The organism is Rhizobium sp. PRIMUS64, assembly GCF_023006465.1.
Classification (GTDB): domain Bacteria; phylum Pseudomonadota; class Alphaproteobacteria; order Rhizobiales; family Rhizobiaceae; genus Rhizobium; species Rhizobium leguminosarum.
Genome location: NZ_JALBGX010000014.1, coordinates 1 through 95,376 on the forward strand (window position 1 = coordinate 1; position 95,376 = coordinate 95,376).

The 95,376-nt window shown below is 60.5% G+C and carries 82 protein-coding genes and 1 pseudogene; 39 read left to right on the top strand and 44 right to left on the bottom strand.

Annotated elements, in window-relative coordinates:
- A partial coding sequence (locus MOV76_RS08285; protein ID WP_247264306.1) for an MOSC domain-containing protein occupies window positions 1-684 on the bottom strand: 684 nt, incomplete at its 3' end.
- Between the two features lie 52 nt (window positions 685-736).
- A complete protein-coding gene (gene mug, locus MOV76_RS08290) occupies window positions 737-1,279 on the bottom strand; it encodes a G/U mismatch-specific DNA glycosylase (protein ID WP_247264307.1) in 543 nt (180 codons plus the stop codon).
- A 210-nt stretch (window positions 1,280-1,489) separates the two neighbouring features.
- On the opposite strand from mug, the gene MOV76_RS08295 reads away from it, so the two are divergent.
- Complete coding sequence (locus MOV76_RS08295; RefSeq protein WP_112908687.1) at window positions 1,490-1,975, top strand: DMT family transporter; 486 nt, start codon at window positions 1,490-1,492, stop codon at window positions 1,973-1,975.
- Window positions 1,972-2,412 (top strand): DMT family transporter, encoded by a 441-nt coding sequence (locus MOV76_RS08300; RefSeq protein WP_247264308.1) that lies wholly within the window; start codon window positions 1,972-1,974, stop codon window positions 2,410-2,412. Before MOV76_RS08295 ends, MOV76_RS08300 begins: the two co-directional genes overlap by 4 nt.
- A gap of 281 nt (window positions 2,413-2,693) precedes the next feature.
- Here MOV76_RS08300 and MOV76_RS08305 read toward each other — a convergent pair whose 3' ends face one another.
- From MOV76_RS08305 to MOV76_RS08340, 8 genes are all read right to left on the bottom strand, one after another.
- Window positions 2,694-4,142 (bottom strand): M20 family metallopeptidase, encoded by a 1,449-nt coding sequence (locus tag MOV76_RS08305; RefSeq protein WP_026188783.1) that lies wholly within the window; start codon window positions 4,140-4,142, stop codon window positions 2,694-2,696.
- Window positions 4,143-4,276: 134 nt separating this feature from the next.
- A complete protein-coding gene (locus MOV76_RS08310; protein WP_018246611.1) occupies window positions 4,277-5,821 on the bottom strand; it encodes an ABC transporter substrate-binding protein in 1,545 nt (514 codons plus the stop codon).
- A 24-nt stretch (window positions 5,822-5,845) separates the two neighbouring features.
- Window positions 5,846-6,709 (bottom strand): class A beta-lactamase-related serine hydrolase, encoded by an 864-nt coding sequence (locus MOV76_RS08315; protein WP_247264309.1) that lies wholly within the window; start codon window positions 6,707-6,709, stop codon window positions 5,846-5,848.
- A 1-nt stretch (window position 6,710) separates the two neighbouring features.
- Entirely contained in the window at window positions 6,711-8,339 is a 1,629-nt protein-coding gene (locus MOV76_RS08320) for an ABC transporter ATP-binding protein (RefSeq protein ID WP_247264310.1), read from the bottom strand.
- Complete coding sequence (locus tag MOV76_RS08325) at window positions 8,336-9,154, bottom strand: ABC transporter permease (RefSeq protein WP_017992060.1); 819 nt, start codon at window positions 9,152-9,154, stop codon at window positions 8,336-8,338. Before MOV76_RS08325 ends, MOV76_RS08320 begins: the two co-directional genes overlap by 4 nt.
- Window positions 9,151-10,095: an ABC transporter permease gene (locus MOV76_RS08330; RefSeq protein WP_168331979.1), complete on the bottom strand. Its 945-nt coding sequence runs from the start codon at window positions 10,093-10,095 to the stop codon at window positions 9,151-9,153. The genes MOV76_RS08325 and MOV76_RS08330 overlap by 4 nt, the downstream gene beginning before the upstream one ends.
- Window positions 10,096-10,273: 178 nt before the next feature.
- Window positions 10,274-11,179, bottom strand: coding sequence for a LysR family transcriptional regulator (locus MOV76_RS08335; protein WP_130719007.1), 906 nt, complete (start codon window positions 11,177-11,179; stop codon window positions 10,274-10,276).
- Window positions 11,180-11,216: 37 nt separating this feature from the next.
- Window positions 11,217-12,191, bottom strand: a complete 975-nt coding sequence (locus MOV76_RS08340; protein WP_197728297.1) for a LysR family transcriptional regulator — start codon at window positions 12,189-12,191, stop codon at window positions 11,217-11,219.
- A gap of 39 nt (window positions 12,192-12,230) precedes the next feature.
- On the opposite strand from MOV76_RS08340, the gene MOV76_RS08345 reads away from it, so the two are divergent.
- Window positions 12,231-13,604 (top strand): MmgE/PrpD family protein, encoded by a 1,374-nt coding sequence (locus MOV76_RS08345; RefSeq protein WP_247264311.1) that lies wholly within the window; start codon window positions 12,231-12,233, stop codon window positions 13,602-13,604.
- A 69-nt stretch (window positions 13,605-13,673) separates the two neighbouring features.
- Here the strand turns inward: MOV76_RS08345 and yghX are convergent, their stop codons facing one another.
- Window positions 13,674-14,561 (bottom strand): YghX family hydrolase, encoded by an 888-nt coding sequence (yghX, locus tag MOV76_RS08350; RefSeq protein WP_247264312.1) that lies wholly within the window; start codon window positions 14,559-14,561, stop codon window positions 13,674-13,676.
- A 329-nt stretch (window positions 14,562-14,890) separates the two neighbouring features.
- Here yghX and MOV76_RS08355 point away from each other — a divergent pair, with 329 nt between their 5' ends.
- From MOV76_RS08355 to MOV76_RS08375, 5 genes are all read left to right on the top strand, one after another.
- Complete coding sequence (locus MOV76_RS08355) at window positions 14,891-16,048, top strand: Gfo/Idh/MocA family protein (protein WP_130748320.1); 1,158 nt, start codon at window positions 14,891-14,893, stop codon at window positions 16,046-16,048.
- Between the two features lie 13 nt (window positions 16,049-16,061).
- Entirely contained in the window at window positions 16,062-16,946 is an 885-nt protein-coding gene (locus tag MOV76_RS08360) for a carbohydrate ABC transporter permease (RefSeq protein ID WP_018448633.1), read from the top strand.
- On the top strand, window positions 16,943-17,800 hold the full coding sequence (locus tag MOV76_RS08365) for a carbohydrate ABC transporter permease (protein ID WP_168331976.1): 858 nt from the start codon (window positions 16,943-16,945) through the stop codon (window positions 17,798-17,800). Before MOV76_RS08360 ends, MOV76_RS08365 begins: the two co-directional genes overlap by 4 nt.
- Window positions 17,801-17,873: 73 nt before the next feature.
- Window positions 17,874-19,079 carry an ABC transporter substrate-binding protein gene (locus MOV76_RS08370; protein WP_018246089.1) on the top strand — a complete coding sequence of 402 codons (1,206 nt, stop codon included), beginning with the start codon at window positions 17,874-17,876 and terminating at the stop codon, window positions 19,077-19,079.
- A gap of 201 nt (window positions 19,080-19,280) precedes the next feature.
- A complete protein-coding gene (locus MOV76_RS08375; RefSeq protein ID WP_247264313.1) occupies window positions 19,281-20,414 on the top strand; it encodes an ABC transporter ATP-binding protein in 1,134 nt (377 codons plus the stop codon).
- 161 nt (window positions 20,415-20,575) lie between these two features.
- On the opposite strand, the gene MOV76_RS08380 is transcribed toward MOV76_RS08375, so the two are convergent.
- The 5 genes from MOV76_RS08380 to MOV76_RS08400 form a co-directional block, all read right to left on the bottom strand.
- Window positions 20,576-21,076: an SRPBCC family protein gene (locus MOV76_RS08380; RefSeq protein WP_247264314.1), complete on the bottom strand. Its 501-nt coding sequence runs from the start codon at window positions 21,074-21,076 to the stop codon at window positions 20,576-20,578.
- Window positions 21,063-21,416 carry a helix-turn-helix transcriptional regulator gene (locus MOV76_RS08385; RefSeq protein ID WP_018448637.1) on the bottom strand — a complete coding sequence of 118 codons (354 nt, stop codon included), beginning with the start codon at window positions 21,414-21,416 and terminating at the stop codon, window positions 21,063-21,065. The genes MOV76_RS08380 and MOV76_RS08385 overlap by 14 nt, the downstream gene beginning before the upstream one ends.
- Before the next feature lie 273 nt (window positions 21,417-21,689).
- Window positions 21,690-22,790, bottom strand: coding sequence for a D-TA family PLP-dependent enzyme (locus MOV76_RS08390; RefSeq protein WP_247264315.1), 1,101 nt, complete (start codon window positions 22,788-22,790; stop codon window positions 21,690-21,692).
- Window positions 22,791-24,266 carry a M81 family metallopeptidase gene (locus tag MOV76_RS08395; protein ID WP_247264316.1) on the bottom strand — a complete coding sequence of 492 codons (1,476 nt, stop codon included), beginning with the start codon at window positions 24,264-24,266 and terminating at the stop codon, window positions 22,791-22,793.
- Window positions 24,267-24,296: 30 nt separating this feature from the next.
- On the bottom strand, window positions 24,297-24,779 hold the full coding sequence (locus MOV76_RS08400) for a hypothetical protein (protein WP_247264317.1): 483 nt from the start codon (window positions 24,777-24,779) through the stop codon (window positions 24,297-24,299).
- A 111-nt stretch (window positions 24,780-24,890) separates the two neighbouring features.
- On the opposite strand from MOV76_RS08400, the gene MOV76_RS08405 reads away from it, so the two are divergent.
- The 5 genes from MOV76_RS08405 to MOV76_RS08425 all read left to right on the top strand — a co-directional run bounded on the left by MOV76_RS08405 (window position 24,891) and on the right by MOV76_RS08425 (window position 29,732).
- Entirely contained in the window at window positions 24,891-25,280 is a 390-nt protein-coding gene (locus MOV76_RS08405) for a RidA family protein (RefSeq protein WP_047618009.1), read from the top strand.
- A gap of 22 nt (window positions 25,281-25,302) precedes the next feature.
- The gene (locus MOV76_RS08410; protein WP_183620041.1) at window positions 25,303-26,166 is read left to right on the top strand and encodes a MurR/RpiR family transcriptional regulator; all 864 of its coding nucleotides are present in this window, start codon (window positions 25,303-25,305) and stop codon (window positions 26,164-26,166) included.
- 39 nt (window positions 26,167-26,205) lie between these two features.
- Window positions 26,206-26,982: an SDR family oxidoreductase gene (locus tag MOV76_RS08415; protein ID WP_247264318.1), complete on the top strand. Its 777-nt coding sequence runs from the start codon at window positions 26,206-26,208 to the stop codon at window positions 26,980-26,982.
- A 163-nt stretch (window positions 26,983-27,145) separates the two neighbouring features.
- A complete protein-coding gene (locus MOV76_RS08420; protein WP_247264319.1) occupies window positions 27,146-28,345 on the top strand; it encodes an MFS transporter in 1,200 nt (399 codons plus the stop codon).
- A gap of 184 nt (window positions 28,346-28,529) precedes the next feature.
- A complete protein-coding gene (locus tag MOV76_RS08425) occupies window positions 28,530-29,732 on the top strand; it encodes an ROK family transcriptional regulator (RefSeq protein WP_018246100.1) in 1,203 nt (400 codons plus the stop codon).
- A 138-nt stretch (window positions 29,733-29,870) separates the two neighbouring features.
- On the opposite strand, the gene MOV76_RS08430 is transcribed toward MOV76_RS08425, so the two are convergent.
- Window positions 29,871-30,785: a DMT family transporter gene (locus MOV76_RS08430; RefSeq protein WP_247264320.1), complete on the bottom strand. Its 915-nt coding sequence runs from the start codon at window positions 30,783-30,785 to the stop codon at window positions 29,871-29,873.
- A gap of 277 nt (window positions 30,786-31,062) precedes the next feature.
- Here MOV76_RS08430 and MOV76_RS08435 point away from each other — a divergent pair, with 277 nt between their 5' ends.
- Window positions 31,063-31,803: a helix-turn-helix domain-containing protein gene (locus tag MOV76_RS08435; RefSeq protein ID WP_028732565.1), complete on the top strand. Its 741-nt coding sequence runs from the start codon at window positions 31,063-31,065 to the stop codon at window positions 31,801-31,803.
- Window positions 31,804-31,908: 105 nt separating this feature from the next.
- On the opposite strand, the gene MOV76_RS08440 is transcribed toward MOV76_RS08435, so the two are convergent.
- Both MOV76_RS08440 and MOV76_RS08445 read right to left on the bottom strand, forming a co-directional pair.
- On the bottom strand, window positions 31,909-32,910 hold the full coding sequence (locus tag MOV76_RS08440; protein ID WP_027687544.1) for an NADP-dependent oxidoreductase: 1,002 nt from the start codon (window positions 32,908-32,910) through the stop codon (window positions 31,909-31,911).
- Window positions 32,911-32,959: 49 nt separating this feature from the next.
- Window positions 32,960-33,775: an oxidoreductase gene (locus MOV76_RS08445; protein ID WP_065277738.1), complete on the bottom strand. Its 816-nt coding sequence runs from the start codon at window positions 33,773-33,775 to the stop codon at window positions 32,960-32,962.
- A 90-nt stretch (window positions 33,776-33,865) separates the two neighbouring features.
- Here MOV76_RS08445 and MOV76_RS08450 point away from each other — a divergent pair, with 90 nt between their 5' ends.
- Window positions 33,866-34,330: a helix-turn-helix domain-containing protein gene (locus tag MOV76_RS08450; RefSeq protein ID WP_247264321.1), complete on the top strand. Its 465-nt coding sequence runs from the start codon at window positions 33,866-33,868 to the stop codon at window positions 34,328-34,330.
- A gap of 99 nt (window positions 34,331-34,429) precedes the next feature.
- Here MOV76_RS08450 and MOV76_RS08455 read toward each other — a convergent pair whose 3' ends face one another.
- From MOV76_RS08455 to MOV76_RS08485, 7 genes are read right to left on the bottom strand one after another with little or no spacing between them, the layout of a single operon-like run.
- Window positions 34,430-36,451, bottom strand: coding sequence for a beta-N-acetylhexosaminidase (locus MOV76_RS08455; RefSeq protein WP_130759268.1), 2,022 nt, complete (start codon window positions 36,449-36,451; stop codon window positions 34,430-34,432).
- Window positions 36,452-36,472: 21 nt separating this feature from the next.
- Window positions 36,473-36,943, bottom strand: coding sequence for a GNAT family N-acetyltransferase (locus tag MOV76_RS08460; RefSeq protein ID WP_028732561.1), 471 nt, complete (start codon window positions 36,941-36,943; stop codon window positions 36,473-36,475).
- 11 nt (window positions 36,944-36,954) lie between these two features.
- Window positions 36,955-37,881 carry an ABC transporter ATP-binding protein gene (locus tag MOV76_RS08465; RefSeq protein WP_247264322.1) on the bottom strand — a complete coding sequence of 309 codons (927 nt, stop codon included), beginning with the start codon at window positions 37,879-37,881 and terminating at the stop codon, window positions 36,955-36,957.
- Entirely contained in the window at window positions 37,878-38,693 is an 816-nt protein-coding gene (locus MOV76_RS08470) for an ABC transporter ATP-binding protein (protein ID WP_247264323.1), read from the bottom strand. Before MOV76_RS08470 ends, MOV76_RS08465 begins: the two co-directional genes overlap by 4 nt.
- A complete protein-coding gene (locus MOV76_RS08475; protein ID WP_247264324.1) occupies window positions 38,690-39,592 on the bottom strand; it encodes an ABC transporter permease in 903 nt (300 codons plus the stop codon). Before MOV76_RS08475 ends, MOV76_RS08470 begins: the two co-directional genes overlap by 4 nt.
- Entirely contained in the window at window positions 39,592-40,572 is a 981-nt protein-coding gene (locus tag MOV76_RS08480; protein WP_247264325.1) for an ABC transporter permease, read from the bottom strand. Before MOV76_RS08480 ends, MOV76_RS08475 begins: the two co-directional genes overlap by 1 nt.
- A gap of 19 nt (window positions 40,573-40,591) precedes the next feature.
- Entirely contained in the window at window positions 40,592-42,283 is a 1,692-nt protein-coding gene (locus MOV76_RS08485) for an ABC transporter substrate-binding protein (RefSeq protein WP_247264326.1), read from the bottom strand.
- Window positions 42,284-42,593: 310 nt separating this feature from the next.
- Between MOV76_RS08485 and MOV76_RS08490 the strand changes: the two genes are divergently transcribed.
- The 3 genes from MOV76_RS08490 to MOV76_RS08500 all read left to right on the top strand — a co-directional run bounded on the left by MOV76_RS08490 (window position 42,594) and on the right by MOV76_RS08500 (window position 48,693).
- A complete protein-coding gene (locus tag MOV76_RS08490) occupies window positions 42,594-43,502 on the top strand; it encodes a flagellin (protein WP_105009554.1) in 909 nt (302 codons plus the stop codon).
- Window positions 43,503-43,758: 256 nt separating this feature from the next.
- Complete coding sequence (locus tag MOV76_RS08495; protein ID WP_247264327.1) at window positions 43,759-45,300, top strand: DHA2 family efflux MFS transporter permease subunit; 1,542 nt, start codon at window positions 43,759-43,761, stop codon at window positions 45,298-45,300.
- 105 nt (window positions 45,301-45,405) lie between these two features.
- Window positions 45,406-48,693 (top strand): GH36-type glycosyl hydrolase domain-containing protein, encoded by a 3,288-nt coding sequence (locus MOV76_RS08500; protein ID WP_247264328.1) that lies wholly within the window; start codon window positions 45,406-45,408, stop codon window positions 48,691-48,693.
- Between the two features lie 6 nt (window positions 48,694-48,699).
- Here the strand turns inward: MOV76_RS08500 and MOV76_RS08505 are convergent, their stop codons facing one another.
- The 9 genes and pseudogenes from MOV76_RS08505 to MOV76_RS08545 all read right to left on the bottom strand — a co-directional run bounded on the left by MOV76_RS08505 (window position 48,700) and on the right by MOV76_RS08545 (window position 57,679).
- Complete coding sequence (locus tag MOV76_RS08505) at window positions 48,700-49,440, bottom strand: FadR/GntR family transcriptional regulator (RefSeq protein ID WP_247264329.1); 741 nt, start codon at window positions 49,438-49,440, stop codon at window positions 48,700-48,702.
- A 196-nt stretch (window positions 49,441-49,636) separates the two neighbouring features.
- The gene (kduD, locus tag MOV76_RS08510) at window positions 49,637-50,401 is read right to left on the bottom strand and encodes a 2-dehydro-3-deoxy-D-gluconate 5-dehydrogenase KduD (RefSeq protein ID WP_018246117.1); all 765 of its coding nucleotides are present in this window, start codon (window positions 50,399-50,401) and stop codon (window positions 49,637-49,639) included.
- On the bottom strand, window positions 50,398-51,234 hold the full coding sequence (gene kduI / locus MOV76_RS08515; protein ID WP_247264330.1) for a 5-dehydro-4-deoxy-D-glucuronate isomerase: 837 nt from the start codon (window positions 51,232-51,234) through the stop codon (window positions 50,398-50,400). The genes kduD and kduI overlap by 4 nt, the downstream gene beginning before the upstream one ends.
- A 624-nt stretch (window positions 51,235-51,858) precedes the next feature.
- Complete coding sequence (locus tag MOV76_RS08520) at window positions 51,859-52,005, bottom strand: DUF1127 domain-containing protein (protein ID WP_003548073.1); 147 nt, start codon at window positions 52,003-52,005, stop codon at window positions 51,859-51,861.
- 190 nt (window positions 52,006-52,195) lie between these two features.
- On the bottom strand, window positions 52,196-53,176 hold the full coding sequence (locus MOV76_RS08525; protein WP_247264331.1) for a 3'-5' exonuclease: 981 nt from the start codon (window positions 53,174-53,176) through the stop codon (window positions 52,196-52,198).
- 94 nt (window positions 53,177-53,270) lie between these two features.
- Window positions 53,271-53,471 (bottom strand): annotated as a pseudogene (locus MOV76_RS08530) (ATP-binding protein); the annotation flags it as partial.
- A 64-nt stretch (window positions 53,472-53,535) separates the two neighbouring features.
- Window positions 53,536-55,971: an ImcF-related family protein gene (locus MOV76_RS08535; RefSeq protein ID WP_309506130.1), complete on the bottom strand. Its 2,436-nt coding sequence runs from the start codon at window positions 55,969-55,971 to the stop codon at window positions 53,536-53,538.
- A gap of 32 nt (window positions 55,972-56,003) precedes the next feature.
- A complete protein-coding gene (locus MOV76_RS08540) occupies window positions 56,004-56,912 on the bottom strand; it encodes a M15 family metallopeptidase (protein ID WP_247264333.1) in 909 nt (302 codons plus the stop codon).
- The gene (locus tag MOV76_RS08545) at window positions 56,909-57,679 is read right to left on the bottom strand and encodes a PP2C family serine/threonine-protein phosphatase (protein ID WP_130767086.1); all 771 of its coding nucleotides are present in this window, start codon (window positions 57,677-57,679) and stop codon (window positions 56,909-56,911) included. The genes MOV76_RS08540 and MOV76_RS08545 overlap by 4 nt, the downstream gene beginning before the upstream one ends.
- A 119-nt stretch (window positions 57,680-57,798) precedes the next feature.
- Here MOV76_RS08545 and MOV76_RS08550 point away from each other — a divergent pair, with 119 nt between their 5' ends.
- Complete coding sequence (locus MOV76_RS08550) at window positions 57,799-58,539, top strand: OmpA family protein (protein WP_247264334.1); 741 nt, start codon at window positions 57,799-57,801, stop codon at window positions 58,537-58,539.
- Window positions 58,540-58,572: 33 nt separating this feature from the next.
- Here MOV76_RS08550 and tssH read toward each other — a convergent pair whose 3' ends face one another.
- Window positions 58,573-61,302 (bottom strand): type VI secretion system ATPase TssH, encoded by a 2,730-nt coding sequence (tssH, locus tag MOV76_RS08555; protein WP_247264335.1) that lies wholly within the window; start codon window positions 61,300-61,302, stop codon window positions 58,573-58,575.
- A 147-nt stretch (window positions 61,303-61,449) separates the two neighbouring features.
- Between tssH and MOV76_RS08560 the strand changes: the two genes are divergently transcribed.
- The 18 genes from MOV76_RS08560 to MOV76_RS08645 all read left to right on the top strand — a co-directional run bounded on the left by MOV76_RS08560 (window position 61,450) and on the right by MOV76_RS08645 (window position 83,498).
- On the top strand, window positions 61,450-63,543 hold the full coding sequence (locus MOV76_RS08560) for a serine/threonine-protein kinase (RefSeq protein WP_131605564.1): 2,094 nt from the start codon (window positions 61,450-61,452) through the stop codon (window positions 63,541-63,543).
- Window positions 63,544-63,638: 95 nt separating this feature from the next.
- Window positions 63,639-64,802 (top strand): ImpA family type VI secretion system protein, encoded by a 1,164-nt coding sequence (locus MOV76_RS08565; protein ID WP_131605565.1) that lies wholly within the window; start codon window positions 63,639-63,641, stop codon window positions 64,800-64,802.
- Window positions 64,799-65,335 (top strand): type VI secretion system contractile sheath small subunit, encoded by a 537-nt coding sequence (gene tssB / locus MOV76_RS08570; RefSeq protein WP_130767082.1) that lies wholly within the window; start codon window positions 64,799-64,801, stop codon window positions 65,333-65,335. Before MOV76_RS08565 ends, tssB begins: the two co-directional genes overlap by 4 nt.
- A gap of 3 nt (window positions 65,336-65,338) precedes the next feature.
- Window positions 65,339-66,847, top strand: coding sequence for a type VI secretion system contractile sheath large subunit (gene tssC, locus MOV76_RS08575; protein WP_130698289.1), 1,509 nt, complete (start codon window positions 65,339-65,341; stop codon window positions 66,845-66,847).
- 26 nt (window positions 66,848-66,873) lie between these two features.
- Window positions 66,874-67,323: a type VI secretion system tube protein TssD gene (locus MOV76_RS08580; RefSeq protein WP_065277759.1), complete on the top strand. Its 450-nt coding sequence runs from the start codon at window positions 66,874-66,876 to the stop codon at window positions 67,321-67,323.
- A complete protein-coding gene (gene tssE, locus MOV76_RS08585; protein ID WP_065277760.1) occupies window positions 67,310-68,071 on the top strand; it encodes a type VI secretion system baseplate subunit TssE in 762 nt (253 codons plus the stop codon). The genes MOV76_RS08580 and tssE overlap by 14 nt, the downstream gene beginning before the upstream one ends.
- 1 nt (window position 68,072) lies before the next feature.
- Complete coding sequence (gene tssF, locus MOV76_RS08590) at window positions 68,073-69,947, top strand: type VI secretion system baseplate subunit TssF (RefSeq protein ID WP_130767080.1); 1,875 nt, start codon at window positions 68,073-68,075, stop codon at window positions 69,945-69,947.
- The gene (gene tssG, locus MOV76_RS08595; protein ID WP_131605567.1) at window positions 69,911-70,978 is read left to right on the top strand and encodes a type VI secretion system baseplate subunit TssG; all 1,068 of its coding nucleotides are present in this window, start codon (window positions 69,911-69,913) and stop codon (window positions 70,976-70,978) included. Before tssF ends, tssG begins: the two co-directional genes overlap by 37 nt.
- On the top strand, window positions 70,969-72,249 hold the full coding sequence (gene tagH, locus MOV76_RS08600; RefSeq protein ID WP_131605568.1) for a type VI secretion system-associated FHA domain protein TagH: 1,281 nt from the start codon (window positions 70,969-70,971) through the stop codon (window positions 72,247-72,249). The genes tssG and tagH overlap by 10 nt, the downstream gene beginning before the upstream one ends.
- Window positions 72,249-72,710 carry a type VI secretion system lipoprotein TssJ gene (gene tssJ, locus MOV76_RS08605; RefSeq protein ID WP_131605569.1) on the top strand — a complete coding sequence of 154 codons (462 nt, stop codon included), beginning with the start codon at window positions 72,249-72,251 and terminating at the stop codon, window positions 72,708-72,710. The genes tagH and tssJ overlap by 1 nt, the downstream gene beginning before the upstream one ends.
- A gap of 17 nt (window positions 72,711-72,727) precedes the next feature.
- Complete coding sequence (tssK, locus tag MOV76_RS08610; protein ID WP_131605570.1) at window positions 72,728-74,062, top strand: type VI secretion system baseplate subunit TssK; 1,335 nt, start codon at window positions 72,728-72,730, stop codon at window positions 74,060-74,062.
- 4 nt (window positions 74,063-74,066) lie between these two features.
- Window positions 74,067-75,392 carry a type IVB secretion system protein IcmH/DotU gene (gene icmH, locus MOV76_RS08615; protein WP_131605571.1) on the top strand — a complete coding sequence of 442 codons (1,326 nt, stop codon included), beginning with the start codon at window positions 74,067-74,069 and terminating at the stop codon, window positions 75,390-75,392.
- A gap of 1 nt (window position 75,393) precedes the next feature.
- A complete protein-coding gene (gene tssM, locus MOV76_RS08620; RefSeq protein ID WP_247264336.1) occupies window positions 75,394-78,924 on the top strand; it encodes a type VI secretion system membrane subunit TssM in 3,531 nt (1,176 codons plus the stop codon).
- Entirely contained in the window at window positions 78,906-79,451 is a 546-nt protein-coding gene (gene tagF / locus MOV76_RS08625) for a type VI secretion system-associated protein TagF (protein WP_131605573.1), read from the top strand. Before tssM ends, tagF begins: the two co-directional genes overlap by 19 nt.
- On the top strand, window positions 79,451-80,560 hold the full coding sequence (locus tag MOV76_RS08630; protein WP_131605574.1) for a DUF2169 domain-containing protein: 1,110 nt from the start codon (window positions 79,451-79,453) through the stop codon (window positions 80,558-80,560). Before tagF ends, MOV76_RS08630 begins: the two co-directional genes overlap by 1 nt.
- Window positions 80,557-81,579, top strand: coding sequence for a 3-oxoacyl-ACP synthase (locus MOV76_RS08635; RefSeq protein ID WP_131605575.1), 1,023 nt, complete (start codon window positions 80,557-80,559; stop codon window positions 81,577-81,579). The genes MOV76_RS08630 and MOV76_RS08635 overlap by 4 nt, the downstream gene beginning before the upstream one ends.
- Complete coding sequence (locus MOV76_RS08640; protein ID WP_130833062.1) at window positions 81,579-82,571, top strand: DUF4150 domain-containing protein; 993 nt, start codon at window positions 81,579-81,581, stop codon at window positions 82,569-82,571. Before MOV76_RS08635 ends, MOV76_RS08640 begins: the two co-directional genes overlap by 1 nt.
- Window positions 82,572-83,498, top strand: a complete 927-nt coding sequence (locus tag MOV76_RS08645) for a hypothetical protein (protein ID WP_131605576.1) — start codon at window positions 82,572-82,574, stop codon at window positions 83,496-83,498.
- Window positions 83,499-83,513: 15 nt separating this feature from the next.
- Here MOV76_RS08645 and MOV76_RS08650 read toward each other — a convergent pair whose 3' ends face one another.
- The 8 genes from MOV76_RS08650 to MOV76_RS08685 form a co-directional block, all read right to left on the bottom strand.
- Complete coding sequence (locus MOV76_RS08650; RefSeq protein WP_130833066.1) at window positions 83,514-83,858, bottom strand: hypothetical protein; 345 nt, start codon at window positions 83,856-83,858, stop codon at window positions 83,514-83,516.
- On the bottom strand, window positions 83,858-84,283 hold the full coding sequence (locus MOV76_RS08655) for a DUF6484 domain-containing protein (protein WP_130698274.1): 426 nt from the start codon (window positions 84,281-84,283) through the stop codon (window positions 83,858-83,860). Before MOV76_RS08655 ends, MOV76_RS08650 begins: the two co-directional genes overlap by 1 nt.
- A gap of 11 nt (window positions 84,284-84,294) precedes the next feature.
- Window positions 84,295-86,601 carry a type VI secretion system Vgr family protein gene (locus tag MOV76_RS08660; protein ID WP_247264337.1) on the bottom strand — a complete coding sequence of 769 codons (2,307 nt, stop codon included), beginning with the start codon at window positions 86,599-86,601 and terminating at the stop codon, window positions 84,295-84,297.
- A 192-nt stretch (window positions 86,602-86,793) separates the two neighbouring features.
- Window positions 86,794-89,010, bottom strand: a complete 2,217-nt coding sequence (locus MOV76_RS08665; protein ID WP_245510107.1) for a glycosyltransferase — start codon at window positions 89,008-89,010, stop codon at window positions 86,794-86,796.
- Between the two features lie 124 nt (window positions 89,011-89,134).
- Complete coding sequence (locus MOV76_RS08670; RefSeq protein WP_245509964.1) at window positions 89,135-89,587, bottom strand: hypothetical protein; 453 nt, start codon at window positions 89,585-89,587, stop codon at window positions 89,135-89,137.
- Window positions 89,588-89,651: 64 nt separating this feature from the next.
- Complete coding sequence (locus MOV76_RS08675) at window positions 89,652-90,887, bottom strand: phosphoribosyltransferase family protein (RefSeq protein ID WP_247264338.1); 1,236 nt, start codon at window positions 90,885-90,887, stop codon at window positions 89,652-89,654.
- Window positions 90,888-90,983: 96 nt separating this feature from the next.
- On the bottom strand, window positions 90,984-93,125 hold the full coding sequence (locus MOV76_RS08680; RefSeq protein ID WP_131605580.1) for a caspase family protein: 2,142 nt from the start codon (window positions 93,123-93,125) through the stop codon (window positions 90,984-90,986).
- Between the two features lie 556 nt (window positions 93,126-93,681).
- Window positions 93,682-94,572, bottom strand: coding sequence for a haloalkane dehalogenase (locus tag MOV76_RS08685; RefSeq protein WP_247264339.1), 891 nt, complete (start codon window positions 94,570-94,572; stop codon window positions 93,682-93,684).
- Here MOV76_RS08685 and MOV76_RS08690 point away from each other — a divergent pair, their 5' ends adjacent.
- The gene (locus MOV76_RS08690; protein ID WP_247264340.1) at window positions 94,573-95,085 is read left to right on the top strand and encodes a MarR family winged helix-turn-helix transcriptional regulator; all 513 of its coding nucleotides are present in this window, start codon (window positions 94,573-94,575) and stop codon (window positions 95,083-95,085) included. It abuts the gene before it with no gap.
- A 63-nt stretch (window positions 95,086-95,148) separates the two neighbouring features.
- On the top strand, window positions 95,149-95,376 hold a 228-nt coding region (locus tag MOV76_RS08695), incomplete at its 3' end, for an NAD(P)-binding protein (RefSeq protein ID WP_247264341.1).

Consider the following 95,376-nt stretch of genomic DNA (forward strand, 5'->3'; position numbering starts at 1 on the left):
GGCGGTCAGCCCGGCATTTCCTGTCGGCGCGCCCTGCTTCCGCTCCTGCTTGATCAGCGCCTGGAAAGAACGACGCCAGCCTGGGCTCAGCGCCGGGATGCGCAGCGCGCGCTCCAACTGATCGCGGGGGTGGCCCGGCATATAAAGCAGCGCGTTGATCTCGAAAACGCTCATGCCTTCAGGCCCGGACGCCACTTTCGTGATCTCGTTGCCGGCCTGCACTTCCCCTTCCTCCAGCACACGGAAATAGAAACCAGGCCGACCGTGTTTGACCACCAGCGCGGCCATCTCCGGCTCGTCCATGCGTATGCCGAGCCGGTAGCAGGTGACGCGTGGTTGCGTCACTTCGAACAAAGCACCGCCGATCCGGTAACGGTCTCCAATGCATACTTCTGCATCGGGCAAACCATCGACGGTGAAATTCTCGCCGAACTGACCGTAGACGAACTCGTCTCGGCGCAATTGCTCCTGCCAGTACCGATAGGAATCGATCTGATAGACAAAGACTGCGCGGCCTTCGCCGCCGTGGCCAGCCAGGTCGCCTTGTCCATCGCCGTCCACGTTCAGGCGCCGCACCATACGCGGGCCGTCGACCGGCGTCTTCCAAATGGCAGTGTTGACGATCTTGCCTTGCCAGGTGATGTCGCGCGGCAGGCCCACATTGAGCGAAAGCAAGTGTACCATGACATTTCTCCCGAATGATGCTCACCGCAATTTCGAGATCGACGGAGGACGGTTACATCGTCAATCTCAGCTCGAGATAGTGTTCGGTCAACGTCGTCAAGGTGAAGGCTCTGTTGAGGCCGCTCGGATTTGGCAACAGCCAGACGGCGGCGCCGGCAAATGTCTCGGGTTGCCGACCCCATTCAACATCGGCGCGAAGACTGATCGCCGCGTATGCCGCCTTTCCGAGAAAGGCCAGATTGGCCGGCGCAAACTTTCGTATCTTGTTTTCCAGGCCAGGCGCGGCGCTCAGATAATCCTGCCTCTTGAGCTCGCTTGCGCTTTTCGTCGGACGTGAAACCGCCGATGTCAGACCACAGCCATATTGCAGCAGCTCGCGCTCTTCATCCGCCCGCAGCAGACGCGGTGTAAATCCAGCCAGATGCAACACGCGCCAAAAACGGTTGCTCGGGTTCGAGAAATTATGCCCGTCGCGAACGGCGGACAAAGCCGGATTCAATCCGCAGAAAACCACGGAAAGGTCAGGTGCGAGGATTTCCGACAATCCGGCTTTCGGCATCGTGGAGGCGTCTGGACTGTCGAGTTCCGCGGACATGGCATCATCTTGCATTATGGGACATCGCTCGAATTACGCCTGTCAAACATACCAACCGTGCATCGAGCGAAACGAGCTTCCTGAATACCATCAATGAGCGGCCGGTCTGACGGACACACGGTGCTAATCATCTTGCTGAAAATGTCGATGAATGGCCTTAGTGGCAATTTGAAAATATCGGGCGCAATCGATTCTTTGACAGGATCCGTAATGACCACCGAAGCAGCGCGTAATTCGCATCCCATCTACTTCATCGGAGCTTTTGCCACGGGTGGGCTCCTGACTTTCATGGTGCACCTCAATGGGGAATTGGCCCGTTATGGGAATCCCCTGTTCTCATCTTGGACCGCACACGGCACGGGCATCATCGCAGCCGTCATTCTTCTCCTGGTGGTCCACCGCCGGCGCAGGCCGAGGGTAGAAAAAGCCCCCAATGCGCCTTGGTGGGCTTACTTCGGTGGGATATCCGGTGCGGCAACGGTCATTCTGACCTCGACCGCGGTCAACTCACCGCTCGGGCTCTCCGGCACCTTGGCTTTGGGTTTGGCAGGCCAGGTCGCCTTCAGCGTCGCGGCCGACAGCTGGGGACTGTTCGGTCTGCCAAAGCGGCATCCAGATAGACGAGACATCGCCGCGCTCGGCTTGGTCGTCATGGGCGCTGCACTCATCATCCTGTTTGGGCGAGGTGCGGCGTGACGGTGTTCATTCTCCTGGCTTGCCTGGGCGGTGTGCTCGTTGGCCTCAGTCGTCAGCTCAATGGGCGGTTGAGCATATCCACCACGCCGTTGATCGCATCCTTCTGGAATCATGCCATAGGTTTTGCTGCCCTCACCTGCCTTGGTCTCTTTGTCGGAGGTCTGCTTCCTGCGGGCGCTGCCGAGGCGCCTTGGTATGCCTATCTGGGTGGCTCGATCGGCGTTGTTTTCGTGGCGGCGGGCAGTTGGGTCATTGCTCGAATAGGTGCGGTTAATTCGGCTCTGCTGATCATCGGTGGCCAGATGGTAACGGGGGTGGCGTTTGATTATATCAGCGCCGTTCCAGCGTCATTTTGGGCGAACGCGACCGGAATTGTTCTCATCGTCGGCGGAATGATGGTTAGTCGGAGACGACGCAAAGTCGACGGCTCGCAATAGCCAAGCGCTGCGCTATGATTCCGCTGCCATCGCTGACCGGGCAATTTCATCAGCCGGTCGCAAGCCACGGGGACGGACGGCGGAAACGGCTCCCCGCCGCATCTGCTCTTTCACTCAGCCCTTAGTCGCCGGGCTCACTTGCCCCGGCTCCCTAGCGAAAGGGCTAAATCCAGGGCAGGCGGCCGGCGTCCGACCGGACAAAGACTATTGCAACAGCGGCTAAAATGAGCAGGCGCGCGCTCGACAAGCGGAAATAGCCGGGAAGCCCGAGCGGGCGGGAACTACCGGCTGTGAACCGTTGCGGGCATCACATTGTCGGGGATCGGGCATGTATAGGCTTTGCCGCTGGTCTTTTCTCGCCACTCGGCCGTCGCGGCTGCCAGGAGGTCGGATGACGACATCAATGCGAGCCCCGTTGTCGCAAGCGTCTTGGCCGCATGCGCCATGGCCTTGTGCGCGGCCGGGCTTTTTCCCTGCGCGACGACCTGCCAGGTATGGGGATTGGTGCCGATCGCCCAGGCTGGCGCCCAGCATTGCGCGGTCGGCGTCACCCAGCTGACGTCGCCGACATCGGTCGATCCGGCCCGGAAATGCGATTGTCCCTCGAAATCGCGCAGACCGGTGTGCAAGGGCGCCGAGCCATCGACCTTGGCATTGGAGAACACATCGCCCTTGATCTGATAGAGGCGGATGCTGCTCCTGATCGCTTCCTCAGTGAAGGTAACCTGGATTTTCCTGGCGAAGGCGATGTCGGCCTCGTCGAAGGCTATCGGCCCGAGCGCGACCATGTTTTCGTGCATTGCCGTTTCCAGCGTGATGTTGGGAAGAAGGTTCGTCGAGGCGGTGTCGAACACGATCTCGACCTCGGTTTCGGTCATCATCGCCGCACCTCGTGCAACTTTCTCGACGCGCCCGGCAAGCTCAAGCGCCTGCGGCATGTCAGGCGCCCTGATCAGATAGAGAACCTCGGCACTGGCCTGCACGACATTGGCGGCCCTGCCGCCGGTGTCGGTGATCGCGTAATGAACGCGACAATCCTGCGGCATGTGTTCGCGCAGGAAATTGACGCCGACATTCATGAGTTCGACCGCATCCAGTGCCGAACGGCCGAGATGGGCGCTGTTGGCAGCATGTGCCGCGACACCCCTGAAGCGATAGTAATATTCGAGAACGGCAAGATTGTTCGTTGAACGTACACCGTTGAACGGGGCCGGATGCCAGGTCAGGGCGGCATCGACGTCATCGAATGCGCCGGCGCGAACCATGAAGGTCTTGCCGGAACCGCCCTCCTCTCCTGGGCAGCCGTAATAGCGCACCGTCCCGGGCAGGTTGTTCTCCTTGAGGTGGCGGGCAAGCGCAACCGCCGCCATCAGCGACCCGACGCCAAGCAGATTGTGTCCGCAGCCGTGACCGGTCGCCCCCGCCGCTTGGGGACGAGGCTCGGCCACGTCGGCGGTCTGGCTCATTCCGGCCAGGGCATCGAATTCGCCGAGGAAGGCAATCACCGGCTTGCCGCTGCCGGATTCGCCGATGAAGGCCGTTTCCATGTCTGCGACGCCGTGGCGCACGGCAAAGCCGTTTTCCTCGAGTGTCCTTGCCAGCAATTGCGACGACCGCCGCTCCTCGAACTTCAACTCCGCGAAATCCCAGATACTGTCGCTGAGAGCGACATAATCCGGCTTCATCTTTTCGATCGTCGCGGCAATAGAGCTGATCGCGTCAAGATTCATGGCATTTCCTCGCTGTCTGTCCTGCCGCCACAGGGACGTGTTGCACCGGATCCGGCAGGACTGCCTGCCGGATCTCCTATTGACTGTCGAAGTGGGATGGCGGCGCCCGATCCACCGGGCGCGGCAATTCGGGCTCAATTGTCGAGCGAAACTTCCCAAAGACGAGCATTCGATTGCCAGACGGGCTGACCCTTCAGCTTCTTGGTCGCGCCCCAGACATCGACCATGTCGTAGAGGAAGATGCCCGGCATTTCCTTGAGCATCAGCGTGTGAAACTCGTCGAAGATCGCCTGACGCTTCGTCTGGTCGGACTCCGCATAGGCGGCCTTCATCAACTCGACGGCTTTCGGGTCATCCCACATCAAAGAAGCGTTCTTGTCCTTGTTGCCGACATAGAAGCCGTACATCAGCGCCGGATCGAGCCGCGGCGCGACCGATTGCGAGATGATCTGGTAGTTGCCGGAGCGGCGACGATCGACCTGCGTCGCATAGTCGAGCACCTCGATCTGCACATTGAGACCTGCCTGCTGCATCATGGCCTGCGCCATCACCGCGGCCGGGAAGCTTGGCACGTTGCTGCGCTTGTTGGCGATGATGGTGATCGGCTCGCCCTTGTAGCCGGCCGTCGCAAGCTCCTTCTTCGCGGCCTCTAGGTCGTAGGGCAGACGCGTCTTCTGGACATCGTCGAAATAGAGCGAGTCTTCCGAAACCATGGAGCCGTTGGCTGCTCCGGTGCCATTGGAGGCGGCCTCGACGAGCTGGTCGAGATCGAGTGCCATCGCCATGGCGCGGCGCACGCCGGGATTGCTCAGAACCTTGTCGCGCGTCTGGATGTAGAAGAGGTTTTTGCCGTTGTTGCGCGCTACGATCAGTTGCATCGTGTCGCTCGTCTTGAATTCGGGAATGAGATCCGGCGAAATCTCCGCGGTGTCGAGCACACCGGACTGAAGGCCGGCCTTTACGGTCGAAGCATCGGGAATGACCATGAACTTGATGCCATCGACGAGAGGGCGTTTGGAGCCGACCATGCCATCGGGCTTGCCGTCGTTCTGGGGCGACACATAATCGTCAAACTTGGCAAGGTGGATATACTCGCCCTTCTTCCATTCATCCCATTTGAAGGGACCGGTGCCGATCGGTTTGATGAAGCTTCCGTCCGAGCCGACCGATTCCGGCGAGATCATCCCGGTATAACCGCATTCGGGGCGCGACATCAGGCCAAGGAAAATCGCGGATGGCTTTTCCAGCGTGATGGTGACTGTGGAAGCATCGACTGCCTTGACCCCCGTAACATGCACGCTGCCGCTGCCGTCGAAATCAGGAAGGCAGGTCCATTTCGTTTCGGGCTTGAGATAGCGGTTCCAGTTCCACACGACGTCATCGGCGGTCAATGTCTTGCCGTTGTGAAATTTGACGTCGTCACGCAGTTTGAAGCTGTAGCTCAGCCCATCCGCCGAGACTTCGAAGCTCTTTGCCAGCAGCGGCTTGACCTCGCCGTTGTTGGCATAGCCGACGAGTCCTTCGACGATATGCAGGATGACGCCATCGGTATTGCCGTCGCGATTGACGCCTGGATTGGCGCTGCGCAGATCGGAGCTTTGAGCCACGACGATGTCGCGGGCGTCGACCACGCCGGTCATCGCCATCAACATGGTCCCTGCAAGAAGAAGCTTATGCATTGTTCTACCCTCTTTTATGGATTGTTAGGATCGGAGTTCATCCCAGCAGGCGCGTGAAAGCCTGCCGATGGTTTCAAGCGCGACCGTGTAGCCAGGGGTGCCGTCCGGCATTTCCTGCGGCACATCGTCGGTATAGGCGGCGATGATGTAGAAGGGGGACCCGTCGCGATAGACGATACCGGCATTCATGCGGCCGCGCTTTCCCGTGCCGCCCTTGTGGGCGACGAGCACACCGAATGGCAGCCGGGAAGGAATGGCATAACGCAGGATCTGGTTCTTCAGGGTTTGAAGCGCGTAAGCGCACAGCGCCTGCGAGCAGCCGAGCCGGTCCGCGGCTTCCGGCGAATCCTGGGCATCCAGGATGGTCTGCAGCAGATAGACCTGATCCCGCGCCGTCGTCGTGGTGACGGCCTTCAGGGAATGATCGGGCGACAGCGCCAAGGGAGGGATGAGGAAGCGATGGTTGGTGCCTGACATGCCGATCGACTTGCAATAACCGTCGACCTCTTCGAGCGTCAGCCTTTCGAAGACCATCTTGGTGCAGACATTGTCGCTCAGCACCATCATGCCGGTGATGGCATCGCGCAGCGATATGACGATACCGGGCGTCAGATAGCGGAACATCCCGCTCGCCACTTCCTCGGCGAAGCGCTTTTCGTAGGTAATCCGTTCGTCCAGATCGAGGCGGCCTTCATGCGCGGCCTTCAGGGCTGCCATCATGATCGAGGTCTTTCGGGTGCTGGCGGAGGGCGTTTCCTCGTCCGCGCCTCTGCCGATCGTTTCACCGCTGCCAAGCGCACGCACCATGAAGCGCGTCACGAAAGGCTGGGCATCGCAGATCGCGTTCAATCGCTCCGCGAGCTTTGTGGGTTCAATCATCGTCGTCATGTCAGTTCTCCAGGCGCCATTTGAGGATCACGCCGCCCTGAGCATTGTGGTCCAGAGCGGGGATGGCCGAGAGAAGCCTTTGCGTATAGGCCTCCTTCGGGCTGTCGAAAACCGTATTGCGGTCGCCCTCCTCGATGATCCGGCCGTCCTGCATGACGACGACGCGATCGGCAACCTGTTCGACCACGCCGAGATCGTGGCTGATGAACAGGCAGGAAAAGCCGTAGCGTTTTTGCAGATCGGACAGGAGTTCGAGCACCTGCGCCCGGACCGTCACGTCAAGCGCCGATACCGGTTCGTCGGCGATCAGGAATTTCGGCCGGCGCGCAATGGCCCGGGCAATCGCCACGCGCTGGCGCTGGCCGCCCGAAAGCTCATGCGGGTAGCGCTCGGCATAATCGGCCCCAAGCCCGACTTCCTCCAGCGTCCCCAGGGCGCGCTTGCGCTTTGCCGCAGCGTCGAGATCGGGAACGAGCCGCAGCGCTTCTCCCACAAGCGCGACGATGGTCATGCGCGGATCGAGCGAGGAATAAGGATCCTGAAAAACCATCTGGCAATTCAGCCGATAGTCCATCCAGTCGTCGTCGCGGCTGCGTCCCTTGAACCGGATATCGCCTTCGCTCTCCCGGACCAGTCCGGCAATGGTGCGGCCGAGCGTGGTCTTGCCGGAACCCGAACCGCCGACCAGGGCCACGACTTCGCCCTCGTGGATATCGATGCTGACGCCATGCAGCGCCCGTTTCGGCGTTGCCTTCTTCATCAGCGACCGCCGGCCTGCATAGTCGACGACGATATCCCGCGCCGAGACCATCGGCGCCTTGGTCTTGTCGATCGTCCGCGTCTCTCCGCGAAACGGCAGGGAGGAGAGCAGTTTCTTCGTATAGGCACGCTGCGGTGCGTCGAGCAGATCGGCGGTGCGTCCTTCTTCGACAATCACGCCCTTTTCCATGACGACGATGCGGTTCGTGTAACGGGCAACCATCGGCAGGTCGTGACTGATCAGCAGCACCGCGGTGCCTTCCGCCTGTGTCAGCTCCACCATCAATTCCATGACGTCGCGCTGGATCACGGCATCGAGCGCGGTCGTCGGCTCGTCGGCGATCAAGAGCGCCGGTTTCAGCAGCATGACGGATGCCAGCATGATGCGCTGGCGCATGCCGCCCGAGAATTCATGCGGATAGGAAGTAAGCGCTCCGGCGGGATCGCGGATTCCCACCCTGTTCAGCATGTCGAGGATCCGGCTGCGCCGCTCTTCCCGCGAAAGTTTCGTATGCAGTTGCAACCCTTCTTCGAGCTGGCGGCCGACGGTCATCGAGGGATTGAGCGAGGTCATCGGTTCCTGGAAGACGACACCGATTTCCGCACCGCGCAATTGGCGCAATTGCGCAGCGCTCATCGCAAGCACGTCGCGTCCCTTGTAGGCAACGGAGCCGCCGATCACCTTGATCGGCGCCGGCAGCAGCGAGATCAGGGCGCGTGTTGCCAGCGTCTTGCCCGATCCGCTTTCTCCGACAATGCCGAAGATCTCGCCTGGCGCGATGTCGAAGCTCACGTTCTTGACGACCTGCACACCGGTCCCGGCGACCTGAAGCGACAGGTTGCGGACACTCAAAAGCGTTTCATTGGTCATTTCAGTCCCCTCATCCGCGGATCAAGCTTGTCCCGAAGTGCGTCGCCCAGAAGATTGATGCCGAGGAGCGTCAGGGCGATCGCCAGGCCCGGGAACAGACCCAGCCAGACCGCCTGCTCGATGAATGGTCGGCCGGCAGCCAGCATGTTGCCCCAGGTCGGCGCCGGTGGTGGAACGCCGAGACCGAGAAAGCTGAGCGCGCTTTCCGAAAGGATCGCCCAGCCGAACATCGAGGTCGCAAGCACGGTGATCGGGGCGATGCAATTGGGGAGAATATGGCGGAACATGGTGTAGAGCTCGCCATTGCCCATCACCTTGGACGCCTCGATGAACTCCCGCTCGCGCAGCGACAGGACTGCACCCCGGACAACGCGGGCCATCGAGGGCGAATAGGCAATGCCCAGCGCGAAGATGATGCCATATTGATTGGCGCCGAAGACCGCGAGCAATCCAAGCGCCAGAAGGATGCCCGGAAAGGCGAGAAGCGCATTGTTGACGGCCATGATGACGGCGTCGATCCAACCGCGGGCGTAACCGCTGACGAGACCGATCAGCGTGCCGCAGACTGTTGCGAATGTGACCGTCAAGGTGCCGATCCAGACGCTCGCCCGGGCGCCTACGATCAGGCGGCTGAGAACGTCGCGGCCAAATTCATCGGTTCCGAGCCAGTGGGCGCTGCTTGGCGCCGCCAGCCGTGCGGTGAAGCCCAGCTTCATCGGATCGTAGGGGGTCCAGAAAAGGCCGATCGCAGCGGAGATGAGCAATGCGGCAATCAGAATGCTGCCGATGAAGCCGTTGAACGTGACGTTTTTCATTCGGCGACTACCCGCGGATCGAACAAGGGATAGAGCAGGTCGACGACCAAATTGACCAGCACATAGGAAAGCGAGACGAACAGCAGGCAACCCTGGATAACGGGGTAATCGCGGGCAAAAATGCTGTCGACCATCAGTCGGCCGAGCCCCGGAATGGTGAAGACCGTCTCGATGACGGCAATGCCGCCGAGCAGATTGCCGAGGATCAGACCGATGACTGTCCAGGTTGGGCCGAAGGCATTCTTGAAGGCGTGCCGCCAAAGGACGGCGCTTTCGGAAAGGCCCTTGGCCCGGGCGTGGGTGATATAGTCGAGACGCAGCACTTCCAGCGTCGAGGCACGTGCCATACGGATCAACACACCCATCTCGTGAATGACCAGGGTCATGATCGGCAGCACGAGGTAGAGCAGTCCGCCGGTAACGTTGCTGCCGATCGAGACATAGCCGAGGACCGGTAGCCAACCGAGTTTCAAGCCGAAGAAAAGCAGAAGCAGAAGTCCGAGCCAGAATGTCGGGATCGACAGCAGGATCGTGGCCGTGCCGACCAGCGCCAGGTCCGTCAGACTGTTTTGCCGCCAGGCGGCGATGACGCCCGCCGGCACGGCAATGAGGCTCGCCAGAAGAACGGCGACGACGACGATTTCGGCGCTGACCAGAAAGCGTGATGCGACGAGCGGCAGAACCGCCTCGTTATTGACGATCGAACGGCCGAAGTCTCCCTGCACGACGTTGGAGGTCCAGATCAGGAACTGTTCCGGCAGCGATTTGTCGAGACCGAGTTCCGAGCGCATCGCCGCGATCTGCTCCGGCTCAGCCATATCCCCCAGCATCAGTGCCGCCGGATCGCCGGGTATGAAGCGGATCAGCGTGAAGACGGTCACCGAAACGAGGACAATCGTCGGCAATGCCATCAACAGGCGGTTCAGGACGAATTTCAGCATTTTTGTTCCCCGCGACGGGCGACGGACAGTGCCCGGCGCCATCGGTTTCGTTGCCGCAGACTATGATCGAATGAGGAAATATCCGCAATATTATGCGATTCTGTCATAAGTCTATGCGGAATACGACCGCAACCAAAACGGCTGCCTTCGTGTAAGGGGTCACGCTAAAAATTTGATTTCAAATGTCTTTTTGAGAAAGCCGGATCTGTCGCTTCAAGGCGTCGCTCAGGGCGTGGGCGGCAATCGAGAGTGGCGTCCCGACCGCCCTTGCCAATCCGAATTCCTGGGTCGCGCGTGGCACGAAAGGACGGTGAACCACCGGCAGGTGGCGATAGAGATTCGCATAAAAGCTGCTGATGATCGTGACCCCAAGGCCATGCGCGACGTAGGAACAGGCGGAACTGTTGGTATGCGTCTCGATCTTGACGATCTGCTTGACGCCGGCCCGCCGGAAGGTCTGGTCGAGCGCCATGCGGTTTGGCCGCTGGCGGCCAATCAGAATGAGAGGGACGTCGCGCAAATTCCTGACCGTGATTTCCTCCAGCTTCGCAAGAGGATGATCCTTCGGAACGACGCAGACACTTTCGCCGGTCGCGACGCGCTCGACCTCGATGCCCGGTCCGCTCTCGCCCTCCATGCGCAGAAAGCCGAAATCAATCACCCTCTGCTCGACAAGCTTGTTAATCGCGGTCGTCGTCTCGAAGAAGGTTTCGATCCGCACGCCGGGGAAATCACTGATGTAATCGGCCAGCATTGCCGGCGCGAAATGCTCCCACATGCTGCTCGGCAGGCCGATGCGGACGATCTCCGGGCCGGCGGCGCCGCTTCTTAAGTCCTCCGCGTGGCCCGACATCCGATCGACCGCGAGCAAGATGTTCTCGGCATCGCGGGCAAGAAGCAGAGCCTCGGGGGTGGGGACGAGACGGCCTTTGTCGCGGACGAAAAGCGACATCGAAAGGTCCGCCTCGAGCTGCTGCAGGAGGCGGCTGACGCCGGACTGGCTGAGACCCATCGTCTTTGCCGTGGCAATCGTCGACCCCGTCGCCAGAAGCGTGCGCAGGACTTCCAGTTGCTTGATATTCATGCGTTTGCGATCCCCCGGGACGGTTCAAGCACCGTCATCATGCCCAGTCCGAAATGCTTTGAAGGAAGAGGCTGGCTGCCTTGGGCATCGGAAATTTCTCTCCGCTGATCAGCGCGTAGGCAACCGGCAGTTCCGGTTCGAGCGGAATGAACTGCAGCGGCAGCGTCGCAAATTCGCGGGCGATGATCTCGCCGACCAGCGCAATGCCGAGCCCCTGCGCGGCCAGCGCGCAGGCACTCGCCACCGAATGCGCCTCGAGCAGGGGGCGTTGGCGGATGCCGGCCTTGTAGAACAACGCCTCCAGCTCATGACGAACCGGTCGCTCCCTATTCAGCATGATCAGATCCTGCCCCTTCAGCTCGCCGACCGACAATAGGCGGCTGCCGGCCTTGGGATGATCATTGTGCAGGGCGCAAATGATCCGCGACGACAGGATCTTCTCCTGTTTCAATCCCGGGCTCATCAGCGGCAGACGCGCGAAACCGAGATCGGCCTCGCCGTCGGCCACCATCCGTTCAATTGCGAGATAGCTGCCGGATGCGACTTCGACGCGCATCGGACCATTCGCGGCGAGAAAGCTCTTCACCAGCTTCGGAATGCGCGTCGAGGAGAGGCTGGCGGGAAAGGCGAGCCGCAGCATGATCTCGCGCGATCGACCGCTCTCGAGCTCCATCGCCGCCGTTTTCAAGGCGCGTAGCCGGTCGGAAATGGCGCGGATTTCCGGGCCGAGCTGCAGCCCCTCGCGGGTCGGTTGAAGCCGGTTCTTTTCCCGGTCGAAAAGCCGGACGCCGAGATAGTCTTCCAGTTGCTGCAACAAGCGACTGGCGTTCGATTGCGAGATGCCAAGCTCGACAGAAGCGGCGATCGTCGAGCCCGTCGCGGCGATGGCGTCATAGGCCTCGATATGCTTCAGGCTGATCGCCGCACTCGTGTCTCGCGCCATTGTATCTCCAATGTCGATAGCCCTACCCGCAAACCGCATAAGATTGCGGACCAGCGGAAAGTTGAACATTTTCCGCTGAGAACCAAACTCACGGAAAGACTTTCGTCAATGGCCACCATTCTCCGGAAGATCGCGGAACAGGTCCTGTCGCGAACGGCGTTCTCAAACGTCGCCATCGACCGGGCAAGAGATGCAGCGGTGGACACCATCGGCTGCATGATTGCAGGCAGAGGCGATGAAAGCGTTGCCGCGCTCACTCGCGCTTTCGATGAGGAAATCGCCGGAGGCGGCGAAGCGCGGCTCGTCACCGGCGGCTCCGCCTCGCCCTCGCTCGCCGCACTCATCAATGCAACGGCGGCTCATGCGCTCGATTTCGATGACAATTTCCATCCGGCCAGGGCGCATGCTTCCGCGGTGCTGGTGCCGGCGCTGCTGGCGGTTCTGGCGCGCGGCAAGGTGACAGGCGGAAAGCGGTTTCTCGAGGCCTACCTGGCCGGGCTGGAAGCGCAGGCGTCGGTCGGCTTCGGCGTCAATCCCTCTCATTACAACAGAGGCTGGCACGCAACGGCGACGGTCGGCAGCATCGGGGCTGCGGCTGGCGTGGCACGGCTTCTCGGCGCTGACGAAAACGGCTTGGTCGCGGCGATGAGCCTCGCGACGAGCTTCGCCTGCGGCCCGAAAGGGCAATTCGGCACGACCGCCAAACCGCTTCATGCCGGCATTGCCGCGCGCAATGCCGTGGATGCGGCGCGCATGGCGCTTGCGGGCATGAGCGGGCGGCCGGATATCCTCGAGCGGCCGCAAGGCTTCCTCGACCTTTTCGGAGGCGATGATGCCAAGGGCTGGGAAGGCCTGACATTTGACGAAGAGCATATCATCGAAAGCCGGGGTGTGGTGACCAAGCGCCATCCCTGCTGCGCCTCCACCCATCGCGCAATCGACGCGCTTCTGGATCTGAAGCAGGAGCATGGACTTTTGGCGGGCGACATTGCCAGGATCGAGACGAAAGTCGGCATATCCGCTGTCCGCAACCTCGCTTATCCCGACCCCGCCGACGAGATGCAGGCCCGCTTTTCGATGCAATATTGCCTGGCGACAGCTTTCCTCAAGGGCGCTCTTAGCCTTTCGGACTTTACACGGCAGGAGATCGGACGGCCGGAAATCCGGGAATTCATGCCGCGCATCGAAATGCGGTCCTATTCGGCTGATGAGGAAAAAGGCGTGGAGCGCCTCCCGCATGTCGTCACGGTCACGATGCGCGACGGGCGCATTTTGAACAAGTCCCGCTTGCATGCGAAGGGATCGCTCGAAGCGCCGATGAGTGTGCATGAACGCGAAGTCAAATTCATGGACTGCTTGCGCTGGGGAAATCGGAATGTGTCCGGCGCCTCTTTCCTGCAGCTTCGCAAGCTTGCCGATTTGGAAAACCTGTCCGGCGACGATCGCTTCTGGAGCCTGATCACAGACAGTCCATCGCCTTGACAAGCCGCCGGGACGAATGGACGGCCGAGAACGCCTCCCCGCCGCCGCATCGTTTAAGCCACGGCCTTCTCAGGCGAGGTATTTCGTAAACCAGTCGACCGTTCGCTGCCAGGCGAGCTTGGCTGCTGCTTCGTCATAGCGGGGCGTGGAATCATTGTGGAAGCCGTGATTGACGTCAGGATAGATATAGGCCTCGAATGTTTTTCCTGATGACTTCAGCGCAGCTTCATAGGCCGGCCAGCCTTCGTTGATGCCCTTATCCAGCCCGGCATAATGGAGAAGCAACGGCGCCTTGATCTTCGGCACGTCTTCGGCGCGCGGCTGTCGGCCGTAAAAGGGCACGGCGGCGGCAAGTTCCGGATAGGCAACCGCCGCAGCGTTGGCAACGCCACCGCCATAGCAGAAGCCGGTGATGCCGACCTTGCCGGTGGTGAGATCGCTGTGCATCAAAAATTCGACCGCCGCGAAGAAGTCGTTCATCAGTTTTTCCGGGTCGACCTTCTGCTGGAGTTCCCGCCCCTTTTCGTCATTGCCGGGGTAGCCTCCGACCGACGTGAGGCCATCCGGCGCAAGTGCGATGAAACCCGCCTTTGCCACGCGCCGCGCTACATCCTCGATATAGGGGTTCAGGCCCCTGTTCTCGTGAACGACCACCACGGCCGCGATTTTGCCGGTCGCGCTTTTGGGGCGGACGAGATAGGCGCGGACATCTCCATTTCCCTTTGGCGAGGGATAGGTGATGTATTCGGCTGATATATCGGGATCGGTGAACTCGACCTGGGTCGCCAGCGCATAGTCAGGGCTCAGCGATGCAAGAATGGCGGCTGCCGTGACGCCGCCGACGGCGAATTTGCCGGCGCGGTCGAGAAACTCGCGCTTGGTAATTCTCCCGTGCGCGTAATAATCGTAGAGTTCGAGAAGTTCCTGAGGGAAATCCTTGGCTGTCATTCGGGTCATGATGGCTCCTCCTTGCCTCCGGTTCTCGCACCATCCTACACAGGTAAACTCGCGACTCTTTTCAACATTTCGCGAGTTCCGCGTGAGCTTGCCGCGGCGATCGATGGCTGCGCCAACAGTCGCTGAATTCGCCGCCCCGGCTTCAAGAGATGCGCACTATTCCCTTTGGCAATCGGCGTCCGGCCGGTCGCAGCGAGCAATCGACCGCCGGCTACCGATCTATGAAAATTAATTTCATACTCGCGCTTTGAGGCCCGTTTTCTATTGACGCCTCCCGATTTTTGTCCCAACTTAAAGAAAATAAATTACTAAATGGGAACTTGATCGGCATGAAAGTGGGAATCATCGGGCTAGGATTCCGGCTCGGCTATCTCGGCTATGTTTTCAAGGCAATTGATAGCAGCTTCGACATCGTAGGCTATGTGGATCCGGAACCTGCCGGACTTCCCGGATTGACGGAAAAGGGAATTTCAGTCGGCAAGGCCTATGGCTCGCCGGAGGAACTCCTCGCTTCCGAAAAGCTCGATCTGCTGATGATCGGCTCTCCCAATCACCTGCATCTCGATCATATCAGGCTCGGACTTCAAGCCGGCCTCAAGGTCTTCTGCGAAAAGCCGATCGTCACGACCATCACCGAAAGCATCGAGCTTGCCCATCTGATGGCAAAATTCGGCCACGAGCGGCTGATGGTCGGTCTCGTCCTGCGCTATTCTCCTCTTTACAAGGATCTGCGCGCCATCCAGGCCGAGGGCAAGCTTGGCCAGATCGTTTCGATCGAGGCCTCCGAACATATCGAGCCTTATCATGGCGCCTTTTTCATGCGCGACTGGCGCCGCTATGAGCGCTATTCCGGCAGCTTCATGCTGGAGAAATGCTGCCACGACCTCGATCTCTACAATGGTGTCGTCGGCGCAAGGCCGGAGCGCGTTGCAAGTTTCGGCGGCCGCAAGAGTTTCATTCCGGACAACGACCCGGCGCGCGAGGGTATCAACGACCTCGAGCTTTTCCACCGCAAGCCGAGCGGATGGATGGGGTCGGACAAGGTCTTCGACAGCGACGCCGATATCATCGACTATCAGGTCGCGATCGTCGAATATGCCAATGGCGTCGGCATGAACTTCCACACCAATCTGAACGTGCCCGACCAGTTCCGCCGTTTTGCCATCATGGGCTCGCGCGGCATGGCCGAAGGCGATTTCGTTCGCGGCTATCTCGACGTGCACGAACAGCTGACCGGCAACAAGGTGGTCGAAAACAAATATGCCGCCACGGAGCTGTCCCAGCATTACGGCGCCGATGAACAGATGGCGAGCGACCTGCTTGAAAGCGTGCGCACCGGGCTCGAACTTCCTGTTTCGACGCTGAATGCGCTCGAAGCCGGCATCCTCGCCTTGGCGATGGACGAAGCGAGGATGAAGAAAGCGGTCGTCGATCTGCGTCCCATTTGGGACCGCTTCGACGAAGCCCTTCACGCAAGAGCGGCTTGAGGAGGTCGGCAAGATGAGTGTTCAAAGAAGCACGGTCATCTTCGCCTGGATCCTTCTTCTTCCGGCTGTCCTTTATGTTCTCGCGATCGTCGCCTACCCGCTGGTCGATACGTTCATTCTCTCCTTCACCGACGCCTCCCTCAAAAAGACCACCAATTGGGTCGGCTGGATCAATTACGAAAAGATCTTCGATGCGCGGTTTGCGGAGGTCATCTTCCGTACCTTCATCTGGACGTTCTTCTCGGTCGCCTTGAAAATGGTGATCGGCACCTTCGGTGCGACCATGCTGAATGCCGCGGTGCCCGGCCGCTCATTGTTCCGGCTTTTGACCATGCCGCCATGGATCGTGCCGATGGCGATCGGCATCTTCATGTGGGGCTGGATGTATAATGGCCAGTTCGGGATGATATCGGGCATGTTGCAGCGCTTCGGTCTCGTCGACGGCCCAGTCGCCTTCCTCGCCTATGGAAGCACGGCCTTCTGGGCCACGATCATCACCGACGTGTGGATCGGCGTGCCGCTGGTGACGATCTACTTCCTGGCGGCGATCCAATCGATTCCGAAGGATCTCTACGAGGCCGCCTGGACCGACGGCGCCGGTCGTTGGTATCGCTTCCGCCGCATCACGCTGCCGCTGATGGTTCCGGCGATCATCACCATGTCGATGCTCTCGCTGATCGCCACCTTCAACTCCTTCGACATCATCTGGATTCTGACTCAGGGCGGACCGAGCGGCGAGACGACGACGATGATCATCGATACCTATCAGACCGCGATCGGCTCGAAGAAATACGGTGAAGGTGCAGCGCGCGCCGTTTTGATCTGCATCTTCCTGTCGCTCTTCTGCTTCGCCTATTTCCGCGTTACCCGCCGCCTCAATCCGGAGAAGCGCGCATGAGCAGTGCAGCCATGATCGACCGTTATCGCTGGTGGGAAATCATTCTGATTTATTGCGGCATCGCGGTGTTTCTTTTCTTCGTGCTGTCGCCCTTCGTTGAAGGTTTCCTGGTTTCACTGAAGCCGCTCAGCCAGCTCTTCTCCTCGCCCTACCGCTTCTGGCCGGAGAACGGCTCGTTCGAAGCCTATCGGACGATGTGGATCAGCGTGCCGGGTTTCGGTCGCTATATCTTCAATTCTTTCTTCATCTCGATCATCGTCACGCTGATCGTGCTTTGCCTCGTCATTCCGGCAGCCTATGCCTTCGCGAAGTTCGAATTCAAGGGCATGGGGATCCTGCTCGGCGCATTCCTGACCGTGAACATGTTCTCCGGCGCCGTGCTGTTGATCCCGCTCTTCCGGCTGATGCGCAGCATGGGTGTGCTCAACACCTATCTCGCGATGATCGTGCCGGGCGTCGCCTTCCTGATCCCGTCGGCGATCTGGCTGCTGCGCACCTACATGATCCGTATTCCGCAGGAACTCAACGAAGCCGCCTATATGGATGGCGCCAGCCATTTCTACACGCTTCGTCGTGTCATCCTGCCCATCGCGATGCCGGGGATTATCGTCGTCGCCATAACCACCTTCATCGGCGCTTACGCCCAGCAATTCATCTTCGCGCTGACGTTCAACTCGAAGACCGAATACATGCCCTTGCCGGTGGGGCTCTTTGCTTACTTCGGCAAGCAGGAGGTCATCTGGAACGAACTGATGGCGGCCTCCTTCGTCGGTATCGCGCCGGCGATGGTCGTCATCTTCTTCCTTCAGCGCTACCTTGTCGGCGGGCTGACCGCCGGTGCGGTGAAACAATAAGACCAAAAAACGAGTGAACAGCTAACACAAGAATGGGAGTCACGACGTGAGCATTACCATCAAGACAGGCCTTATGGGGCTCGCTTTGCTCGGTTCGACGGCACTGACCACAGTCACTGTCCAGGCGGCCGACAAGGAAATCAGCTGGATCTATTGCGGCGACACGATCGACCCGGTCCACACCAAATACATCAAGCAGTGGGAAGAAAAGAACACAGGCTGGAAGATCGCCCCCGAGGTCGTCGGATGGGCGCAGTGCCAGGACAAGGCAACGACGCTTGCCGCTGCAGGCACGCCGGTGGCGATGGCCTATGTCGGTTCGCGCACGCTGAAGGAGTTCGCGCAGAACGACCTCATCGTTCCGGTGCCGATGACGGACGACGAGAAGAAGACCTACTATCCGCACATCGTCGACACGGTCACCTTCGAGGGCTCGCAGTGGGGCGTTCCGATCGCCTTCTCTACCAAGGCGCTCTATTGGAACAAGGACCTCTTCAAGCAGGCCGGCCTCGATCCCGAGACGCCTCCGAAGACCTGGGCTGAAGAAATCGAGATGGCAAAGACCATCAAGGAAAAGACCGGCATTCCGGGCTTCGGTCTCTCCGCCAAGACCTTCGACAACACGATGCACCAGTTCATGCATTGGGTTTACACCAACAACGGTGCGGTGATCGATGCCGACGGCAAGGTCACGCTCGACAGCCCTGAGATTCTTGCTGCGCTGAAGGCCTACAAGGATATCGTTCCCTACTCCGAAGAAGGCCCGACGGCCTACGAGCAGAACGAAGTCCGCGCCATCTTCCTCGACGGCAAGGTCGCGATGATCCAGGCAGGCTCGGGTGCGGCCGACCGTCTGAAGAAAACGAAGATCAGCTGGGGCATCACGACACTGCCGCTCGGTCCCGACGCCAAGGGCCCCGGCACGCTGCTGATCACCGACAGCCTGGCGATCTTCAAGGGTTCAGGGGTCGAGGACAAGGCGACGGAATTTGCCAAGTTCATCACCTCGCCCGATGTGCAGTCCGAATACGAACTGCAGGGCGGCGCCGGCCTCACTCCCCTGCGTCCGTCCGCAAAGGTCGACGAGTTCGTCGCCAAGGATCCTTACTGGAAGCCCTTGATCGACGGCATCAGCTATGGTGGTCCCGAGCCGCTCTTCACCGACTATAAGGGCTTCCAGAACTCGATGATCGAGATGATCCAGTCCGTGGTGACGGGTAAGGCCGAGCCGGAAGCGGCGCTCAAGAAGGCTGCTGGCGAAGTCGAGGCGTTCAAGTAAGCTTTTGGGCACCTTGGGATCGCGGACGGCAACAGCCCGCGATCCCTCCCCTACAGCGCCGCGCGTCTTTTCGAGAGCCGCAAGGGAACGCTGTAACACTTTGAATTGCTGCATATTTTATCTCTAAATCGAATCCGATTTAAGGAATTTGCAGGAACGATGATCGAATGTGCGACGAAGGCCGCCGGTGGAGACAGATTTTTGGGACAGCTCTTTCTCAACAAAGTTCAGAAGTTCTATGGCGACTACGAAGTTCTGAAGGGCGTGCAGCTCGATGTGAAGAACGGCGAGTTCGTCGTCTTCGTCGGGCCCTCAGGCTGCGGCAAATCCACCCTGCTGCGCATGATCGCCGGTCTCGACGCGACGAGCGCGGGCGACATCGTCATCGATGGTATCAGGGTCAATGACCTGCCGCCGGTCAAGCGCGGCATCGCCATGGTGTTCCAGTCCTACGCGCTCTACCCGCACATGACGGTCTTCGAGAACATCGCCTTTCCGCTTCGCGTCGAAAAGATGGAGGAGGAAAAGCTCAAGGCCAAGGTGGAAAATGCAGCGCGCATCCTTCACCTCGAACAACGGCTGCAGCAGAAACCCGGCATGCTGTCCGGTGGCCAGCGCCAACGCGTGGCGATCGGCCGCGCCATCGTGCGCGAACCGAAGATATTCCTGTTCGACGAGCCGCTCTCCAACCTCGACGCAGCACTTCGCGCCGACATGCGCATCGAGCTTGCCAAGCTGCACAGGCAGTTGAAGGCGACGATGATCTATGTGACGCACGACCAGGTCGAGGCGATGACCATGGCCGACCGTATCGTCGTGCTGGATTCCGGCGATATCTCCCAGACGGGGGCGCCGCTGGAGCTTTATCACAAGCCCAGAAATCAGTTTGTCGCCGGCTTCATCGGCAATCCGAAAATGAATTTTCTCCCCGTGACCTGCAAAAGCGTTAGCGCCAATGGCGTCGAGGTGGAGTATCAGGGCCAGACAGCCCTGTTGCCGGTGACGCCGCGCGATAGCATGACCGGTAAGGCTTTGACGCTCGGCATCCGGCCGGAGCATATCCAGCTCGGCGGCGGCGATATCGTCTTTACCGTGACGCCGACGGTCATCGAGCGCCTCGGGGCCAATACGGTTGCTTACGCCTCGCTCAACGGCGAGGCCGAGAATTTCTGCGCCATGCTGCCCGGCAGCGTCGGCATCCGCGCGGACGCGCCGGTTGCAACCGGCATCAATGCCGTCGATTGCCACCTGTTCGACGAGGCGGGCGTGGCCTTCGAGCGGCGCGTGGAACTCACCGAAATCGATATGAACGTGATCAATCCAACGGCGGCCTGAACCGACTGGTTCTGTGTCGGCGGTTCGTCCTGCAGCGTCGAGTCAAGTGGCTATCGGACGCTAGGCAATTACGGCTGCCGGCCGGCACATATTACCCAGCCGGGGAATTTCACGAACCCCTATGTGCAGACCTTCCCCGGGGCGAGTTTTCCCGACCCGCGCTACTCGCCTATGCTGGAAAGCAATTCGTCGAGCTGCTCCAACTGCTCCGGCAATGCGGCCGCCGAGCCCTGTAGTGCTTCCTCAAGCGCCTCCTTGGACGGATAGACCTCGTGGAACTTCAGTAGTGTCCTTCCGCCTTGGTCCTCGAAGGTCACGGTCGTGATCGCGCCCTCTTCGCCCTCGTCGTTGGTCCAGACGATGCGCTCGTTCGGCACCGCCTCGAGATACTTGCCATAGAAGGCCATGGTGTCCGAACCGCCGGAGCCGAATTCCAGCCGATATTTGCCGCCGGTACGGACGTCCATATCGCACGATACGAGCGAAACGCCGGATACCGATTTTGGCACCCACCAGCGTTGGAACAGCTCGGGCTGGCTCCACGCCCTGTAAACCGTGCTCGGCGGCGCATTGAATGTCCGCGTTACGACAAGTTCGCGATCCCCTCTGCGCTCGACTGACGTGCGGTTCTGCGCACCACCTGCAATGTTAACTTGAGTCATCGCTTCCCTCCCGTTTCATTTCGCTGATGATTTCGTCCAATGCTTCGAAGCGGGCTTCGAAAAGCTTGCGATGCGCCTCGATCCATTCGGCCTCCGCCTTGAGGCCGCGTTTCCCGAGCTTGCAGGTTCTCACCCGTCCGACCTTCTGCGTGACGACGAGCCCCGCCCGCTCGAGAACCTGGACGTGCTTCTTCATGCCGGTCAGCGTCATCTGGAACTTATCCGCGAGACTGGTAATCGACGCGTCCCCTCGCCCAAGCTGATCGATGATCCCGCGGCGGGTCGCATCGGACAGCGCCGCAAACGAGAGATCGAGGGGAGGACTTAGATACTGAACCATCTAGTTCAGTGTTTAACCTGCTTGCGCAGGAAGCGCAAGTGTCCCGAAATTTTCATGCCGTAGACCGGTCATCCGAGGTCATGCGCCGCGGCGGCGGCAGCAAAAAATCGTCTGCGTGGGTCAAAAGCGGACCTGCGAGCCGCTGATGAACGAATGTCAGCATTCAACGCCTGCTCTCCGAAAGCAGTCCGCCGCGCGCACGTGTTCTGATACTCGTTGCTGATACCGATCCCTTCGGCGATCAGCCACTTCGCCCTCAACCCGAACCGGCTCCTACCAGACGAGGCCGCGGGCGGCGACCTCTTCGACGCGGGTCACGATGCCGCCCCGGTGGAAGACCATCGTGTCGAACAGGTTGGAAACCACGCAGGTGTGGTTCGGGATGATGAAGACCTTCTCGCCGATCTGCGGCCGGGGGCCGGTGCAATTCGACAGGTCGATGACGCCATGCTCTTCCGAGAGGCTGCTGATCCGTGCCTCGGGATAACCGACGATCAGTCCGTAATCGCTAAAACCCTGAAGATCCGATGTCAGAGCCTTCGAGCCGGCATCGATAACGGCGCGGTCGGCGTTTGGCCGCGACACGACGGTTGCCAGCACATGCATGGCGCAATCGTCCTCGGTGCAATGGCCCATGCGCACCATCTGGCGATCATTGTAGATATAGGTGCCGGCGCGGTGTTCCGTGGCCGAGGTGACGAGATGCGCCTCGAAAAGGCTCGGCGTTCCGCCATTGCTGACGATCGGGCAGTCAATGCCTTCCGATGTCAGCTGTTGCAGCGTTTCGGCGATGAAGGCTTCCACGGCGGCCGCCGATTGTGGCTTCGGGTAGGTCACGATGCCGCCGAACACCAGACCGTCGGCAGCGGCAATGCGCTTGGCGAGCGAGGCCGCCTCTCCTGATGTCTGCACGCCGCAGCGGCTGCCGCCCGTATCGCATTCGACCAGGACTGTCAGCGGCTTGTGGCCGGAGAAATGCGCTGCGAGCCCGTCGACCGTCACTTCGCTGTCGGCGACGACCTTGAGGGCCGAAATTCTGTCGTTCAACTTGGCCAGGCGCTCGAGTTTCTGTGGTCCCAGGATGTTGAAGGTGATGAGGATGTCCTCGAAGCCGGCAGCGGCAAAGACTTCGGCTTCCGTCACCTTCTGGCAATTGATGCCCTTGGCGCCGGCGGCAACCTGCGCGACGGCCAGGGCCGGGATCTTGTGGGTCTTGATATGCGGGCGAAAATTCAACCCGTGCTGATCCATATAGGATTGAACGCGGCTTATGTTCGCAGCCAGTCTGTCTTCGTCGATAACGGGACGCGGCGTCGAGAGATCGGCGATGCGGTCTCCTGCCTTGGCGACGACGGCAAACCTGGCATCAGGCATCTAGGCGGCTCCGCGTTCTGTTCCATGTGGATCGGCAACGATCGGCCATATGGTCTTCGGTGCCCGCTGGTACGGCGTCGTCGCCGGATTATTGGGATAGGGCGTTCCGGCAGAGCAGTAAAGGATTTCCGCCGCAATCTTCGAGAAGGAGGCGAAGAAGTGGTTGGTGGATTTGATCACCAGGATCTTCTGCCTGGCGGGATTGATGCCCATCACCGAAAACAGGCTCGGATCGAAGCTCTGGGCGCGAGTCGAGTTGAGGATGATGTCGATGCCGTTGAGGACGATATGTGCGGCATCGCCGAAAGGTGCGAGGCTCTCGCCGAACTGCATCTCGGCATTGTTCACCAGCTTGACGACCTTCACGGTGCCATCGATGGGATTGCCGGTGCCGGGCGCCGACTTGGCGCCGAAGCGCAGCGGAATTTCTGCCCCCTCGCCCGCTGCAAAACAAATCTGGACGGCCACCGGATCCCAGATGGTGCCGATCGCAGCACTGGTGACGCCGCGGGCCATGAGCTCCCCGAGAATGACAGTCGCATCGCCTGCCGTGCCGCCGCCCGGATTATCCCAGACGTCGGTAATGACAACAGGCCATGCGGTGGCGGTCATCGCGCGTGAGACGGCTTCCTTCTCGTCGATCTGCGGGACCATGAAGGTGCCGCGCTTCGAAAACAGCTCGAGGCCGAGTTCGCGCGCCAAAGCCGCGCCCTTTTCCGGCTTATTATCAGTCACGACAAGCAGCTTCGTTCCCATTTCAGGAACGTCGCCCACCATGAAGCCGTGGACCACCGAGATCGACAGGACGTCCGGATCATCCTTCTCGATCTGCATGATCTTGTCGACGAAGGAGCGCATGGGCTCGCGCGATGTCGGGAAGACGTCGATCATCTTGCAGTCGAACACCGACATAACAGGCTTGATCCGGCCTTCGAGCGTTTCGACAGCGATGCGCCAGAGGTCCTCGGCGCGGTCGACGAAGTCGGTATGCGGAAACTCCTTGAAATAGACCGCGAAATCGAGTGCGGCGACGCGTTTTGCCGTGAGATGGCTGTGCGGATCGAGTTCGGCGCAGATGAGCACATCAGGCCCGACGATCTGGCGGATGCGCGAGAGAAGATCGCCTTCCGTATCCTCGTATCCGGCCGCCACCATGGCGCCGTGCAGGCCCATGACAACCGCGTCGACAGGCATTGCCGCGCGGAGTTGACCGAGAATTTCGTCACGCAATTCCTCGTAGGTCGTCCGGTTGACGAGGCCTGCGGGGTCGGCCCAGGTGGCGGTTCCCTCAATCAGCTCCCAACCCTTTTCAGCAGTGACGCGCCTTCCGACGGTGATCGGCGCGGTGCAGAGCGTTGGCGTTTCGGGATGTTGGCCGGGCGGGGCATAAAGCGATGCTTCGAATGCGCGACGATCCACGCAGATCGGGGAAAAGGTGTTGGTCTCGGTCGCCAGTGCTGCCGTGAAAATGCGCAAGAAAGTGGCCTTCGTGTTGTCGGCCCTGCGTCAACCCATCGGGTTCGGCAGGTAGCCGGTGAAACCTGAGATTTTCCAGCGTCCTTGGTGAAGCCTGCAATAATAGAGCGTCTGCCATTGCATGACATCTCGGGTGCCGTCAGGCTTGGAAATGCCGCCGTCGAATTTCTTGCGGACGAGCGCCATGTCGCCTTCGATTTCGATGTCTTCCAGCGTCGTCGTGGTGAAGATCGCCGTGCGCGTATCTTCTGCGAAACTCTGTTGGGCGAAATCCTGCGCCTGCCTCAGCCATTCCTGGCGATAGGCAGACAGCGTCGGAAATGCGAGGCGCCAATTGTCGGGGCTGACTTCCTTTCGGCCATCGATGCCGATGAAGCCCTCTTCCACGAAATCACCAGCCACCATCGACCAATCGGCGGCGAGAAAGGCATCGATATCGCGCGGAACGAGCATTTCCCAGATGGCATGCCGGGCACTGTCGGAGGGGAAAGGGTTCTTGAAAGGATCGCGCATATTTGCCCCGGATTGAAATTCTTTTCATAAATCGCGTTTTTCACTGGTCAAATTCTGCTTTCTATGGTCATTTGTCAACTTATCAAGAAAATAATTTGCAAGGACTTCAGCATGCCTATCAAGCGCTATGGCACTGTTCAAACGGGCGCCGGCGGCAAGGCGCTGCCTTTCGCGCGTGCGGTCGAAGCCGACGGATGGCTGTATGTTTCCGGGCAGGTTGCGATGGAAGATGGTGAAATCATCGACGGCAACATCATTGCCCAGACCCACAAGACGATTGCCAATGTTCTGGCAATCCTCGATGAGGCCGGATACGGCGTCGAGGACGTCGTGCGCGTCGGCGTCTGGCTCGACGATCCGCGCGACTTCTGGACCTTCAATAAGATCTATCAGGAGTATTTCGGCGAACATCCGCCGGCGCGCGCCTGTGTGCAATCTTCGATGATGGTTGATTGCAAGGTTGAGATAGACTGCGTGGCCTATAAGAAGAAGGGCAAATAGAGAACCATTTGGGGGGACGGGCTTGGATATCTTTTCAACGCTGCAGGAAGACAAGAGCAGGCTCTCTCCCTCCGAGAACCGCATCGCGGAGATCATCGTCAACGATTTCGAGTTTGCCGTGAACGCCTCGATCATCGAGCTCGCGGAACGGGCGGAGGTTTCGCCGCCGACCGTCACACGCTTTTGCCGCCGGCTCGGTTGCGAAAGCTTTTCCGACTTCAAGGTGCAGCTCGCCCGGACCGCCCATATCGGCGTTCGCTATCTGAAACCGGAATCGAAAAGCACCGATCCGGCCGATGTTGCGCAGGATATCATCACCAAGGCCCAGAACGCGCTCTTTCTCCTGCACCGGTCGCTCGATCTTGCGGCGATTGAAGCCGCCGTTTCGCATATCGCCAAGGCCGATATGATCTATGCGTTCGGATCGGGCGGCAATTCGTCGATGATCGCCGACGAGCTCCAGAACCGGCTCTTCCGTCTCGGGCTTCGCATCACGGCAAGTTCCGACCACAGCATGCAGCTGATGATGGCTGCCGCGGCACGGCCGGGCGATGTCGTGATCGGCTCGTCCTTCTCGGGACGCAATACCGAGCTGGTGCGCGCCTTCGAGCTTGCCCGCCAGGCCAAGGTGAAGACGATCGCCCTGACGCAGTCGGCAAGCCCGGTTGCGAAGGCTGCCGAAATCGTCGTGCCGATCGACCTTCCCGAGGGCAATAACATCTATCGCCCGACCTCAACGCGCATCGCCTACATCGCGACGGTCGATATTCTGTCGAGCCTCGTCGCCTACGCCGTTCAGCCGAAGGCAACGACCACGCTTCGGCGTATCAAGCAGCAGCTTGTCATTCACCGTGACGGCGACGACCGGCAATTGCTTGGAGATTGAGACCCATGAGAATCCGGTTGTGAACGGGAGCGGCAGGAAATGACGCAGTCGATAGCCATTATTACGGGCGCTGCCGGCGATATCGGCGCGGCGATCGCCGCACGGCTTGCCGATGACCATGATATCGTGTTGCTCGCCGATATCGATGCTCCGGCTGCGGCTGCCGTGGCGTCGAGGCTCGGGCCGGACAATCGCTTCGTCGCCGTCGGATGCGATGTGACCAGCGAGACGAGCATTGCGGAATTGGCGAGACGCGCTGCGGAGGCCGGTGTGGTTCGAACCCTGGTCAACAATGCCGGTGCCGCCCGCGCGACCAGCCTGCACGAGACGACGCCCGAGATCTGGCGGGCGGACAATGCGCTCAACCTCGAGGCGGCATTTTTGTGTTTCCGCGCATTCGAGCCTATGCTGAAGGCCTCGAAGGGTTCCGTCGTCAACATCGCCTCGGTCAACGGCCTGCATGTCTTCGGACACCCGGCCTATAGCGTCGCCAAGGCCGGCCTTCTGCATTTCACCCGGCTGGTCGCCGTGGAATACGGCAAGTTCGGCATCCGGTCCAACGCCGTCGCACCCGGCACGGTGAAGACGCAGGCCTGGGAAGCACGCGCGGCAGCCAATCCGAATGTTTTCGAGGAAGCACGCCGCTGGTATCCGCTGCAGCGCGTCGTCGATCCCAAAGATGTTGCCAATGCCGTGGCCTTCCTTGCCGGCCCCCAGGCCGCAGCCATCACCGGCGTCTGCCTGCCTGTCGATTGCGGCCTCACGGCCGGCCAGGCCGAGCTCGCGCGAACCTTCTCGCAATCGGAACATTACTGAAACCTAGAGCGGTTCAACTTTTCATGGAAGCGCAGAACCGCTCTAACTTTTTGTTTTTACGCAATTCCGGACGAAAAACCGCTTCGCACTTTTCCTGGAATTGCTCTAGAGGAAGACGAGAGGAGCAGGTTGTGAAGCCGGCTTACTTCTGACCGATGACCGCATGAGCCGACTTTTTCCCGACGTCTTCCGCACTCCGGCGATCCGCGCCAGCATGATCGCCATTTTCACCTTCGGAATGGCGGGGGCGATGACCGCACCTTACCGTTCGGTCGTAGGTATCCGCGAATTGGGCTTGAGCGACGGTCTCTATTCGTTCCTGAGTTTCGTCTCGGCGGCGGTGAACGTCGTCATCAGCATTCTGCTCGGCAATCTCGCCGACCGGCTTGGCGAGTACCGGTCGACGATGATCGGCGCCTGCCTCTTCGGCATCGTCGGCTATGGCATGGTCTACGCCTTTCCCACAGCGGCTGTCTTCGTCATCAGCGGGTTGCTGCCCCTGCCGATCTACGGGGCGCTGAACTCGCTGCTGTTTGCGAATGCGCGCGCGGCGATGCACGGCATGAACCGAAGCGACATGGTGACGGCCAACTCGGGCGTGCGCGCCATGATCTCGCTGTCCTGGGTGCTGATCCCAGGGATAACCGGCCTGCTGCTGTCTGGCGCATCGAGCATGCTGCCGGCCTACCTCTTTGCCAGCATCTCATGCCTGCTCTGCCAGGGCATCATCGTCTTCGCCTTGCCGAAGCGCGCGGGAACGGAGATGGCGGCGGCTCATCATCTCAGCTATCTCGGCGCGCTTCGCCAAGTGGTTTCTCCGCGCATCTCGGCGCATATTTGCGGGGTGGCGCTCATCACCAGCACGCTGCATCTCAATGACGCCCTTCTGCCATTGATCGCCACTGGTGCGGCGCATGGCAGGTTGAGCGACGTCGGCATTCTCGTTGGCATTGTCGCATTGCTGGAAGTCGTCTTCATCGTCGTCTGGTCGCGGATCGCGCGCAAGGCCGGCCAGATGACGGCGCTTGCTGCCGGTACCATCATCTATGCCGTGTTCCTCAGTCTTCTCGGTTTTGCCTCTGAGCCGTGGCACCTCTATGCGCTCACTTTGCTTGCGGGCATGGGAGCGTCGGCGATCATCAGCATTCCGATCACTTATCTGCAGGATCTGATCGCCGACCGACCGGGGCTCGGCAGTGCACTGATCTCCGTCAATATCTTTGCCAGCGCCGGGATCGGCGCGCTGGTCTTTGCCGCCGGCACCTACGTGACAGGTTATTCGGGAACGGCCATCCTGAGCGCCGTCACCGGATTGGCGGGGATAGCGATCATCGGCCTCCTGCATAGAGGCAAAGCCCGCTAAAGCGCGTCGCGATCTTTCAGATTCGCTTGTCGCGCTTGGGGTCTTTGTTTTTACGCATGTCGTTGTCGCAAAACCGCGGCACAGTTTTGCGCGACATGCTTAGTCCAGGGACGTGACGAAGAATGTGGCTTTCATCGGTGTTCGTCTTGTGACAAGGGTGACGCACCATTTCTTTGAAGGCGACATGAAGGCAATTTCCGGCACGAATCTCGAGCAGGCCAAGTCTCACAACCGGCGTGTGGTGATCGAGGCTGTCCGCACGAACGGTCCCTTGTCGCGCGCAGCGATCGCCCGGATGACGGCGCTGACGGCCCAGACCGTGTCGAATATCGTCGAGGAACTGGAGAGATCGCACCTTCTCGTTCCGTCCGAGGCGCAGAAGCTGGCGCGCGGCCAGCCGATCATTCCCTACACCATCAATCCGCGCGGCGCCTATTCGATCGGCCTCGAACTTGGCCGCCAGCGCGCCAGCGGGGTCCTGACGGATCTCTCCGGCGCAGTTTGCGCGCGCATCGAGCGCCATGTCGAACATCCAGATCCGCAACGTGCCATGCCAGCTCTTCAGTCCATCGTCGAGGATCTTCAGCAGGCCTTCGTTTTCGATCGGAACCGGCTGCTCGGCGTCGGGATGGCCCTGCCCGGCCGCTATGCCGATGGCGGCACCACCTCTCTCAGCCCGCTGAACCTGCCCGGCTGGCAGGGTTTTCCTGTCGGGCATGAGCTGGAACAGAGGGTTAAGGTGCCGGTGCTCGTCGAAAACGATGCGACGGCAGCAGCGATCGGCGAGCGTCTTCACGGCGTCGCCCGCGGTTTGGGCAGCTTCGTCTATCTCTTCCTCGCCGGCGGAGGCGGCATCGGCGCCGGAATGTTCCTCGATGGTCACCTCTACAAGGGCAGCCGCAACAATGCCGGTGAGATCGGGCATATCATCGTCGAACCGCAAGGCAAGCTCTGCAGCTGCGGTAAGCGCGGCTGTCTGGATCGCTACATCTCGTTGACGGTCGCCTACGAATTCATGGGCATTGCCAACGCCGAGGAGCTTTCGCCCGATGATCTCGATGCGCTGATCGCCAAGGGCGGCGAAGGTCTCGACGCCTGGCTGGATCAGGCCGTCCAGCCGCTGCGGCAGACCGTCGACTTTCTGGAACTGGCCTTCGATCCGCAGACCATCGTGCTTGGAGGCAGCATTTCGACATCGCTGATGCTTCGGCTTGCCGAGCGGCTGGAGCCGCTGCACACCCCGATCGACCCCAACCAGAAGCGGACATTGCCCCGCGTCATGATCGGCATGACCGGCAAGGATACGGCGATCCTCGGCGCCGCCGCCCTGCCGATCTTTTCCGAAACCAATCCGCGCTTCGACGTCCTGCAAAAGCCGCTCGGCTAGAGCAATTCCAGCAAAAGTGCGTAGCGGTTTTGCGTCCGGAATTGCGTGAAAACAAAGAGATAGAGCAATTCCGTGATTCGGAGAAAAACGGAAAGGCTCTAGCACACCTCGTCACGGGAGATTGCCGAGGCCGGCGCCTCATCCGGCTGCCGGCAGCCTTGCATCTGCCTGCGGCGGGCGACGGACTAGAGGTCGCGCAAAGATGACCACGTTCCCGAGAAGCGTCAGCGCCAGGCCGATCAGGCCCAGACCGCTCCAGTGGTAGCCCTCGAAGACCGTCGACAACGACAGGGCGACGATCGGGAACAGGACGGTGGCATAGGCAGCGCGTGAGGAACCGATGCGGGACACCAGCATGAGGTAGGTGGTGAAGCCGATCACCGATCCGATCGCCGCGAGATAGAGCAGGGCGGCAAGATAGGTGATGTTAGGCGGCGCCACGATCGGCGTTTGCGTCACGGCAATCAGGAGCAGGAGGACGATCGCGCCATAGGTCATGCCCCAGGCATTGGCGGTCAGCGGTGAGATTCCGGCCGCGCTGTTTCGACGCGACGCCATATTGCCCAGCGAGAAGAACAGCGTGCCAAGCGCTGCGAGCCCGATCCCTTGCAACGTGCCCATATCGAAATCGACGACAACGTCCTGTCCGAAAAGCAGGAGGAGGCCGATTGCTCCGAGCGCGGCTGCGAGAAGCGTGCGGCCTGTAATGCGGTCGCCGAAGAAGAGGCGCGCATTGACGGCATTGTAGATCGTTGCGAGCGAGAAGATCACGGAGATCAGCCCGGACGGGATAGAGGCGGCGGCGTTGTAGAAACAGATGAAATTGAGGCTGAACAGGCAGAGCGCCTGCGCAAGGATGAAAGGTTGATCGCGCAAGGCAGGGAGCTTGAGCCGCCGCATGACAGCCAGGATGGCGACGAGGATCACTGCTGCGACCGCAAATCTGTAAAAGACCGAGACCAAGACCGGCACGGGACCGACCTGCATCGCAATGGCGATCCAGGTCGTCCCCCATATGAGGACGGTTGCGATGAAGAGAGCGGCATTTGCCATGGAGTGATCCTCGTTTTCCCGACCAATAGGCGAACCGTGAGCACGCCTCTTGCAGATTCTTGCTATCAAATCGATTTGCCCGGACTTCCGGCTCGCCATGCGGGTCGTCCGCCGGTATTGTTCGCGCGGCATGGTCAGGTGTGGGGAAGAATTGGTGAAATATAGTCACCCCTCGGTTTTCGGGTTTTTGTCAGCATCTCCCACTGCGCGGATGTCACAGTCCATCGATTTGGGGTTCGGGCGATCAGCTGCCATCTGGAGCAATGCACACGACAGGATGAGCTATCAGCGGCCGAACGGTCATACGTTCAGTCTTTATCTCAAAGGCGGCGCCGGAACGCGTCGTCTAGATGGCAGCCCCGCCGCGCGCGGCCGTCCGGGAGTGCTGTGCATCATGCCACAGGAGCACTCGTCCGAATGGGAAATCACCGACTTCTCCCAATTCGTCCATCTGTATGTTCCCGACGACCAGATGCGGCGGATGTTTGCGGAGACGTTTGACCGCGATGCTCGGCTCATGGCTCTTCCCGAAGTGACCTTCGCAGATGCACCCGCCTTAGCGCGCACGCTTTGGCAGATGACGCAAGCGATGGTGGCGGGCGGTCATCTGCAGGCTGAAGAAGCGATGGCACAGACGATCAACGATTTCTTCGTCGATCCTCGTTATGGAGGGATGCGTCCCTGCGCGATCAGCGGCGGGCTCGCTCCTCATGTGCGGCGCCGGAGTCTGGAGTATATCGAGGCCCATCTCGGTGAGACAATCCGATTGCAGGATCTGGCGGCGATCGGGCAGCTCAGCGCCTTTCATTTTCAGCGGATGTTCCGGGCAAGTTATGGTGTGTCCCCACATGGCTGGGTGGCTCACCGGCGTGTCGAGCGCGCCAAATCGATGTTGTCAGGCATGGACCCAATAGCGCAGATCGCTTCGGCCTGCGGCTTCAGCAGCCAGAGCCACATGACACGGGCATTCAAGTTGGGCACAGGCGTCACACCCTCTGCCTATCGGCAACGACAGTGAAGCCCCTTCGCTCGACCGCCCTTCTCTTTTCCGAAACCAATCCGCGCTTCGACGTCCTGCAAAAGCCGCTCGGCTAAACCGAGGGCTCTTCGGCCTTCCCGGGCCTCACTTCACCGCGATGACGACCTTGCCCTTAACGCGGCCTGTCTCCACATAGTCGAGCGCCTCGTTGGTCTTCTCGAATTGGAAGGACCGGTCGATGACGGGGCGGATGGCGCCCGCCTCGATCAGCGAGGTGATCTTGCCGAGCTGCGCGCCGTTTGCCGTCATGAAGAGGAAGGAATAGCCGACCCCCCGGCGTTTCGATTTCCGCCGGATGCCCAAACTCAAGAAGCGCATGACCTGCCGCAGCAGCCAGCCAAAGCCGTTTTCCCTGGCGAAATCGGGATCGGGCGGACCTGATATCGAGATCAGCTTGCCGCCGGGCTTCAGGACGGCGAGCGATTTCTCCAGCGTATCCTTGCCGAGGCTGTTCAGCACAACGTCATAGCCCTTCAGCACCTTTTCGAAGTCGTCCTTCTTGTAGTCGACCACCACGTCGGCGCCGAGGCTTTTCACCAGATCAATATTTGCCGTGCTCACGGTCGTCGCCACATGGGCGCCGAGATGTTTGGCAAGCTGGATCGCAATGGTGCCGACGCCGCCGGAGCCCGCATGGATCAGCACCCTCTGCCCCTTCTGCAGCTTGGCGCGCTCGACCAGGGCCTGCCATGCGGTCAGCGCCACAAGTGGAATGGATGCGGCTTCTTCCATGCTGAGATTGGCGGGTTTCAACGCGACATCGCCAGCGTCGATGGCGATATACTCGGCGAAGGTGCCGATGCGATCCTGGCCGGGACGCGCATAGACCGCGTCGCCGGGTTTGAACTGCCGGACATTGGCGCCCACCCGAACCACGACGCCAGCAACATCATTGCCGAGCACCAATGGAAGCCGGTAAGGCAGGATCAGCTTGAACTCTCCGTCCCGGATCTTGGCATCCAGCGGGTTCACGCTGGCGGCATGGATCTCGACCATGACGTCATTCTCGCGCAGCTGCGGTTCAGGGCTCTGGCCGAGCCTGAGGGCGCCGCCCTTCTTGTAGCGATCGATCAGGAATGCTTTCATGGGACGAACTTTCGTTTCTGTGGTGTGCCGGAAATGCGGTAAGGCAGGCTCAACCGGGAAGTTTGTTGAATTTCCGGAGGCTCTTGTCGACGAAGGACTCGGGCAGGAAGCGGCGGATGAAGCGGACCTGTCCTGCCGCCTTTCCGGCAGTATAGCGTCTCTTGGGCGATGGCGCATTGGCGGCCCTGACGACGGTTGCGGCGACCACCTCGGGCGCATCTCCTTTTGAGACGATCTCGCGCATCAGCTTCTCCGCAACGGCGCGCACTGCATCATAGACGGCAAGCGGCCGGTCGGGGCGCGTGATGTTCTCTTCGAACGAGGTGCGGGTGATACCCGGTTCGACCAGCACGACGCGGATGCCCTGTGTCCGCACTTCATGGTCGAGGGATTCCGAATACCCTTCGATCGCGTGTTTGGTCGCTGCGTAGAGTGCGTTGAAGGGCGCCGGGATCAGCCCAAGGATCGAGCTCAGGTTGACGATCCGGCCGCTACGCTGCCGCCGCATCACCGGCAGTACTGCATTGGTCATGCGCATCGTGCCGAAGACGTTGACGTCGAATACGGCTTTGGCCTGCGCCGTCGTCGATTCCTCGGCGCCGCCGAGCAGGCCGATCCCGGCATTGTTGACCAGAAGATCGATCCGTCCCGTGCGCTTCAGAATCTCGTCGACGACGCTCTGCACGGATTGATCGTCGATGACGTCGCAGACCAGCATGGTGATCCCATCGGCGGTGTCGGCCATCGGCTTTCGGCTGGTGCCGAACACCCGGTAACCGTCGCGCCGCAGCGCCTTCGCCGTCACCAGCCCGATGCCGGAGGAAGCCCCGGTGACCAGGGCAATGCCGCGTTCTCTCTTGCTCATTGACGTCTGCCTTCGTTTTTGTCGTGGAATATCTATGCGCATTCTGTTACTATCAAATCGATAGCAAGTCACTACTAAAAAGATATCGACATGAAGAATCTTTCGGAACAGCCCTGCCTGATCGCCCGTAGCCTGGCGCTCGTCGGTGATGCGTGGAGCATGCTGATCATGCGCGACGCCCATGCGGGGCTGACCCGCTTCGATGAATTTCGCAAAAGCCTCGGCATCGTCCCGACAATGCTGACGGGGCGGCTGTCATCGCTGACCGAGGAAGGATTGCTGGAAAAGCGTCGCTATTCCGAGCGTCCGCCGCGCGACGAATATGTGCTGACGGAAGCCGGCCGCGACTTTCTGCCGGTGCTGTTTGCAATCGGCGCCTGGGGCCGCAAGTACCGCGGCGGCGGCGACGTCACCCGTTTCTTCGACGCCGAGACTGGTACGGAAATCGATCCCGTCACCATCGACCGCGCGACCGGCGCACCGATTGGAACACGTCCTATTCGTATCGCCGCACCCGAATGTCAACCGCCCGCGGCAGATGAAGCGGCCACCTGACAACTCGCCTTGAAGCCGATGTCAGTATCCCCCGCCATCACCGCCTCCGGCGATGGCAAGGGTGATCCTCAAATAAAGCCCGCGGCGCCAATCCGAGTGCTACGACTGCTGCAGTCCGTAGAGCAGCGGCATCAGTCCTGCGAGCGCCCTGAAACGCTCCCACGACTTGGATGACGGCTTTGTCCAGCCCGTTTCGGCCAGTGCGGAAAGGCGCGGGAATACGAGGCGGTCGAAAACAGCGCGATCCGTCATCGGCTCGGACCAGATGCAGGCCTGGATGCCCAGGAGTTTCTGTTTCTGGATCGCCGTCCAGCCACCGATGGGATCGAAATTGTAGAGCTTCTCGGCATCCGAAGTCCCTGCCCAGCTGGCGCCGGGCTCGTCCCAGTCGGGCCTGAGCGCCATGTCGAGGTAGTAGACCTGTCCGGGGCAGACGACGATTTGGTAGCCGCGCTCGGCAAGTTCGGCCGAGACCTCGACATTGCGCCAACTGCAGAGATAGCTCTTCGATTTGTCGATGACATCGCCGTGGGCAGCCTCTTCCCAGCCGCCGGTGATGCAGCCTTTGCTCGCAAGGAAGCGCTGGACGCGGCTCAGGAACTCCGCCTGCAGGATGGCGGCACCCGAGCCGTGGATGTCGTCGGCGCCATGGGTATTGGTCACGACGTTCAGCCGTTTGGCATGCGCATCGGCAACCTCGTTGCCGGCCACGCTGCGCAGGCGCTCGAGCGCTTCCGGCGAGCCGGACCACGCGCCAAGCGGAACTTCGTCGGCGCCGAGATGGATGATCTTGAACGGAAAGAGTTCGATGAGCTCGGAGAGGATCGTCTCGATGATCTCATAGGTCTTCTCGCGGGCCGGATTGATGCAATTGTCGGGAAAGCCCTGAACCGAATAATAGCTGCCGACCTCGGCCGGATCGCGCAGCTCCGGTATCGCCTGCAGCATGGCGTAGCAATGGCCGGGGACATCGATCTCCGGCACGATCTCCACGCCGAAGCTCTTGCCATGGGCGACGATCTCGCGGATGGCGGCCTTGGTGTAATAACCGCCGGTGCGGGCCGGGCTCGAACCGAGCAGCGGCGGAACGGCCAGACCGTGGCCGCGCCAGGCGCCGACCGCGGTCAGATCAGGATAGGCGTCGATCTCGACGCGCCATGCTTCGTCGTCGGAAAGGTGCCAGTGGAAGCGGTTGAGCTTGTTCCAGGCAAGCACCGCCAACAGCTTCTTGACCTCGGCGGCGCCGTAGAACTGGCGGGCGACATCGAGATGCAGCCCGCGCCAACCCATCGACGGCTCATCGACGATCTCGCCGGCGGCCGGAAACTGGAAGACCTCGGGATGCAGCCTTGCACCGCGCCAGATCTGGCCGAGCGTGACGAGACCGTAGAGGAAGCCGGTCCGGCTGCTTGCCTCGATCGTGATCGCCTCACCCTCGAAGCTCAGCCGATAGGCCTCCGGCTCGAACCCGGCGGCATCCTTCAGGGCAACCGGAACCGCGCCTTCCGCCTCGCTCCGTACGATGCCCTCGACGGCAAAGAGATGCTCGACCAGCGCTGCGAAGTTTTGTGCTGCCGCCTCCCCTTCAGCGCTCTGCGCCTGCGGCGCAAAACCGGCCGGCAGCGGCCGGCGGGAAGTGACCGACACATGGTTCGGCCAGGGGATGATCGACACCTGAACGGGCGCATTGACGGGAACCGGATAGATCTCGGCGCCACGCTTCAGCGGCGCATTGCTGACCGAAGATCGCGTCGGCTCTATGGTGAGGACGATCGTGCTGCCATCGGAAAGCGCGAGATAGCCGCTCGTCGCGCCGTCCGTCCAGTGGCGGAACTGCCAGCTCAACGCGTAGACCGAAATCGTCCACGTCTCGCCGGCGCCGAGAACGAAATTGGCCGGCGGCTGGAATTCGGTGAAATTCGAGAGCCGTTGTGAGACCGTCGCGCCTTCGACGCGACCCGCCGGATCGACACGGCCCGGGCCGCTCACGCAGAGGGAGAAATTCGAAAGCGGCTCGGTGCCGAGGTTCTTGAGGCGCAGGACATAGGAAAACTCCTTACCATCAGCAGGCGGATTCCAAAGGGTTTCAAGCCGCAGGGCTTTCGGTCGCGAAATGGACATGGTCACTCTTCCTTCTGAAGATCAGGTCTTGAGCATTCCGGCGTAAATGCCGGGAGCGGAATTGGGGATAGGCATGGCCCCGACGGCCTTTTCGTAAAAGGCAGAAGGGCCGACGTCACCGATGATCGCATAGGCATAGCCCATCGCTTTCAGGTCGTTCAGGCTGGCAAACAGCAATGCCCGGCCGATGCCGAGCCCGCGAAGGCTTTCGTCGACGCCGGTCGGTCCGAAGAAGCCGCGCGCCGTCGCTTCATGGCAGGCAAAACCGACGAGCTTCTGTTCGCGCGTGGCGATGAAGCAGGTCGGCGGCAGGCGGGTCATCGCGACGGATGCCTCGCTCGCCCATCCCTCACCGAACTGTTCTGCGATCCAGCTGATGATCAGCCGGAATTCCGGCGGCAGGGCCCGGCGGATCGTCACACCCTCGCGGGCCATTCGCTCGGGCGATTGCGTATCTTGCGGCAGGGTGGAGAGGTTGACCAGATAGTCCACTTTGCCATCCTTCAGCCGGAAACGCCGAGCGCGCGTATGAAATGATTGGAGCCGACCTGCTCGACGACAGTCGATTCCGGACGGCTGAGCGAGCGTACCTTTTCTGCTTGTTCGAGGAAACGCGCGCTTCCGCCCGTCACGAACGGCCGGCTGCCATCTGGAACGGCTGAAAGCAGCAATCTTGTATAGGGATGGCGCGGATCGGACAGAACCGCATCGGTGTCGCCCCATTCGACCATCTGGCCGGCGAACATGACGACGATCTCTTCGGCCACATGTGCGGCCGTTGCAATGTCGTGCGTGATATAGAGCATGGCGAGCTCATTCTCGCATTTCACTTTCGCGAGCAGGTCGAGAATGTCCTTGCGGATGGAGACATCAAGCATCGAGGTCGGCTCATCGGCGACCAGCACGCTCGGCGCGACGGCCAGTGCCCGAGCGATATTCACACGCTGCCGCTGCCCGCCCGAGAGTTCATGCGGGAATTTCTGCCTGGTCACATCGGGCTCCAGCCCGACGCTTGCCAGCAGGCGGGCAATCTCTTCGGCAAGGTCCGCCCTGGAGCCGCTCTGCCGATGCAATTGCAGTGGCCGCGCCAGATGATGGCTGACCGTGAAGGCTGGGTTGAGCGACGAGAACGGATCCTGGAAGACCATCTGCACCTCCCTGCGGTACTGATGCTCATCCTTCGCCTCGCCGCGGGCGGTCAGATCCTGCCCGCGGAAAAACAGCCTGCCGCCCGTCGGTTTGTCCAAGCGGGCGATGATGCGGGCGCAGGTCGTCTTGCCGCAGCCGGATTCGCCGACCAGCGCCAATGCCCGCCCGGGAAAGAGCGAGAAGGACACACCTTTCAGCGCATGTACCGGGCCGAAATTACGCTTGATGGCTTCGAGCCGGATCACCGCGTCGGCGACAACAGGATTTGCCTCCGCTTTCATGCCAAGACTCCCAATAGATGCGGATTGCCCGGAAGCTGCGGAATGGCATTCCAAAGCTTGCGGGTATAATCGTGCCGCGGCGCTTGAGCGACTTGGCGCACGTCGCCCACTTCGACGAGTTCGCCCTTCAGCATCACCCCGATGCGCTGGCAGAGCTGCGCCATCAGATGCAGGTCATGGGTGATGAAGAGCACCGAAAAACCATAGGTCCGCTGCAGATCGACGACCTGCTCGAGAATCTCCCGCTGCACGACCACGTCGAGAGCCGTCGTCGGTTCGTCCATGATGATAAGCTCGGGTCTCAGCGCCAGGCAGATCGCGATGACGATGCGCTGGCGCATGCCGCCGGAGAACTGGTGCGGGTAATCGCCGATGCGATGTGTGGGGATGCCGACGAGGCGGAACATCTCCTCGCCGCGAGCCCTTGATTCCTCATGCGAGCAACCGGTGTGTCGGCGCAGAACGTCATGGAACTGCGCCTCGACCCGCATCAGCGGATTGAGCGAATTCATCGCGCTCTGGAAGACCATGCCGATGCGCTTCCAGCGGATTTTCTGCAACTCGCGTTCGGGCAGCCTCAGGAGATCCTGTCCGTCCAGCCGGATGCTGCCGCCGCTGATCCAGGCAGGCGCCTTGGAAAGACGCGTGATGGCATAGGCAATCGTGCTCTTGCCGCAGCCGGATTCACCGGCTAGCCCGAAGATCTCGCCGCGGCCTATATTGAAGGAGACGTCCTTGACGGCCCGGAACTCTCCCTTATCGATGAGGTAATCGACATTGAGTTTTTCGATTTCCAGAAGATTGTCGCTCATCGGCCAAGCTCCAGTTCCCTGTTGCGAGCGCGGGTGAGGCGGAACCAGCGCGTCAGCGCCGGGCCGGAGCGCAGCTGCGGATTGGCGATCTCGTCGAAGGTGAAATTCAAAAGAGCAAGGCCTAGCCCCGTCAGCGCGATGCCGACTGCCGGCACCCCGATGTCCCACCATGCGCCGACCATGATCGCCGAGGAATTCTGGGCATTGTAGAGCATCGTGCCCCAGGAGACCTTCAGCGGATCGCCAAAGCCCAGATATTCGAGCGTCGTCTGGGCAACGATGGCGTAGATGATGCTGCCGACGAGGTTGATGCCGATCAGCGTCGTCAGGTTCGGCAGGATTTCCACGAAGATGATGCGCCAGGCCGGCTCTCCGATCATCTTGGAGGCTGTGACGAAGTCACGATTGCGAAGCGCCATCGTCTGCGAGCGTGTCATGCGGGCGCCCCAGGGCCAGGAGGTCAGCGCGATGATCGCCATGATCGTCATCGGCCCCACCGTCCCGGCGAAGGAGGCGAGCAGGATCAGCAGCGGCATGTTGGGGACAACAAGCACGGCATTGGTCGCAAGATCGAGCACCGCATCGGTCCTGCCTCCGGTATAACCGGCGACGAGGCCGATGGCCGTGCCGAGAACGGTGATGGCAATGCCCGTGGCAAAACCGACGGAGAGAGAGCTACGTGCGCCCCAGGCGAACTGGCGATAGACATCCCGCCCCATCTTCGTCGTGCCCATGACATGTTCGATCGACGGCGGTTGATGCGAGCGCCCGACACGCGCTCCGGGCTCGCCGGGCGCAACGATCGGCGCAAACAGCGCCATCAGCCACAGAGCCACAATGATGATGAGGCCGGCCAGCGCTTTCTTCTGCCTGAGGATGGGCCGCAGCGTAAAGCTCATCATACGGCCTCCCGCAATCTGGGATCGACGAGCCCGTAGATGATGTCGACGAGGAAGTTGGCGCCCAGCGTCGCGAGCGTCATCAGCAGCAACTGTCCCTGGATGACAGGATAATCGCGGGCGATGCTCGCAGTATAAAGCGTCAGTCCCAACCCCGGATAGTTGAAGACGATCTCGGTGACGATCGAGCCGCCGAAGATGGCGCCGAGCATCAGCGCCAGGTTGGTCAGAACAGGAAGCATGGCATTGCGTGCGCCGTAGCCGAACATGACGGTGAGGTGGCTGAGCCCCTTGGCGCGCGCCATGGTTACATAGTCCTCGCCGAGTACCGAGATCATCGACGAGCGCATCGTCGTCTGGAATTCGCCGATCAGAAACGGCGAAAGCGTCAGGACCGGCAGGATCGCATGGGCGAACACGCTGCCAATGAAGGTGAAATCGAAGGCGGGATCGAGGTTGGGATCATAGGCATATCCCACCGGAAACCAGCGCAGTGAGACCGCGAAGACGAAAAGTGTCGTCAGCGCCACGATGACAGGCGGCACCGAAATCATGATCACGGAAAGTGGCGAGACGATCGTGTCGAAGCGTCCGCCGCGACGCCAGGCCGAGATCGCGCCGAGCACGACACCGACGCAGAGCGAAAAGATGATCGCGGTGGTGACAAGGAAGACTGTCCAGAGCGTCGAACGGCCAAGAACCTGGACGACCGTCTGGGGGTAATATTTGACCGAGACGCCGAGATCGAGGGTCGCCAACCCCTTCACGTAATCGACGAACTGCCAGAGCATCGGCTGGTCGACCGCGCCGAAGCGCGCCTTGATCGCCTCGACGGCGGCAGGTGTTGCCCGCGGGCCGAGCTGGGCGACCATGGCATCGACAGGACTCCCCGGCATGAGCCGGGGAAGAATGAAGTTCATGACGATGGCGAACGCCAGGGCGACCGCATAGACGCCGAGGCGCCGGCTCGAAACGCGCATTTCCGTTCCCTCGCGAGGCTTATTGGACCGGCTTGAGGCGCAGCAGATGCATCAGGCGCATGCGGTTGTTGTCATGATCCTCCGGATTCATGACGGGATCCTTGTCGGTGACCCAGCCGGTGAAGCGCTTGCTGGAGAACTGATACCAGGTCGGCCCGTTGAATACCGGCACGACAGGGAAGTCGTCGGCAATCAGCAACTGGATGTCGTTGAAGATCTTCTTGTGATCGTCCTCCGACGTCGCCTTCAGATACTGATCGAAAAGCGCGTCCAGCTTCGGGTTCGAATAGCGCGAGGGCGCGCCGGTGATGCGCCCGCCGTAAGCGGTCGACAGGCTCTGGTAATAGCCGCGGAATGGCGTTGCCCCGTCGGCGCGGGAGTTCATGACGACCTCGAAGCTGCCATCGATGATCTGCTTGCGCCATTGTTCATATTCCGGCGTGGCAACGGACGCGTTGATGCCGGCTGCACGCAGGCCTTCGACCGCAATCTGGACCGCATCGATCCAGTCCGTCCAGCCGTTCGGAACGATGATCGGGAAGGCAATCGGCTTGCCGCTCGGCGTGGTGCGGAAGCCGTCGGCACCCTTCTTGTAGCCGGCATCGTCGAGAATCTTGTTGGCCTTCTCGGTATCGAAGCCCATGAAGGCGTCCTTGTCGCCTTCGGCGCCCTTGTTGCGCCAGGTCTCAAAACGCGGCGGCAGGCCGGTCGCATGCACGTTGACGACAGGATAGCCGAAGCCGGCAATATCGACCATCGACGCGCGGTCCATGGCGAGGCTGAAGGCATGGCGGAAGTTCAGATCCTTGTAGGCCTCGAGGTTGCCTTCATTGCCGCTCTTGAAGTTCATCTGGAAGGCGACGGTTTCGGCCGGCGGCTGCCAATAGCCGTTATGGTCGGGATCGAGCGCGACGAAGGTCTTGTCGATCTGCGGAATGAAGGATCCGATCCAGTCCATGTTGCCTTCCGGCAGGATGGCAAGCATCTGGTCGTTGCCCGAGATCTGCGGCAGCCTGAGGCAATCGACATGCAGCGAGGCGGCATCCCAATAGTTCGGGTTGCGGCACTGCTCATAGACCTGCGGCGTGAAACGGCGCAACTCGGTCATCGGGCCGGAACCGACCGGCTTCTCGTTCTTGAAGGCGACCGGATCGGAAATGTCCTTCCAGATATGCTCGGGAACGACGGCGAGGTCTGCAAGCGTTTCCGGAAAATCGGAATTCACGGCCTTGAGATCGATCCTGACCTCGGTCGCCGACGGCGCCTCGACGGAGGCAATGGTCTCGCCGACGCCGACAGTGTCGAGCGCGGGGTTCTTCAGCATGAGATCGATCGTGTATTTTACGTCGGCCGACGTCAGCGGCTGGCCGTCGGACCACTTCAGACCGGGCCGCAGCGTATAGGTGACCGATTTCATATCACCGGAGAATTTATAGTCGGTCGCCAGGCGAAACACCGGCTTGCCGCCATCCTCTGCATTGAAGATGACGAGGGGCTCGTAGATGAAATCCATCGTGCTCTGCCGGCGGCCGGCAAGGTCGAACGGATTGAAGTTCTGAACCCAGCTGCTCTGCTCCTCGATATGCATCGTCAGCACCGACTCTGCGGCTGCACCCCCCGCCCCAAAAACGACGAGCGCCGTCAGAGCGGTTGCCGCCGCGAAGCCAGCGCGCATGGAATTGTTGCGGATTGCACTCTTGCTCAATCTCATTCCATCGTTCCCCTTGTTGCTTATTTTTGAAGTCAATCAAATTGATTTAATATTGATAGTCAGTTTCCTGCCGACACGTCAATTGCCGATCTCAAACTTTTTGCAACAGCCTCCGAGCCGCTTATCTGCGTTGTTTTGTAAGGATAATTCCGGCGTTAATAATTAATGTACCTTTAAGTACCATAATTATTTCAACGATGGCGAATCGACCTTCTCGAACATTGGTCGATAAGCATGAGGCTGCTCGCCACGGCCGGGATGTTCCCCGGGATGCCACACATTCAACTTCTAAGAGCGGGTCGAATTTCCCATGACGAGCATCAATACGAACAATTCAGCGATGTCTGCCCTTCAGACGCTGCGCAACATCAACTCCAGTCTCGAAACAACACAGAATAGTGTTTCTACCGGCTATCGGGTCGACACCGCATCCGACAATGCCGCCTACTGGTCGATCGCAACCACGATGCGGTCCGACAACAAGGCGCTCTCCGCCGTGTCCGACGCGCTCGGCCTTGGCGCAGCAAAGGTCGATACTGCTTATACGGCCATGGACAATGCGATCGACGTTGTCGACGAGATCAAATCCAAGCTTGTCGCAGCGACCGAGGACGGTGTCGACAAGTCCAAGGTCCAGGAAGAAATCAGCCAGCTTCAGGAACAACTGCTGAGCATTGCCCAGTCGGCGTCGTTCTCCGGTGAGAACTGGGTCGCGGGCGCGGATGGCACGAAAAGTGTCGTATCGTCCTTCGTTCGCGACGGCTCCGGCGCCGTTTCCGTTAAAATGACGGAATACGCTCTGGATACCAGCTCCACCGGCAATGTGTTGTTCGGCATGAGCAGCGGGACGATCGATACCGCGTCCGGCATCCTCGGAACGGTTGATGCAAACGGCGATTCCGTCTATTCGCTTGATATCACCGACTTCACCACCGGTCAGATCCAGTCGGCGCTGTCGACCATCGAATCCGCACTGTCGGCAATGACCTCTGCCGGTGCGCAACTAGGTTCGATCTCGACGCGCATCGATCTGCAGGAAGATTTCGTCAGTGCACTTTCCGATTCGATCGACTCGGGTGTGGGCCGGCTGGTCGACGCCGACATGGAGGAGGAGTCGAGCAAACTGTCTGCCTTGCAAACACAACAGCAGCTTGCGATCCAGTCGCTATCGATCGCGAATTCGTCGTCGCAGAATATCCTGTCGCTCTTCCGCAGCTAAGCGCCTGATATATAGGACGCTCGGAGCAAATCCGTTGATCACGCGATCGAGCCTGGCCTACCGGTCAGGCTCGATCGCGTTCGCAAATTTGTGCTGGCGGGTCCCTATCCCTCCTGTCCTCATCCGAACTATGGTGTCGCGATCGGCGAAATCGCGGTTCACTTCCGAGCCATGCTGTCCGTCGTCTCGATCGCAACCACGATCGGCCTTAGTCTTCGCACCCCAGGGCGGAGAACGCAGCGCGCGGGATCATCGCATGTCGGAACGACTTCAATCTGCCCGTCCTGATGAAACGCCCGCCATCGTCTGGCTCGGCTTCATGGCGATGTGCGTCGGCATGTTCATGGCGATCCTCGACGTCCAGGTGGTGGCGACATCTCTGCCGACCATCCAGTCAGCGCTGGGCATCGATCCGGATCAGATGAGCTGGATACAGACCGCCTATCTCATCGCCGAGGTGGTCGCGATCCCGCTCACCGGCTTCTTGACCCGGCTGTTGACGATGCGATGGCTTTTCGTCGTCGCCATCAGCCTGTTCGTCGCCGCCTCCGCCGGCTGTGCGGCCAGCGGCAGCTTCGGCGAGTTGGTGGCCTGGCGGGTGCTTCAGGGTTTTTCCGGCGGAACGCTGATCCCATCGGTATTTTCAGCCGTGTTCATCCTCTTTCCGAACGAGCGGCAGGCGCTTGCGACGACGATCGCCGGCGTGCTTGCGGTGCTTGCTCCAACCGTCGGACCGATCGTCGGCGGATGGCTGACGCAGACCTATTCCTGGCACTGGCTGTTCCTGATCAACATCATCCCCGGTATCGTCTCGGCAATCCTGGCCGCACGGTCCCTGCCGCGGCAGGCGACCGATCCGTCCGAACTGAGGCATCTCGATGGTCTGTCGCTCCTGCTGATGGCGACCGCGCTGACGACTTTGGAACTCAGCCTGAAGGAGGCGCCGACGAGCGGCTGGATCTCGGCCTATGTGCTCAGCCTGCTCACCGTCTGCCTTGCTTCGGGAGGCGTCTTCGTCTGGCGAACGCTGCGCCGAGGCAGGCCGATCGTCGATCTCGGCAATTTCGGCGATCGGAACTTTCTCGTCGGATCGGTTCTGAGCTTCGTGCTCGGCATCGGCCTCTTTGGCTCGGTCTATCTCATGCCGGTCTTCCTCGCTTTCATCAGGGGGCATGACGCGCTTGAGATCGGCATGACGATGCTGGTCACCGGCATCGCGCAGTTGGTGACGGCGCCGATCGCGGTCGCGCTGGAGAAGCGCATGGATGCGCGGCTGCTGTCGGCGGCCGGTTTCGCGCTCTTTGCGATCGGCGTCGGGATGAGCGCGTTTCAGGATCCTCGCACGGATTATGACGCGATGTTCTGGCCGCAGGTCGTGCGCGGCGTCGCCATCATGTTCTGCCTGCTGCCGCCGACGCGGCTGGCGCTCGGCACACTTCCGCCAGATCGCATTCCCGATGCCAGTGGACTTTTCAACCTGATGCGCAATCTCGGCGGGGCGATCGGCATCGCGCTGATCGACACCATCATCTACACGCGCTCGGAACCGCTGGGACAGGCCCTGTGGACCCGTCTTCAAGCCGGCGACATCGAGGCTGGGACATTCGTCGGCGCGCCTCCGCAGACCATATCGGCACATAGCGGCAGCTTCGATGCCGATACCATGGCGCTGCTCGATCCGCTGGTCCAGACCGCGGCTAGCGTCCAGGCGATCAACGAAGCCTGGATGATCGTCGCTATCCTGACCGGCTGCGCCCTGCTCTCAGTGCCCTTCGCCGGGCGACCGGCCTCAACGTGAAAACCATGGTGACAAGTTGCCGATCTTCCGATCTCCGGTAAGATTTCTCTCAATCATTTTGCGTCATCTTCCAGTTCCCTTCTGAAGCCAATCGACGAGATCTCAATGGCCACGGACCTTACGCGCAGTTTTCAAATGCCCCGACGCGAAGAGCTTGGCCTCTTCACGATCAGCAACGGATCCGGCCTGTCGATAGCGGCCCTGCCGAACGGCACGCTGTTTGCCATCGAATATGCCGACGACAAGGGATCGGTGCAGATCAACCAGATCCAGGGCTCGCCGCTCACCGGCGGCATCGGACGGCTGTATCTGCGCATCGGCGGTGCGGCACCTGATGTCGTCGAGATTGTCGGGCCTCGCGCTAATGGCAGCTTCGGGCACGATACGACGAGCTTCTCCTGGAGCGGCAAGAGAGGCGATATCGGCTACACCGTCCGCCTCGAGCTTCATCCCTCCGAAACGGCCTGGTTCTGGCGTGTCTCCATCCGCCATCTGAAGGATGGAGCGCTGCCGGTGGATCTGGTACTGATCCAGGACGTCGGTCTCGGCGACCGCGGCTTCCTGATGAACAGCGAAGCCTATGCATCGCAATATGTCGATCACCATATCACCGATCATGAGACATTCGGCCCGGTCGTGATGAACCGGCAAAATCTCAAGCAGTCGGGTGCCCGCAACCCCTGGCTCGTGCAAGGCTGCCGCGATGGGGCGGCTGCCTATGCCACGGATGCCATTCAGCTGGTGCAGGCGAAGGACCGCCTCGACGATCGGCTGGTCGGCCCTTTCGGCACCAGCCTCCCGAGCAAACGGCGGCAGCAAGAGACGGCGTGTCCCGCCATCCAGTCGAAATCGCTCTCCGTGCCGGCAAGCGGTGTGACCGCGACCTTCTTTGCCGTCTTCGCCGCCGATCATCCCGAAGCGTCGAGCGATGCCGACCTTTCACGACTTGACGCGCTTGCGGCGACCAACAGTGCGGCTGCCGATATCGAGGAGGTCACGCCGGTCCGCAGCCTGCTTCAGGATGCTGCCTTGCTGAAGGCCGAGGCGCTGGACAAAAAGGCGATCAGCCAGCTCTATCCGGAGCGGAGCCTGGAAGAGCGCGTCGACGGAAAGCTTCTTTCGTTTTTCGTGTCGGACGGCGTTTTGAACCGTCATGTGGTCCTGCGCGACAAGGAGCTCATCGTGGCGCGCCGTCACGGCGCGATCGTTAGAAGCGGTGAGAATATGCTGCTCGACGATGCGACGCTTGCCGCGACCTGCTGGATGCAGGGCATTTTTGCGGCGCAGCTGACGATCGGCAATACGTCTTTTCACAAGCTCTTTTCCGTCTCCCGTGACCCCTACAATCTGACGCGCGCCGGCGGGCTGCGCATCATGGCGGATGTCGGCGCCGGCTGGCAGCCTCTGGCGGTGCCGTCGGCTTTCGAAATGGGACTCAGCGATTGCCGTTGGATCTATCGCCTCTCCGAACGCACGATCATCGTATCGGCAGTCGCCTCCGGCGAGGATGCGGCGATGCAGTGGACCGTCTCTGTCGAGGGCGAGCCATGCCGCTTCCTGGTGTTTGGTCATGTCGTGCTCGGCGAGCGCGAATATGACGCGGGCGGGCAGATCGCATTCGACACCTTAGCCAAGCGCATTCTTTTCCGGCCGGACCCGGCCTGGCTCTGGGGCGAGCGTTATCCCGATGCCAGCTATTGGCTGGTGAGTTCGACGCCCGATGCCATCGAGGAGATCGGTGGCGACGAATTGCTCTATAGCGACGGGATGGCGCGCAACGGCGCCTTCGTCGCACTGCGATCGCGACCGACGCAGACGCTTTCCTTTGCCGTCGTCGGCTCGATGACCGATGCGGCGGAGGCCGAGCGCCTGGCGCAACGATATGAGGCCGGCGTCACCGGTGATGCCATGCTTGCGCCGGCATCAAAATTCTGGCGGAACGCCGTGCGCGGCGTGACGATCGCCAGCACCTCGCCCGACCTTGCCGCGCAGACGGCCCTGCTTCCCTGGCTCGCGCATGATGCCATTGTGCATCTGAGCGTGCCGCACGGCCTCGAGCAATATACCGGTGCTGCCTGGGGTACGCGCGACGCCTGCCAGGGGCCGATCGAATTCCTGCTCGCCTACGAGCATGACCGCGAAGCCAAAGAGGTGCTGAAGACCGTCTTCAGCGAACAATACCTGGAAAAAGGTGACTGGCCGCAGTGGTTCATGCTGGAGCCCTATGCCAATATCCGGGCAGGCGATAGTCACGGCGACATCGTCGTCTGGCCGCTGAAGGCGCTCTGCGACTATATTGAAGCGACCGGCGATCTCGCCATCCTCGACGAGAAAGTCTCCTGGCGTGATGAAAAGACCATGGCCCGGGCACCGGAGCCCGACACCATCGCAATCCATGTCGAGAAGCTGCTCGATACCGTTGGCGAAGCGTTCATCCCGGGAACGCATCTGATCCGCTATGGCGAGGGAGACTGGAACGATTCCCTGCAGCCGGCCGATCCGCATCTGCGCGACTGGATGGTCAGTAGCTGGACCGTTGCTTTGCTCTACGAGCAGATCGTCCGTTATTCCGCGATCCTGCGCCGCCTCGGCCATGGCGACAAGGCCAAGGGCTTGAGGAAGATCGCAACGGCGATGCGCCGGGATTTCAACCGCCATCTTGTGCGTGACGGTATCGTTGCCGGCTATGGTATCTTCGATCCCAGCCATGATGGCGTCGAATTGCTGCTGCACCCGAGCGACCGGCGCACCGGCCTGCATTACTCGCTGATCTCGATGACGCAGGCGATGCTCGGCCGCCTCTTTACGCCGGTTCAGCGACGCGATCATATGAAGCTGATCGAAGAGCATCTGCTCTTTCCCGACGGCGTGCGGCTGATGGAAAAGCCCGCGACCTATGCCGGCGGCCCCGAGACACTGTTTCGCCGCGCCGAATCCTCCTCTTTCTTCGGGCGCGAGATCGGGCTGATGTATGTACATGCGCATCTGCGCTACTGCGAGACGCTGGCGCTGGAGGCGGACGTGGACGAACTCTGGAAGGCGATCGCTGTCGTCAATCCGATTTCAGTCACATCAGCGCTGCCGCATGCTTCGCTGCGCCAGCGCAATACCTATTTCAGCAGCAGCGACGCGGCTTTCCATGATCGTTATCAGGCGGCGGCCGAATGGGAGCGGGTCAAGGCGGGAGAGATCGCCGTCGACGGTGGATGGCGCATCTATTCAAGCGGCCCCGGGCTCTACACCAGAAGCGTCGTCGAAAATATCCTCGGCTTCAAACGGCGCTTCGGCCGACGCAAACGCAAACCGCTTCTTCCCGCGATCCACGCCTCGGTCGATCTGCAAACCGACCACGCCGCCTGGCTTCGGCTGATGAGACCGAAGCCTGAGGTGTGAAAAGGATTATGCCGTAGCGTCGCGCAACTCCTCGAAGCGCGCGGCGCTCTTCGACAGGTGGCTTCGGATGGCGCGGCGCGCGGCGGGCTCGTTGCCGTCGCGGATTGCCGCGAATATGGCATGGTGTTCCCTGCGCATGCGCGCCGCATGGCGCTTGCGCTCGGCTGATGTCATCTTGTCCAAGCGCGCCCACTGCCGCGGCACCATGATGTTGCCGAACGTGTCGAAGAGGCGGCCGTAATAGGAGTTCTGTGTCGCGACCAGAATGGACCTGTGGAAGGCGTAATCCTCCTGCGCGCCGTATCCGCCCTCTTCGAGCGCCTTGTCGAGGGCATCGAGACGATCCTGCATGCGGTCGATATCCTCCTGCGTGCGCCGCAGCGCGGCAAGGCCGGCGGCTTCGTATTCGATCCCCATGCGCAGCTCCAGCACGCGCAGAACCTCGTCGATCGACTGCAGGTCGTTCGGAATGATCGAGAAGGATCTCGGTGTCGGATCGTTCGAGACGAAAGCCCCAAGGCCTTGCCGTGTGGTGATCAACCCCTTTGCACGCAGGGCGGCAAGCGCTTCGCGAACGATCGTCCGGCTGACGCCGGTCGCCGTCATGATCGCCTGTTCGGTCGGCAGGCGCTGGCCGGGCTTCAGGTCGCCGGACTCGATTTGCGCCGTCAACATATCGGCAAGGTTGCTGCGCAGGTTCGGCGCCTGCTGAATGGTATTGAAGACCGCGTTGTCCTTATCTGCCATCCTGTTTCGAAATCCTGGTGTCGAGGCGGCTGCGCCGACCCCGTTTCCTGTTCGCATTCCGCATCTACGCCGATACGGTGGGCAGCAGCCCTAGCGCATAACCCCGAAAACCGGAATCAATTTTCGGGGTTATGCGGAGAGTCGAAGCGATAGAGCATCCTTAGCCCGCCTGAAAAGAGGCACGGCGTGAGACCGATCAGCGCGCCAGCCAACCGCCATCGACGGGCAGCACCGTTCCATGCACGTAGTCGGACGCCGACGATGCCAGGAATACGGCCGCACCGCCGAGTTCGGACGGCGTTCCCCAGCGCCCGGCCGGGATGCGGGCAAGGATGGCGGCATTGCGGTCGGCATCCTCGCGCAGCGCCGTGGTGTTGTTGGTCACGAAATAGCCCGGGGCAATGGCGTTGACGTTGACGCCCTTGCCGGCCCATTCGCAGGCCAGCAGCTTGGTCAGGCCGGCGAGGCCACTTTTCGAGGCGGTATAGGACGGGATCCGGATGCCGCCCTGGAAGGAGAGCAACGAGGCGATGTTGATGATCTTACCCCTGCCCTTGTCGACCATGTGGCGGCCGGCGGCCTGCGACAGGAAGAAGGCAGTCTTCAGGTTGACGTCGATCACCGCGTCCCAGTCTTCCTCGGTGAAGTCGAGCGCATCGGCGCGGCGGATGATGCCGGCATTGTTGACGAGGATGTCGAGGCCGCCGAAGGTCTGGATGGTCTCAGTGACGATCCCCTTCACCGGTTCGATGCTGGCAAGATCGGCCTTGACGACATGAAAGCGGCTTCCCGCTTCCTTCACCAGCGCCTCGGTTTCGTCCATTGAGGAGCGTCCGACGGCGACGATCGACGCACCGGCCGCTGCCAGTGCGGCCGCGATGGCCTGGCCGAGCCCTGTATTGGCGCCGGTGACGACGGCAACCCGGCCAGAAAGGTCGAAGGGATTTGCCACGACGCTCACCTCAGATCCGCAATGGCGATATGGTCCATGTCGGTAAAGCTCTTATTGTCGCCGGCCATCGCCCAGATGAAGCTGTAATTCTTGGTGCCGGCGCCCGAATGGATCGACCAGGGCGGCGAGATGACCGCTTGTTCGTTGGCGACAAGCATATGCCGGGTCTGCTGCGGCTCGCCCATGAAGTGGAACACACGCTGTTCCGCTTCGAGATCGAAATAGAGATAGGCTTCCATGCGGCGGTCATGCGTATGGGCCGGCATGGTGTTCCAGACGCTGCCCGGTTCGATCATGGTGAAGCCCAGGGTGAGTTGGCAGGATTGGCAGACTTCCGGGTGGATGAACTGGTAGATCGACCGCTTGTTGGCTGTGGCGGCTTCGCCCGGCGTCAGGTGACGGGCCTTTTCGCGGGTGAGCAACACGGTTGGATGGGCTTGATGCGCTGGCGTCGAGACCAGATAGAACTTTGCCGGATTGGCAGCATCCGCGCTCTCGAAGCTGACGTCCTTGGCACCCTTGCCGACATACAGGCAATCATATTTGCCAAGATCGTAATTCGTGCCGTCGACGATGATGCGGCCGGCACCACCGATGTTCAGGGCGCCGAGTTCACGTTCGGCAAGGAAGGTTTCCTGTCCGATCGCCGTCGGCGCCGTCAGCGTCAGCCCGGAGCCGAGCGGCGTCGCGCCGCCGATGACCATTCGGTCGTAATGCGAATATGTGAGCCGGATCTCGCCGCTCGCGAAGACGGTTTCCACCAGAAAGTGACGCCGCAGCGTCTCCGTGTCGAAATCACGCACGGCCTCTGGATGGGAGGCGTGCCTCACGTCGATCTGCATGTCAATTTTCCTTCCGCTTCATTGTCGCTAGGGGTCGTCGCTATTGCGGAAGCCGGTCTTGTCCGGCCTGTTCCGCTGCGGCGGTATCCATCCGGTTACATAGTTGTACGACAAGTTTGGTGTCAACAGGTTTGTCGGCGCTCGCTTGAGGAGACGCAAGGCCCGCAAGAGCACGAAAGAAAATCTGGGAATAGACAGGAGAATTTGCGGAGATGATGACGCCATCATCAAGCGATGATCGCAAGCGGCCGCTTCGGCACGGGCCGGTATTTTCTTGGGCCAAAACGAAAAAGCCTGCCGCGGGAGGAGGTGCGGCAGGCTTTCGAAAAAAACCGAACGACAGCTGGGAGGAGGAGTGCTGTCATTCCACAGACGACCCTGGGAGGAGGATGGGGCGCCTGTATATCGAAGGGACGCGGGAGGAGGTGCATCGCTTCGATAGAAATAATCATACTTATTTCTTGCTCAGTTGATAGGCATTTATTTGCAATGCAGCTATGCGCTATGCGAAAAGCGGGCGGCTTGATCACCCTGCTCCATCCGCCGGACGCACAAAAGCAAAGCGCCCGCTCGGGAGGAAGCAGGCGCTGGCATAGTCTCGAAGATGCTTGGTCTAATTTGCCGTTAGCGGGCGATGGCCGCGCGGGCGACATTGCGGATTTCGCTGCGGCCGATGCCGAGGTCGTCCAGTTCGCGTGCGGACATACGACCCAGTTCAGCGACCGTCTGACGGTACTTGCGCCAGTTGTTGAAAGAGCGTGCTACGTTCATGATGATCCCCTTTCGTGGGCTTTCGAAGCTCAGCTGCCAGTCCTTGGCGCTTCGTTCGCTTCGATGAGTTGTATATAATATGAGACCTCTGAGTATTACAGCGCCAATGCATCACTGCACCTATGCAGCAATTGCATGGATCGTCATATCTGGTAGCGATTTCCCGATCAGGATCCGAACCGCTTCGCGGTCAGAGTTTGAAACGATCGAAGGCCGTCAGCCGCACGATCGGCGGCTCCGCTTCTTTCCACCGGTAAATTTCCGAACGCAGATAGGAAAGCTCGTCGCCGAGATCCTCTTCGCCGACTTCTATCCACCAGGACTTCAGACGGCCGTCGCTGCCGTCAGACCAGCGATAACCCCTCGCCTTCAGGTGGTCCTTCATCTCGAACGGGCTGTGTTCGGCAAAGATGCGGATGCGCGAGCGCTGGCTGGCGCGGTAGAGCTCGGTGAACGGGCTTTCACCGTCGCGCTGCTCTCGATCGAGGATTTCCAGGAGCGCGTAGCAGTCGTCCACGGCGCGATGGCCTTCATGGAAATACCCGGCCTGGCCGACGAGATAGCCGAGTTTCGTGCCCTCGAAGCCGCGGGCGCTCCAGTCGATCTCCGAAACCGAGCATGCCCAGGCCTTGCCGGCGAAAATCGTCGAGAAGGCCTCGCAGAACGGCCGGTCGAACCCGGCATTGTGGGCAATGATCAGATCCGCCGGTTCGATCAGCGCTCTCAGAGATTGGATATCGATGAGCTGTCCTTCGACCATCGCATCGGTGATACCCGTCAGCCGGGTGATCTCGGGCGGGATCGGTCGGGACGGCTGTTGCAGGCCGCCATAAATGCTGATGATATCGCCGATTGCCCCGTCATCGTTGAACGTGAAGGCGACGGCGCCGATTTCGATGATCTCGTCGCTGCGGTGGTTGAGACCTGTGGTCTCCGTATCGAGAATGACGCCGAGCTGTGAAAACCCGGGCCGCCTGACTGACGCAACCGGCCGGGCGGCCAGCTTTCTCAAGATGCGATAGTTGCCGCTCTCTTCCAGCGTCCGCGCCATGTCTTCATCAGAGTAGGCGGTCGGTTGGGAAGGTTGCCGGCGCACTGGACCGCGCACCTTGGCAATCGCGGGCGATGCCTTGGCAAACATGTCGAGTTGCGAATCTCTGTGCACGCTCATCGACTCTATATGTCACGGAGACGCGATTTAATCCATCGCACGACAGCGCCGCGCGTCTTTTCGCGAGCCACAAAGGACGCGGTAGCCCTTAGTATTATGCAGTCGCCAGGCGCGGCGGCGTATGAACGCCTGCCGTTTTGTCCGGCGGGAAGCTCAGCCGGCAGACCGCGCCGGGATTGCGGTTGTCGATCGTCACCTCGCCGCCGTGCATGCGCAGGATGTCACGAACGAGATTGAGGCCGAGTCCGGCGCCGCGTCCGTCGTGATGGCGCTTGAAGGAGGGCTCGAATATCCGGCCAAAAGACTGCGGTTGGCGTTTCAGCATTAACTCACACCGGGCGGGCGCCCCCATGTTGCTCTCAGAGCGCGGACGGACATGTCAATCCCCGCATCAACAAACGCGCGGAGACGGGATTGGCTGGCGCGGCGAATGACATCTGAAGATAGGCGCGCGCGCCGGTCGTCCGCACGTCGACGAGGAAGCGCTGGCCGCCTTCGCGTGGTCGCAAGCGTGACCCGTCCAGAAAGCGCAATAGGCCCCAGGGCCCGGGCGCGCTCTTTTTCTCGACCGCGCCACTACTGTCGAAGGAGATCTCAAGGCCGCGCGCTGGCAGGTCGCCTGGCCAGTTAAGAGTCACCGTTCCGCCTGACGTTGTAACCGGAGCGTGAGAGCCGCCGATCGAGATGGTTGCGGCACCACGTTGCGCCAGCGCCTCAAGCGACAAAGGGACATGCGGCGAGCTTCCCTGATGAAAGAGCGCGTCGCCGATCGCGGAAGCCCTTTGAAAGAATGCTGCGCTTTCGGGCGCGTATCCGGAGAGCCTGGCTTCGGGTTTCCAACGCCACGGGGACGCCGACGTATCCATCAAAGGCGCCAGCTGTGTACGGAAATATGTCTCTACGAGCCCATTCGGAGCGAAAATGCGCGCTACTTCCGCCATATCCGCGTCCGCCCCGTCATAGAACGGATAGCGGCCTGCGACAGCCGCCTGGCAGGCCACAGCGACCTCGCCCCAAGCCCCCGACGGCTTTGCTGCCGGAACTGGATCGGCGGGCTTTTCTACCGGCTTTGGAGAGGCTGTCTGCGAGATCACGTCTTCGACCATTTGTACGACGAGGAGCGGGGCCTGCTGCAGGGCGACGACGGAATTGGCGCGATCCTGTGCATCCATCAACGACTTTTTTCCGATTTCCGTGTTTCCGTCCAGAAGGGCAAGCGCGACATTCAGCGATAAGAAAAGGCGCGAGATTTCAGACATGCGACCCTGTTCCACGAACTGGATCGCAGGCCCGAGTGTCGCGGCAATCCGAAGCTGGTTCGCGTGGCTTCGGCTACGGTCGGTGCCACCCGCCTGGCGCCATACCTCACGGATCAGTGCCGAGAGCGGCGAGTTGCTGGCGCTTAGTACACCGCTGACGATCACGGCACTCGGTTGATCGGTGAACGGCCGCACACGAAGATCGCCGAGATACTGCGACCATGTCTCCAGAGTTCGTTTCTGAAGGAGGTCCATAACTGCATCAGCGCTCGTTTTGTCGGAGGAGCCCAGGAGTTTCGCAGTTTCGGCTGTTGCCTTCCCGATCGCCTCCTCTGCGGCGCCAGAGCGCGCATAAGCCCACCCTGTCTCCGTATAAAGACTGGGCACGGTCCGCTCGATAGGTCGTCCGGACCTGCGGATCAAAATCCTGTCGAGACCAGGGGCCGCCTGCCCGAGAGACCAGGCAGGCAAGGCCGCGGGTTTCTCGGCACGGGAAAGCTCGAGCATGGCACGCTCGGTCGCAGAGCCCTCTGAAGCAAACTGTCTCGCCTGGGCGATTGCTTCGGAATCCGGCTTTTGAAGATCTGCCGGGCCCGCTGACATGGCAGCGACATGTACTGCCAGGCCGGTAAGTTCGGGAAATGTCTGAGCTCGATCGTCGATCCAGCCTGCCAGAAACCATGGTTGCCAGTCGGATGTGCCGCTCAAGATGGACCAGGCGCGTAGGGAATCGTAAAGTGCAGTCGCCTCCCCTTCCGTTGCAAGAGCAACACCAAGGGCATCAGCGAGCGGGCTGGCGGCCAGGGCGTCGACGGCTTGGCCATAGCGGCGGCGTGCGGCCTCTGCCGGGTCGAGCATGCCTATGTGATGAATGAGACCAAGCGGAGAACGCTTTGCATCCTGCTCAACGAGCTGAACTGCGGCCAGGAATGCATCGAGTTGAACCGCGCGCGCGGCAGGTGTTGCCGCCTGACCGGCTTCTATGACGCGTGCGACATCGGGCAGTTGCGACAAAAGCCGCTCGCGAAACTGCCATTCGGCCCATCCTGCCCAAACCACGAGGATTGCCAGGAAAAGTCCGATCACAAGAGCAGAAAGACCGCGATCCGCCCGCGTTTTATGCTGAGTGGCCGACAGGAGCGCTGCCTGGACAGCATCGTTACAGTGACCAAGGAAGCGCGCGAGATCCCGGCGCGCGGGCCCTGCCCTTGCAGCCGCCGTCGCCCGTTCGGCGAGGCTGCTGGCAGCAATAACGCCGCCAATCGGAAGAGCAGCGGCAAGCGCGCGCTCCCATTTTCGGATCGACAATGCCGGATTGTTGCGCGCGCGCGCGTCGAGCAAAGCGACGAGTGCATCGCGTGCGTCGAGCAGCCAGTCCTGTGGAACCTTCCTGCGTCGCGCTTCCGTCTCGAAATTGGCGACGAGGCTACGCGCCGTTGCCGCGAGCTCGCGCGGATCTGGATGCTTTTCGCTTTCGGCACGTTTTGCCAGATCCAACAGGGGCTGTGCCAGTGCGGGAAGCACATCTGCCTGGATAGCGGCTGGACCCGGCGGTTCGAAATGGCCCTTCACAGCTTGCCCTCGGCCGCCCATTTTCGCAGGAGCGCCTCGCCTACCTCGAAGTGCATGGAATCTTCGCGGCTATAGCCCGCACCCCAATACCAGCCGGCCTCATTGAAGAATTCCGCGAGGACCACGAGCCCGAATTGCGTGCTGTTGTCGCCCATGTTGTCGAGGTTCTTCTTTAGTTTCAGGTCGACCGCCGCCCCCCACGCATGTGAGGACACCGACTTCGCCGACCCCCGCACATAGCGTGCACAGAGCGCGCCCTCGGTCCCGATTGCAGCATAGATATCGGGCTCCTCTTTCTGGAGGCGCGCCATGATCTGCTGCAGCGAATCCAGCGCGGGCCTGATCATGGTCAGCCGAACATGGCCGATATTCCGGGTTTCGAGTGCATTCAGCAATTTTGGATTGGTGACCGGTTCGCAGGTCGTCGAATAGGTGCTTCGCGGTTCGCCCAATATCTGCCGTAGCACTGCCGGGGTCGGGCGTATGACATTCTCGTTGAAGCGCTTCTTGGCCAGTTGCATCGGTTCAGTCAGATTTTCTTCTTCTTCCTGCGGAGCCATGCCACCGAACTGATCCGTGAAGAGGGGTGACGGATCGGGCGCTTGGCCGCCTTGCGGGTTGATGACAGGGGTTGTCTGAGCAGGGTCGGGACGTGGTGTTTTTTCCAGCTCCGTCACCCTGCCATCGACGTCCGACACCCGTCCTTTCAGGGCGTTCAATTCAGAGCGAAGCCCTCGAATTTCGCTGTCCTGCTGGGCAAGCTGCTGCGTGAGACGATCTAATTTGCCCGCATTGGGATCAAATTCCGTATCTTGGAGGAGGTTACCGACAAACGCAAAGATGACGGCCGCGAGAACGATGCTCATGCCGATGACGACGGCCGCGATGGCATTTATGGGCCTCAAGATATCGCTGCTCCGTCAATCTGGACGACAATCACGGAGACGTTATCCGGGGCACCGTTGTCGAGAGCAGCACTGATCAATCGCTGACAGGCCACCGGCGGCGTTGAAACGGCATTCATAAGGGCAGTGATCTCGGCATCCGCCACACAGTCGGTCAGTCCGTCGGAGCAGAGAATGAGGGCATCACCCGGGCGGAATGAAACTTCCGTGGTTTCGACGACAAGATGATCGGACGCTCCAATTGCGCGGGTGACAATATGCGCTTGCGGGTGCTGCCAGGCCTCATTGGGAGAAAGGCGTCCGTCATCGAGAAGCTCCTGCACGACCGAATGATCGCGCGTCAGCTGCAGTAGTTCCCGATCGCGCCAGCGATAGGCACGGCTATCGCCCGCCCAGGCGAGCGTAGCAGTGCCGCCGTCTAGGAGCGCAGCTACTACCGTTGCGCCCATCTGCGCCACGTCGGCGGAGATTGCCCATCGGCGAACGGCGGAATTGGCGGCCTCGAGGGCGCCCACGAGATCGGCGCTCGTGATTGGAGCATGGGGAAGCAGGGCCAGGTGCTCGATAACCAGGTCGGCCGCAACGTCGCCGTGGCCATAGCCGCCCATACCATCCGCAACGGCCCACAGCACACCCGAGGGATCCGTGAGTATTGCATCCTCGTTGCGTTTGCGAACATGACCGGTGTGACTCAGCCCAGCCCCTTGCGGCCTGCCCGGCGAGCTCGGGACGCGCGTCGAGGGACTATTGGGATACTCCGCGGTCATGACCGGAAGAACCTCATCATTCGCTCCGTCGTGAGGGCCGGAACCGGAGCGGTTGCACCCAAAGTCATCCTATAGTAATTTTTGGCAACGCGAAACATTTTTGCCGAGAGGAACCTAAAATGAAGCGCCTTCTGACTTTGAAGCTGCTGGTGTCTCTCGCTTTATTCTTCGCGTTGCGAAGTGAATTGAATGCGCAGGAACTAAACGAATCGGCGCTCAAGGAACGTTTCCAAAGGCAAATGGAATTGTTCAAGGCCGCCAAGCTGGGGTCGTCCCGCGGCCTCGTGCTGACCAATTCCGCGCCTGCGCCCGAGGCGACGCCAGTGCCGATCGCAACGCCCGAGACCACGCGAGCCAAGACCGGATCCGGCCAGGCGAGTAGCAATTCGGGCACTCCGGCAAATGCAACCAGTGGGGCAACAGTCGAGGCGACCCCGTCGTCCGGACAGGGGTCGGCGGAGACTTCACCAGCAACTGCAGCAGCGACGATAACGACACCTCAGACATACTGGAAGTTGCCGGATGATGATCAAATCAACTATCGCGTGCAGTTTGCCTTTGATTCCTCCGCCATCGAACCGAAGCAGAAGCCAATGCTGCTGAAGCTTTGCAGTGTGGTGAAAGAAATGGATATCAAGCTCGTTCGCATCATCGGGCACACCGATGCTTCCGGCGGAGCGCGGTACAATCAGAGCCTCTCCACGCTGCGCGCCAGGGAAGTGGCGCGCTTCTTCACGGAGGATTGCCATGTTCCCCGTGAACGGCTCGAGGCTGTTGGCGTTGGCGAGCAGTTTCCACTCAATCCGCAAACGCCGAAAGCGGACGAGAACCGACGCGTGGAATTCCAGGCAGTCAGCTAAAGGCGAATGGCAGCTCGCAATAGTATCTGAGCGCTATTCAAAGGCGTACGTGAAGCCGTCCGCAGACGCTCCGACCGTTGCCTTCGTCAAGCGTTTGCCGTCCAGCGCCCAGTTCAATATGCCGGTGCTGAGCGCCGGCAGAAGCGTGTTGGTCAAGATCGCATCGATCATGCGGCCGCCCGACTCGACTTCTGTGCAGCGCGTCTTGATCAGCTCGAGAACGCCCTCTCCTATGACCAGCTCGGCGTTATGGCTCGTACGCAGTCGCTCTGCAATCTTCTTAAAGTTTGCCTGCGTGATCGCCTCGATCATGGAATCGGAGAGGGGATAATAAGGCACAACAATGACGCGCCCAAGAAAGGCGGCCGGGAACACTTGCAGCAACGGAGCCCGCAACGCAGCTTCGAGCTCTTCGGTGGCAGCGCGGGAGAGCCCGTTGCCTGTCAACCTCATGATGACATCCGAACCGACATTGGAGGTCAGCAATATGAGGGTATTTCTAAAATCAATCCGTCGACCCTCGCTGTCGTCCATCATTCCCTTGTCAAAGACCTGAAAGAAGATCTCGTGGACATCGGGGTGCGCCTTCTCGACCTCGTCGAGTAAAATGACGGAATAGGGTCTGCGGCGAACAGCCTCGGTCAGAATACCTCCCTTGCCATAGCCCACATAGCCTGGGGGTGCTCCCTTCAAGGTCGAGACGGTATGGGCTTCCTGAAATTCCGACATGTTGATGGAGATCAGGTTCTGTTCGCCTCCGTACAATGCCTCAGCAAGAGCAAGCGCCGTTTCCGTCTTGCCGACGCCGGATGGTCCACAAAGAAGGAAAACGCCGACCGGCTTTTCCGGCGCCCCTAGTCCTGCGCGGCTGGTCCGCACCCGACGCGCTATCGCCTCCATGGCAAGGTCCTGGCCGACAACGCGTTCGCCCAGAATTCCGGCAAGCTTGAGAGCCCTCTCGGTCTGGCCGGCCAGCATTCGTCCGACGGGAATTCCGGTCCAGTCCTGAACCACCGAGGCTACGGCGTTGCGGTCTACCGACAGCAGCATCAGTGGCGTTTCGCCCTGCATCTCGGCAAGTTCTTGCGTGAGCGCCGTCAGGCGCAAAAGATCGGCATTTCCATCGGGAGAGTGTTTGTCGCGTTCCGTTGCGGAGGCATTTTCGTCTGGGACCGTCGCAACGGGCGCAGTTTCATCTTTCCGCGACAGCGCCGCATCGAGGCGAACGCCCTGTTCGCGTAGCCTCGCCCGCAAGTCGAGAATCTCAGAGACAATCGACCGTTCACTCTCCCAGCGGGCACGCGCCGCGGCAAGGGCTGTATCCGCCTCGCCGAGTGCCTTGTCGACCTTGACCTGGCGGTCTGCAACTTCAATGCCGATGGACCTTTCACGGCCGATGATCCCCTGCTCGATCTCAAGAGACTGTTTGCGTCGCAAAAGATCTTCAACCTCGGCCGGCGTCGCGTGCTGCGATACCGCTACACGTGCGCAAGCGGTATCCAGTAAGCTGACTGCCTTGTCAGGCAGCTGTCGGGCCGGAATGTAACGATGCGAAAGGCTGACAGCCGTTTCGATCGCCTCGTCCAGGACCTGCAGCTGATGATGTTTCTCGAGGATGCCCGCCACGCCTCGAAGCATAAGGATGGCGCTTTCTTCGCTGGGCTCCTCAATCTTGACCACCTGGAAGCGTCGGGTCAGCGCCGGGTCCTTCTCGATATGCTGTTTGTACTCCGCCCATGTCGTTGCCGCGATCGTGCGAAGTTCGCCGCGCGCCAATGCCGGCTTCAAAAGATTGGCCGCGTCCCCCGTTCCCGCAGCTCCGCCCGCTCCGATCAGTGTATGTGCCTCGTCGATGAAGAGGATGATCGGCTTCTCCGATGACTGAACCTCGTCGATCACTGTCTTGAGGCGTTTTTCGAACTCGCCTTTGACGCTTGCGCCAGCCTGCATCAAACCAACATCCAGCATGTGGAGCGTAACCCCTTTCAGAGGCGGCGGCACGTCCTCTGCAGCAAGGCGAAGTGCAAAGCCTTCGACGACCGCCGTCTTGCCGACCCCGGCCTCGCCCGTCAGGATCGGGTTGTTCTGCCGTCGGCGCATGAGAATGTCGACGATCTGGCGGATTTCCGGATCGCGACCCAGAACCGGATCGATCTTCCCTTCCCGAGCACGCCTGGTCAGATCCGTCGCATATTTCGCCAACGCGGAATCGCCCCCCGCCGCGCGTTCCTTGCGCACGAGTTCGCCAGCATCGCTTCTGCCGCTATTTTCAAGCGATCCCGAGAGTACGTCGTCCAAGCGGGCAAGGACAGAATCGGCCTCGATCCGGTCGAACTCACCGCTGATCTTCGAGAGCAGGCCGTCAAGCACCGGCACCTTCCTGCAGGCTAGAAGGACGTAGGCGCCACGAACCACCTCTGAGCCGAACTGAAGGCTTGCGAGACTCCAGGCTTCCTGGACAGCGTGGAATATATGGTCCGAAAACTCTTCAATGGACGTCGCGCCATAGGGCAGCTTGTCGATCGACTGCGCCATGTCGGCTGCAAGGCGCCCGAGGTCCACGCCAGCGTCGGCGAGGATGAACTGGAAATCCCCGCGGTCGACGAGCGCCAGCTGCTCGATCCAATGCACGAGTTCGACATAGGGATTGCCCCGAAGCTTGGCGGCGTCAGCCGCCGCCTTAAATGCACGCAGGCAAATCGGATCGAGCTTGCCGATCAGTTCTTTACGCTTGAAGCTCTGGGAAGACATGTTCTGCTGCATGCCGGTCGGGCTCCTGCCATGTGCTCTGGAACGAACGAGCCTAGTCTTCGATGTCGATGGCAAACTGCCACATTATAGTGTCCTTGACAAATATTCGAACCGCATGTCTTTGATGAATAGTGTGACCGCGTGGTTTGGAGTTGCCAGATGATCGATCCATTGCCCGGTGACATCTTTCGCAAAAGCCAGGTACTCAACAATACCTATGAGATCGAGGGTGTGCTTGGTCGCGGCGGAACGGGCGAAGTCTACCGCGCCAGCAACAAGATCACCGGCCGTGTCGTCGCGCTCAAGGCACTCAAGCGAGAGCTATCGGCCAATGCCAATTATCTGGAGCTGATGAAGCGGGAAGAAGAGATGCGCGGCATCTCGCATGACGCGGTCGTACGCTATACCGACTGCAGCCAGACAGCCGAGGGTCACGTCTATTTGGTCATGGATTACGTCGCAGGCACGCCACTCAGCGACTATCTCGAGCGTGGCGGGATTTCCCCTGGCGACCTGCTCGTCGTGGCCCAAAGAGTGGCCGAGGGCCTAGTTGCGACACACGAACGCAAAATCGTCCATCGCGATCTGTCGCCCGACAACATCATCCTCCGCAACGGCCGGCCCGAGGAGGCCGTCATCATCGACTTCGGCATTGCCAAGGACAGCACGACGGGCGCGCGCACAATCGTCGGTAATGAGTTTGCCGGCAAATATGAATATGCAGCGCCCGAACAATTGCACGGGCGGGCCGAGCCGCGTTCGGACCTTTATGCCCTCGGCGCATCCTTGCTTGCGACTTTTCGGGGGAAAATTCCAAATGTCGGGACGAGCCCTGGTGAGGTCGTCCGCTACAAGGAGCGCCGGCTCGATACAGCGGGCGTTCCCGAGCCGCTCAAGGCTTTGATCGACGATCTGACCCAACCTGACGCGTCGCGACGCCCGCCAACCGCTGCGGCCGTCGTCAAGCAGGTGAGCGAGCTGTGGCGGACCGGTCGCACAGGCCAGCAGGAAGGCGGGCCCGGCGCCAGGCGAGGCTGGCGACCATGGCTGGCGATCTTAGCCATTGCTGCCGTGGCGGCGATCGCGGGGCTTTGGTTTGCAGGCTTTCCTGATGGCCTGTTTGTGAAAAGCCTGCCGGTCGAGGCACCCTATAAACTCAGCGCCGGGCTCGATGGGCAACACCAGACGACCTTGTCCGGTTTCGCTCCCGATGCCGACCAGCGGCAGGCGATATTGGCAGGTTTTACCCGTGCAGCCGGGCTTGCAGCACCCAAGGATGCACTCGGTCTCGCGAGGGGCGAACCTTCCGCGCGCTGGGCACAGGACATCGACAGCTTTTTTGCAGCCGCCGACGGACTAGACGAGTGGAAGCTTGACGTTACGGATCGCACCGTTCGCCTCACCGGCCTTGCGCCCGACAAGACATCACGTGACGCCGCCGTCAGCCAATTCAACGAGGCGAGCAAGGCCGCGGGCTACCAGCCGATCGTGCGAATTGCCGCAGGTCCGAGAAGTTTGACGCCCGACGAGCTGAAATCGGCCATCGCACCAATGGAGACTTGCGGTCCGCTTGGCGTCCACGCGCCGGAAGGGGCAAACTTTCCTCTCGGTTCGACAGTCACAATTCGGGGAGCCGTCGCCGCCAGCGGCGATGTTGAAGCGCTCCGGCAGACGCTTGCGCCGCGTCTCGGTGATCGCGACCTCCGATTTGATACGACAGTGCTCAGTAGCCAGCTGTGCGTGGTCCAGTCATTGTTGCCCGATGCGCCGCAGGGACCGATGACGATCGTGCTCGGTTATGGCGACAAATCCGAGCCAAACATGTCCGGCATCTACGCGGTCGGCGACAATCCAGTCATCGATGTGCTTGCTCCGACTACGATTAAGAACGGCTACCTCTGGGTCGCGATCGCCGATGTCACCGGCAATCTGTTCAACGTCCTTCCGAACATCAAGCGCCCGGACAACGCGCTTTCCAGTCTCGGGACCGTGTCCAACGGCATGCGGACGATCCGTGTCGCCTACTCCACGGCTGATGGAGCGACTGACCCCGCAAAGCTTTCCTTTGCCGTCGACAATACGTTCGGCAGAAGTCTGATAATCGCGATGCAGACTGACCGTCCTCTATTTTCGCAACTTCGCCCTACAACCGAGTCCACGAAGTCCTTTGCTGAGGATTTACATGCAGTTATTGCCAGCGGGCAGGTTTCGATCCTGTCGACTACGACCCGATTGATCGATACTCGGAATTAGTTGCTGCTTGCCCGCAAAGTGGCATTAGTACAGAGCGAAAAGTTATGCTAAAACAGGATTGAGAGAACAATATTAGTCGGTAAACGGGGGTTGTGTTGTTCGAATCTGCTCTCTGGTTGAATCCGATAGACGGTGACAACCCGTCCGGCGAAAGCCTGCGGAATGACGGACGATTCCACGAACTCGAACGCCTCGTACAGCCCCAGATCGAAATCAGCCGAGACGAGCGCAACAACCCCGTTTCACGAACGGAAGTGCCGGTCGACTGGTCTGTCGTGCTTCGCAAATCCGAAGAGTTGCGAGCGCACGGGCGCGATCTCAGGCTGCTTGTGATCGTGACGCGTGCCCTCGCAAATGAGCGGGGGTTTGTTGGCCTTGCCGACGGATTGAAGCTGATTGCCCAAACCTTCGACATGCACTGGCAGACAATGCATCCGGAACTTCGCGACGGCCAGCCCCCCCGTGATGCGGCTCTTCGCCGCATCAATGCACTGATACAGCTTCAAAATGACAAGGACGGCTTGCTCGGCGACCTGCGCAAGATGACGTTCTTTGCTCCACGTGGCGTCAGTCCGGTGACGGGACGCGATCTGGAGCGGGGGGCAATCGACGGTCGTACCGTTATTAACGAAGCGGCGCCTGGTTTGAGTTCTGCTGAAAAGACCTCGCTTGTCAGCGAGCATGATCAATTGCTCAATCGCATACGGACCAGCTGCGCGGCATTTGCCGAACAGGCGCCTGGAGAAGCAGCAGCGCTAGCGGCCAGTGCAAGTGCTGCCGTTGCAGCTCTGGAGGCGGCGGAACAGTCGCTCAACCTGCAGATCGGTGGCGATTTGCGCGTTGGCCTGCCGGATCTGAGCCGATTTCTGCATCGCGTGTCAGCGACCCTGGAGCGTGCCAAACCCAATGCGCAACAGGAGGGCCCAAAAGAGGGCCCGTCTGGCGGCGATCGTACGCTCGCTGCCGTCAGCGCTGCGGCAGACCAGGCCCCCATCTGGCCAGCGACAGTCTTTCCCTCCCGCCTAAACTCGCGAGACGAGGTCATGCGTTGCATCGACCTTATCATCGCTTTTTACGACCGTACGGAGCCGTCAAGCCCTATTCCCCATCTGGCCCGCAGGATCAAGCGCATGGTGCCGATGGATTTTCTCGAGCTCATGGAGGACCTGGCTCCCTCCGGGCTGAAAGAATTCCGGCTTTTAGCCGGCGTTTCGGAAAGCAAGAGACCTGCCCCTGGGACAAAAGGTGACCACCAATGAGCGAAACTAAGGCGAAGGTAATAGAACGCAACAGGGCGCCTCGCGTCCAGATCGCCTATGAAGTGGAAACGTATGGCAGCCCGACCACGATCGAGTTGCCCTTCGTGATGGGCGTGATGGCTGATCTTGCCGGTGCGTCCGAAACGCCGGAGGCTCTCAAATCCGTGCGGGACAGGACCTTCGTCGAAACCGATGCGAACCGGTTCGGTCGATTCATGGAGGCGCTGAGCCCGCGGGTCAAGGCGCGGGTCAAGAACACGCTTCCTCAACCGCCTGGCGAAGAGCGGGACGAGGAACTCGCCGTCGACCTGACCTTTACGAGCATGGGGGACTTTGCGCCGGACCGGATTGCCGAACAGGTTCCGCAGCTCGCTGAACTGTTGAAGATGCGCCGCCAGCTTGAGGAACTGCTGGGCTTCATGGATGGCCGCGTCGACGCCGAAAAGCGCATCGCCCAGCTTTTGAACAACGAGCCCCTTTTAGCAAAGATCGCCGACCAGGCGATCGATGATGGCAGCAAGTTGGAGGGCTAAATCATGGCCGAACAGGAAAGAACCGCCGCTGTCGACGTCAAGGAAGCCGAAGGCGTCGATCTTCAGGAATTCAGTGATCTTCTCGAAAAGGACTTCAAGGTCAAGAAGGACGACAGCGACAAGCTGCAAACCCTTGTCAAGAATCTCGCGCTTGCAGCACGCGCTCGTTCTCAATCGACGGCGATTTCCTCGAACGCGATCAAGTCGATCAAATCGCTGATTTTCGGCATCGACAAACTTCTGACCGAGCAGGTCAACGAGGTCCTCCATGCGCCCGAAGTGCTGCAGATCGAAGGAACCTGGCGTGGTTTGTGGTATCTCGTCAACAATACCGAGACGGATCAGAAACTGAAGATCCGCGTCATGAACATATCAAAAGAAGCACTGGCCGACACGCTCGAAGACTACGAGGGTCAGATGTGGGATCAGAGTCCCATATTCAAGAAAGTCTATACGGACGAGTATTCCATGCTTGGCGGCAGCCCGTACGGCTGCCTGATCGGTGCCTACGAGTTCTCCAATCACCCAAAGGACGTCGCCCTTCTGCGCAATATGTCCGGCATTTGCGCGTCGGCGCATACGCCCTTCATCGCAGCCGCCGCCCCCCGCCTCTTCCGCATGGAAAGCTGGCAGGAACTGCCAAATCCCCAGGACCTGCAACAGATCGTCTCGTCGCCCGCCTATGCGTCCTGGCAGTCGCTGCGTGAGAGTGAGGATTCGCGTTACATCGGGCTGACGATGCCCCGGGTCCTTGCGCGCCTGCCTTACGGTGCGGAAACCGTTCCGGTAAAGGGCTTCGCCTTCGAGGAGGACGTACAGGGCAATCATCATCGCTACGCGTGGATGAACGCTGCCTTCCCCATGGGGGTCAATATCAATCGAAGCCACAAGCTGTTTGGCTGGGGCACGCAAATTCGCGGCGTCGAGAACGGTGGAGCGGTCATCAACCTTCCGGTTCACAATTTCCCGACCGACGATGGTACGGTCGCGATGAAATGCCCGACCGAGGTCGCCATCGACGATCGCCGCGAGGCTGAGCTTGCCAAGCTTGGGCTCATGCCGATCCTCCATCGGAAGAACACCGACATCGCGGCCTTCATCGGTGCGCATTCGCTACAGGACGACGAGACGCGTGCCGGGCGGCTGGTCGATCCCGATGCACAGGCCAATGAGCGCCTGAGCGCAAATCTGCCCTATCTTTTCCCGGTCTCGCGTTTCGCCCATTACCTGAAGGCAATCGCCCGCGACAAAATCGGCTCGTTCAAGGAGCGGTCCGACATGCAGATCTGGCTGACGGAGTGGATCAACCGCTACGTCCTTGCCAACCCTGCCTTTGCCGACGACAAGGCCCGCGCCAAGCGGCCCCTGGCTGCGGCGGAGGTTCAGGTCGACAGCGTCGAAGGCCGTCCGGGATGGTATAATGCTCGGTTTTATCTGCGGCCCCATTATCAGTTGGAAGGCATCAACGCGTCGCTGCGCCTCGTATCGGAGCTGCCGTCGACGAAGACCTGAATTCACAAGGGAACGGGAGGTTATCCATGAAAATTGACGGTTTTCTCAAGGTGCCCGACATTACGGGACCGAGCGTACGTGATGGCCACGAAGACGAGATCGAAATCCACGGCGTGGAGTTTGAAATGGTCGGTCCTTACGATCCCAACTCACTTTCGCGACGAGGTCGCGTCAGTCTGGGCATGATCACGTTCATCAAGCATTACGACAAATCCTCGCCGTATCTGAAGAAGGCGCTTTTCGACAACACGCTTCTCGATGAGGTCAAGTTCTCGGCGCGTAGAACGATCGAAGGCGAGACGAGCGATTATCTGGTCGTTACGCTGAAGGAGGCTTCGGTCACCAAGTACAATATGATGCCAAGCGAGGACGAGCCCGATCTCATCGAAGAGCGCGTCGGCTTCGCCTACAAGAACATCACGTTCAACTACGACGACAAGGACGAGGTCGAAATGGATGTCTATGTCGGCAAGTGACGGCTGGCGAAAGGAATTTGGAAGGGAGTCGAGGCCCCTTGGCGGGCACCAGCGCGCAACCCGCGAAACGATCCAGCCGTCTTTGTGGGATCGCCTGGTCAATGACCTGCCGGGGCTCAGCTCCGAAATCAAAGATCTGCGGCAGATGCTGCAAGGCGACACAGACGCAGAGCGGCTGGACGCAATGGTGGCTGGCGGCGTCAGGGAAGTTGAATCTGCGACGGATCTCAGCATCGAGCAGAAAAAGAACATCCATCGTCTGCTTTCCCTGGAACGTCGTCGCATAGAACTCGAAAGTCGCGGCGTGGTCGTATCGACCGATGTGCTTCGCGAGGCGGTGCGGCGCGACATTGAGGCGCTTTTCAATGTGCAACGCTTCGAATCCTCGCCCCTCTTGACCGATGCAGAGGCCGACCAGGCCGGCGACAACCCTCCATCGCTTGAGGATTTCCCTCTGGTTCGCCGCAGTGTCGTCAATTACGGGGTGCCGCCATTTTCGGGCCGCTCATCGCGCGACTTCGACCGCGAGGAACTCGCCAAGGAAATTGCCCAGGTGCTTGCGGCATTCGAGCCCCGGCTGAAGGAAAGCGCTACCAAGGTCACCGTCAGCCTTGGCGACAAGTCGGTTGGTCTCAGGATCGACATCGACGCACTGCTCCTGACGACGCCGGCACCGGAACGGCTGCGCATCCGTACCATCCTCGATCTCGACAATGGCTCGGCAAGGACCGAATTGAAGGACGCCTGAAATGGATCGCGTCTTCCTGGAATATTATGAGGAGGAACTCACCCATATTCGCGCGCTTGCCGCCGAGTTTGCCGATATGCATCCCTCGATAGCGCGCAATCTTTCACTCGATACCGTCCCGTGCCCCGACCCCTTCGTCGAACGGCTTCTTGACGGCGTCGCATTTCTGGCCGCCCGCACACGCCAGAAGGTTGACGCAGAAAGCATGCGCTATGTCCGCAGCGTGCTCGAAAACTTCTATCCGGACCTCGTCTCGCCGGCCCCAGCAACGGCCATGGCTTTGCTCAAACCCGGCCAGCAGGTTCAAACGATGCTGGCCGGTCACCTTGTGAAGCGGGGAACGCGGCTCGTTTCGAGCGTGCGGCCCGGAATTTCCACAAGGTCCATCTTCACCACGGTCCAGGACGTGACGCTCTGGCCGCTTGCAATCAGCTCCGTGACCTACATGCAGGACCGAAGCGCACTTGCGGCGGCAGGGATCGGCGCCATTGACGGAGTTCCCGGCGCCTCGGGATTGAGCATCACCGTCAATCGAACCGGCAAGGGCAAGCTCGCCGACTTGGCGCTCGATCGCCTGGACCTATACTTCAGCGAAAAGAGCAAGGCGCCGTTGCTCTTCGATACGCTGTTTGGCGCCTGCACCGGCGTTGGCGCGCGCCCGGAGGGCCGCGAGAATCCGCTAAGCCCGTTGCCTGCGCCGGAGATGGTCGGCATATCGGACGACGAGGCGCTCATGCCCCGAACGAGGGAAACCTTTGAGGGCTACCGGCTGTTACGCGAATATTTCATCGCCCCCGAGCGGTTTCACTATGCCCGTGTGACGGGCATGCGGCCGGTCGTTCGCCATTGCGGCGAGAGGCTGGAACTGGTCTTCCTGCTCCGGCGACCCGTCCCGGAGCTTACGGGCCTTACCGCGAAGGATCTCGACCTCTTCGCAACGCCGATCATCAATCTGTTCGAGCGCTCGTGCAGTGTCATCGAGCTCGATCCACGGCGGACCCGCCAGGTGCTCCACGCCGATCGGACGCGGCCGCGCGATTTCGAAATCTATCGCGCGTTGCGTGTCGAGGATGCCGATGGCGAAGGCTCCGATGCCGAGATACCGGCACTTTTCAGTCTCGGTCAGAACCGCGCAAGCGGCTGGGTCTATTATACCGAACGTCGCCCACGGCGGCCGAGCGAGGACGAGCTTCGTCAGGGACAAACCCGCACGTCCTACGTCGGAGACGACGTATTCATCACCCTCTCACGCCCGGCGCAGTCGAAAGCGACCCGACCGCCCAAGCGGATCGAGGTGACGGCCCTATGCACCAACCGCGACCTGCCGATACTGGACGACACGCCCTCTCTGACGCTCGAAAGCGGCGATCCGGTAGAGGCCGTCCAATTGCTGGGTGCGTTGCGCCAACCTTGGCCATCCATCCCGGCAATGCTGCCAGCCGGTGCCGTCGACGCCTCGAGAGCCGATGAACTCGCCTGGCGCTTTATTGCACAATTGTCGCTGAACTTTCTCAGTCTTTCGGAGGAAGGCCGCGGGGTCGACCCTCTTCATGCCCTGCTTGATCTTTATGCGCAGCGGGGAGATCCGAGCCTCTCGCGGCATGTGCGCGCCATTGCGCGGGTCGAGGCCCGACCTCTCATCGAGCGCCTGCCGATCGCTGGGCCGATGTGCTTTGCCCGCGGCAGCGACATCACGCTCCATGTCGACCAGTCGGTGCTTGCCGGGCATAGCAGTTTGCTCCTTACGGCGCTGCTCTCGAGGCTTTTTGCACGCTATGCGGCGATTAACGGATTCGTGCGCACAAGAGCGAGAATCCTGCAGAAACAGGAGGATGTGCTATGGCCGATAACGCCGGGCAACCGCTTCCTGATCTGAGGAATGACGTCGCCCAATCTGCCGAGCTGTTCGACTTTTTCGAGCTCTTGCGGCAGCTCGAAAATACCGACAGGATCTTCGGTCAGGCAGGCCCTCCGCAGCGCGAACCGGCCAGGCTCGGGCAACACATTCGGCTTGGTTTTGCCGTACAGGATGTCGCAAGGCTCGAGCCCGCCACCGAAACAGCGCCCGCCCGGGTTACGGTCGCGACTATCGGCCTGCTCGGTCCGGAAGGCCCGATGCCGCTTTATCTGACGCGCTGGGTGCTAGATCGCCTGTCGCAGCGCTGGTTTGCCGGTGCCGACATGCGCGAGGTCAGCGACACGACGTTCGTCGACTTCGTCAATGTGCTGCAACATCGCATGATCGCGCTCTTCTATCGGGCCTGGGCGGATGCGCACCCGGCCGTTCAGATCGAGCGCACCGAGGGCGGACGCATTCGTGCCATGGCGGCGGCCATGGCGGGGATCGGCCTGCGAGGCAGGGCAGACCGCGAGCCGACAGCGATCGACATGACGAAGCTCGCCCACGCCGCAGCCCTTGCCCATCAGGTCGATGGGCCCGAAAGGCTCACGCAGTTTCTCGCCGACCACTTCAAGGTTCCCATCAGGCTTCGCGAGTTTGTCGGCGTCTGGATGGACATACCGCAAAGGCTCCAGTCCCGCCTCGCCGGCGCCTACGCACAGCTTGGCCGAAGCGCGACGATCGGGCCGAGAACGTTCCAGCGACAACAGAGAATTGAGCTTTCGGTCGGACCGTTGACCCTATCCGATTACACCGCGTTTCTTCCTGGCAGCGACCGGCACAGGGCCCTTAAAACCGCAATCCGCGATCTGGTTGGAAACGGGCTCGACATCGACGTCAGGCTGGTGCTTGCAAAAGAGGAGGTTCCGGCATCGCGGCTGAGCAAGGCGCGGCTCGGACACATTGCCTGGCTCGCTCCTAAGCAGGATCGCGACGCTTCCGATTTGTGCATGCGCACACTCGTCGGCTTTCGCGCCGGTTTTGCGGAGGATTCGCCATGTCGCTGATACTCACTCTCGAACAGTCGCCGCACCAGCAGGCGGTTCGCCAGATGCGGCTCGTGGAAGGCGAGCTCGTGATCGGTCGCAGCGCCGATGCCGACTGGCGGATCGACGACCCGGACATGTATATTTCCCGCGCCCATTGCACGATTGCCTGCGTTCATGGCCGCTATGAGGTGACGGATACGTCGAGCGGGGGCCTTTTCATCGATGGATCGCGCGTCCCGCTTGGGTCGGGAAATTCCGCCCCTCTCCACGACGGGGCTAGATTGCAGCTCGGCAACTATATCGTCCGTGTCGAGGTCCAGAGCACACCCTCGGATCGCCTGCCTGAACGCCCGCCGTCTCCCGCCCCGATCAGTTTCGAGCGTGACACTTTCTTTTCCGAGCGCAGCGAAAAGGTGGAGCCTCCCCCGCGACCTGCCGGATTGCCGGACCCGTTCGAACAGCCCGCCGCGGCGGCGTTTGAGGCAGTAAATCGGCAGGAAGCCACAAAGAGCGGTCACCCATTTGATGATCCGTTCAGTCTCGATCCTCTGCCGGCCCAGAGGCAGGACGACAAGGCATTGAACCTTTTCCTGACGGGCGGGCCCGCGGATCAGCCGGTTCCTGACCGCACGGCACCCGAACAGAAGGCAAAGCCCCAATCCAGACCTGACTTGCCGCCGCAAATGCCGCCGCAGGCGAGCCCATCAACCGATGCCGGGCTGCGCGAAGCGTTTCTGCGCGGATTAGGTTTTGACGGTGATGAATTTCCAGCCGCCGATTCGATCGCGCAAATGGAGAGTTTCGGGCGGGAGTACCGGATGATGCTGGAGGGCCTGATCCATCTCCTGCGCAAGCGAGCCGAAGAAAAAGGCGAAGCCAGGATCGCGCAAACCGTTGTCGGTGCATCCGAAGTCAATCCGCTCAAATTCATGCCGACGGTCGACGATGTTATCGCGACCTTCCTAGCACAGCGCACCGTAGGTTTTCTGCCGGCGGAAGCCGCAATCAGCGGCTCCATCCGCGACTTGGCCCACCATCACGTGCGCACGTGGCGCGGGGTCCAGGCTGCGCTCGCAAGGATGATCGACCGTTTCGATCCGGCAGCGCTTGAAAGCGAGCTGAAGTCGCAATCGACATGGGACGCGGTGCTTGCAGGCGGACGGCGTGCCAAGCTCTGGGAACTTTACGAGAAGCGCTACCGCGAAATTGCCAGGAATGCATCGACGCGTTTTCTCGGCGAGATCGGCAGCGACTTCCGGGATGGCTATGAAGAGAGGGAGAAAGAATAATGCTTCACCGACGCGGCTTTCTGATGATGCTTGGCACGACAGCCTTGATTTCCGGTTGTGTGGGCGGACCGCCGAAATCCTCGACCGTAACCGTCACGGCGACGGGACAGGCGGGTATGAATCTTGCGCCGGACGGCGGTGACCGCCCGGTGACACTCCTCGTCCTCAGGCTCAAGGACGTTTCAAAATTCAACACGGCCGATGTTTTTGCTCTCCAGTCTGATCCGTCTTCCGCGCTTGGAGCCGATCTCGTCGGCGCCGATCAGTTGACGATCTCGCCCGGCGCATCGGCCTCCAAGACGGTAGCCTTCCCTCCGGAAGCGACGTTCCTCGGGGTCGTCGCATTCTTCAGGACGCCAGGCGGGCGTGTCTGGCGAAGGGCGGTACCGATCAAGCCGGAATCGACGGTAACCGCGACTGTAGCGTTGAGTAGCGGCGGCATGGCGCTCTCGCTCGCCTGAAGGGAGGGCGTTTCCCCATGACGGATACGAATAAGGTGCTCTGGTCCGAAGGGCTTTTCCTGCGGACGCAGCATTTTCAACAGCAGGATCGATATACCGAGGCGCTGATGCGCGGCGCGCTGCAGGCTGGACGGCTGCAGACGTTCGGCTTCAGATCCCTGATGCTGGATGCCGCACAGCTCGAAGCCGGCCGGGTGGCGGTCTTGTCGGCGCGCGGCATTTTCCCAGACGGCACGCCCTTTTCCATTCCCGAGACGATGGATGCGCCCGCCCCTTTGTCCATCGCCCGCGACATGGGCTCTGGATTGGTGCAGCTTGCCCTTCCGCTGGAACCGCCCGGAGGCGTGAGCTTCGATGCCGCCCATGGCGAGCCGACCGGCGCGCGCTACAAAGGCCAGATCGAGCCGATGCGCGATGCTGTCCATGGCGGCGCCGATCCGGAGGAGATCGAGATCGCCCGGCCGCAAGCCCTACTTCTGTCGCCGGCGCAAATGACCGGCGGATATACGGCGATGCCGGTCGCAAAGGTCAACGGGCTGCTCGCCGACGGGAGCGTCGCGATCGGGGAGAACTTTCTGCCGCCGGCTCTCGTGACCGGCGCGGTGGCCTTCTATGGCCAGCTCATGCAGGAAGTGATCACCGGCCTCGACCGCATTGCCGATGCGCACGGCAAGATGGTCCTCGGCGGTGCGGGCCGCAGCGTGGAAAACCTTTTAGTGCTCGATCTTGCCAACACTGCGCGGGCGCGGCTAGCACATATCCTTCCCCAGGAGGTCTTTCACCCGGCCGAGCTCTTTCTGGAGCTCAGCGGACTTGCAGGACGGATGGCGACCTACGGGTCAGGGTCGCGCCGGCTGACCGAACTGCCGACCTATGACCACATGCTGCCGGGACCCGCCTATGCCGCGCTCGCTGACACCCTACGTTCGCTGATCCTCAGCCTGCGTTACGTGGAGCCGAAATCAAGGGCACTGCCCGTTCTCAAGCATGCGACAAACGTGTGGAAGGTCCGGGTCGATAATCCCGAATTGCTGACCGCAAGCCGTATTGTCGTACGCGTCGGATGCGACATGTCGGAAGACGCGCTGCGCAAGATCTTCGTCGATCAGGTCACCGTCGGTGCAGCCGACGAGTTCGAAGCCTTGTGGAAGTCCAGGTTGCCCGGCATCCGTCTGAAGCCGCTTCATTCGCAGCCGCGCGAAATTCCCTATGATGGGGACCGCCTTTGCCTCGAGCTCGATCAGCGCAGCGAACATTGGGAATCCCTGCTGCGCTCGCCCGGCTTCGTGATTGGTGTGTCCGGCGTGTTGCCCAGTGAACCACAGGTCGACTGCTATTCGGTAAACAGGTAGCGCCATGTCAAGTGAGGATCCATTCGGTCTATCGGGCGATCACGGCCGGACGCGTATCCGGCCTCCGCCATCGTCGGGCGCAAGGCAGGTTGCCGCTGCAGCCAGCCTGGCAAGGCGGGCACGATCTCATCCGAACACATTGATCAATGCGTTCGCCAAATTGCTGGAATTTGCCCCCGAACTCGAAAGCGCCTTGCCGCCGAGCAACCCGGAAGTGCTGCGAACGAGATTGATGGATGAACTTGTGGTGGCTCGGGACGCGGCGATGGCGTCCGGTTCGGTCCTGCAGCGTGCAGACGCGGCCGCCTGGGCTGTCGCCTCGCTGCTCGACGATCTGGCGCTGAACACGCCCTGGGGTGGGGCAAGCGCGTGGCCGCGCCAGCCGCTCGTCGTCATGTTACGGGGCGATGTCGATGCCGGCGCGCAGTTTTTTGCAAGGCTGGAAGAGCTTGAACGCCATCCCGGCCGCGATAAGGAATTGCTCGAACTCCAGTATTTCTGCCTGGCGCTCGGTTTTCGCGGCAAGTATCGCGTGCCCGGCCGCGCCGGTGACCGCTCGATCAGCGCCGTTCGTGCGGGGGCAGCCCGCTTCCTCAAAGATGCCGATGCGGAGGACGCGCCGCTATCACCCCGATGGGAGGGGGTCGCTGCGGCCGACGAACCATCCCGGTTTGCGGTGCCGATCTGGGTCCTGGTTGTCGTTGCTGTCGCACTCTCGACCGCGATCTATTTGGCGCTGTCAATGCGCCTCGATACCAAGGCGGAGGGGCTTGCTGCGCTTGTGCGGGCGCTGCCACCGCCCGAGCGCGCCGAAATCTACCGGCCGGAAAAGCGCACCCCGCCGCCAAACGCGCCGCCGGTGGAGCCGGTCGTTATCGAGCTGCTGCCGGAATTCCGCGCCGCCGCCCCTGCACCGCTGCTCCCCGCCCTGAAGGGAAATGAAAACGCCTCTTCGGTCACGCTTCTCTTGCAATCAAGCACACCTGAGCTTTTCCAGTCCGCCAGACCCGAATTGACCAAGGACTTTGAACCTCTCGTTGCTTCCATTGCAACGGTTCTCAAGCAGAATGCGGAATTGATCGGTGGCGTTACGATCACCGGCCATACCGATAATGTCCCGGTCCAGGCATCCAATCCCCTGTCCAATAATCAGCGCCTTTCCGAGGCGCGCGCTGCAACCATTGCCTCGTTGCTCGCAGCTGCCGGGGTGCCGGCCGAACGGTTGAAGTCACAAGGACGCGCGGCAAGCCAGCCGCTCGCCGGCAACAATACGCGCGAGGGGCGGGCTGCCAACCGGCGCATCGAAATCCTGATTGAAAAGAGGCTCTGAGATGGCGATCTTCCGGTTCCTCTGGGCCATTGTCACGTCTCGCTGGCTCTGGACCTTCATCGGGCTCATCCTGTTGTCCCTAATCGTGTGGATCTTCGGTCCAATCGTCAGCGTCGGAGACAGTGCGCCCTTTGCGTCCGAGATCGTGCGACTGGTCATCATCGGCCTTCTGTTTCTCCTGTTCATCCTCTGGTGGATTGTGGCGCGGCGGCGTGCGGTACGCGCCAATCGCCTCTTCGTTTCCGAAATTACTCCCCAGCCTGAAGCGCCGCCAAGTCCGTCCGAAGAAGGCGTTGCCGCCGTCGGTGCAAAATTCCGCGAGGTCATGGCGGGTCTCAAACGCCAGAAGGTCGGCGGCCGAAAGTTTCTGCGCGAGATGCCCTGGTATGTCATCATCGGTCCGCCTGCGACCGGCAAGACCACAGCCCTCAGGCAATCCGGACTGAGCTTTCCGATCGATCTGACCGACGATCTGCATGGCGTTGGCGGCACGCGCAATTGCGACTGGTTCTTCACCGAGGAAGCGGTGCTGATCGACACGGCGGGGCGCTATGTTCAGCAGGAGAGCCAGCCGGAAGTCGATGCCGCCGAATGGCTGGGCTTCCTCGATCTCCTGAAGAAGCATAGGGGTCGTCGCGCCTTGAACGGCGTGATCGTGGCGCTTGGTATCGACACGCTGTCCGAAGACGATGCGGCAATCCGCATGCATGGGCGTCAGATCCGCAAACGGCTGGCGGAACTCCAGGAGCGCCTCGGGATCCGCTTGCCAGTCTATCTCATGCTGACAAAGGCCGACCTGATAAAGGGGTTCGAGAAATTCTTCGGGTCGTTGTCGACGGCAGATCGGGAACAGGTGTGGGGGGCGACCTTTGCTCCGGGCGCGCGCATCGACGGCGCCGAAGTCACCCAAGAGATTTCCACACTTGCAGGCGTGCTCGAACGGCGTCTCATCCCGCGGCTCGAAGGCGAGGAAAGTCTCGCGGACCGGGCAGAGATATTCCGGTTCCCGGCCCAAGTTGAAAGCCTTTCAGAACCTGTGCGGGTTTTGATCGAAACCGTCTTCGGCGAAAGCAAGTATGCCGAAAGCGCGTGGTTGCGGGGCATCTATGTGACGTCGGCGACCCAGGAAGGCACGGCAATCGACAGGTTGACGGCGGCGCTGGCGTCATCCTTTGGACTGCCTACCCAACCCGCCTCCCCGATGTTGCGGGTGGAGAAACGCAGCTTCTTCCTGAAGGACCTGCTGACGAAGGTGATTTTCAGGGAAGCGGGGCTCGGCACGTTCGACCCGGCGGCAGAAGAACGGCGTATCTGGATATGGCGCGGCGCAGTGGTGGCCGCGACCGCGTTCGTGGTCATCTCTACCTTGCTGTTCACCCTGTCCTATAGGCGAAACGACGCGGCTCTGGCGGCGCAAGCCGAGCAACTTGAGGGCCTGCAGCTTCCCCTCTCCCCGGTTGCCGCGCGCCAGGCACCCGTCGACCCACTCGACCTCGATCTCGGCCTCGAAGCCGCAACGGAAGTTGCCAACGCCCGCACGGACCCGCCCGGGGGCGCGGCCGCAATGATCGGACCTTCGGCTGAAGCCGCGATCCATCAGGCGCAGTCGGATGCCTATGACCGCACGCTGCGCAATATATTGGAGCCGCGCATGGTCGCTCTGCTTGAGGCGACAATGTGGCGGAAAATCCGGGATCCCGAATTCCAGCTGGGTGCGCTGAAGACCTATCGCATGATGACCGGGCTGTCGCCGATGGATCCGGAATTCGCCAAGCTATGGTGGGTTGAGACGCTGCCGGGCTCAGCACCCATACCGCCCTTCAAGACCGAAATGGCATCGGATCATCAACTTGCGGCGATCGACAATATGGCGACGGAACAGGCCTTCGTCGCCCCCGACGAAGTACTGGTGGCCGAAGCTCTGCGAACGATCTGCTCGATCCCGCTGCCTGTGCGCGCCTATAATGCGCTGCTCTCGGATCCGGAGGTCGCGGCGCTGAAGCAGTGGATTCCGGCCGACCATGTCGGCCCGAATGGCCTGAAGGTGCTGGCACGCCGCTCGGACAAGACGCTCAGGGTGGGCATCAGCGGTGCTTTCACCTATGACGGTTTTCACAACGTCATCCTCGCCCGCCTCGAAGATGTCGCCACCCAGGCCGCCCTGGACCGCTCCGTCTTTGCAGGCGGATGCTCTGAGAGCGCCAGCCCGTCGGTCGCGGCGCTTTCGCAGGACATCCTCAAGCTCTATTATGACGACTATATCGCCAAGTGGGACGGCCTCATGCGGGACGTCCGGCTTGCGCCGCTCTCTGACCTGCAGACGGCCGGTGAAAATCTCAAGGATCTTTCGAGCGCGGACTCATCCATGAAGCGTTTGCTGACCGCCATCGTGCGCGAGACGGAACTGACACGCCCCGAGGATGACGGTGGCGGCCAGACCCCGCCGGCTGGAACATCCAAACTCCTGTCGAAGCTCGGCAAGATCGGCAAGCTTGCCTCCAAGGGCGTGAAAATGATGCCAGCAGCCGGCGCGAAGTCGGATGTGGACCTGTCGGGTGCGCTGGTTGCCGAGCATTTTAAACCGATCAAGGCCGCCGTCGTCGAGGTCGACGGCCAGCCTCCAGCGCTCAACGATGCGGTCGCAGCCCTGACTGCCCTCTCGAACATGCTCCAGACGGTCTCGGCAAGCCCGGATGCCCAGGACGCCATGAAACGGCAAGGTGGCCTGGCGGAATTGACCGGGGCGGTGGCAAAACAGGCCGTTACCCTTCCCGATCCGCTGGACGACTGGCTGGCGGGACTGGCTGGCGATACCAGTGAGCTGGCGACCGGCGCGGTCACTTCGGAGCTGAACGCAATCTGGCGCGCCGATGTGCTTCCCTTTTGTCAGGCGGCATTGACCAACCGATATCCCTTCGTCCCCGACAGTCCAATCGATGTCACGGTGGTCGACTTCCAGCGCGTCTTCGGCCCCGGCGGACTGATCGACAATTTCACCAACAACAACCTCGTCAACTATATCGACACGACCAGCCATCCCTGGAAATGGCGCTCCGACATCAAGCTCGATCCCGCACCGCTCGTGGCGCTGGAGCAAGCCCGCTTGATCCGTGACAGCCTGTTTCCCGGTGGTGCGGGACCGATCCTGACCTTCACGCTTGAGCCGAAGGATCTTTCGCCCACCGTCAGCCGCGTGACCCTGAACGTCGACGGGCAGAGTCTGTCCTATTTCAACAACCCCACCCGCCCACAACAAATGACCTGGCCGGGCAAGGATGGCACCGGCGTGATCATCCTCTCCTTTCAGCCGATCGACGGCTCACCCGAAGTCATGGCAAGCGAGACCGGGAGCTGGGCCTTCCTGCGAATGCTGCGCGCCGGCCGGCTCACCGGAACCAATCTTGCCGAGCTTTTCAAACTGCGGCTCGCCGCCCAGAGCTATTATGCCGATTTCGAGCTCAGGGCGGGGAGTGTTGCCAATCCCTTCGACCTGAAGATGTTTGCGAGGTTTTCGTGCCCGACGCAGCTTTGATCCTGCCAGGATTTTTCGGAAAGTTGCCGGCGATGGGGGACTTCGTCACCCGCCGCCTGCCTGCCTCCTTCGTCGGGCGGTGGGATCACTGGATCAGCCGGCATCTGGTTCACCGGCTTTCGCAAGGGCCTTTGGGCTACCCCCCGATCCTGCGCTTTCTCCTCGGCAGCGACACATTTGGTCCGATGACGGGCGTGATCCTGGCAAGCGCCGACCGCGCAGGCCGCCGGTTTCCGCTGACGATCGCAGCAGCGCCGCCCCTTGCGGCCGCCGAGATTGCCAGCGTTGCGGCCGACTGGTTCGATGACCTGGAAGCGGCAGGTATGGCGGCACGAGAGGAAGGGATTGACGGAGATGCACTGGCCGCGCGTCTTGCGACGCTGCCTTATCCTGCCGCTGCCGCCTCCGGCGATATCGTCGGCGGTATGAGATTCTGGATGAGCCATTGCGCAAGCGTGGAGATCGACCCTGGCGCGCCCGACATGGCATTGCGCCAGTTTTTCCCCGAAGACCCGGGTGACGTCTGATGCAGATCTGGAACCAGACCGGCTATCCGACTGAATTCACCATGGGTATGGACAAGGCCGGACACGAGTATGTCGTCGTTGTGGTCAAGGCAACGTTCGAATTCCCTGAAGCCCCGGGCGGACTCGTTCGGAAATCGTCCGTGCAGGTGCCGCTGGTCATGGCCGATACGCATACTGGCGCACCTGGTTTTTCGGCCACGCTCTGGGAGACTGATTTTGCGTTCCGCAAGCCGCGTTGTGACGTCATCGCCAATGGCTGCGCCTACGCTCCGGGCGGACGGCCAGCCGACCGCGTCACGGTCGGAATCAAGCTCGGGCAATGGTCTAAGGTCTTTGACGTGCTCGGTCATCGCGAGTGGCGGGCGCTGGGGCCGGTCTTTACTGGCTCCGCCCCGCAGCCGTTTCTGCGGCAGCCCTTCTCCTACGACACAGCATGGGGCGGGACCGACCGCCTTGATTCGGACGACAAACAGCCCGCGAGCTACAGACAGAACCCAGTCGGTACCGGTTGGGCGCGCACAGGCAATCAACGCCTCATTCCGGGTCTCCGGCTGCCCAATACCCAGGCGACCGGCGAGGAGGTCCGCTCACCCTTCGGCGACTACCGCCCTATGAGCTTCGGCCCTTACGGCCGGGCCTGGCCCGACAGGATCGAATTCGGTGGGACTTATGACCAGAACTGGATCGACAACGTTTTCCCCTTCCTTCCTGCCGATTTCGATGAGCGCTATTTCCAGATGGCGCCGCCCGATCAGCAGACAAATTTCCCGAGCGGCGGTGAGGAAGTGGTGATCGTCAACTTGACCCCGTCAGGGCGTGAAAGTTTCCGGCTACCGCCCACCAGTCTTCCGATCACCCTGTTCAGAGGCGATGAGAAGTGCTTCGAGAGGCCGGTATTGCCCGATACGATTTTATTCGATCTGGAAAACCGACGCTTTTCATTTGTCTGGCGCGTGTCGCAGCGCATTCATCGATCGATCCTCGATTTCTCTGAATGCTGGATCGGACCTCCGACGAGGGGAATGCTGAGGGCGCGTGTTAGCGGTAAGCGCTACATCCGCCTTCTTGATCTGCCCGCCCGGTTCAACGCGGAGGCTGATGCTGCATGAACGCCAGGCTGGATATTCTATCAATCGGCATGGTGACGGCGGTCGGTCTTGATGCGCCTTCATCTTGTGCTGCTATGCGAGCGCGTCTCGACGGCTTTCGCGAGACAGGTTTTGTCGGCCCGCGCGGTGAATGGTTGGTTGGCGCACCGGTGCCGATGCCACGCAACTGGATCGGCGAGCAGCGGCTCGCCCATATGGCCGCAGCCGCAATATGCGAGACATTCGACGCAGTGCCGGAAGCGCGAGGCAAAACCGCGCTGATGCTTTGCCTCCCGGAGGGTGATCGGCAAGGTCGGCCTCTGCACGACGACGCAACTTTGTCAGAGGAAATTAGCCGGATTGCCGAGATCGACCTGAATTTGCATTCGCGCATCATCGCCCATGGCAGGCCCTCTGGCCATGTCGCGTTGGATCAAGCCCGCAGGCTGCTGGCTCAGGACGCAATCCCTTACGTTTTGATTGCTGGTGTCGACAGTTACCTGACTTCGGCCGCCCTTTCGCATTATCTCAGCACCGAGCGTCTGTTGACGTCCACCAATCCGGACGGCTTCATCCCCGGAGAAGCCGCGGCTGCAGTCTTGTGCTCACGTTCGCTCAACGGCAAATTCCAGCTCTCTGGCCTCGGTCTCACGCGCGAGCCGGCCTTTATATACAATGGGGCAGATCTTCCGTTGCGCGGCGACGGCATGACAGAGGCTTATCGAATGGCGCTTGACGAGACCGGCATTGAGATGAACCAGCTTGGCTATCGGATCGCCGATCTCATCGGGGAAACCTACTGGTTTAAACAGACAGCCTTGGCAAACTTGCGGCTGCTACGAGGGCGACATGATCCGCAAGATCTATGGTCGCCGGCAGAATCGCTTGGAAATATCGGGGCAGCCGTCGTGCCTCTAATGCTCGGAATGGGATGGATGGCAGCCAGAAAGGGTTATGCTGTGGCATCGCCGATGCTCATAGAAGCTTCAAATGACGCGGGCGCCTGCGGCGCGGCGGTTTTCGTTGCGCGGGAAGCATAATGTCCAACGTCTTTGCTAACAATCTCGAGATTTCTGGCAAGGCGGTGAACGCCCAGACAATTGCCGCCTTCCCAGATGTCTGCTTCACACCGCCGCAAACTCCAGCTACGCCGCCGGGGGTGCCGATCCCCTACCCAAGCTTCGGAATGGCCTCTGACACTGAGAACGGTACCGGTACGGTCAAGATCGGCGGCGAGACCGTCAACATCAAGAACAAATCCGATGAGAAGCGGACCTCTGGCACCGAAGCCGGCTGCGCACCAAAAAAGGGTATCATCACATCCCAGAACACCGGCAAGAAATATTTCCACAAATGGTCTCCAGATGTGAAATTTGAAGGCGAACCGGTCATACGATTTTCTGACTTGGCGACGCACAACCATGCCAGCCCTCAAGGCCAAACTCCCCCTTGGCCCGAGATCTGCAAATTTTCGCCCAACAGGCTGGATTGTGCTACCATTCTCGCTGAGTTCGAAGTCCATACGCACAGCGATGCGGATTGCCCTAGTGGATATGAATCCGAACATTTCGTTCAAAACGAATATCTGCAGTGGGAACGCGGCCTCGAGACCGCGACGCAATTCGAGAATTATACGACCAACGGGGCGCCCTGTATTTGCATGGCATCATACGCCAAGGGTCCAGGTGGCGGCTTTCGCCGAAAGGGCTCTGGCAGCAAAACAGGATCACCGCACAACTTGAAAACAAAGCAGTGCAATGATGCGATCAGGAAGCGGACAAAGACGCCGACATTGAGCCAGGTCGTCGACGATTGCACGAAGGCGGTTGTAGACAACGACCCGCGCGCCAAGAATGCCAAGCCAAAGCCGGCGGCGCAGAAGAATATCCAGGAATGCTTGAGAGCACTGTTCATGGAATATCTCGATCGCGCGGTTAAGGAAAAAGACCCGAAAAACTCCGCGACAAAAGCGGCAAAGGAACCGATCGCATGGGAAGTAAACTCGGACCCGACTAGGATGTGGGCACGCTGAATGGCACGTACTCCCGTTCACAAGAGGGTGGTGGACCTGCCGCCCGAAATGCAGTCATTTAACGCGCTCAACGCCTATGAGGTGGGCCGTGATCATGCTCGTGTCGCCTGTCAGTTGTCGGATGTTCACGAGGAGATCGGAGAGGTAGCAATCCTCCGGATTTCCATGACTTCTTTGGCTGTGCACGTGGAGGATGTGTTCGGTGAGTTTGCCATGGCATTTCACTCTGTCCGTGCGCGGCGCGAAATCCTGCTCGAAATCGGTGGGGTCGTCAGGCTCCACGCGGGTACGGTTTGGAGGTCTGACCTTCTGAACTCGTCGTTTCTCATAGGGGCTTATTCACTTGAGAAATGCGCAGACTTCGTATTCGGTGACGACGGCCAGATCTGGCGATTCGACGACGCGTCGACCTGGTCTCGAGACACCGTCGCAGCGTCGGATCGAATCTTTGATATGCATGGTTTGTCACCGGATCGATTGTACGCGGTAGGCGGAAACGGCCTCATCCTGAAATCGCGAGGGAGAAACTGGGATCCGATAGATGTCAGGATAGGGACTGATTTCCGTTGCGTCCTTGTTGAGAAAGACAGGGTCTTCGTTGCTGGAGACCGCGGAATCGCCGGCTATCTCGGAGACAATGAATTTGTGCAATTCGAAACAGGTCTCGATAGCGATATCCTCTCGATATGCTCGTTCAGGGGTAGCATCTATTTCGCCGACTCCGATTTCGGCGTGCATGTTCTCTCGGCAGGCGCATTCGAACCAGTTGCCAACCTCGGATACACCTATCGCCTCAATGCCGGGGAGTGGCTGACGGCGGCATGCGGAGAGTATATCTTTCAGTTCGACGGGACGAATTGGCGGGGTATCGAGATTTCTTATAATGGCGGCTATAGGGCTGAGGTATACGACACGTCGTTCATATAATGATCGGCATTGCCCTCATCCACGTGGCAGATTTTGGGCCAGATATCCCCTAACTCTGTCGAGTTGCAAATCGAAGATCGGTATTGAATTGGACGTGGACAACATCCTCACCACGAACAACTCTCCCGCTTCTGGAAATTCGGCATAGCGTTCCTGAGCGATCCTCACTCCCTCCTCGCCCGCAACGCGCAGTCCATCGAGATGGGCTTCCAACCTTTCGACAAGACGGGCCATTCGCACGTCATCCATGTCCGGATTCTCATCGGGATGGAGCAGATGATAATCATAGACGGTCCACAAAAACGCTGCCATCTCGGCATGCTGTCGGACTATTTCGCGGAGAACGGGCGCCGCTGGCATCAGTTGAGGTTCACCGAGCCGCCACGAATGCGGTTGGCCGCGCTGGCGTGGCTCGTCACATAAGTGCCACGAATGGTAATGTGCCCATCCTTTTCCAGAATGATCGTTGCCTTGCCACAGCGAAGCTCGATCCGCTCTTGAGCGGTGATCTGCACACGCTCACCGTCACGGATCACATTCGGCATTGGCGAGCGACGCGCCGGATCGACAATGCGTCCGACGATTAGCGGTCGTAAGGCGTCTCCGCCTTCAAAGAGCAACGCAACTTCGGACCCGACCATGGCCGAGGTCAGCTCGGCCAGGCTTCGCGCGCGCAAGGCAACATCTTGGGGGTTGCCGGGGAAAACGACCAGCGGCACGCCTGCATCGAAACCCAGCAGCAGTCCGATGACCACGCCCTCGATACGTTCCGCGACTTCGGACATATGACCGTTCCTCAATTCTGGTTGATCTTGCTGCCCTTCCAACTGACCTCTCCCGAGGCCTTGCCGTTGAATTTGCCGGATGCGTTGATCGAAATGTTCTTGCCTTCGATCGAGATCGTGCCGTCCTTCTTCATTGCGATACTTGCCGAGCCGCATTTGATGACGACCGAGTCTGCCGCGTCGATCAGAAGGTCCTTCCCAATCTTGATCGCTCCGTCCTCGCCGACCTCGACGAGACTGCCTTTGGCGACCTTCACCGCCCGGCTGCCGCCGATTTCCGTCGAATCGTCGTCGCCGATCTTGGCGCTCCGAGCTTTGCCGATGCTGCTTGCCTGTGCGCCGCCGATCGACACGCCCTGGTCCGAGCCGATGTTCCAGCTGTCGGAGGCGCCGATGTCGTGGTTCTGGGCAGCACCGACGCTGACCGATCGGGTAGTGCCGATCGTATTCATCTGAGCCGCGCCGACCGATCGTGTCTCCGCCGCGCCGACGGTATCGACGCGTGCCGCGCCAACCGTCACCGTCTGGACGATGGCCACGGTCTGGGTGTGATTGGCGCCGATTGTCTCGGTCGAGTTCGAGCCGATACTGATCGTCTCGTTGGCGCCCACGGTCAGAGATCGATTGACCCCCACCGTCTCAGTATCGTTCGATCCGATATTGACAGTGCGGTGGACCCCCACCTTGGTCGTCTTGTTGTTGCCGACATCCTCATCGAGGTTCACACCGACGGAGTGCTTGGCATTGTTGTCGATGCGGTCCGACTGGTCGTGCTGGACGAGCTTGCTGCGATCGTGCTTGATCAAAAGATTGTGATCCTTCTGAGCCTGGAAATAGACCTCCTCCGATCCGGCCTTGTCTTCGAAACGTAATTCATTCCAACCACCGCCCCCCGGCGAGGAATTCGTCTTCAATCCGGATTGCGTGGCATGTCCCGGCAACTCGTAGGGCGGCATTTCCTTGCCGTTATAGACCCTGCCGGTGATGATGGGCCGGTCAGGATCCCCCTCGAGAAAGTCAACGATTACTTCCTGGCCGATCCGGGGGATCTGGATAAAACCCCAACCGGCGCCGCTCCAAGTTTGCGACACGCGCACGAAACAGGAACTGTTTTGGTCCTTCTTGCCAATGCGATCCCAGTGAAACTGTACTTTCACGCGTGCATATTTGTCGGTGAAGATCTCCTCGCCCGCAGGACCGACGACAGTCGCGGTCTGCGGCCCGCGCATGACCGGCCGGATCGTGCTGCGAGGCGGCCGATAACTGATGGAGGTCGGAGCAACCTGAAACATCGCCCGGAAGGTTTCTTCCCTTGCATCGGCGGCGGGGCGGTAGCCGGGGTCGAACAGACGGTAATCTGCGCGAAGCACGACATATTCCGCGTTCTGATCCTTGCGAGGAAAATTTTCAAGCTTGAACCTGCAACCCGAGGCAAGGCCGCGTACGGTGCCGGCGGCCGCGATCCGTTGATGCGCCGCCTGAATTTCCTCCCGCCGCACGACGGCCACTGCATCACCGCGGCTGACCGTCAAATGTGCACCGGGATGGCGATAATGCTCGCCCTGTGCCTCCGCGTGAGAGAAAGGTTGCGCCGATTGCGTCATGAGGTCGGCGCCCGGCTTGGTGAAATCGTAGTCCGTGTGGGCGAAGGTGCCCGGCAGGACAGAACTGGTCGCAACCCAGTCCGTCATATATTCCTCGTCCCGGCGCACGGGATCGCCCTCGGCCCGGAACTTGACGCTCTCATAGCCTCGTGCCGGCTTCAGTTTGTTCATGGCGTCCGCAAGCACGAGTGTGTGTTCACCCTCGTCATACTCGAAGAAGTACATGATGCCTTCGTGCTCGAGCAGCCGCTGCACGAAGTCGAGGTCGGTTTCGTCATATTGCACGCAATATTCCCGCGCCTCGTAGGAACCCTGCAACCGCTTCTCGAATTTTGCCCCCTTGTACTTCGAAAAGACCTTCTCGACGATTTCGACGACGCTCATATTCTGGAAGATGCGGCAATCCGTGCTGTTGCCGAGCAGCCAAAGCCAAGGCCGCATCTCTGCCTCGTAGTAGGCGAACCTTTCCTCGATGCGCGTCAGGCGAAAGTCAGTGACGAGTCCGCTGAACCAGCGTTTCTTGTCTCCGCCTTCCCCTTCCACCGATAGGGGTTTTCCAAGCAGCTTGAGTGCGTCGACATTCTCGTCAGAACTGATGAAGCCCACCGTGAAGGCAAAACACCGACTGACCTCGTCGCGGCCGATGAGATGCGTGAACGTCAGCGCTTCGGATCCGAGCGGCGTCTGGACGGTTGTCTTGCGATCATCAGCCATGCGGAGAATGCCCCTGTCTCGTGACGCCGGCGATCCTGATGGAGAAGCCTAGCATAAAGGCCCGTCGCTCCGGAAGTGACATCGACATTGCAGCAGGCCAGCGCCTATCGAGTTGTGGTCGAGGACGGCAAGACGCGCCCGGAAGGCGAGGATCGGTATGACCAGCACAATCGGACCGGCGCGGCGAAAACGTCATACGCGCGCAATCGATCCCCCGAGCGCGCGATCCGTCCTGACGGAGAATACGAGCTCTTCGATCGCCAGTGCCGCTTCACGCGCCCCATTGGCAAAAACGATGCGACCTGCTCGCGTGCGATGCTGGCCAAGAAAATCCTCCGACAAGGCAAGTTCGATCACCTCGTGCGCTCGCTCGACATCCACCGATCTCAGACATAGCGCCAATCCGGAGCTTTGCGCATAGGCGGCTCTGACGGCCTGCTCGTCCATCTCGGGCGCCTCGTTCGGAACGAAGATTGCCGGGATGCCGCCATAAATACATTCATGGAAGCTGTTGTAGCCGGCATTCGTGATTATCAGGTCGACAGCGTTGAAATATCTGGCGATCGGGTAGATCGCCTTCTGGAGGGTGCCGCCGATATGGTCTTCTCGCTTCGGCGCGAGAGGATTAACTGCATCGATAACCTGGACGCCATGTTTTAGCAGCCCGCTTATGATCGCCGGCCGCAGCCGGCTGACGTCGAAATTACGCTCCGAACCGAGCTGCACGACGGCGACAAGACCGGCCGGATCGGCACCGAGAGCCGATGCAGCCTCCAAACGCGGGAGCCTGTCTTCGTCGTCAACGAGGAGGATGGGAGGAACGCCGATCACGCCAGCGCGCAATTGCGCGGTGATGCCGTGGTCCTCGTCCGCGGCGAACTCGCCCGGCTCGATCACCATGTCGAACCGACGCTGTATCGACGGATCGAGACCATGTCGGGAAGCCCACATCCCACGGCGGATCCAGACCCAGTTTAGATCGGGACGGGCCGCCAGAACCTTTAGAAGACCGGGAAAGGGATGGTTGCTGTCGAAGACGACGCTGTTGACGGCAAACGCCTCGACGGCAGCCAGCAATTCCTGTGCGAAGACTTCGTTCCAGCTGTCGTCAGTCACACCGATCTTCGGGGCGGACGGTATATAGTCAACCGGATGCCCGCGTGCTTCGACAATGGAAGAGCCGGCCGACATTGTCAGGAAGACAGGCTCTATGTCAGACGATATGCGCTCGGCGATCGCCATCAATCGCGTAATGTGGCCAAGCCCTATGCCGTTTGTCGCAACAAACAGAACGCGCCGTCGTCCCATCGGCGACCGTTGCGATCTGTGCGGCCCGGAACGGACCGTTGCCCCCTCGCGCGACGCGGAGAAACCGTCACCATCGACGGGCTTTGCGACCACGGCAAGCGTGGGGGGCGCACAAAGCCCGAGGGCGTCATAGAGCGCACGCATTCTTTCCGGGTAGCGGCTCGTCGAAAACTTCCTCTCGACCAATGTGCGCGCGGCTGTCGACTGGGCGCTGAACTCCTCGGGAGACGCGAGATATCTCTCGAGAACGTGAGGTGTCTCCTTAGGCCGACAATAGACTGCACCGTCTTCGAACAAGTCCCGAAACGATGGATCCAGGATGGTCACAAGCCCGCTCGCCATCGCTTCGGCAATGCCGATGCCAAACGCCTCAATCCAACGTCGACTGTGAAAAAACACATAGAAATCTAGCTTGTTCAGAAACTGCGGCACACCGCTGTTTGAATAGGGTGAGACGTTCCAGTTGGATCCAACAAGAGGCACGAGCTGGTCAGGCACGCCGCCCATGACCTTCACCTGGACATTACCAAGATCGGGATAGGCTGCACGCAGTTCAGCCTCGGTGTCCGGCCATTTCAAGAGATCGCGACGCGAATGCCTGCCGATAATAGCCCGCTCGCGCGGCGGCGGCGCGGCCCTGTCTGGCCATTCGCCGAGGTCGATGAGGTTGAACAGATCATGACCCAAGAGCTGGGGCCTGCCGGCAACGATGTCTTCGAACTGATTGCGCACCTTGGGACCGACCGGAGCAAAGATGACGGGAGCCCCGAACATTCTCTCCAGGTTCCGTTTGACCACGTCGATATTGTATTGGGCATTTCCAGCCCCGTCGAATGGCGGGTGCTGGACCGAAAGTAGGACGACCTTCGATCTTATTCGCAGTGGCCGTGTCGGCATGTGCGCGAACGCCAGAGGATTATGCGCAAATAGAATGTCGCACTCGACTGTCTCCTCGCCGGTCAGCCACGGCACCTCCTGACGCTGGAGAACGTCGAGAAGACGTTCCTCGAACCGCCTGGAGCGGATGTCGGAAACGCCCAGAAATGGAAGGAGCGCTGTCGAGAGACCAAATTGCCGGGCGGCTTGGATCTCGACCCGCACCGCCGATGACGCGCCTCCATAAAATCGAGGATCGGCTGCATGGACAATATCAAAATGCATTAGAAAGCCAGATCGGGTCCACAGTGAGCTACCAGATTGAATTGCCAGTCTTCCGGCAAGCGCGTCAATAAGCGCTTCCGCTCCGACCGAAAGATGAGCTGCGATCGGAACCGCCAAAATTCCTGACGGCAACGGGTTTGGGATTGACCGACCGGGTGATCCTCGATGTCGCGACCGGGACATAGGAACTGTTCGGATACTGGCTGATGAAATTGCGATAGGCTTGATCGGTGTTACTACGCTGTGCGTTGCGCCAAGCCACGGTTTCCGCGCTGGTCGGTGCGCCCCGGTAACCGCTCATCATCGACGCCAGCGTCATGTTTGAGCCTTGAGACGTGCACGAAGCAAGTATCAGCGTTCCGAGGATAGAGATTTTCCGAAGCATATATTGCCCTCCCCGCAGCTTGTTCTTAGTAAGCAGTTTCAAGTTGTGAAAGTCAATGCCCGCAAGATGAAACCCATTATTTCTATGGTTCTGTCCAGATTTGACGGACTGCTCTGGCTTTTCAAGCACCAAATAGATGCACTTTTCAACCTTAAGATTGAGCCGCGGTTTGTCTTAAGTGTGTTCGTCTTTTCCGCTACGACAACTGCTCGGCAAGAAATTCCTCGAAGCCCAGCCCCAACGTGATCTCGCGCGAAATTGCCCATTTACGCAACATGAGGTCGTGACGCCTGCGCGCGTAGTCCTGATATTGGCCGGCCGAAAGCGACGGCAGGTGGCGCACCTGCGGAATAAATTCGACCGGCGTGTCTGCCTGGGACATCAGTTCCTGATGGAATTCGGAAAGGACGATGATCGGATATTCGTTCTTGGCTACGCAAATCCTTCGAACGGATTCGATGGCATCGACAAAGCCGTCCGGCGTTGGCCCGAGCCAGGTGACGAGAGTTCTGGATTTTGCGCGGTTCTGCGCGTCGGCGATCGTATAGCGGAGTTCCTCGGGCATTGCCTGCGCTCGCTTCAGAAGGGCAAAGGCGTCGAAAGGAATTCTCATTCTGAACAAGCTGCGCAAAGGGGTCGGCAAAACCATCTGGTGGGTCTCCGTGCAAAGGACCGGCTTGTTCGATATGCTGGCAATCTCGGTTGCCTGTCTGAGGCTGCTCTCGATGAAGATTTCAGCATCGCTCTGCCGATAAAAGGCGGCCTTGAACCCTGCATGGATGCCGCGCCGCCGACGCTCCGTCGCGGTCGGCAGATCGAGCATGACGAGCTTGCCGTAATCGATTGCATTTGTGCGAAGCCATGTTTCGGTCAGGGACCGATACTTTTCCAGGCGGCTCGTAACGAGATAGGCGATGAAACGCGTCGGTTTGTGAAGCGCGCGAGCATTTCTCAAGAAGGAGTCATAGGTCGGACCATCGTCATTTTCCGCCTCTGTCGGATCGAGGCAGAGCACCCCGTCGATATCGACGCATGCCTTCGACAACAGTCCATGATGCATGAAATTCCACTGGAACAGCCTGGGCTGTTCAACCACCTCGAATATGAAGTCGACGCCCTCAACCCTATCGCCCAGGCCATAGACTGCTGCAAAGACAAATTGAGCGGGGCTTTCGCATGCCAACAACTTGGCTTTGGCTTGCCGCATGGCCCCACCGGTATTGATGCTGTCGTCGAGGACCAGCACCTTTCGAACGTCTGATGCGCCCCTGAACGTAGCCGTATTCTTCGTCGCGCCGAAGGAATAAACACGGCCTTCCACGAAGCTGTCGAGATCGGTCATCGGCAGGTTGGCGACAAGACCCAGCATGTTGGCGGCTAGCAAGCCGCTGCGTGGAATGCCGACGACCAGGTCGATATCGCGAGGCAGCATGTGCAACCCGTTGACGATCGCTCTGTGAAGATCCGATATCGAGCGGTACTGCATCCGCTTTTCGATGCTCCATTGTTCACGTCAGTTGCGCGGCTGTCATTTGCCGTTCTGCTCCACAAAGAGATCGACCTGCGCTTCCATTTTTTGCCGCGTTGCAGCGTCAAGCTTTTTGCCGATTGCCGCGCGCGCCTCATCTGCCCGGTTAACGCCAAGCTTTTCCGCCAGTACGCTATAATAATATGCAAGCGGCACATCCGCCTTTCCCGTGAAGCTGCCCTTGTCGTAGCCGAAGGCAAGATCAAGGTTGGCGAGTTCAAGACCACGGTCGGCCGACAGCTTGAAGAGGGAGAGCGCGCGGTTTCGATCGGCAGGAAGTTTATCGGCGCCTTTCAGGTACAGCCTTGCGGCATAGTAGGGGGCGTATTTGTTGCCCATGTCCGTTGCCTTCAGCAGAGTCTCCAGGCCGCGTGCGGGATCTTTCTTGATGCCCTCTCCGCTGATGTAGGCCTGACCCAGATTTGCCATGGCGTCGATCTGGCCCGTGTCGGCTGCCGCAGTGTAAAGTGCAACGGCCCGCGTGGCATCCTGCTTTACACCCGTGCCCAGCCTGTAGCAGTCACCCAGCGCCGTGATTGCGTTGGCCCAACCACTGGATGCGGCAAGACGATACCAGAGAACCCCTTCTTCTGGCTCCTTCGAGACACCCTGGCCAAGAATATAAGCGGTGCCGACATTTGTGCGTGCACGCAGGTTGCCCATTTTTGCGGCCGCCATGTAGTAGGAGAGGGCTTGATCGTAGTCGACCTTGCGGCCGATTCCCATGCGAGCCATGTAGCCGAGATTGACGAGAGCGGCGCTATACTGGTGACCGCCGGCGATCTTGTAGAAATATTCCGCCCAATTGTACCGACCGGCGATCTCGAGAACACGACCAAGCTGATATTGCAGTCTTGCGTTGTTCGGATCTGCAGCAAGCGCAAAGGCGCAGGCCCGTAATGCGTCGCGCACATTGACGAGGCCATTGCTGACCCCTGGTACCTGTCGCTGGGGATCGTTCGGGTCGGCACCGTAGAGATCGCAGTCGGTGACAAGACTGCGCATCCCGCCGGCCACCTCGGGCAAGACGCTTGGCCACATCCGGAATGTTTCGCTCACCGCTCGCTCGCCGGATTGCTGGAACACGAATTCTTTGGCCTCGGCGTCGACTGCGCTCGGCGCCTGACTGGCAATGGAGGAAGCCACCAAGCTTTCGCGGACATAGAGCCCGCGTTTGGAAAGGGCGGCAACCTGGACACGGCTCTTTTCTTCCGCCTCCGCCGCATGCGCGCTGTTGGGAAAGATTTTGGCGAAGCGCTCGAAATCAGCAGGATCTGGACTATCCTTAATGAAGGTCCAAAGTACCTCGTCGATATCAACCGGACTAGACGTTTCCGTGGGCGGAACGACAGGGTCTGCGTTGAGAACGGCTGCCTGTGGCCGGAACACGAACCGTGTTTCGATCGAGCCGGTGATCCACGGTATTTGGGCATTGCCGGTGGCTTGCCTGACATCGCCGCGAACAGTTCGAAACGTGTCGTAGACATCCAGATTCGGTCGCTGCAGGGCATTGGCGAGCGCCGACGAATAGGGGCTGTTCAGCCCAGTACCATCATAAGCAACTTCACCAGCGCTGGTCGCGTAAGCCATCAGGACCTGTCCGCTGCCGGCCTCGGTATCCGCCAGCCCCTGATGAAGACCCTCGAAATTTGCAGCCGGATTGTTGCGGCACGCATCAAGAATGAAGAGCTTCAGTCCGACTGGATCGTCCTTGACAATATCGATGAGGTCGTTGAGGGCGACCGCATCCGCGACGACTTTTTGCGCCGAGCTGGTATCGACATCCACTGGCAGCAGCAGATTGCGGCCACTTGCCTGCAAGGCGTGGCCGGCATAGTAGAACACGGCAATGTCGGCCCCGATCAGATGGGTCCGGATGGTCTCTTTCAGGTCTTTGACCGCTTCTTTCTTCAGATCGTAAAACAGAAGGACGTCGAAATTCAATTCAGTCAGGGTATTCGCGATCAGCTTGGCGTCGTTGTGAGGATTGCTCAGCGGCGCAAAGGGATAGTCACTGTTACCGATGACGATTGCAGCGCGCTTCTCTGCGTGAGCAGGTGACGCCAAGATTTGAAACGCGATTAGCAGAAATAGGCAGATGAGGAAACGTGGGCCCCGCCCCTGCGCAAATGTGAACACCATCACCATCGCTCCCATGGAAAGGCCGTGCCCGACTCCATCGGTGCAAAGCCTCAAACGTTGCTTGTCCGCCTGCCACCCGTACGATCGAAAATAGGAAGTATATTTTTCGCTGAAATATCCGCTAATTTACCTGTTTACACACGAAGCGATAGCCTTTCTGCAATACATAAATCGATCTGCCGCAATTGCTGAAGTTGACAAAGATCTCCTTCGCGTGCCGATCGTGGAAAGTGAGCCTCGATTCGACCAGTTGATCGCATAGACGTTCAGAGCTCCATATGGGTGGTTGGTGACTATCCGGAGGGACGAAAACAGACTTACCTCTGATCGAAATCGGCTGTTCTCTGTCGAATTTCCCGTTGCAGGGAGCAAGGCGGGGGCCTGATGGCGTGATCGAGGCGATGCGCAGCGGCGCGCGCAGCCAGGCAAGAAGAAAGCGTCGTCGATCGAAACGTGGCATTGGACCTTCACAGTGGCTGATTGATCCCACCCATGAACCGGCTCAACATTGCAACAGTCTGTCATGTCGCATTCACGGTGACGCAGACGAAGATTTTTATGCCTGAGAGGTGACCTTCCGCTGCGCTGTTCTGAGCCCCTTCCTGTCGATCCAGTTTTTGATTTCGGCGGCAATCGCCTCAGGCTGATCCTCGGGGGCAATGTGGCGCGCTGGCCCGCAGCCCCTGATTTCCAGGCCGGCGATGGTGTCGCGGCACCACGAAATCATCTCGCTGCCGATCAATAGCGTTTCGGCGGGCCCGTCGAAGGTCAGCAGCAGCTTGGGAGTTTGAGGACTGGCGGAAAGCCAGCGGTCATAACTCTCGATTCTGGCGACGACATCGGCCGGCTCGCCGTTGATCGGCATGGCGCGCGGCCATTCCAGCAGCGGGCGCCGGCTGTCGCGGTCCGGATAGGGGGCGCGGTAGACGTCCCATTCGGCATCGCTCAGCCCTTTCAGCGTGGTCGCGCGCAAGGCCTGTTCGATGAAGAAATTTTCGTCGAGGACCTTGGCCTCGCCGGTTCCCGTACCCCGCAACAGTTCATAACGCACTCTTCCGCCGTCTGGCAGATCCTCCCAGCTCATCGGCCGCAGGATGGTTTCCATGAAGGCGATGCCGCGCACCCGTTCGGCGTGGCGTGAAGCCCAGTCGAATGCCAGCGCGCCGCCCCAGTCGTGGCCGACGAGCACGACATCGTCGAGGTCAAGCGCATCGAACCAGGCGTCGAGATAGGCGATGTGATCGCCATAGCGATAGCCGATATCGGGTTTGCCGGATCGTCCCATGCCGATGAGATCGGGCGCCAGGCAGCGGCCGGGCCCGATAACGGGCATGATGTTCCGCCAGAGATGCGATGAGGTGGGATTGCCGTGCAGGAAGACGATCGGATCGCCCTCCCCCAGTTCCTCGTAGGAGATGAACGAGGTGAGAATATCGATGGTCGGCATATGGAGCTCCGCGCTTTTGTGCTATATAGGCAGGCGACTGTCCATTTATCATATAGACAGTTACCTGTCTATATTGTTGCGCGGGGTTTCATGTCGGCTTCTTCCCTTGGCCTGTTGTTGCGTCTGGTCCATCAGCATTGGACGCAGGCCGTCGAAGCGGCACTCGATGAGGCCGGCTACGGTGATATCCGCCCACCGCATGCCAACGTTTTCACTTTCGCGCGGCCCGAGGGCATCCAGGTCAGCGAGCTGACCAAGCTCGCCCGGGTGCGTAAGCAGACGATGACGCAGGCTGTCGAAGAACTCGAGCGCCTGGGTTATGTCGAGCGCCGGCCAGATCCGAACGATCGGCGCGGCCGGCTGGTGTTTTTGACGGAAAAAGGCCAGGGGGTCAGGCCGATAGCAATGGCGGCGGGCCGGCGCGTCGATGAAAGTTGGGCCGCCTTGACCAGCCCGCAGCAGATGGATGATCTGCGGACAGCACTCCGGCGGCTGCTGGAGCAATTGCAATAGCGAAGCGGGGCTGGCTTGAGACGACCCTTTCCACTTAACCGTCGCACGACCGAAGGAAAATTCATGCCGGGTGACAACAGCAAGGGCGCCGAAGAGGATGTCGTCATCATCGGCGCCGGTGCCGCCGGCATCGCCGCCGCCCGTCGCCTGCAGGCAATCCGCCCGGATCTTTCCATCCTCCTGCTTGAAGCCAGCGATCGTCTCGGCGGGCGCGCCTGGACGGTCGGACTGCCTGACGCCGATGTCGCGCTCGATCTCGGCTGCGGCTGGCTGCATGGCGCGCGGACCAAT

Bases quoted from the DNA above. Each gene is read 5' to 3' on its own strand.
- MOV76_RS08645 (WP_131605576.1), top strand. From the start codon at position 82,572: ATGGCACGTACTCCCGTTCACAAGAGGGTGGTGGACCTGCCGCCCGAA.
- MOV76_RS08630 (WP_131605574.1), top strand. From the start codon at position 79,451: ATGCAGATCTGGAACCAGACCGGCTATCCGACTGAATTCACCATGGGT.
- MOV76_RS08420 (WP_247264319.1), top strand. From the start codon at position 27,146: ATGAGCCGACTTTTTCCCGACGTCTTCCGCACTCCGGCGATCCGCGCC.
- tssE (WP_065277760.1), top strand. From the start codon at position 67,310: ATGTCGGCAAGTGACGGCTGGCGAAAGGAATTTGGAAGGGAGTCGAGG.
- MOV76_RS08450 (WP_247264321.1), top strand. From the start codon at position 33,866: ATGAAGAATCTTTCGGAACAGCCCTGCCTGATCGCCCGTAGCCTGGCG.
- MOV76_RS08560 (WP_131605564.1), top strand. From the start codon at position 61,450: ATGATCGATCCATTGCCCGGTGACATCTTTCGCAAAAGCCAGGTACTC.
- MOV76_RS08550 (WP_247264334.1), top strand. From the start codon at position 57,799: ATGAAGCGCCTTCTGACTTTGAAGCTGCTGGTGTCTCTCGCTTTATTC.
- MOV76_RS08325 (WP_017992060.1), bottom strand. From the start codon at position 9,154: ATGAAAAACGTCACGTTCAACGGCTTCATCGGCAGCATTCTGATTGCC.
- MOV76_RS08485 (WP_247264326.1), bottom strand. From the start codon at position 42,283: ATGAGATTGAGCAAGAGTGCAATCCGCAACAATTCCATGCGCGCTGGC.
- MOV76_RS08405 (WP_047618009.1), top strand. From the start codon at position 24,891: ATGCCTATCAAGCGCTATGGCACTGTTCAAACGGGCGCCGGCGGCAAG.
- MOV76_RS08660 (WP_247264337.1), bottom strand. From the start codon at position 86,601: ATGGCTGATGATCGCAAGACAACCGTCCAGACGCCGCTCGGATCCGAA.
- MOV76_RS08380 (WP_247264314.1), bottom strand. From the start codon at position 21,076: ATGACTCAAGTTAACATTGCAGGTGGTGCGCAGAACCGCACGTCAGTC.
- tssM (WP_247264336.1), top strand. From the start codon at position 75,394: ATGGCGATCTTCCGGTTCCTCTGGGCCATTGTCACGTCTCGCTGGCTC.
- MOV76_RS08435 (WP_028732565.1), top strand. From the start codon at position 31,063: ATGAGCTATCAGCGGCCGAACGGTCATACGTTCAGTCTTTATCTCAAA.
- MOV76_RS08345 (WP_247264311.1), top strand. From the start codon at position 12,231: ATGGCCACCATTCTCCGGAAGATCGCGGAACAGGTCCTGTCGCGAACG.
- MOV76_RS08475 (WP_247264324.1), bottom strand. From the start codon at position 39,592: ATGAGCTTTACGCTGCGGCCCATCCTCAGGCAGAAGAAAGCGCTGGCC.
- tssJ (WP_131605569.1), top strand. From the start codon at position 72,249: ATGCTTCACCGACGCGGCTTTCTGATGATGCTTGGCACGACAGCCTTG.
- MOV76_RS08310 (WP_018246611.1), bottom strand. From the start codon at position 5,821: ATGCATAAGCTTCTTCTTGCAGGGACCATGTTGATGGCGATGACCGGC.
- MOV76_RS08580 (WP_065277759.1), top strand. From the start codon at position 66,874: ATGAAAATTGACGGTTTTCTCAAGGTGCCCGACATTACGGGACCGAGC.
- MOV76_RS08505 (WP_247264329.1), bottom strand. From the start codon at position 49,440: ATGGCAGATAAGGACAACGCGGTCTTCAATACCATTCAGCAGGCGCCG.
- mug (WP_247264307.1), bottom strand. From the start codon at position 1,279: ATGTCCGCGGAACTCGACAGTCCAGACGCCTCCACGATGCCGAAAGCC.
- MOV76_RS08455 (WP_130759268.1), bottom strand. From the start codon at position 36,451: ATGTCCATTTCGCGACCGAAAGCCCTGCGGCTTGAAACCCTTTGGAAT.
- tssH (WP_247264335.1), bottom strand. From the start codon at position 61,302: ATGCAGCAGAACATGTCTTCCCAGAGCTTCAAGCGTAAAGAACTGATC.
- MOV76_RS08370 (WP_018246089.1), top strand. From the start codon at position 17,874: ATGGGGCTCGCTTTGCTCGGTTCGACGGCACTGACCACAGTCACTGTC.
- MOV76_RS08440 (WP_027687544.1), bottom strand. From the start codon at position 32,910: ATGAAAGCATTCCTGATCGATCGCTACAAGAAGGGCGGCGCCCTCAGG.
- MOV76_RS08400 (WP_247264317.1), bottom strand. From the start codon at position 24,779: ATGCGCGATCCTTTCAAGAACCCTTTCCCCTCCGACAGTGCCCGGCAT.
- tssF (WP_130767080.1), top strand. From the start codon at position 68,073: ATGGATCGCGTCTTCCTGGAATATTATGAGGAGGAACTCACCCATATT.
- MOV76_RS08500 (WP_247264328.1), top strand. From the start codon at position 45,406: ATGGCCACGGACCTTACGCGCAGTTTTCAAATGCCCCGACGCGAAGAG.
- MOV76_RS08685 (WP_247264339.1), bottom strand. From the start codon at position 94,572: ATGCCGACCATCGATATTCTCACCTCGTTCATCTCCTACGAGGAACTG.
- MOV76_RS08430 (WP_247264320.1), bottom strand. From the start codon at position 30,785: ATGGCAAATGCCGCTCTCTTCATCGCAACCGTCCTCATATGGGGGACG.
- MOV76_RS08520 (WP_003548073.1), bottom strand. From the start codon at position 52,005: ATGAACGTAGCACGCTCTTTCAACAACTGGCGCAAGTACCGTCAGACG.
- MOV76_RS08495 (WP_247264327.1), top strand. From the start codon at position 43,759: ATGTCGGAACGACTTCAATCTGCCCGTCCTGATGAAACGCCCGCCATC.
- MOV76_RS08480 (WP_247264325.1), bottom strand. From the start codon at position 40,572: ATGCGCGTTTCGAGCCGGCGCCTCGGCGTCTATGCGGTCGCCCTGGCG.
- MOV76_RS08490 (WP_105009554.1), top strand. From the start codon at position 42,594: ATGACGAGCATCAATACGAACAATTCAGCGATGTCTGCCCTTCAGACG.
- MOV76_RS08385 (WP_018448637.1), bottom strand. From the start codon at position 21,416: ATGGTTCAGTATCTAAGTCCTCCCCTCGATCTCTCGTTTGCGGCGCTG.
- MOV76_RS08525 (WP_247264331.1), bottom strand. From the start codon at position 53,176: ATGAGCGTGCACAGAGATTCGCAACTCGACATGTTTGCCAAGGCATCG.
- MOV76_RS08465 (WP_247264322.1), bottom strand. From the start codon at position 37,881: ATGAAAGCGGAGGCAAATCCTGTTGTCGCCGACGCGGTGATCCGGCTC.
- MOV76_RS08415 (WP_247264318.1), top strand. From the start codon at position 26,206: ATGACGCAGTCGATAGCCATTATTACGGGCGCTGCCGGCGATATCGGC.
- MOV76_RS08640 (WP_130833062.1), top strand. From the start codon at position 81,579: ATGTCCAACGTCTTTGCTAACAATCTCGAGATTTCTGGCAAGGCGGTG.
- MOV76_RS08305 (WP_026188783.1), bottom strand. From the start codon at position 4,142: ATGAATCTTGACGCGATCAGCTCTATTGCCGCGACGATCGAAAAGATG.
- MOV76_RS08675 (WP_247264338.1), bottom strand. From the start codon at position 90,887: ATGCTGCCTCGCGATATCGACCTGGTCGTCGGCATTCCACGCAGCGGC.
- MOV76_RS08470 (WP_247264323.1), bottom strand. From the start codon at position 38,693: ATGAGCGACAATCTTCTGGAAATCGAAAAACTCAATGTCGATTACCTC.
- MOV76_RS08425 (WP_018246100.1), top strand. From the start codon at position 28,530: ATGAAGGCAATTTCCGGCACGAATCTCGAGCAGGCCAAGTCTCACAAC.
- tagH (WP_131605568.1), top strand. From the start codon at position 70,969: ATGTCGCTGATACTCACTCTCGAACAGTCGCCGCACCAGCAGGCGGTT.
- MOV76_RS08315 (WP_247264309.1), bottom strand. From the start codon at position 6,709: ATGACGACGATGATTGAACCCACAAAGCTCGCGGAGCGATTGAACGCG.
- tssC (WP_130698289.1), top strand. From the start codon at position 65,339: ATGGCCGAACAGGAAAGAACCGCCGCTGTCGACGTCAAGGAAGCCGAA.
- MOV76_RS08355 (WP_130748320.1), top strand. From the start codon at position 14,891: ATGAAAGTGGGAATCATCGGGCTAGGATTCCGGCTCGGCTATCTCGGC.
- MOV76_RS08295 (WP_112908687.1), top strand. From the start codon at position 1,490: ATGACCACCGAAGCAGCGCGTAATTCGCATCCCATCTACTTCATCGGA.
- MOV76_RS08690 (WP_247264340.1), top strand. From the start codon at position 94,573: ATGGAGCTCCGCGCTTTTGTGCTATATAGGCAGGCGACTGTCCATTTA.
- tssG (WP_131605567.1), top strand. From the start codon at position 69,911: ATGGCCGATAACGCCGGGCAACCGCTTCCTGATCTGAGGAATGACGTC.
- MOV76_RS08635 (WP_131605575.1), top strand. From the start codon at position 80,557: ATGAACGCCAGGCTGGATATTCTATCAATCGGCATGGTGACGGCGGTC.
- tssB (WP_130767082.1), top strand. From the start codon at position 64,799: ATGAGCGAAACTAAGGCGAAGGTAATAGAACGCAACAGGGCGCCTCGC.
- MOV76_RS08360 (WP_018448633.1), top strand. From the start codon at position 16,062: ATGAGTGTTCAAAGAAGCACGGTCATCTTCGCCTGGATCCTTCTTCTT.
- MOV76_RS08330 (WP_168331979.1), bottom strand. From the start codon at position 10,095: ATGCTGAAATTCGTCCTGAACCGCCTGTTGATGGCATTGCCGACGATT.
- MOV76_RS08680 (WP_131605580.1), bottom strand. From the start codon at position 93,125: ATGGTGTTCACATTTGCGCAGGGGCGGGGCCCACGTTTCCTCATCTGC.
- kduI (WP_247264330.1), bottom strand. From the start codon at position 51,234: ATGCAGATCGACGTGAGGCACGCCTCCCATCCAGAGGCCGTGCGTGAT.
- MOV76_RS08650 (WP_130833066.1), bottom strand. From the start codon at position 83,858: ATGCCAGCGGCGCCCGTTCTCCGCGAAATAGTCCGACAGCATGCCGAG.
- MOV76_RS08655 (WP_130698274.1), bottom strand. From the start codon at position 84,283: ATGTCCGAAGTCGCGGAACGTATCGAGGGCGTGGTCATCGGACTGCTG.
- MOV76_RS08340 (WP_197728297.1), bottom strand. From the start codon at position 12,191: ATGTTCAACTTTCCGCTGGTCCGCAATCTTATGCGGTTTGCGGGTAGG.
- MOV76_RS08445 (WP_065277738.1), bottom strand. From the start codon at position 33,775: ATGAGCAAGAGAGAACGCGGCATTGCCCTGGTCACCGGGGCTTCCTCC.
- tssK (WP_131605570.1), top strand. From the start codon at position 72,728: ATGACGGATACGAATAAGGTGCTCTGGTCCGAAGGGCTTTTCCTGCGG.
- icmH (WP_131605571.1), top strand. From the start codon at position 74,067: ATGTCAAGTGAGGATCCATTCGGTCTATCGGGCGATCACGGCCGGACG.
- MOV76_RS08545 (WP_130767086.1), bottom strand. From the start codon at position 57,679: ATGACCGCGGAGTATCCCAATAGTCCCTCGACGCGCGTCCCGAGCTCG.
- MOV76_RS08320 (WP_247264310.1), bottom strand. From the start codon at position 8,339: ATGACCAATGAAACGCTTTTGAGTGTCCGCAACCTGTCGCTTCAGGTC.
- MOV76_RS08335 (WP_130719007.1), bottom strand. From the start codon at position 11,179: ATGAATATCAAGCAACTGGAAGTCCTGCGCACGCTTCTGGCGACGGGG.
- MOV76_RS08390 (WP_247264315.1), bottom strand. From the start codon at position 22,790: ATGCCTGATGCCAGGTTTGCCGTCGTCGCCAAGGCAGGAGACCGCATC.
- MOV76_RS08365 (WP_168331976.1), top strand. From the start codon at position 16,943: ATGAGCAGTGCAGCCATGATCGACCGTTATCGCTGGTGGGAAATCATT.
- yghX (WP_247264312.1), bottom strand. From the start codon at position 14,561: ATGACCCGAATGACAGCCAAGGATTTCCCTCAGGAACTTCTCGAACTC.